This is a genomic window from Variovorax boronicumulans (genome assembly GCF_029892485.1).
GTDB classification, from domain to species: domain Bacteria; phylum Pseudomonadota; class Gammaproteobacteria; order Burkholderiales; family Burkholderiaceae_C; genus Variovorax; species Variovorax boronicumulans_B.
Genome location: NZ_JARXVG010000004.1, coordinates 333,792 through 446,148, shown reverse-complemented (window position 1 = coordinate 446,148; position 112,357 = coordinate 333,792). Strand labels below are relative to the sequence as shown.

Annotated in this window: 104 protein-coding genes and 1 pseudogene (1 of these 105 running past the window's edge); 53 read left to right on the top strand and 52 right to left on the bottom strand. The window is 67.5% G+C overall.

The features are described 5' to 3' along the window. Positions 1–87: 87 nt before the first annotated feature. Positions 88–2,043 carry an MFS transporter gene (locus M2282_RS12545; protein WP_280809110.1) on the bottom strand — a complete coding sequence of 652 codons (1,956 nt, stop codon included), beginning with the start codon at positions 2,041–2,043 and terminating at the stop codon, positions 88–90. Positions 2,044–2,057: 14 nt separating this feature from the next. Further along, positions 2,058–2,915: a hypothetical protein gene (locus M2282_RS12540; protein WP_280809109.1), complete on the bottom strand. Its 858-nt coding sequence runs from the start codon at positions 2,913–2,915 to the stop codon at positions 2,058–2,060. Between the two features lie 138 nt (positions 2,916–3,053). Between M2282_RS12540 and M2282_RS12535 the strand changes: the two genes are divergently transcribed. After that, entirely contained in the window at positions 3,054–3,788 is a 735-nt protein-coding gene (locus tag M2282_RS12535) for a helix-turn-helix domain-containing protein (RefSeq protein ID WP_280809108.1), read from the top strand. A 4-nt stretch (positions 3,789–3,792) separates the two neighbouring features. On the opposite strand, the gene pyrF is transcribed toward M2282_RS12535, so the two are convergent. The 5 genes from pyrF to M2282_RS12510 are packed head-to-tail and all read right to left on the bottom strand — an operon-like array spanning position 3,793 to position 7,524. Beyond that, positions 3,793–4,620, bottom strand: a complete 828-nt coding sequence (gene pyrF / locus M2282_RS12530; RefSeq protein ID WP_280809107.1) for an orotidine-5'-phosphate decarboxylase — start codon at positions 4,618–4,620, stop codon at positions 3,793–3,795. 33 nt (positions 4,621–4,653) lie between these two features. Beyond that, positions 4,654–5,439, bottom strand: coding sequence for a uracil-DNA glycosylase (locus M2282_RS12525; protein WP_280809106.1), 786 nt, complete (start codon positions 5,437–5,439; stop codon positions 4,654–4,656). Continuing rightward, complete coding sequence (gene rimI, locus M2282_RS12520) at positions 5,439–5,981, bottom strand: ribosomal protein S18-alanine N-acetyltransferase (protein WP_280809105.1); 543 nt, start codon at positions 5,979–5,981, stop codon at positions 5,439–5,441. Before rimI ends, M2282_RS12525 begins: the two co-directional genes overlap by 1 nt. Beyond that, positions 5,978–6,703: a tRNA (adenosine(37)-N6)-threonylcarbamoyltransferase complex dimerization subunit type 1 TsaB gene (gene tsaB, locus M2282_RS12515; RefSeq protein ID WP_280809104.1), complete on the bottom strand. Its 726-nt coding sequence runs from the start codon at positions 6,701–6,703 to the stop codon at positions 5,978–5,980. Before tsaB ends, rimI begins: the two co-directional genes overlap by 4 nt. Before the next feature lie 47 nt (positions 6,704–6,750). Then, entirely contained in the window at positions 6,751–7,524 is a 774-nt protein-coding gene (locus tag M2282_RS12510; RefSeq protein WP_280809103.1) for a DeoR/GlpR family DNA-binding transcription regulator, read from the bottom strand. An 86-nt stretch (positions 7,525–7,610) separates the two neighbouring features. Between M2282_RS12510 and M2282_RS12505 the strand changes: the two genes are divergently transcribed. The 3 genes from M2282_RS12505 to M2282_RS12495 all read left to right on the top strand — a co-directional run bounded on the left by M2282_RS12505 (position 7,611) and on the right by M2282_RS12495 (position 11,388). Beyond that, entirely contained in the window at positions 7,611–8,198 is a 588-nt protein-coding gene (locus M2282_RS12505; RefSeq protein ID WP_280809102.1) for a GDP-mannose pyrophosphatase, read from the top strand. A gap of 28 nt (positions 8,199–8,226) precedes the next feature. Next, entirely contained in the window at positions 8,227–9,651 is a 1,425-nt protein-coding gene (gene dacB / locus M2282_RS12500) for a D-alanyl-D-alanine carboxypeptidase/D-alanyl-D-alanine endopeptidase (RefSeq protein WP_280809101.1), read from the top strand. A 150-nt stretch (positions 9,652–9,801) separates the two neighbouring features. Further along, positions 9,802–11,388, top strand: a complete 1,587-nt coding sequence (locus M2282_RS12495) for an alpha/beta hydrolase family protein (RefSeq protein WP_280809100.1) — start codon at positions 9,802–9,804, stop codon at positions 11,386–11,388. Between the two features lie 104 nt (positions 11,389–11,492). Here M2282_RS12495 and M2282_RS12490 read toward each other — a convergent pair whose 3' ends face one another. Genes M2282_RS12490 through purE form a run of 3 tightly spaced genes read right to left on the bottom strand, consistent with a single transcriptional unit; the run spans position 11,493 to position 14,232 of the window. After that, positions 11,493–12,494, bottom strand: coding sequence for an L-threonylcarbamoyladenylate synthase (locus M2282_RS12490; RefSeq protein WP_280809099.1), 1,002 nt, complete (start codon positions 12,492–12,494; stop codon positions 11,493–11,495). Continuing rightward, positions 12,491–13,684, bottom strand: coding sequence for a 5-(carboxyamino)imidazole ribonucleotide synthase (locus tag M2282_RS12485; RefSeq protein ID WP_280809098.1), 1,194 nt, complete (start codon positions 13,682–13,684; stop codon positions 12,491–12,493). The genes M2282_RS12490 and M2282_RS12485 overlap by 4 nt, the downstream gene beginning before the upstream one ends. After that, positions 13,681–14,232 (bottom strand): 5-(carboxyamino)imidazole ribonucleotide mutase, encoded by a 552-nt coding sequence (gene purE / locus M2282_RS12480; protein ID WP_280809097.1) that lies wholly within the window; start codon positions 14,230–14,232, stop codon positions 13,681–13,683. The genes M2282_RS12485 and purE overlap by 4 nt, the downstream gene beginning before the upstream one ends. Positions 14,233–14,268: 36 nt before the next feature. Here purE and M2282_RS12475 point away from each other — a divergent pair, with 36 nt between their 5' ends. The 4 genes from M2282_RS12475 to M2282_RS12460 all read left to right on the top strand — a co-directional run bounded on the left by M2282_RS12475 (position 14,269) and on the right by M2282_RS12460 (position 17,459). Beyond that, positions 14,269–15,189 (top strand): tetratricopeptide repeat protein, encoded by a 921-nt coding sequence (locus M2282_RS12475; protein WP_280809096.1) that lies wholly within the window; start codon positions 14,269–14,271, stop codon positions 15,187–15,189. Positions 15,190–15,315: 126 nt separating this feature from the next. Next, the gene (locus tag M2282_RS12470; RefSeq protein WP_280809095.1) at positions 15,316–15,624 is read left to right on the top strand and encodes a helix-turn-helix domain-containing protein; all 309 of its coding nucleotides are present in this window, start codon (positions 15,316–15,318) and stop codon (positions 15,622–15,624) included. Positions 15,625–15,665: 41 nt separating this feature from the next. Next, positions 15,666–16,955: a type II toxin-antitoxin system HipA family toxin gene (locus M2282_RS12465; protein WP_280809188.1), complete on the top strand. Its 1,290-nt coding sequence runs from the start codon at positions 15,666–15,668 to the stop codon at positions 16,953–16,955. A gap of 63 nt (positions 16,956–17,018) precedes the next feature. Next, on the top strand, positions 17,019–17,459 hold the full coding sequence (locus M2282_RS12460; protein WP_280809094.1) for an META domain-containing protein: 441 nt from the start codon (positions 17,019–17,021) through the stop codon (positions 17,457–17,459). Positions 17,460–17,563: 104 nt separating this feature from the next. Here M2282_RS12460 and M2282_RS12455 read toward each other — a convergent pair whose 3' ends face one another. The 4 genes from M2282_RS12455 to M2282_RS12440 all read right to left on the bottom strand — a co-directional run bounded on the left by M2282_RS12455 (position 17,564) and on the right by M2282_RS12440 (position 21,149). After that, entirely contained in the window at positions 17,564–18,469 is a 906-nt protein-coding gene (locus M2282_RS12455) for a phosphoribosylaminoimidazolesuccinocarboxamide synthase (protein ID WP_280809093.1), read from the bottom strand. A 99-nt stretch (positions 18,470–18,568) separates the two neighbouring features. Then, on the bottom strand, positions 18,569–19,633 hold the full coding sequence (gene fba, locus M2282_RS12450; RefSeq protein WP_280809092.1) for a class II fructose-bisphosphate aldolase: 1,065 nt from the start codon (positions 19,631–19,633) through the stop codon (positions 18,569–18,571). A 65-nt stretch (positions 19,634–19,698) separates the two neighbouring features. Then, positions 19,699–20,628, bottom strand: coding sequence for an alpha/beta hydrolase (locus M2282_RS12445; RefSeq protein WP_280809091.1), 930 nt, complete (start codon positions 20,626–20,628; stop codon positions 19,699–19,701). A gap of 35 nt (positions 20,629–20,663) precedes the next feature. Next, positions 20,664–21,149 carry an Lrp/AsnC family transcriptional regulator gene (locus M2282_RS12440; RefSeq protein WP_280809090.1) on the bottom strand — a complete coding sequence of 162 codons (486 nt, stop codon included), beginning with the start codon at positions 21,147–21,149 and terminating at the stop codon, positions 20,664–20,666. 138 nt (positions 21,150–21,287) lie between these two features. Here M2282_RS12440 and M2282_RS12435 point away from each other — a divergent pair, with 138 nt between their 5' ends. Then, positions 21,288–22,304 (top strand): 1-aminocyclopropane-1-carboxylate deaminase, encoded by a 1,017-nt coding sequence (locus tag M2282_RS12435; RefSeq protein ID WP_280809089.1) that lies wholly within the window; start codon positions 21,288–21,290, stop codon positions 22,302–22,304. On the opposite strand, the gene pyk is transcribed toward M2282_RS12435, so the two are convergent. The 3 genes from pyk to M2282_RS12420 all read right to left on the bottom strand — a co-directional run bounded on the left by pyk (position 22,305) and on the right by M2282_RS12420 (position 26,033). After that, on the bottom strand, positions 22,305–23,753 hold the full coding sequence (gene pyk, locus M2282_RS12430) for a pyruvate kinase (RefSeq protein WP_280809088.1): 1,449 nt from the start codon (positions 23,751–23,753) through the stop codon (positions 22,305–22,307). It lies immediately after the preceding gene. 87 nt (positions 23,754–23,840) lie between these two features. Continuing rightward, positions 23,841–25,034: a phosphoglycerate kinase gene (locus M2282_RS12425; protein ID WP_280809087.1), complete on the bottom strand. Its 1,194-nt coding sequence runs from the start codon at positions 25,032–25,034 to the stop codon at positions 23,841–23,843. A gap of 93 nt (positions 25,035–25,127) precedes the next feature. Further along, positions 25,128–26,033, bottom strand: a complete 906-nt coding sequence (locus M2282_RS12420) for a LysR family transcriptional regulator (protein ID WP_280809086.1) — start codon at positions 26,031–26,033, stop codon at positions 25,128–25,130. 85 nt (positions 26,034–26,118) lie between these two features. Here M2282_RS12420 and M2282_RS12415 point away from each other — a divergent pair, with 85 nt between their 5' ends. The 6 genes and pseudogenes from M2282_RS12415 to M2282_RS12390 all read left to right on the top strand — a co-directional run bounded on the left by M2282_RS12415 (position 26,119) and on the right by M2282_RS12390 (position 31,643). Beyond that, entirely contained in the window at positions 26,119–26,661 is a 543-nt protein-coding gene (locus M2282_RS12415) for a VOC family protein (RefSeq protein WP_280809085.1), read from the top strand. Next, positions 26,654–27,775, top strand: coding sequence for an alpha/beta hydrolase family protein (locus M2282_RS12410; RefSeq protein WP_280809084.1), 1,122 nt, complete (start codon positions 26,654–26,656; stop codon positions 27,773–27,775). The genes M2282_RS12415 and M2282_RS12410 overlap by 8 nt, the downstream gene beginning before the upstream one ends. Before the next feature lie 10 nt (positions 27,776–27,785). Then, the gene (locus M2282_RS12405) at positions 27,786–29,435 is read left to right on the top strand and encodes an FAD-dependent monooxygenase (protein ID WP_280809083.1); all 1,650 of its coding nucleotides are present in this window, start codon (positions 27,786–27,788) and stop codon (positions 29,433–29,435) included. Continuing rightward, entirely contained in the window at positions 29,432–29,635 is a 204-nt protein-coding gene (locus M2282_RS12400) for a DUF2783 domain-containing protein (protein WP_280809082.1), read from the top strand. The genes M2282_RS12405 and M2282_RS12400 overlap by 4 nt, the downstream gene beginning before the upstream one ends. Continuing rightward, positions 29,632–30,609 carry an MBL fold metallo-hydrolase gene (locus tag M2282_RS12395; RefSeq protein ID WP_280809081.1) on the top strand — a complete coding sequence of 326 codons (978 nt, stop codon included), beginning with the start codon at positions 29,632–29,634 and terminating at the stop codon, positions 30,607–30,609. Before M2282_RS12400 ends, M2282_RS12395 begins: the two co-directional genes overlap by 4 nt. A 58-nt stretch (positions 30,610–30,667) precedes the next feature. Then, positions 30,668–31,643 (top strand): annotated as a pseudogene (locus M2282_RS12390) (Bug family tripartite tricarboxylate transporter substrate binding protein). 23 nt (positions 31,644–31,666) lie between these two features. Here M2282_RS12390 and M2282_RS12385 read toward each other — a convergent pair. The 5 genes from M2282_RS12385 to def are packed head-to-tail and all read right to left on the bottom strand — an operon-like array spanning position 31,667 to position 34,711. Beyond that, positions 31,667–32,002: an AzlD domain-containing protein gene (locus M2282_RS12385; protein WP_280809080.1), complete on the bottom strand. Its 336-nt coding sequence runs from the start codon at positions 32,000–32,002 to the stop codon at positions 31,667–31,669. Beyond that, a complete protein-coding gene (locus M2282_RS12380) occupies positions 31,999–32,739 on the bottom strand; it encodes an AzlC family ABC transporter permease (RefSeq protein ID WP_280809079.1) in 741 nt (246 codons plus the stop codon). The genes M2282_RS12385 and M2282_RS12380 overlap by 4 nt, the downstream gene beginning before the upstream one ends. Next, positions 32,739–33,692, bottom strand: coding sequence for a methionyl-tRNA formyltransferase (gene fmt, locus M2282_RS12375; RefSeq protein ID WP_280809078.1), 954 nt, complete (start codon positions 33,690–33,692; stop codon positions 32,739–32,741). The genes M2282_RS12380 and fmt overlap by 1 nt, the downstream gene beginning before the upstream one ends. Beyond that, positions 33,689–34,186 carry a hypothetical protein gene (locus M2282_RS12370; RefSeq protein WP_280809077.1) on the bottom strand — a complete coding sequence of 166 codons (498 nt, stop codon included), beginning with the start codon at positions 34,184–34,186 and terminating at the stop codon, positions 33,689–33,691. The genes fmt and M2282_RS12370 overlap by 4 nt, the downstream gene beginning before the upstream one ends. A gap of 6 nt (positions 34,187–34,192) precedes the next feature. After that, entirely contained in the window at positions 34,193–34,711 is a 519-nt protein-coding gene (gene def / locus M2282_RS12365) for a peptide deformylase (protein WP_280809076.1), read from the bottom strand. A 160-nt stretch (positions 34,712–34,871) separates the two neighbouring features. Between def and M2282_RS12360 the strand changes: the two genes are divergently transcribed. The 3 genes from M2282_RS12360 to M2282_RS12350 are packed head-to-tail and all read left to right on the top strand — an operon-like array spanning position 34,872 to position 37,824. Then, positions 34,872–36,089, top strand: a complete 1,218-nt coding sequence (locus M2282_RS12360; protein WP_280809075.1) for a LysM peptidoglycan-binding domain-containing protein — start codon at positions 34,872–34,874, stop codon at positions 36,087–36,089. 24 nt (positions 36,090–36,113) lie between these two features. Next, positions 36,114–37,271 carry a DNA-processing protein DprA gene (dprA, locus tag M2282_RS12355; RefSeq protein ID WP_280809074.1) on the top strand — a complete coding sequence of 386 codons (1,158 nt, stop codon included), beginning with the start codon at positions 36,114–36,116 and terminating at the stop codon, positions 37,269–37,271. Positions 37,272–37,305: 34 nt separating this feature from the next. Then, entirely contained in the window at positions 37,306–37,824 is a 519-nt protein-coding gene (locus M2282_RS12350) for a DUF494 family protein (RefSeq protein WP_280809073.1), read from the top strand. 18 nt (positions 37,825–37,842) lie between these two features. Here M2282_RS12350 and M2282_RS12345 read toward each other — a convergent pair whose 3' ends face one another. The 5 genes from M2282_RS12345 to M2282_RS12325 all read right to left on the bottom strand — a co-directional run bounded on the left by M2282_RS12345 (position 37,843) and on the right by M2282_RS12325 (position 47,585). Next, entirely contained in the window at positions 37,843–40,266 is a 2,424-nt protein-coding gene (locus M2282_RS12345) for a DUF1631 family protein (protein WP_280809072.1), read from the bottom strand. A gap of 154 nt (positions 40,267–40,420) precedes the next feature. Further along, a complete protein-coding gene (secF, locus tag M2282_RS12340; protein WP_280809071.1) occupies positions 40,421–41,374 on the bottom strand; it encodes a protein translocase subunit SecF in 954 nt (317 codons plus the stop codon). Between the two features lie 9 nt (positions 41,375–41,383). Continuing rightward, the gene (secD, locus tag M2282_RS12335; protein ID WP_280809070.1) at positions 41,384–43,276 is read right to left on the bottom strand and encodes a protein translocase subunit SecD; all 1,893 of its coding nucleotides are present in this window, start codon (positions 43,274–43,276) and stop codon (positions 41,384–41,386) included. 79 nt (positions 43,277–43,355) lie between these two features. Next, complete coding sequence (gene yajC / locus M2282_RS12330) at positions 43,356–43,688, bottom strand: preprotein translocase subunit YajC (protein WP_280809069.1); 333 nt, start codon at positions 43,686–43,688, stop codon at positions 43,356–43,358. 285 nt (positions 43,689–43,973) lie between these two features. After that, positions 43,974–47,585, bottom strand: a complete 3,612-nt coding sequence (locus tag M2282_RS12325; protein WP_280809068.1) for an indolepyruvate ferredoxin oxidoreductase family protein — start codon at positions 47,583–47,585, stop codon at positions 43,974–43,976. A 179-nt stretch (positions 47,586–47,764) separates the two neighbouring features. Here M2282_RS12325 and M2282_RS12320 point away from each other — a divergent pair, with 179 nt between their 5' ends. Both M2282_RS12320 and M2282_RS12315 read left to right on the top strand, forming a co-directional pair. After that, positions 47,765–48,241 (top strand): Lrp/AsnC family transcriptional regulator, encoded by a 477-nt coding sequence (locus tag M2282_RS12320; protein WP_280809067.1) that lies wholly within the window; start codon positions 47,765–47,767, stop codon positions 48,239–48,241. A 56-nt stretch (positions 48,242–48,297) separates the two neighbouring features. After that, complete coding sequence (locus M2282_RS12315) at positions 48,298–49,128, top strand: hypothetical protein (RefSeq protein ID WP_280809066.1); 831 nt, start codon at positions 48,298–48,300, stop codon at positions 49,126–49,128. A 17-nt stretch (positions 49,129–49,145) separates the two neighbouring features. Here the strand turns inward: M2282_RS12315 and M2282_RS12310 are convergent, their stop codons facing one another. Further along, positions 49,146–50,831: a M28 family metallopeptidase gene (locus tag M2282_RS12310; protein WP_280809065.1), complete on the bottom strand. Its 1,686-nt coding sequence runs from the start codon at positions 50,829–50,831 to the stop codon at positions 49,146–49,148. A gap of 193 nt (positions 50,832–51,024) precedes the next feature. On the opposite strand from M2282_RS12310, the gene M2282_RS12305 reads away from it, so the two are divergent. From M2282_RS12305 to M2282_RS12255, 11 genes are all read left to right on the top strand, one after another. After that, a complete protein-coding gene (locus M2282_RS12305; RefSeq protein WP_280809064.1) occupies positions 51,025–51,798 on the top strand; it encodes a basic amino acid ABC transporter substrate-binding protein in 774 nt (257 codons plus the stop codon). Positions 51,799–51,883: 85 nt separating this feature from the next. Continuing rightward, positions 51,884–52,654, top strand: coding sequence for an amino acid ABC transporter permease (locus tag M2282_RS12300; RefSeq protein ID WP_257863214.1), 771 nt, complete (start codon positions 51,884–51,886; stop codon positions 52,652–52,654). A 32-nt stretch (positions 52,655–52,686) separates the two neighbouring features. Beyond that, positions 52,687–54,312, top strand: a complete 1,626-nt coding sequence (locus M2282_RS12295; protein WP_280809063.1) for an MFS transporter — start codon at positions 52,687–52,689, stop codon at positions 54,310–54,312. Between the two features lie 146 nt (positions 54,313–54,458). Further along, positions 54,459–55,280, top strand: a complete 822-nt coding sequence (locus tag M2282_RS12290; RefSeq protein WP_280809062.1) for a creatininase family protein — start codon at positions 54,459–54,461, stop codon at positions 55,278–55,280. 14 nt (positions 55,281–55,294) lie between these two features. After that, positions 55,295–56,092, top strand: a complete 798-nt coding sequence (locus tag M2282_RS12285; protein ID WP_280809061.1) for an ABC transporter ATP-binding protein — start codon at positions 55,295–55,297, stop codon at positions 56,090–56,092. Continuing rightward, entirely contained in the window at positions 56,076–56,966 is an 891-nt protein-coding gene (locus M2282_RS12280; protein WP_280809060.1) for an ABC transporter permease, read from the top strand. Before M2282_RS12285 ends, M2282_RS12280 begins: the two co-directional genes overlap by 17 nt. Beyond that, positions 56,938–58,335 carry an FAD-binding oxidoreductase gene (locus tag M2282_RS12275; RefSeq protein ID WP_280809059.1) on the top strand — a complete coding sequence of 466 codons (1,398 nt, stop codon included), beginning with the start codon at positions 56,938–56,940 and terminating at the stop codon, positions 58,333–58,335. Before M2282_RS12280 ends, M2282_RS12275 begins: the two co-directional genes overlap by 29 nt. A 357-nt stretch (positions 58,336–58,692) precedes the next feature. Next, on the top strand, positions 58,693–59,721 hold the full coding sequence (locus M2282_RS12270) for an ABC transporter substrate-binding protein (protein ID WP_280809058.1): 1,029 nt from the start codon (positions 58,693–58,695) through the stop codon (positions 59,719–59,721). A 148-nt stretch (positions 59,722–59,869) separates the two neighbouring features. Next, the gene (locus M2282_RS12265) at positions 59,870–60,460 is read left to right on the top strand and encodes an NAD(P)H-dependent oxidoreductase (protein ID WP_280809057.1); all 591 of its coding nucleotides are present in this window, start codon (positions 59,870–59,872) and stop codon (positions 60,458–60,460) included. 20 nt (positions 60,461–60,480) lie between these two features. Further along, positions 60,481–61,446: a PDR/VanB family oxidoreductase gene (locus tag M2282_RS12260; RefSeq protein ID WP_280809056.1), complete on the top strand. Its 966-nt coding sequence runs from the start codon at positions 60,481–60,483 to the stop codon at positions 61,444–61,446. 2 nt (positions 61,447–61,448) lie between these two features. After that, the gene (locus tag M2282_RS12255; protein WP_280809055.1) at positions 61,449–62,105 is read left to right on the top strand and encodes a TetR family transcriptional regulator C-terminal domain-containing protein; all 657 of its coding nucleotides are present in this window, start codon (positions 61,449–61,451) and stop codon (positions 62,103–62,105) included. On the opposite strand, the gene M2282_RS12250 is transcribed toward M2282_RS12255, so the two are convergent. The 10 genes from M2282_RS12250 to mdeB all read right to left on the bottom strand — a co-directional run bounded on the left by M2282_RS12250 (position 62,098) and on the right by mdeB (position 73,457). Next, positions 62,098–62,565 (bottom strand): RidA family protein, encoded by a 468-nt coding sequence (locus M2282_RS12250; RefSeq protein ID WP_280809054.1) that lies wholly within the window; start codon positions 62,563–62,565, stop codon positions 62,098–62,100. The genes M2282_RS12255 and M2282_RS12250 overlap by 8 nt on opposite strands. Then, positions 62,562–63,758, bottom strand: coding sequence for an amidohydrolase family protein (locus M2282_RS12245; protein ID WP_280809053.1), 1,197 nt, complete (start codon positions 63,756–63,758; stop codon positions 62,562–62,564). The genes M2282_RS12250 and M2282_RS12245 overlap by 4 nt, the downstream gene beginning before the upstream one ends. Further along, complete coding sequence (otnI, locus tag M2282_RS12240; RefSeq protein WP_280809052.1) at positions 63,755–64,573, bottom strand: 2-oxo-tetronate isomerase; 819 nt, start codon at positions 64,571–64,573, stop codon at positions 63,755–63,757. The genes M2282_RS12245 and otnI overlap by 4 nt, the downstream gene beginning before the upstream one ends. A 10-nt stretch (positions 64,574–64,583) precedes the next feature. Continuing rightward, entirely contained in the window at positions 64,584–65,249 is a 666-nt protein-coding gene (locus M2282_RS12235) for an aldolase (RefSeq protein ID WP_280809051.1), read from the bottom strand. After that, positions 65,246–66,526, bottom strand: a complete 1,281-nt coding sequence (gene otnK, locus M2282_RS12230; RefSeq protein WP_280809050.1) for a 3-oxo-tetronate kinase — start codon at positions 66,524–66,526, stop codon at positions 65,246–65,248. The genes M2282_RS12235 and otnK overlap by 4 nt, the downstream gene beginning before the upstream one ends. Positions 66,527–66,529: 3 nt before the next feature. Continuing rightward, on the bottom strand, positions 66,530–67,549 hold the full coding sequence (denD, locus tag M2282_RS12225; RefSeq protein WP_280809049.1) for a D-erythronate dehydrogenase: 1,020 nt from the start codon (positions 67,547–67,549) through the stop codon (positions 66,530–66,532). Positions 67,550–67,567: 18 nt separating this feature from the next. Then, positions 67,568–68,494 carry an L-threonate dehydrogenase gene (gene ltnD, locus M2282_RS12220; RefSeq protein WP_280809048.1) on the bottom strand — a complete coding sequence of 309 codons (927 nt, stop codon included), beginning with the start codon at positions 68,492–68,494 and terminating at the stop codon, positions 67,568–67,570. Positions 68,495–68,510: 16 nt separating this feature from the next. Beyond that, on the bottom strand, positions 68,511–69,842 hold the full coding sequence (locus tag M2282_RS12215; protein WP_432422894.1) for an MFS transporter: 1,332 nt from the start codon (positions 69,840–69,842) through the stop codon (positions 68,511–68,513). Between the two features lie 152 nt (positions 69,843–69,994). After that, positions 69,995–70,771, bottom strand: a complete 777-nt coding sequence (locus tag M2282_RS12210) for a FadR/GntR family transcriptional regulator (RefSeq protein WP_280809047.1) — start codon at positions 70,769–70,771, stop codon at positions 69,995–69,997. Positions 70,772–70,805: 34 nt separating this feature from the next. Then, positions 70,806–73,457, bottom strand: coding sequence for an alpha-ketoglutarate dehydrogenase (mdeB, locus tag M2282_RS12205; RefSeq protein ID WP_280809046.1), 2,652 nt, complete (start codon positions 73,455–73,457; stop codon positions 70,806–70,808). A 105-nt stretch (positions 73,458–73,562) separates the two neighbouring features. Between mdeB and M2282_RS12200 the strand changes: the two genes are divergently transcribed. Further along, a complete protein-coding gene (locus M2282_RS12200) occupies positions 73,563–74,039 on the top strand; it encodes an Lrp/AsnC family transcriptional regulator (RefSeq protein WP_280809045.1) in 477 nt (158 codons plus the stop codon). Positions 74,040–74,074: 35 nt separating this feature from the next. On the opposite strand, the gene M2282_RS12195 is transcribed toward M2282_RS12200, so the two are convergent. Then, entirely contained in the window at positions 74,075–76,318 is a 2,244-nt protein-coding gene (locus M2282_RS12195; RefSeq protein WP_280809044.1) for a PhoX family protein, read from the bottom strand. A gap of 120 nt (positions 76,319–76,438) precedes the next feature. Beyond that, on the bottom strand, positions 76,439–77,587 hold the full coding sequence (gene mltA, locus M2282_RS12190) for a murein transglycosylase A (RefSeq protein WP_280809043.1): 1,149 nt from the start codon (positions 77,585–77,587) through the stop codon (positions 76,439–76,441). On the opposite strand from mltA, the gene M2282_RS12185 reads away from it, so the two are divergent. From M2282_RS12185 to M2282_RS12175, 3 genes are all read left to right on the top strand, one after another. After that, entirely contained in the window at positions 77,586–77,750 is a 165-nt protein-coding gene (locus tag M2282_RS12185) for a hypothetical protein (RefSeq protein WP_280809042.1), read from the top strand. The two genes, mltA and M2282_RS12185, sit on opposite strands and share 2 nt — an antisense overlap. A gap of 196 nt (positions 77,751–77,946) precedes the next feature. Beyond that, positions 77,947–78,606, top strand: a complete 660-nt coding sequence (locus tag M2282_RS12180; protein ID WP_042577385.1) for an OmpA family protein — start codon at positions 77,947–77,949, stop codon at positions 78,604–78,606. Positions 78,607–78,687: 81 nt separating this feature from the next. Next, positions 78,688–79,254, top strand: coding sequence for an OmpA family protein (locus M2282_RS12175; RefSeq protein WP_280809041.1), 567 nt, complete (start codon positions 78,688–78,690; stop codon positions 79,252–79,254). Between the two features lie 117 nt (positions 79,255–79,371). Here the strand turns inward: M2282_RS12175 and M2282_RS12170 are convergent, their stop codons facing one another. From M2282_RS12170 to M2282_RS12155, 4 genes are read right to left on the bottom strand one after another with little or no spacing between them, the layout of a single operon-like run. Continuing rightward, a complete protein-coding gene (locus M2282_RS12170) occupies positions 79,372–79,998 on the bottom strand; it encodes a response regulator transcription factor (RefSeq protein WP_280809040.1) in 627 nt (208 codons plus the stop codon). Between the two features lie 31 nt (positions 79,999–80,029). After that, entirely contained in the window at positions 80,030–82,072 is a 2,043-nt protein-coding gene (locus M2282_RS12165) for a two-component system sensor histidine kinase NtrB (RefSeq protein ID WP_280809039.1), read from the bottom strand. 2 nt (positions 82,073–82,074) lie between these two features. Further along, a complete protein-coding gene (locus tag M2282_RS12160; protein WP_280809038.1) occupies positions 82,075–82,890 on the bottom strand; it encodes a carbon-nitrogen hydrolase family protein in 816 nt (271 codons plus the stop codon). Beyond that, positions 82,887–87,065: a YhdP family protein gene (locus M2282_RS12155; protein WP_280809037.1), complete on the bottom strand. Its 4,179-nt coding sequence runs from the start codon at positions 87,063–87,065 to the stop codon at positions 82,887–82,889. The genes M2282_RS12160 and M2282_RS12155 overlap by 4 nt, the downstream gene beginning before the upstream one ends. A 25-nt stretch (positions 87,066–87,090) precedes the next feature. Between M2282_RS12155 and glnE the strand changes: the two genes are divergently transcribed. Both glnE and M2282_RS12145 read left to right on the top strand, forming a co-directional pair. Further along, entirely contained in the window at positions 87,091–89,895 is a 2,805-nt protein-coding gene (gene glnE, locus M2282_RS12150) for a bifunctional [glutamate--ammonia ligase]-adenylyl-L-tyrosine phosphorylase/[glutamate--ammonia-ligase] adenylyltransferase (protein ID WP_280809036.1), read from the top strand. Beyond that, positions 89,888–91,024 (top strand): septal ring lytic transglycosylase RlpA family protein, encoded by a 1,137-nt coding sequence (locus M2282_RS12145; RefSeq protein ID WP_280809035.1) that lies wholly within the window; start codon positions 89,888–89,890, stop codon positions 91,022–91,024. The genes glnE and M2282_RS12145 overlap by 8 nt, the downstream gene beginning before the upstream one ends. A 3-nt stretch (positions 91,025–91,027) precedes the next feature. Here the strand turns inward: M2282_RS12145 and M2282_RS12140 are convergent, their stop codons facing one another. The 3 genes from M2282_RS12140 to M2282_RS12130 form a co-directional block, all read right to left on the bottom strand. Further along, positions 91,028–91,489 carry a carboxymuconolactone decarboxylase family protein gene (locus tag M2282_RS12140; RefSeq protein ID WP_280809034.1) on the bottom strand — a complete coding sequence of 154 codons (462 nt, stop codon included), beginning with the start codon at positions 91,487–91,489 and terminating at the stop codon, positions 91,028–91,030. 89 nt (positions 91,490–91,578) lie between these two features. Next, positions 91,579–92,460 (bottom strand): RNA polymerase sigma-70 factor, encoded by an 882-nt coding sequence (locus M2282_RS12135; RefSeq protein WP_280809033.1) that lies wholly within the window; start codon positions 92,458–92,460, stop codon positions 91,579–91,581. 83 nt (positions 92,461–92,543) lie between these two features. Then, the gene (locus M2282_RS12130; protein ID WP_280809032.1) at positions 92,544–93,401 is read right to left on the bottom strand and encodes a ferritin-like domain-containing protein; all 858 of its coding nucleotides are present in this window, start codon (positions 93,399–93,401) and stop codon (positions 92,544–92,546) included. A 130-nt stretch (positions 93,402–93,531) separates the two neighbouring features. Here M2282_RS12130 and M2282_RS12125 point away from each other — a divergent pair, with 130 nt between their 5' ends. The 6 genes from M2282_RS12125 to M2282_RS12100 all read left to right on the top strand — a co-directional run bounded on the left by M2282_RS12125 (position 93,532) and on the right by M2282_RS12100 (position 99,928). Then, on the top strand, positions 93,532–94,146 hold the full coding sequence (locus tag M2282_RS12125) for a glutathione peroxidase (RefSeq protein ID WP_280809031.1): 615 nt from the start codon (positions 93,532–93,534) through the stop codon (positions 94,144–94,146). A gap of 293 nt (positions 94,147–94,439) precedes the next feature. Beyond that, positions 94,440–95,792, top strand: coding sequence for an NAD(P)/FAD-dependent oxidoreductase (locus M2282_RS12120; protein WP_280809030.1), 1,353 nt, complete (start codon positions 94,440–94,442; stop codon positions 95,790–95,792). A gap of 23 nt (positions 95,793–95,815) precedes the next feature. Beyond that, positions 95,816–96,592: a DUF1365 domain-containing protein gene (locus M2282_RS12115; RefSeq protein WP_280809186.1), complete on the top strand. Its 777-nt coding sequence runs from the start codon at positions 95,816–95,818 to the stop codon at positions 96,590–96,592. Next, the gene (locus tag M2282_RS12110) at positions 96,589–97,815 is read left to right on the top strand and encodes a cyclopropane-fatty-acyl-phospholipid synthase family protein (RefSeq protein WP_280809029.1); all 1,227 of its coding nucleotides are present in this window, start codon (positions 96,589–96,591) and stop codon (positions 97,813–97,815) included. The genes M2282_RS12115 and M2282_RS12110 overlap by 4 nt, the downstream gene beginning before the upstream one ends. Positions 97,816–97,832: 17 nt before the next feature. Next, entirely contained in the window at positions 97,833–99,137 is a 1,305-nt protein-coding gene (locus tag M2282_RS12105) for an MFS transporter (RefSeq protein ID WP_280809028.1), read from the top strand. Next, a complete protein-coding gene (locus tag M2282_RS12100) occupies positions 99,134–99,928 on the top strand; it encodes an SDR family NAD(P)-dependent oxidoreductase (protein WP_280809027.1) in 795 nt (264 codons plus the stop codon). The genes M2282_RS12105 and M2282_RS12100 overlap by 4 nt, the downstream gene beginning before the upstream one ends. Positions 99,929–99,975: 47 nt before the next feature. Here M2282_RS12100 and M2282_RS12095 read toward each other — a convergent pair whose 3' ends face one another. Further along, on the bottom strand, positions 99,976–100,587 hold the full coding sequence (locus tag M2282_RS12095) for a glutathione S-transferase N-terminal domain-containing protein (protein ID WP_280809026.1): 612 nt from the start codon (positions 100,585–100,587) through the stop codon (positions 99,976–99,978). A 135-nt stretch (positions 100,588–100,722) separates the two neighbouring features. Here M2282_RS12095 and purB point away from each other — a divergent pair, with 135 nt between their 5' ends. Beyond that, positions 100,723–102,102 carry an adenylosuccinate lyase gene (purB, locus tag M2282_RS12090; protein WP_280809025.1) on the top strand — a complete coding sequence of 460 codons (1,380 nt, stop codon included), beginning with the start codon at positions 100,723–100,725 and terminating at the stop codon, positions 102,100–102,102. Between the two features lie 346 nt (positions 102,103–102,448). Further along, positions 102,449–103,009, top strand: coding sequence for a YaeQ family protein (locus M2282_RS12085; RefSeq protein WP_013544235.1), 561 nt, complete (start codon positions 102,449–102,451; stop codon positions 103,007–103,009). A 7-nt stretch (positions 103,010–103,016) separates the two neighbouring features. On the opposite strand, the gene M2282_RS12080 is transcribed toward M2282_RS12085, so the two are convergent. Together M2282_RS12080 and M2282_RS12075 are read right to left on the bottom strand one after the other, a co-directional pair. Further along, a complete protein-coding gene (locus tag M2282_RS12080) occupies positions 103,017–103,322 on the bottom strand; it encodes a putative signal transducing protein (protein WP_280809024.1) in 306 nt (101 codons plus the stop codon). Positions 103,323–103,335: 13 nt separating this feature from the next. Further along, on the bottom strand, positions 103,336–103,800 hold the full coding sequence (locus M2282_RS12075; protein WP_280809023.1) for a DUF3717 domain-containing protein: 465 nt from the start codon (positions 103,798–103,800) through the stop codon (positions 103,336–103,338). 494 nt (positions 103,801–104,294) lie between these two features. Here M2282_RS12075 and M2282_RS12070 point away from each other — a divergent pair, with 494 nt between their 5' ends. The 3 genes from M2282_RS12070 (at position 104,295) to M2282_RS12060 (ending at position 106,041) form a co-directional block, all read left to right on the top strand. Then, positions 104,295–105,041, top strand: coding sequence for a TerC family protein (locus M2282_RS12070; RefSeq protein ID WP_280809022.1), 747 nt, complete (start codon positions 104,295–104,297; stop codon positions 105,039–105,041). A gap of 94 nt (positions 105,042–105,135) precedes the next feature. Next, positions 105,136–105,600 carry a hypothetical protein gene (locus M2282_RS12065; protein WP_280809021.1) on the top strand — a complete coding sequence of 155 codons (465 nt, stop codon included), beginning with the start codon at positions 105,136–105,138 and terminating at the stop codon, positions 105,598–105,600. 90 nt (positions 105,601–105,690) lie between these two features. Then, the gene (locus tag M2282_RS12060) at positions 105,691–106,041 is read left to right on the top strand and encodes a phage holin family protein (RefSeq protein WP_280809020.1); all 351 of its coding nucleotides are present in this window, start codon (positions 105,691–105,693) and stop codon (positions 106,039–106,041) included. 16 nt (positions 106,042–106,057) lie between these two features. Here the strand turns inward: M2282_RS12060 and M2282_RS12055 are convergent, their stop codons facing one another. Further along, complete coding sequence (locus tag M2282_RS12055) at positions 106,058–107,626, bottom strand: M48 family metalloprotease (protein WP_280809019.1); 1,569 nt, start codon at positions 107,624–107,626, stop codon at positions 106,058–106,060. Between the two features lie 109 nt (positions 107,627–107,735). On the opposite strand from M2282_RS12055, the gene moaC reads away from it, so the two are divergent. After that, on the top strand, positions 107,736–108,218 hold the full coding sequence (gene moaC, locus M2282_RS12050; protein ID WP_280809018.1) for a cyclic pyranopterin monophosphate synthase MoaC: 483 nt from the start codon (positions 107,736–107,738) through the stop codon (positions 108,216–108,218). Between the two features lie 24 nt (positions 108,219–108,242). Here the strand turns inward: moaC and M2282_RS12045 are convergent, their stop codons facing one another. Continuing rightward, entirely contained in the window at positions 108,243–109,616 is a 1,374-nt protein-coding gene (locus tag M2282_RS12045; RefSeq protein WP_280809017.1) for a PglL family O-oligosaccharyltransferase, read from the bottom strand. A 445-nt stretch (positions 109,617–110,061) separates the two neighbouring features. On the opposite strand from M2282_RS12045, the gene M2282_RS12040 reads away from it, so the two are divergent. The 4 genes in view from M2282_RS12040 to M2282_RS12025 are tightly spaced (at most 22 nt apart) and all read left to right on the top strand, a layout consistent with a single transcriptional unit that may run on beyond the window. Beyond that, a complete protein-coding gene (locus M2282_RS12040) occupies positions 110,062–110,679 on the top strand; it encodes a GspH/FimT family pseudopilin (protein WP_280809016.1) in 618 nt (205 codons plus the stop codon). A 22-nt stretch (positions 110,680–110,701) separates the two neighbouring features. After that, the gene (gene pilV / locus M2282_RS12035; RefSeq protein WP_280809015.1) at positions 110,702–111,268 is read left to right on the top strand and encodes a type IV pilus modification protein PilV; all 567 of its coding nucleotides are present in this window, start codon (positions 110,702–110,704) and stop codon (positions 111,266–111,268) included. A 19-nt stretch (positions 111,269–111,287) separates the two neighbouring features. Beyond that, on the top strand, positions 111,288–112,187 hold the full coding sequence (locus tag M2282_RS12030) for a PilW family protein (RefSeq protein WP_280809014.1): 900 nt from the start codon (positions 111,288–111,290) through the stop codon (positions 112,185–112,187). Continuing rightward, positions 112,184–112,357: the beginning of a pilus assembly PilX family protein gene (locus M2282_RS12025; protein WP_280809013.1), read on the top strand. The gene runs 396 nt beyond the window's last position; 174 of the gene's 570 nt are visible here — the first part of the coding sequence; its start codon is at positions 112,184–112,186; its stop codon lies beyond the right edge, outside the window. Before M2282_RS12030 ends, M2282_RS12025 begins: the two co-directional genes overlap by 4 nt.

The window sequence follows — 112,357 nt, the reverse complement described above, 5'->3', positions numbered from 1 at the left end:
AATGATGGTTCGCCACCGCACCGCGGGACTCGAATGCTTGGCCCAGTTGCGGTTTGGGCCGCTACTGGTATCTCGCAGGGATACTTTTCAGGCCACCAGCAGCCCGCTCACGCGCTGCTGCAGCGCCTCGGGCCGCACCTCCAGCGGCGGCACGGCCTGCCCGACGTTCAGGCCCACGCGGCTGTAGAAGCCGCGACGGAAAGGCTTGGCCATCGCGACCTGCTGGCCGCCGCGCAGCTCGATGCGGCTGAAGTACGAGCCCCAGAGGTTGGTCAGCGCCATCGGGATCACCGGCGGCTCGATGCCTTCGGCGCGCGCGCTCTCGACGATCTTCATCACGCCGCCCTTGAAGGGCTGCAGCGTGCCGTCGCGCGTGATCGCGCCCTCGGGGAAGATCGCGAGCAGGTCGCCTTCCCGCAGCACGGCCAGCGCCTTGGCAAAGGCCGCTTCGTAGGCCGCCGGGTCTTCCCTCTGCGGCGCGATCGGAATGGCCTTGGCCAGCTTGAACAGCCAGCCGAGCACCGGCACCTTGAAGATGCGGTGGTCCATGATGAAGCGGATGGGCCGCGGGCTCGCCGCCATCAGCAGCACCGCGTCGATGAAGCTCACGTGGTTGCACACCAGCACGGCGGCACCCTCGGTGGGAATGTGCTCGTCGCCCTTGATGTCGAAGCGGTAGACGAAGCGCGACAGCACCCAGGCCACGAAGCGCAGCAGGTACTCGGGCACCAGCATGAAGATGTAGAACGCCACCACCGCATTGGCGATGCCGGTGAACAGGAAGATCTGCGGAATCGTGAAGCCCGCGCCCAGCAGCGCGCCCGCGATGACCGAGCTGCCGATCATGAACAGCGCATTGAGGATGTTGTTCGCCGCGATGATCCGCGCCCGGTGCGTGGGCTGGCTGCGCAGCTGGATGAGCGCGTACATCGGCACGCTGTAGAGGCCCGCGAAGAGCGAGAGCAGCCCCAGGTCGGCCATCACGCGCCAGTGCGCGGGCTGGTGCACGAAGGTGCCAAGGCCCATTTCGCCCACCTTGGGCAGCGCGCGCGAGGCGAAGTACAGGTCGATCGCGAACACGCTCATGCCGATCGCGCCCAGCGGCACGAGGCCGATCTCCACCTGCCGGCGGCTCAGCGTCTCGCACAGCAGCGAGCCGACGCCGATGCCGATGGAGAACACCACCAGCAGCAGCGAGGCCACCTGCTCGTCGCCGTGCAGCACTTCCTTGGCGAAGCTCGGAAACTGGCTCAGGAACACCGCGCCGAAGAACCACATCCACGAAATGCCCAGCAGCGAGCGGAACACCACCACGTTGCCGTGCGCGAGCTTCAGGTTGCGCCAGGTTTCGCTGAAGGGATTCCAGTTGATGACCAGCCCCGGGTCGGTGGCCGGCGCCTGCGGAATGGCCTGCGCCACGCCCCGGCCGATCAGCGCGAGCAGCACGCAGGCCACGGCCACGCTCGTGTGGCCGATCTGCGGCACCGCCACCAGTAGGCCGCCCGCCACCTGGCCCAGCAGGATCGCGACGAAGGTGCCCATCTCGACCATGCCGTTGCCGCCGGTGAGCTCTCGCGAATCGAGCACCTGCGGCAGGTAGGCGAACTTGACCGGCCCGAACAGCGTGGAGTGCAGCCCCATGAGAAACACGCAGCCCAGCAGCACCACCGCATTGGCGGTGACGAAGCCCCAGGCCGCGATCAGCATGATCGCGATTTCCAGGTTCTTGACGAAGCGGATCATCTTCGTCTTGTCGAACTTGTCGGTGAGCTGGCCAGCCGTGGCCGAGAACAGCAAGAAGGGCAGGATGAACAGCGCCCCGATCGCCAGGCCCGCCATGGCCGGCGGCATCCAGCTCAACTGGAGCTGGTAGGTCACCATGACGGTGAAGGCGAACTTGAAGAGGTTGTCGTTCGCCGCGCCCGCGAACTGCGTCCAGAAGAAAGGCGCGAAGCGCCGCTGCTTGAGCAAGGCGAACTGGTTGGCGTGAGCGTTCGCTTCGTGAGGCGCCACGGGGGCGGCAGCAGCGGCGGGGGTTGTCATTCGAAGAATTCTCCTCAGGCCGTGATAGCGGCTGCGTCGGGATTGTGCCGCAGCAGCCGTGCTTCCCAGCCCTTCTCCAGCGTGCGCAGCGCCAGCAACACCGGCAGGCCCGCCAGCGCCGCCGTCAGGTGCTTGAGCGTGTGGCCCGAGACCAGGTGCTGCGTCGCCTCGTAGATCTGCCGGTCGCCCAGCTCGAAGGCCTTGGCCAGTGCGTAGAAAAAGATCACCCAGCCCAGCTTGAGCCCCACCGCGCCGCGCATCGGCGCGGCCAGCGCCAGGGTGAGCACCAGCGCCATGCCGCCGAACTGCACCAGCGCCCACGGCATGACGTTGCCGCTTTCCTGCGACACCTCGGCCGCCAGCAGGCCGGCCGTGAGGACGAACCACGCTGCCGGCCAGCCGGCGCGCTGGCTCACCCGTTCGCACACCGCGATGCCGATCAGCCCCGCGAAGGCCACCGCCATGCCGGCGCGGTCCGCCGCGAGCCGGGGGACGTCGGGCATCAGGTGATAGAAGGCCGAGCCGGCGGCAGTGGCGATCAGGCCGGCGAAGAAGAGCCAGGCGCAGTCCAGCGTGTTGTCCGGCGGATCGATGGCGGGCGGGGCAAGCGGGAACTCGGCCAGCGCCTCCTGGTGCGAACGGTCGATGCGATTGAGCCGGTACAGCCCGAGGACGCCGATCACCACGAACGGCAGGTTGCTCAGCACGTCCATCGCGTTCGGCAGGCCATGCCAGGCCCGGTCGTCGGCGAAGACCGAGGCGAACGCCACGTCGGCGGCCGGCAGTGCCGGGCCGAAGAAGGCGATCAGCGTGAGCAACGCGAAGGTGAAGAGCAATGCGCGTTCACGGCGGCTGAAAGTGGGCAGGAGCATGGCGGACCTCGGTGGGTGGGTAACGAGCCGCGGAATTTAGTTGCCAGTCGCTCTGCAGGCATCGAGAATCGATACGAGGCACTATTTCACACCCAACGGTATCTCTTTCTAATACCCATCCAGCGCCCAGCACCCTTCATGAGCACCACCGTCGACCTCGTACTCGCCCTCAAGAACGAACTCAAAAGCGCCCGCATGACCTACGCCGACCTGGCCCGGTCGCTCGACATGGCCGAATCCAGCGTCAAGCGGATGCTGGCCAAGAGCGACATGCCGCTGTCGCGCGTGGACGCCATCTGCCGGGCCCTGAAGATCGATTTCGCAGAACTCGCGCGCCGCGTGGCCGACGCCCAGCCGCTGCTCAAGGAGCTGACGCAGGAGCAGGAAAAGGCAGTGGTCAAGGACAAGAAGCTGCTGCTGGTGGCCATCAGCGTGCTGAGCCAGTGGACGTTGGAGCAGATCGTGACGGCCTACCGGATCAGCGAGGCCGAGTGCATCGGCTGCCTCGCGCAGCTGGACCGCATCGGCATCATCGAGCTGCGTCCGCTCAACCGGTATCGCCTGAAGCTCGCCAAGACCTTCCGCTGGCGGCCGCACGGCCCGGTGATGGAGTTCTTCCGCGAGAACGTGGTGCTGGACTACTACCGCGGCGGCTTCGACGGCCCGGCCGAGGGCCTGCTACTGGTGCACGGCTCGATCAGCCGTTCGCTGGCGCCGGCCTTCCTAGAGCGCCTGCAGCGCGTGGCGCAAGACTTCGCGCAGCAGCACCAGACCGACCAGAAGCTGTCGGCCAAGGACCGCGAGGGCTACACGCTGCTGCTGGGGATGCGCAACTGGGAGTTCGAGCTCTTCACCCGGCTCCGGAGAGCCTGACGGCTCAGGAGGCCTTCGCGGCTTCGAGCGTGTCGCGCATCGTGCGCGCGGCGTTCTTGGCCGCATCGGCGAAGTCTTCGCCCGACGAGGCGTAAATGATCGCCCGCGACGAGTTCACGACGATCGGCGCATCGGCACGCCAGCCGGCACGCACGGTGGCGACCGCATCGCCGCCCTGGGCGCCGACGCCCGGAATCAGCAGCGGCACCGTCGGCGCGAGTTCGCGCACCCGTTCGATTTCCGCCGGATAGGTCGCGCCCACCACCAGGCCGAGCTGGCCGTTCAGGTTCCACGGCCCCTGCGCCAGCTTGGCAACGTGCTCGTAGAGGAAGGGCTGGCCTTCGATGTCCGCCAGCCGCTGGCCCTGCAGGTCGGCACCGCCGGGGTTGCTGGTGCGGCACAGCAGGAAGGCTCCCTTGCCTTCGTGCTTGAGGTACGGCGCCACCGAGTCGAAGCCCATGAAAGGCGAGAGCGTCACCGCATCGGCGCCGTAGCGATCGAACGCCTCGATGGCGTACTGCTCGGCGGTCGAGCCGATGTCGCCGCGCTTGGCGTCCAGGATCACGGGCACATGGGGCGCGTTGCGGCGCATGTGCTCCATGAGCTTTTCGAGCTGGGCTTCGGCACGGTGCGCGGCGAAGTAGGCGATCTGCGGCTTGAAGGCGATGACCAGGTCGGCCGTCGCGTCGACGATGCGCGCGCAGAAGTCGTAGATGCTGGCGGCGTCGTCCTTGTATCCCCCGGGGAACCTGGCCGGCTCGGGATCGAGCCCCACGCAGAGCAACGAACCGTTTTTTTGCTGTGCGGCGGCCAGCTTGTCGAGAAAAGTCATGGGGGCTGATTTTAAGGACCCCATGTGGCTGCCCTAGTTCGAAGGCGCTTGCCGTTCCGCGGCGAGGCACAGGTCGGCCCAGGCGCGGGCCTTGTCGGCCGGATTCCGCAACAGGTACGCCGGGTGGTAGGTCGCCACCACCGGCACGCCATTGACCGATGCCAGCGGCACCGCGCGGCCGCGCAGCTTGCCGAGCGGGTCGCCGCTCTGCATCAGGCTTTGCGCGGCCAGCGGGCCCATCGCCAGCACGACGCTGGGTGCCAGCGCGGCGGCGTGTTCGTCGAAGGATTCCGCCATCGGGCGCGGGCTGCCGGGCTGGCCGGCGGCCACGCCACGGTGCGTGCGCATGAGGTGAACGGGCGTCTTGCCGTCGTGCAGCTTCAGGGCGCGCAGCATGTTGTCGAGCAGGCGGCCCGCGTCGCCCGAAAAAGGCTCGCCGTGGCGGCCGTCGGCCTCGGGAGGCATGTCGGCCACGACGAGCCAGCCGCCTTGGGCAGAGGCGGGGGCTTCGGCGGCATCCGCATAGAGGCGGCAGGGCGCTTCGACGAGTACCGCGGCACCCTGCGTTGCCGTCACGGCGGGGCGCGGAACGGGCGCGGGGGCCGCCACAGGCCTTGCGACGGGCGCAGGCGTCGGTGCGGCGACCGGCACTTCCGCCACGTACCGCTCGGCGACCGGTTCCGGCGCTGCTGCAACCGCCTCTTCGACAACGGGCGCAGCCTCGACCGCCTCGGGCATCGGCCACCAGACCTTGACCCCCATCTCGTCGAGCATCGCGCGCTGGCGCGCATCGAGCTTCAGTGTCTGCACGGCGGTCATTACTTCAGGGCTCCCCAGGCGGAGCCTGTTTCGTTCAATCGCAAACTCATGACCACCGCGTCTTCGCGCTTGCCTTCGAACGCCGGGTAGTAGCCCTTGCGCACGCCGACGCTGCGAAAACCCTGACGTGCATAGATCTCCAGCGCGCGCCGATTGCTCTCGCGAACTTCCAGCCAGAGCCACTGCGCGCCCTCGGCACGCGACCAGCCGGTGAGCGCCCCCAGCATCAGCGGCGCCCAGCCCTGGCGCTGGAAAGCCGGCGCCACGGTGATGTTGAGCAGGTGCACCTCGTCGACGCCCTTCATGGCGACGAAGTAGCCGATGAGCGTCTCGCCCAGGCTGGTGACCGGCGAGCTCACCCCCTGTGCCAGCCCGGGGGCCAGCAGGCACTGGCAGTGGTAGCCGACGGCCACAGAGTCAGTGAAGTTCGCCTGCGTCCACGGGTGGGTGTAGGCCGCCTGCTCGACCGCGCAGACGGCTTCGATCCGCTCGACGGTGAGCGGCTCGAGGCGGGCTTCGACGGGCTGGAGGACAGCGCTCATGCGGTGGTGGGTGGTGTAACCGCTGCGGCAGCGGCCGCCTTGATGGCGGCGCGCTCCTCGGTGGTTTGCGCCACTTTATCGCGAACATAGAGCGGCCAGGCCTGCGCCGCGGGAACGATTCGCCCGGCCGCGAGCAACGCGGGGGCCAGCCGCAGCATCGCGGTAGCGGTGGGCAGCACCTCGTGGCGGGCCGTGGCCGGCGCCAGGCGCGGGCCATAGGCGGTGAAGGCGTTGCCGGCGAGCGACCAGCCGGCGGGCACGGCTAGCGCCTCGGGCGACAGCAGCAGCGGCTCGTCGTCGCCGCCGAGCGGGCCAGCCGCGTCGAAGTCGTAGCTGGCGGCGTAGAGCTGGTCCATGCGCGCATCGAGCACGGCGACCACCTGCCGGGCGCCGAAGGCGTGGCGCGCTTCCTCGGCGACGGCCAGCAACGTATCGACCGGCAGCAGCGGCACGTTGGCGCCGAAGGCCAGGCCCTGCGCCACCGAGCAGGCCGTGCGCAACCCGGTGAAAGAACCCGGCCCGCGGCCGAAGACGATGGCGTCCAGATCGGCCAGCGCCAGGCCGGCGTCGGCCAGCAGTTGCTGGATCAGCGGCAGCAGCGTGGTGGACGCCTGCGCGCCGCCCGCGCCGCTGTGCGCGAGCAGCTGCTCGCCGTTTTGCACCGCGACCGACAGGTGTTCGGTGCTGGTGTCGAAGGCGAGGAGGCGGGGCGCGATGGGCATCCCCCGATTATCGAGGGCGCTCGGGCGCCTCGCCCGCCCGGGGCGAATCAGCCGGCGCCCGGGTCGTCGCTGCGCAGGATGGCGAGCCCGGCCTGGCGCAGCGGCGCCAGCGCCTTCGCGGGCGCATCGGGCGATACCAGCAGGCTCGTCGCCGCGCTGACGGGGTTGATCACCCAGGCTGACGCCACGCCGAGCTTCTCGGACGAAGCCAGCACCACCGTCTCGGCCGCGGCGGCCATCAGCGCGCGCTTGATCTCGGCCTCTTCGATGTCGCCGGTGGTGAGCCCCGCCTCGGCATGCACGCCCGCGACGCCCATGAAGTAGGTGTCGGCGTGAATGCGCGCGATGGCCCCCATGGCGGCGGCCCCCACCGCCACCAGCGAATGCTTGAAGAGGCGTCCGCCGATCAGCACCACCTCCAGCTGCGCGTGTGAAACCAGTTCGATCGCCACCGAGGGGCTGTGCGTCACCACCGTCGCCTGCAGGTTCTTCGCCAGGTGGCGCGCGAGTTGCACGGCGGTGGTGCCACCGTCGATGAACACCACCTGCCCGGGTTTCACCAGGCGCGCAGCGGCGCGGCCGATGGCCACCTTCTCGTCGGGCGCGAGCTGCTGGCGGCTGGCGAAATCGGTGTCGGCCGGGGCAATGGGCAATGCGCCACCGTGCACGCGCTGCAGGAGCCCTTCGGCCGCCAGCTCGCGCAAGTCGCGGCGGATGGTGTCTTCGGAGAGCGCGAGTTCTTCGCTGAGCGACTTGGCGACGACGTTGCCGTCGCGCTGCAGGACCGAGAGGATGTGTTGCTTGCGCTGGCGGGTGAGCATCGGCCGATGGTAGCGGGCCTGCACGCTTTCTGCACGAATTTTCTTGTTATTGCACGAATTTGCATTCGCGCCTATGCTCGCCGCCCATGACCCTCCAAGACCGCGTCCGGGTGCACGAAGTCACCCTCCTTTCCGACAACTGGTACACGCTCAAGACCACCCGCTTCGAGTGGCGCCGCAACGACGGCCAGTGGCAGCGCATGGACCGCGAGACCTACGACCGCGGCAACGGCGCGACGCTGCTGCCCTACAACCTCGCGCAGCGCACCGTGCTGCTGACGCGGCAGTTCCGCTATCCGGCCTTCGTCAACGGCCATGACGACCTGCTGATCGAGGTCGCGGCGGGCCTGCTCGACAACGCGGCGCCCGAGGAGCGCATCCGCGCCGAGGTCGAGGAAGAACTGGGCTACCGCCTCGGCACCGTGCAGAAGATCTTCGAGAGCTTCATGAGCCCCGGCTCGGTGACCGAGAAGCTGCACTTCTTCGTCGCGCCCTACGAGCCCGCGATGCGCATCGGCAGCGGCGGAGGTCTGGCCGAAGAGGGCGAGGACATCGAGGTGCTTGAACTCGGCATCGACGAGGCGCTGGCGATGGTGGCGGACGGCCGCATCGCCGATGCGAAGACGGTGATGCTGCTCTATCACGCGAAGCTGCACGTCTTCCCCGCGGTGTAGCTGCGAACGTGACCGGGATAATCGCCGGATGCCTTTCGCCACCCGCCTGATCCCGTCCCTTGCCGTCTCCCTTGCCACGCTGGCCTCGGCCAGCGCCCTCGCCCAGCAGGCCCTGCCCACCGAAGTCGAAACCGCCCTGGCACGCGCCAAGGTCTCGCGCGAGACGGTGACGATGCTGGTAATCGATGCCGACGGCACCCGCCCGCCGCGCCTGGCCTGGCGCTCGCAGGTCCCGGTGAACCCGGCGTCGATGATGAAGCTGGTCACCACCTACGCGGCGCTCGACCTGCTGGGCCCGGCCTACAGCTGGAACACGCCGGTGTACGTCGAGGGCACGGTGAACAACGGCGTGCTCAACGGCAACCTCTACATCAAGGGCCAGGGCGATCCGAAGCTGGTGCTCGAACGCGTGTGGCTGATGCTGCGCCACGTGCAGGGCCTGGGCATCACCACGGTGAGCGGCGACATCGTGATCGACCGCAGCGCCTTCGAGAACACGGTCGAGAACGACCCGAGCGCCTTCGACGGCGAGCCGCTGCGGCCGTACAACGCATCGCCCGATGCGCTCTTGATCAACTTCAAGTCGGTCAACATGACCTTCGCGCCCGACCGCGCCGGACAGATCGCGCGCGTGAGCTACGAGCCGCCGCTCGCGAGCGTGGCGATGCCGGCCACCGTGCCGCTCACCCCCGGCGAATGCGGCGACTGGCGCACGGCGCTCAAAACCGATTTCAGCGACGTCAACCGCATCCGCTTCAACGGCGGCTTCCCGGCCGCCTGCGGCGAGAAGAGCTGGGCCGTGGCATATGGCGATCCGCGCACCTACAGCCTGCGCGCGCTCGGCGGCATGTGGGCCGAAATGGGCGGGCGCGTGGGCGGCCAGATGCGCGAGGGCCGCGTGCCCGCGGGGCTCAAGCCGGCCTTCGAGTTCGGCTCGCCGCCGCTCGCGGAGGTGATCCGCGACATCAACAAGTACAGCAACAACGTGATGGCGCAGCAGGTGTTCCTCACCATCGGCCTCACGCAGAAGAACCGCGGCACCTTCGAGGCCTCGCGCAGCGCGCTGGGCCAGTGGTGGCGCGATCGCATCGGCACCGGCGAGGCGCAGCCGGTGTTCGAGAACGGCTCGGGCCTGTCGCGCGACGAGCGCATCAGCGCCGCGGCGCTGGGCAAGATGCTGCAGGTGGCGTGGCGCTCGCCGGTGATGCCGGAGCTGATGTCCTCGCTGCCCGCCTCGGGCGTCGATGGCACGCTGAAAAGGCGCGCCCTGCGCTCGGGCGGCGCCGCGCACCTGAAGACCGGCACGCTGCGCGATGCCTCGGGCGTGGCCGGCTATGTGCACGGCACGAGCGGCCGCCGCTATGTGCTGGTCGCCATCGCCAACGGCGAGAACGCGGGCGCCACGCGCGCCGCGTTCGATGCGCTGGTCGACTGGGCGGCGCAGGACAACTGAGCGGCCGCCCACGGTGCGGCCGAAGACACATCCGGGCCGCCGTGTACTGAAAACTTCTGTAGGTGTACACCGCTTGCGCGCGGGCATGGCGCTGCCCAGAATCGGACGCTCTTTCGATTCCAGGCACAACGACACCGCAGGAGACACGCCTTGAAAAAGCCGCAATCACGACCGATCAACTCGCTGCTCAAGGTAGCGGCACTCGCGGGCACCACGCTGCTGCTCGCAGCCTGCGGGGGCGGCGGAGGTGGAGGCGGCGGCATCGGCGTGGGCTTTCCGCCGCCGGCCACCGACACCGGGCGCGGCTCGGTCGTCACCAACCCGCCCGCGCAGATCACGCGGCTATCGGTCGACCAGTTCAAGACGCTGCTGGGGGCCGACGACAAGGGCCGCGCGCTGTTGCAGGTCGCGGGCACGCCCAAGTGCGGCATCGATACGCGCTACCTCGAATACCGCACCGTCGGCGGCAAGGGCGAAGCCACCACCGCGACCGCCGCGATCATGGTGCCCGCGGGCACCGACGTGGCCTGCAATGGACCGCGCCCGGTGGTGCTCTATGCGCACGGCACCAACACCGCGCGCGACTACAACCTCGCCAAGTGGACCGACATCAACCAGGCGGCGGCCGGCGAAGGCGTGGTGGTCGCGGCCATGCTCGCGGCGCAGGGTTTCATCGTGGTGGCGCCCAACTACGCGGGCTACGACAAGTCGACGCTGGCCTACCACCCGTACCTCAACGGCGACCAGCAGGGCAAGGACATGGTCGATGCGCTCACCGCGGCGCGCAAGACCTTCTCGGGCATCGACGCGAACGACGCGGGCTCGCTCTTCATCACCGGCTACTCGCAGGGCGGCTACGTGGCGATGGCCGCGCACCGCGAGATGCAGGCCACGGGCAAGACGGTGACGGCCTCCGCGCCGCTCTCGGCACCCTCGGCCATCAGCCTCCTGACCGACTACACCTTCCTCGGCTGGCCCGCGCTGGGCTCGACGGTCTTCGTGCCGCTGCTGTCGACCAGCTGGCAGCAGCAGTTCGGCAACGTCTACAACGCCACCAGCGACGTGTACGAGGCGCAGTACGCCACCGGCATCGACACCCTGCTGCCGAGCCTCACGCCCACCAGCACGCTCTTCGCGCAGGGCAGGCTGCCGCAGCTGGCGCTGTTCCCGGCCAATGCGACGCCGGGGCCGGTGAGCCCCGAACTCTCGATCTTCTACGGCGCCAACAACCTGATCCGCCAGAGCTACCTGACGCAGGCGGCCGGCGACATCCAGTCGAACGCATGCCCGGGCAATGCGCTGCCCGCGACGGCGGCATCCCTCGGTTCGACCTCGCCGCTCAACTGCAGCCCCTCGGTGGGCTTTCGCAAGGCGGCGCTCGCCAACGACCTGCGCAACTGGGTGCCGACCCGGCCGATGCTGATGTGCGGCGGCGCCAACGACCCGACGGTGAACTTCGTCAGCACCCGCGCCACGGCAGGTTATTTCCGCGCGAAGGGCATGCCGGCCTCGGCGCTGGCGGTGGTGGACCTGGAGGATTCGGGCGCGACCGACGCCTACTCGGCCGCCCGCGCCGGCTTCGCGCAGGCCAAGGGCACGCTGGCGCAGAACACGCAGGGCAGCGACGCCGACAAGGCACGCGCGGTCACCGCGGCGTACCACGGCACGCTGGCGCCGCCGTTCTGCCTGGCGGCAGCGCGCGGTTTCTTCCAGGGCGTGCTGGCGGCCGGGGGCTAAGGCTAGGCTCGCCCCCAGGCTGCGCGCACTTCGTGTCGCGCGCGCCTTCCCCCTACGGGGGCAACACCTGAGGCCGGGCAAAGCCGGTTCCTCGGTGTTCTGGGTCAGGCCGCTGCCGCCCGTTGGAGGCGGTCTCTGACACCCTCCCACTCGGGCGTGTCGGGCGGCGTCTCTACCCAGATCAGCTTGACGCCCTGCGCGTCGAATTCGCGCAGCACCGCGAACAGCTGGTGCGCGCTGGTGGCCGCGTCGTCGGGCATTCGCCGCTGCAGCACGCGCTGCGAGCGGCAACGCAGGCTGCTGCGCGACCAGATGGCGATGTGCGCGGCACTGGCGCCCAGCACGTCGAGGCCGGCCTGCAGCGCCTTGGCGTCCATCAGCCGCAGCTTGGCGTTCGGCGCGTAATGCGCTTCGAGCGTGCCCGAGGCGCGCGGGTCGGGGGTTTCGAGCACTTCGCGGTTGCTCAGCTTTTCGCCGCAGGCGGCTTCGATCTGCGCGCGCGTGATGAGGCCCGGGCGCAGCAGCACGGGCGCGCCGCGGCTGCAGTCGACGATGGTCGATTCGATGCCGACCTCGCAGGCGCCGCCGTCGATCACCGGCACGGCATCGCCGAACTCGTCGTACACATGCTGGGCGGTGGTCGGGCTCACGCGGCCGAAGCGGTTGGCGCTCGGCCCCGCGACGCCCGGCACGCCCTGCTCGGCGCAGGCTTCGAGCAGCGCTTGCGCCACAGGGTGCGAGGGGCAGCGCAGGCCGATGGTGTCCTGCCCGCCGGCGGCCGCGGCGCCCACGCCGGGCTGGCGCGTGACGATCAGCGTGAGCGGGCCAGGCCAGAAGGCCTGCACCAGCTTCTGCGCAAAGAGCGGCAGCGGCTGGGCGAAGCGCGAAAGCGCCTCGGTGCCCTTCATGCCGGCCGCGACGTGCACGATCAACGGGTGGTCGGAGGGCCGCCCCTTGGCCTTGAAGATCCCGGCCACGGCCATGTCGCTGCTCGCATCGGCGCCCAGGCCGTAGACGGTCTCGGTCGGAAAGGCGACCAGCCCGCCCGCGCGCAGCACGCGCACGGCCTCGGCAATGGCCTCGGGGGATTGGCCGTCGAGGATCATGCGAGGCCGGTCACTTCCACCGGCGGCAGTCCCAGCAGCAGCGCGGCCTGCGAGGCGTTGGCACGCACACTCTCGAGCGTGGCGCCGGTGAGGGTCAGGTGGCCCATCTTGCGGCCGGGCCGCGGCTCGATCTTTCCGTAGAGGTGCAGGTGCACGCCCGGCAGCGCGAGCACGTCGCTCCAGCGCGGCGAAACCGGCTTTTCCTCGCCGGAGGTGAACCACAGGTCGCCCAGCAGGTTCAGCATGATCGCGGGGCTGTGCTGGCGCGGCGGCGCGAGCGGCAGGCCGGCGAGGGTGCGCACCTGCAGCTCGAACTGCGACACGTCGCAGGCTTCCATCGTGTAGTGGCCGCTGTTGTGCGGGCGCGGGGCCATTTCATTGACCACCAGCGAGCCGTCGGCCAGCGCGAAGAACTCGACGCACAGCACGCCCACGTAGCCCAGGCCGTTGGCGATGCTTTTCGCGGAATTGACCGCGCCCTGCGCCACCGTCTTGGGCATGTTCAGCGCATGCACCTCGGTGACGGCCAGGATGCCGTCGCGGTGCAGGTTGCGCTGGGGCGGAAAGTGCACGATCTGCCCGTCGCGGCCGCGCGCGAGGATCACCGAGCATTCGAATTCGAGCGGCAGCAGCTTCTCGAGCACGCAGGGCACGCAGCCGCTGGCCTGCCAGGCCTCGACCAGTTCGGCGCGCGTCTTCACTCGCTGCTGGCCCTTGCCGTCGTAGCCCAGGCGCGCCGTCTTCAGGATGCCGGGCAGCAGGTGGTCTTCGACAGCGGCGAGCTGGGCCGCCGTCTCTATGGCCGCATAGGGCGCGCAGGGCACACCGCAGCGGGTGAAGTGGGTCTTTTCGGCGATGCGGTCCTGCGCGATGGCGATGGCCGAGGCGGCGGGCGCCACCGGGCGGGCGACCGCCAGGTGCTCCAGCGAGGGCGCGGGCACGTTCTCGAACTCGGTCGTCACCGCGTCGGCCAGGCCGGCCAGGCGGGCGAGGCCGTCGACATCGGCGTAGTCGCTATGGATGTGGTGATGGCTCACCCGGCCGGCGGGGCTGTCGGCATCGGGGTCGAGCACGGCCGTGAAGTAACCCATGCGCTGGGCTGCGTGCGCGAACATGCGGCCCAGTTGGCCGCCGCCTAGCACGCCGAGCGTGGCGCCCGGGAGGATGGGCAGATCGCCGTTCTTGGTCACAGGGCACCTCCGCCTTGCGGCGAGAAAGGAGAAACGGCGGGCGCTTCGCCGGCCGGCGCTGGCGGCAGCGTCATGGCTTCGGCAGCGGCGGTCTGGGCGGTGCGGAAGGCATCGAGCTTCGCGCGCAGCGCGGGGTTGTTCACCGCCAGCATCGCCACCGCGAACAGCGCGGCGTTGGCTGCGCCCGCGTTGCCGATGGCAAAGGTGGCGACCGGCACGCCCTTGGGCATCTGCACGATGCTGTAGAGGGAATCGACGCCCTGCAGGTGGCGGCTGGCCACCGGCACGCCCAGCACGGGCACCGTGGTTTTCGAGGCCAGCATGCCCGGCAGGTGGGCCGCGCCACCTGCGCCCGCGATGATCGCGGCGAGCCCCCGCCCGGCAGCGCTTTCGGCGTACGCGAACAGCGCATCGGGCATCCGGTGGGCCGAGACCACCTTTGCTTCATGCCCGATTCCGAATTGCTGGAGAATCTCGACCGCGTTGCGCATCGTCTCCCAATCGGAGCTCGAGCCCATCACTACACCGACCTGAATGGTTTCGTTCATGGTTTCAATTTTACGTTTCACCCCCAGTTGGTTCCGATGATCGACATCACTCTCGAAAATTTCCAGGCCGAACTGGTCGAAGGCTCCGTCGCCACGCCGGTGCTGCTGGACATCTGGGCCGAATGGTGCGGACCGTGCAAGCAGCTCGGGCCGGTGCTCGAAAAGCTCGAGGTCGAGTACGGCGGCCGCTTCACGCTGGCCAAGCTGGACGCCGACAAGGTGCCGCAGATTTCGTCGCAGCTCTCCGAAATGTTCGGCGTGCGCAGCATCCCCTTCTGCGTGATGTTCAAGGACGGCCATCCGGTGGACGGCTTCGTGGGTGCCATTCCGGCCGAGAAGATCCGCGAATTCCTCGACAAGCACCTGCCGGGCGCCGACGAGGCCGAGGCCGCTTCCGAAGAAGCCGCCGCGCAGGAGGCGCTGGCCGAGGGCGATACCCAGGGCGCGCTCGAAAAACTGCAGCACGCCGTGGCGACTGACCCGGCCAACGACGACGCCCGCTTCGACTACATCAAGCTCTTGCTGCAGGAAGGCCGTGTCGACGACGCCAAGGTCGCCTTTGCCCCCGTGATCGCCAAGACCGGGCTGGTGCGCCGCTTCGACTCGCTGCAGCGCTGGATGGACGCCATCGATTTCGCGGCGCCCGTCACTGGTGCCGCCCCCGCGATCGCCGAGTTCGACACGAAGATCGCCGCCAACAAGCGCGACTTCGACGCCCGCTTCGGTCGCGCCCGCCTGCTGATGGCCGAACAACGCTGGACCGACGCGATGGACGAACTGCTCGACATCCTGATGCGCGACAAGAGCTGGAACGAAGAGCTCGCCCGCAAGACCTACATCGCGATCCTCGATTTGATCGAGCCGCCGAAGGTGAAAGTGGCCGACGGGCAGATTCCGCCGGACGATCCGGTCGTGGCCACGTACCGCCGTCGGCTCAGCAGCGTGGTGCTGAGCTGAGGCTATAAAAATGCGCAGCTTGATGCGCATTGAATTGAAAAAGCGACTCAAGGGTCGCTTTTTTATTGCCTGTTCGTTTTTAGATAGATAGCATTGCTACTCAATCTGAAGAAAAAGCGTACGCCAATGCTCCAACTCACCGAAGAACTCGAAAAAGCTCGCAAGGCCGGCGGCCTGAGCCAGGAGGCGCTGGCCACCCAGGCCGGCCTTTCGCGCATGACGGTGCAGCGCATCGAAAGCGGCCAGATCGATCCGCGCCTGTCGACGCTGCTCGAAATGGCGCGCGTGCTGGGGCTCGAACTGATGCCCGTGCCCGCCGCACTGCGTCCGCAGCTCGAAGACTTCGTGCGCTCGGGCGGCCGCCTGCTCGGCCAGCCGGCGGGCGTGGGCGCACCGCCGTCCATCGCGCAGAGCCTGGCTGACGAAAGCCGGTGAGCACCCGCGCAGCCTTCACCACCAGCATCCGCTACCTGCGGATGCATCTGCATGCGCCCGGTGGCGGGCGGCGCGCCATCGGCTATCTCTCGCAGTACGGCGACATCCTGCGCGTGTCCTTCGACGAGGCGTACATCGCCGATCCGGGCCGGCCCACGCTCTCGCTCGCCTACCGTGGTGCGGACGAGGCTTCAACCCGCGCCATCCTGGCCTCGGCGCGCGATACCCGCGTTTCACGCAGCGACGGCCACTGGCCCAGCTACTTCCAGAACCTGCTGCCCGAAGGGCACAACCGCGAGCGCCTCGCACAGCAGCGCGGCTGCGCAGCCGACGACGAGTTCGAGTTGCTGGCAGCAGCCGGCCACGACCTGATGGGCGCGCTCGAGGTCGAGCCGGTGCCCACGGCCGAAGGCATCCCGGACACCGTGCGCCACTGGCACACCGCACTGGGGCTCGACGTGCTTGAGCCCGGCTTTGTCGAGATGCCTGTGGAAGACGCCGCCGCCATCCCGGGCGTGGTGACCAAGTTTTCAGCGGTGCAGGACGGCCGGCGTTACGTGGTGCGGCGCCATGGGGCTGCGGGCTCCTTCATCCTCAAGCTGCCGAGCACGCGGCATCCGGATCTGGTCGACAACGAATTCACCGGCTATCGCCTCTGCGGTGCGCTCGGCCTCGATTGCGCCGAAGCCAGCGTGATCGGCCGCGCCGACGCCGACCTGCCCGAGCAGGTGCGCTTCGAGCAGATCCTCGCGGTGCGCCGCTTCGACCGCACGCCCGAAGGCGGCCGCATCCACATGGAGGAGTTCGCGCAGGTGCTGCAGTACGAGCCCCGGCAGAAATACGGCCGGGGCCTGGCGGTCGACTGGCCCGCGATGCTGCGCGTGCTCGACCGCCTGTCGCCGAACCCGGTGGCTGACGTGCGCGAGTGCGTGCGCCGCATCGTCGCCTTCATCCTCTTGGGCAACAGCGACGCGCACCTGAAGAACTGGGCGCTGCGCTACCCCGACGGCGTGGCGCCGGTGCTGGCCCCGCTCTACGACCCGGTGTGCGTGGCCGCCTTCTTCGAGGACGTGCCGGCCAACGACTACGGCGTGAACCGTGCGATCGACGCGAAGCTGCGCGCCTTCGACTGGCCAGCGCTCGACGCCCTGCTGCGCTCGGCGGGCCTGCTGCGCCCGGCGCGGCTCATGGCGATTGCCCGGGACACGGTGCGCCAGGCGCAGGCCGAATGGCCCGCACTGCTCGCTCAGGACGGCACACCAGCCAGCGTGCGGCGCTGCGTGCAGGCCCGCCTTGCGGGCGGCGTGGCGCTGGCCTCATTGGCGAGCTAGGCGGTGTCGCATACGATGGCGCCCAATTTCATCTTGTTGCAGATTCAAAAGGAAAGACTGGCCATGCGTTCCTTCGCCCGCCACATTGCGCTCCCCGTTCTTGCAACGGCTGCGCTGCTGACCACCTTGACCGGCTGCGGGAGCAGCATCAGCCTCGATGAACCCATCGAAGGCCCGGTGTGGCGCCTCGCGCAGCTGGGCGACGAGCCCATCGCGCCGGGCGGCGAAGCGCAGATCCAGTTCGACCGCAGCAGCGGCCGCGTGAGCGGTTCGGGGGGATGCAACCGCGTGTCGGGCACATTCACCCGCAGCGGCATCTCATTGAAGATCGGGCAGCTGGCCGCCACGCGCATGGCGTGCGCCGACCCGGTGCGCGGCGCCAACGAGGCGCAGTTTCTCTCGGCCCTGCAGAGCACGACGAGCTACAGCCTTGCGCCGGGGCGCCTCGCATTGCTCGACGCCGGCGGGCGGACCGTGGCGACGCTGAGTTCAGGAAACCGCTGAAGGCGGCCGCCGCCGGGCCGCCCCAAGGCGAGCCGCGCCTCCCCCTCGGGGGGTGGCGAATTACACGCAGCGAAGCGAAGTGAAAAGCCGGGCGGCTCTATCGCTCAGCCCGTGAGGCGCTCCAGCGCCTCACGGTACTTGGCCGCAGTCTTCTCGATCACTTCGGCCGGCAGGCGCGGTGCCGGCGGCGTCTTGTCCCAGGGCTTGCCGTTGATCTTGGTGGCCTCGAGCCAGTCGCGCACGAACTGCTTGTCGTAGCTGGGCGGATTGGTGCCGGTGGCCAGCGCGGCTTCGTAGCCTTCGACGGGCCAGTAGCGCGAGCTGTCGGGCGTGAGCACTTCGTCCATCAGCACCAGCGTGCCCGCTTCATCGAGGCCAAACTCGAACTTGGTGTCGGCAATGATCATTCCCTTGGTCAGGGCGATCTGCGCAGCGGTTTCGTAGATCGCGATGCTGGTCTCGCGGATCTGCTGCGCCAGCTTGGGGCCGACGATCTCGACCACGCGGTCGTAGCTGATGTTCTCGTCGTGTTCGCCGGCCGCGGCCTTGGCGGCGGGCGTGAAGATCGGGCGCGGCAGCTTGCTCGCGTTGGTCAGGCCCTCGGGCAGCGGCACGCCGCAGACCGAACGGCTTTCCTGGTATTCCTTCCAGCCGCTGCCGGCGAGATAGCCGCGCACCACGGCCTCGACCGGGATCGGCTTCAGGCGCTTGACCAGCATCGAGCGCTGGGTGACCTGCGGCACCTCCTCGGCCGTGACCACGCTCTCGGGCGCATCGCCGGTCAGGTGGTTGGGGCAGAGCTGGCCGAGCCGCTCGAACCACCACAGCGCCATCTGCGTGAGGATCTCGCCCTTGCCCGGAATCGGCTCGCCCATGATCACGTCGAAGGCGCTGAGCCGGTCGCTCGCGACCATCAGGATGCGGTCCTCGCCGACGGCGTAGTTGTCGCGCACCTTGCCGCGCGCAAGCAAGGGCAGGCTCTGGATGGAGGAGGTGTGGACGGTGGTCATGGGAACAGATGCTGTGAGGGAAACGGGTGACGGGAAAGCGGATTGTGCGCGCAGAAAAAAGCCACCGCGAACGGTGGCCTTCGAATCGCGGGGAAGTTTTTAGACGACTTCCTGGGCCAGTTCGCCCTTGGCGTACTTGGCGGCGACCACCTGCAGCGTGTCGCCCTTGATCTTGGCGCCCTGGCCTTCGCAGCCGAACTCGATGTAGCGCTGCTTGCAGATCAGCCTGGCGGCTTCGCGCGCCGGCTTGAGCCATTCGCGGGCGTCGAACTTCTCGGGGTTCTCGGCCAGGAACTTGCGCACCGCGCCGGTCATGGCCAGGCGGATGTCGGTGTCGATGTTGATCTTGCGCACGCCGTGCTTGATGGCTCCCTGGATTTCCTTGACGGGCACGCCGTAGGTTTCCTTCATGTTGCCGCCGTACTGGCGAATGATCGCCAGCAGCTCCTGCGGCACGCTCGAGGAGCCGTGCATCACCAGGTGGGTGTTGGGAATGCGGCGGTGGATTTCCTTGATGCGGTCGATCGCCAGGATGTCGCCGGTGGGCTCGCGGGTGAACTTGTAGGCGCCGTGGCTGGTGCCGATGGCGATGGCCAGCGCGTCGATCTGGGTGCGCTTGACGAAGTCGGCGGCCTGCTCGGGGTCGGTGAGCAGCTGCTCGCGCGTCATGGTGTCGTCGGTGCCGTGACCGTCTTCCTTGTCGCCCTTCATGGTTTCGAGCGAACCAAGACAGCCAAGCTCGCCTTCGACAGTCACGCCCAGGCGGTGGGCCATGTCGGACACCTTCTTGGTGACGTCCACGTTGTAGTCGTAGCTGGCGATGGTCTTGCCGTCGGCCTCGAGCGAGCCGTCCATCATGACCGAGCTGAAGCCCAGGTCGATGGCGCCCTTGCAGACGTCGGGGTTCTGGCCGTGGTCCTGGTGCATCACCAGCGGGATGTTCGGGTACTGCTCGATGGCGGCCTGGATCAGGTGCTTGATGAAGGCTTCGCCGGCGTATTTGCGGGCCCCTGCACTGGCTTGCAGGATGACGGGAGCGCCGGTTTCCTTGGCGGCCTCCATCACGGCCTGGACCTGTTCGAGATTGTTGACGTTGAAGGCCGGAATGCCGTAGCCATTGGCTGCGGCGTGGTCCAGCAGTTCGCGCATCGAGACGAGTGCCATGGGGAAGTACCTCGCGGGAATTAGGGAAAAAAGAAGGCTGAAAGACGAGAAAAACTGCACTAATTCTACCGAGACCCCTTGTGGGACAGGACTGACGCCAACCCGAGGAAGTCCATGACCGGCGGCAGCACCGGACCGCCGAGCCACTGGATCGGCTTGCCGAACGCGCCGATCAGCGTGACGTGGCTGAGGTTGTCGAACAGCTGCACTTGCACCGGAACCCCGACCGCACGCAAGGCCGCGGCCATCTGGCCGGTGTTGCGGTCGGGGTAGACGAGGTTGTCTTTCGACGCCGCCATCAGCAGCGCGCGGGGCGACGCGGCGCTCGCATGCGCCAGCGGCTGCGAATCGCGCGGCGTGTTCGGCCAGTTGAAGGCGGCCTGCGCCTGCGGGTCGCCGATGGGCAGGAAGTCGTAGGGGCCGGCCAGGCCGATCCAGCCCGCGAGCTGCCGGGGGCTGGCGCCGAGTTCGCCGAGCCAGCGATCGTCCAGCGCCACCATCGCGGCGTTGTAGCCGCCCGAGCTGTGGCCCATCACGTAGACCTGCCGGGGATCGGCACCGAACTGCGCGGCGTTGTCGAGCGCCCATTTGACGGCCAGCGCGCTGTCGCGCACGAAGACCGGGTAGGTGAAGGCGGGTGAGAGGCCGTAGTCGGGAATCACCACCACCGCGCCCCTGGCGGCCAGCGCCTCGCCGACGAACTTGTAGCTGGCGCGGTCGCCGCTGGTCCAGGTGCCGCCGAAGAAGAACACCACGAGCGGCCGGGCGCCACGGGCCGGCGGGGTGGCGGGCAGCGGCTGGTAGACGTCGAGCTGCTGCCGCGGCGCGGCGCCGTAGGCGATGCCGCCCTGGAACTGGTAGGTGTCTTCAGGCACCAGCCCGTTGAGCACCTTGATCGGCGAGCAGGCCGACAACACCGCGGCTGCGGTGACGGTGAAGGCGGTGGTGATGGCGCTGCGGCGCTGGCGGAGTGACGCGAAGGTGGGAAAGCTCATCGCACCAGTACGCACCCGGGCGGGCCCCGGTTTCGTCAGATCGGAAGCTGCGTGGTCGACAGCACCTGCTTCAGGACCATGAAGGTCCGGATCTGCCGCACGCCGGGCAGGTACAGCAGCTGCTCTGCGTGCAGGCGGTTGAAGCTGTCGTTGTCGCGGGTGCGCACGAGCATGAAATAGTCGAATTCGCCCGAGACCACATGGCATTCGAGGCAGCCCGAGACCTTCTGCGCGGCCTTCTCGAAGTCGGAGAACGAATCGGGCGTGGAGCGGTCGAGCACCACGCCGATCATCACCAGCATGCCGACCTCCAGCGCCTCCGGATCGAGCAGGGCGACGATGCCCTTGATGAAACCCGCCTCCTTCAGGCGTTCGACGCGGCGCAGGCAGGCCGGCGCGCTGAGGCTCACCTTGGCGGCCAGCGCGACGTTCGACACGGAGGCGTCGCGCTGCAATGCGCGCAGGATGGCGCGGTCGGTGCGATCCAGCTCCATCGGGGAACGCAACTTTGTTGTGCTCATTGGAATTTCCTTGAACTGAAAACTAGCTTTCTTCGAATATTGCCTTCTTTTTTCCAAAAATTAGCCTGAACTTCACAAGCACGTTGCGCGCCCTTCTTTCTACGATTGACAGCTTCAACCCACCTCGGAGCCGCGTCGATGAACCTGAAGAAATTTCCCCGCCACGCCTTGACCTTCGGCCCCACGCCGATCCATCCGCTCAAGCGCCTGAGCGCGCACCTGGGCGGCAAGGTCGAGCTCTATGCCAAGCGCGAGGACTGCAACAGCGGCCTGGCCTTCGGCGGCAACAAGACCCGCAAGCTCGAATACCTGATCCCCGAGGCGCTCGAAGGCGGCTACGACACGCTGGTGTCCATCGGCGGCATCCAGTCAAACCAGACGCGCCAGGTCGCCGCCGTGGCCGCGCACCTGGGTCTCAAGTGCGTGCTGGTGCAGGAGAACTGGGTCAACTACTCCGACGCGGTGTACGACCGGGTCGGCAACATCGAGATGTCGCGCATCATGGGCGCCGACGTTCGGCTCGACGCCGCGGGCTTCGACATCGGCATCCGGAAAAGCTGGGAAGACGCGATGGAAAGCGTGCGCCAGGCTGGCGGCAAGCCTTTTCCGATTCCGGCGGGTTGCTCCGAGCATCCGAGGGGCGGCCTGGGCTTCGTGGCCTTCGCCGAAGAAGTGCGCCAGCAGGAAGCCGAGCTCGGCTTCAGGTTCGACTACATCGTGGTCTGCGCCGTGACCGGCAGCACGCAGGCCGGCATGGTGGTGGGCTTTGCGGCCGACGGTCGCGCCGACCGCGTGATCGGCATCGACGCCTCGGCCAAGCCGCAGCAGACCTTCGATCAGATCCTGCGCATCGCGAAGAACACGGCCGAGCTGGTCGAGTTGGGCCGCGACATCACAGAGAAGGATGTGGTGCTCGACCGCCGCTTCGGCGGGCCGGAATACGGGCTGCCGAACGAAGGCACGCTGGAGGCGATTCGCCTCTGTGCGCGCTTCGAAGGCATGCTGACCGACCCTGTGTACGAGGGCAAGTCGATGCACGGGATGATCGAGAAAGTGCGGCTCGGCGAGTTTCCGGCCGGCTCGAAGGTGCTGTATGCGCATCTGGGCGGTGTGCCCGCCCTCAACGCCTACAGCTTCCTGTTCAGGAACGGCTGATCAGCTCGCGCGGCAGATCTTGAGCATGTTGGTGCCGCCCGGGGCACCCATCGGCTCGCCGCAGGTGATGGCGTAGACGTCGCCGCTCTGCACGATGCCGCGCTTCTTCAGGTGGTTCTCGGCCTGCTGCAGCGCGGTGTCGCGGTCGCTTTCCGAATCCATCAGCAGCGGGCGCACATTGCGGTACAGCGCGAGCTTGCGCTGCGTGGCCAGGCGCGAGGTCAAGGCGTACATCGGGATGTGCGCGCGGTGGCGGCTCATCCAGAGCATCGTGGAGCCCGATTCGGTCAGCGCCACGATGGCCTTGGCGCCCAGGTGGTGCGCGGTGAAGAGCGCGCCCATGGCGATCGACTGGTCGATGCGGCTGTAGGTCTTGCCGCTGAAGTCGGCGTCGAGCATCTTGTCTTCCGCGGCTTCGGCAGCTTCGCAGATGCGGCTCATCTCCTGCACGGTTTCGAGCGGATAGCGGCCCGACGCGGTTTCGGCCGAGAGCATCACGGCATCGGTGCCGTCGAGCACGGCATTGGCCACGTCGCTCACTTCGGCGCGGGTGGGCACGGGGTTGGTGATCATCGACTCCATCATCTGGGTCGCGGTGATCACCACCTTGTCCATGTCGCGCGCCATGCGGATCATCTTTTTCTGCAGCGCGGGCACGGCGGCATTGCCGACTTCAACGGCCAGGTCGCCGCGGGCGACCATGATGCCGTCGCTGGCGCGCAAGATCTCTTCGAGCTTGGGAATGGCTTCGGCACGCTCGATCTTGGCGATCATGCCGGGCTTGTGGCCGTATTCGGCGGCCGCCACGTTGCACAGCTGGCGGGCCATTTCCATGTCGGTGGCGTTCTTGGGAAAGCTCACGGCCACGTAGTCGGCCTGGAAGCTCATCGCGGTCTTGATGTCTTCCATGTCCTTGGCGGTCAACGCGGGGGCGGTGAGACCGCCGCCCTGCTTGTTGATGCCCTTGTTGTTCGAGAGCTCGCCGCCCAGCTTGACGGTGGTGTGGACCGCTTCGCCCTTGACGCCGTCGACCGTGAGCACGATCAGGCCGTCATTCAGCAGCAGCTTGTCGCCGGGCTTCACGTCGCGCGGCAGGTCCTTGTAGTCCAGGCCCACGGCATCGATGTCGCCGAGTTCGGTGCGCGAGGCGTCGAGCACGAACTTCGCGCCCGCCTCGAGCAGGATCTTGCCCTGCGCGAAGCGGCCGACGCGGATCTTCGGGCCCTGCAGGTCGGCCATGATGGCCACTTCGCGGCCCGCCTTGCGGGCGGCTTCGCGCACCATGGTGGCGCGGTCGATGTGGTCTTGCGCCGTGCCGTGGCTGAAGTTGAGCCGCACCACGCTGACCTTGGCCTGGATCATCTTTTCCAGCAGTTCGGGGGTGCTGGACGCCGGGCCGAGCGTGGCAACGATCTTGGTGGCGTGGCGGGGGATGCGATCCGTGCTCATGAAATTGGTCTCCGTTTTGTATTCGCTACTGTATACACTTTGTGTGTCTGACGGAAGTCACCCTCACGAGATTCCCCGCCGCCGAGGTCAGCCCGCCGCGCGCTTGCCGAGGATTTCGAAGGCCGGCAGGGTCTTGCCCTCCAGCACTTCGAGGAAGGCGCCGCCGCCGGTCGAGATGTAGCCGACCTGCTTTTCGATGCCGTACTTGGCAATGGCCGCGAGCGTGTCGCCGCCGCCGGCGATCGAGAACGCGCTGCTCTCGGCAATGGCTTGTGCAATGGCCTTGGTGCCGCCTGCGAACGCGTCGAACTCGAACACGCCCACCGGGCCGTTCCAGACGATGGTGCCGGCTTCGCGCAGTTGCGCCGAAAGGATCGCGGCGGTCTTCGGGCCGATGTCGAGGATCAGGTCGTCGTCGGCCACGTCGTTCGCGTCCTTGACGGTGGCGGGCGCATCGGCCGCGAAGGTCTTGGCCGTGACCACGTCCACGGGGATCGGCACATCGGCGCCGCGCGCGCGCATGGCTTCGATCACTGCCTTGGCCTGGTCGACCAGGTCGGCCTCGGCCAGCGACTTGCCGATCGAAAGGCCCGCGGCCAGCATGAAGGTGTTGGCGATGCCGCCGCCCACGATCAGCTGGTCCACATTGGCCGACAGGCTCTTGAGGATGGTGAGCTTGGTGCTGACCTTGGAACCCGCCACGATGGCCACCAGCGGCCGCTTGGGCTGGGCCAGCGCCTTGGTGATGGCGTCCATCTCGGCCGCCAGCAGCGGGCCGGCGGCCGCGATCTTGGCGAACTGCGCGATGCCATAGGTGGTGGCTTCGGCGCGGTGGGCGGTGCCGAAGGCGTCGTTCACGTAGATGTCGGTGAGCGCGGCAAGCTTGCGGGCCAGCGCCTCGTCGTTCTTCTTCTCGCCCTTGTTGACGCGGCAGTTCTCGAGCAGCACGACCTGGCCGGGCTTCACATCGACGCCGTCGACCCAGTTGGCCACCAGCGGCACATCGCGGCCGAGCAGTTCGCCCAGGCGCTTGGCCACGGGGGCAAGCGAGTCTTCGGGCTTGAACTCGCCTTCGGTGGGGCGGCCCAGGTGCGAGGTCACCATCACGGCCGCGCCGGCGTCGAGCGCCAGCTGGATGCAGGGCACCGAGGCGCGGATGCGCGTGTCTTCGGTGATGTTGCCCTGGTCGTCCTGCGGCACGTTGAGATCGGCACGGATGAAGACGCGCTGGCCGGCGGCCTTGCCCTGCGCGCAGAGGTCGGTGAATCGAATGACGTTCATGGGTCTCTGGAGATAGTGGAAAACAGGTCGTCTTGCATTGTAGGTATCGCCCCGTGGCCGCTCTATGCGCCTCTTGCAGCGTTCCGATGCTTTTCAACCCTTCGGCTGCGACTTCGCGAAGCGCTCCAGGATCTCGACGAAGCTCGCCGCAGCCGGCGAAAGCGCGCGCCGCGCCGCGCTGTAGACGCACACCTCACGGTGGAAGTCGGGCGACTCCAGCCGCACCATCTGCAGCCCGTGGGCGCGCACCAGCGGCGCCGAATAGGTCGGGCACACGGTGAGCCCGAGCCCCGAGGCCACCATGCCGAGCGCAGTGGTCATGTACGACACCTCCTGGGTGCCGGGGCGCAGCATGAGCTCGCGGTCCGCCGGGGCCAGCTCGGGCAACACGCGCTGGCGGAAATCACGGGTAGGCGCGATGAAGGTGTACGGGCCGAGTTCGTGCCAGCGCACCTTGCGGCGCCTGGCGAACGCGTGGTCGGGCGGGCAGATCAGCCAATGGCGATCGCGCAGCAGCGTGCGGCGGTCGATGGTGGCGTCGACCGCCACGTCCTGCCCCACGGCGAGTTCGACGTCGCCGGCCGCGACCCCCGCCAGCAGGTGCTCGGGCAGCGTGTCGGCCAAGCGCACATCGACGTCGGGGTACGCCTCGCGATAGAGGGCGATCACGCGCGGCATCAGCGTGCAGGCCATGAGTTGTGGCGCCGCAAGACGCAACACCCCTTTCTTCTTGTCACGCAGATCGGTCACGCCGGCCACCGCGCTCGTGAGGTCGCCGAGCAGGCGGTGCACCGAGGGCAGGAACTCGCGCCCCGCCTCCGACAGTTGCACGCGCCGTGTATGGCGGTCGAGCAATTGCACGCCCATCTCGCGTTCGAGTTCGCGCACCAGCACGCTGAGCGCCGACTGCGTGAGGTGCAGCTGCTGCGCCGCCGCGGTGAAGCTGCCGGCTTCGGCGACGGCGGCGAAGGCGCGCAGCTGGCGCAAGGTGAGATTCATATGCTTATTTCATCAATCGATGAATTAATTTCGATTGCATCATAAGACGCGGCATCGCCCAATCACGGCTCACAGGAAACAAGCCATGCCGACGACGACTGCCCCACCCATCCGCGGACTGCACCACTTCGCCTGGCGCTGCCGCGACAGCGAAAAAACCCGCCACTTCTACGAAGACCTGCTGGGCCTGCCGCTCGCGCACATCATCCAGAGCGACCATGTGCCGAGCACCGGCGAGTACTGCCCCTACGTGCACATCTTTTTCCAGATGCGCGACGGCTCGTACATCGCCTTCTTCGACCTGGGCGACGACACCGCCGCGCTGCCCTCGCCCAACACGCCCGCGTGGGTGAACCACATCGCGCTGCGCGTCGATTCGGTGGACGACCTGCTCGCCGCCAAGGCGCGGCTCGAAGGCGCGGGCGTCGAGGTGCTGGGCGTGACCGACCACCACATCATCGAATCGATCTACTTCTTCGACCCGAACGGCATTCGCCTGGAACTGACGACGCCGACGGTGCCGCAGGCCGAGATGGATGCGCACGCACTGCGCGCCCGCTCGGAGCTCGACGCATGGACCGCGCGCAAGGCAAGACTGCGCGCAGCGAAGGGTGCGCCGAATGTCTGATCTGCAACTCGCCGTCATCGACGTGAAGCCCGGGGCGGCGATGGAAAGCCAGTCGGGCCTGCAGCTGCTGCGCCCGCGCATCTACGGCGCCTTTCGCGCGCCCACGGGTCCGAAGAAAGTCGCGGCCATCGTGATGCATCCGACCAGCAACTTCATGGGCCACTACCTCATCGACCCGCTGGCCGAACGCGGCATCTGCTGCATGGGGCTGAACTCGCGCTTCGCGGGCAACGACACGGTGCTGCTGATGGAGCGCGCCATTCAGGACCTGGGCGCCGGCGTGCAGCATCTGCGCGCGGCCGGCTACGAGAAGGTGTTCCTCGTCGGCAACTCCGGTGGCGCAGCGCTCGCGGCCTTCTACCAGGCGCAGGCCGAGAAGCTCACGGCCACGCACCTGCCCGACGGCGACCCGACGCACCTGCACCCGAGCGACCTGCCGCCGGTGGATGGCATCGCGCTGTGCGCCGCGCACCTGGGCCGCACGCGGTTGATGCGCGACTGGATCGACCCCTCGGTCACCGACGAGCACGACCCGCTCTCGGTGAACTCCGACCTCGACATGTACGACCCGCGTCATCGCGTGCCTTACGACACCGAATTCCTCGCCCGCTTCAGCGCAGCGCAGAAGGCGCGGCTGGACCGCATCGAGCAATGGTGCGTCGATCGCCTTGCGCTGCTGCGCAACACGCCCGGCGCACCGCGCGACCAGACCTTCATCGTCTACCGCACGCACGCCGATCCGCGCTGCGTCGATCTATCGCTCGATGCGAACGACCGCCTCCCCGGCAGCGTGTGGGGCGACGCGCGTCAGGTGAACTATTCGGCCAATGCGATGGGCCGCACGACATCGCTCACCGCGTTCCTCTCGCAATGGTCGTCGCGCTCGCAGGCGGATGGTCCAGCCAACCTCGCGCGCACCACGGTTCCCAAGCTGCTGCTGACCTACACGGGCGATCAATCGACTTTCCCGAGCACGCGCGGTGCGTGGATGGCCGCGGGTGGGGCGCGCATCCGCAACGTCGACATCGTGGGCGGCAACCACTATCTGGCGGGGCAACCCGGGCTGATCCCACAGGCGGCCGACGCCATCGCCGAGTTCGCCCACGCGCTATAGCAGCAAGACCATGGAAACCTACGCATTTGCGCCGGCCTACGAGCTGCCGGCCTGGCCCTTCACGCCACCGCCCGAGATGGGCAGCGGGAAGATCGTTCGCCATCCGATCGTGATCGTCGGCGCCGGTCCCTCGGGCCTCACGCTGGCCTGCGACCTGGCGCAGCGCGGCGTGCCTGCCGTGCTGCTCGACGAAGACGACACCGTCGGGGTGCGCGGCGCTTCGTCGCGCGGCATCTGCTATGCGCAGAAGAGCCTGGAGATCTTCGACCGCCTGGGCATCTGCGAGCGCATCGCGGCCAAGGGCATCACCTGGTCGTTCGGGCGCACCTTCTCGGGGGAGCAGGAGGTCTACAACTTCAACCTGCAGAGGAACAGCGTCTCCAGGCAGCCGCCGTTCATCAACCTGCAGCAGTTCTACATCGAGTGGTTCCTGGTCGAGCGCATCCTCGAGCTGGGGCTGACCGACGTGCGCTGGAAGAGCCGCGTGACGCGCGTGGAGCAACTGAACGACGGCGTGCGCCTGGAGGTAGAGACACCGGCCGGCAGCTACACCATCGAGGCTGACCGCCTGATCGACGCCACCGGCGCCAACAGCCCGATCCGCACGCAACTGGGCATCGACGCGCATGCCTCGCGCAGCACCGATCGCTGGTGCATCAGCGACGTGCGCTTCAAGAAGCCACTGCCGACCGAGCGCTGGACCTGGGTCGACGCGCCCTTCAACGAAGGCCGCGGCGTCTGGCAGCACCTGATGGCCGACGGCGTGTGGCGCATCGACTACCAGATGCCCGAGGATTGCGACACGGCCCACATCAGCCAGCCCGAAGTGGCAGGCGCGCGGCTGCGCGAGCAGCTCGGGCCTGGCGTGGAGTTCGAGTTCGTCTGGATCGGCCCGTACGGCTACCGCGATCACCTGCTCGACAGCTTCAGGCACGGCCGCGTGTTCTTCATCGGCGATGCCGCGCATGTGGTGAGCCCCTTCGGCGCGCGCGGCGGCAACAGCGGCATCCAGGACGCAGCCAACCTCGGCTGGAAGCTGGCGCTGGTGGCGCAAGGCCGGGCCGGCGATGCGCTGCTCGACAGCTACGACGCGGAGCGGCAGCCCGCCGCAAAACAAAATCTCGAGGTGACGAGCCGCTCGGCCCGCTTTCTCGCGCCGCGCTCGCCGGCCGAGCACACGCTGCGCCGTGCGGTGGTGGCGCTGGCGGCGCGGTATGCGTTCGCGCGGGCGCTGGTGAACACCGGGCGCATGTCGGTTGCCAACGACTACCCGCCGGCGCCGCAATTGCCCGAGGGCGGGCGCACGGTGCAGAACCTGCCGCTGCGCTGGACCGATGGCCGCGAGACGACGCTGATGCAGCTGCTGGCCGATGGCACGCAATGCATCGGCCTGTGGCTCGCGCCTGCACGCGCCGAAGCCGCGGCGGCAATGGATGCGACCGGATCGCTGCCCTTGCGCCTGATCGCCATCGGCGGCGACAGCGGCCTCTCGACACTGCAGCCCGACGAAAAACTCGCGAACCACCTGGGCATCGGCGAAGCCGGCAGCTTCGTGCTCGTGCGCCCCGACGCCTACCGCGCCGCGGTGCTCGCGCACGCCACGCCCGAGCGCATCGCCGCCGCGCTGCGCACCGCTCTCGCCCTTGAAGACGCCCCATGAACACAGAGCCCCGCATCCCCGACCCCGACGGCTTCTACGCCGCCCTGCTCGCCGCGCACGAGGGCCTCGACGAAGCGCGCAGCGCCGATCTCAACGCCCGCCTCGTGCTGCTGCTTGCCAACCAGTGCGGCGACCAGGCCGCGCTGCTCGCCTGCATCGATGCCGCTTCCGAAGACCTCAGGACAAGCCCCACACCATGACCGACACCGTCTCGTTTGCCTCCGCCTCCGACACCCGGGAACAGAAGCCGCAGCTGCGCGAGCTCGCGCCCGACGTGTACGGCTACATCAGCGACTTCGACCCCAACTGCGGCTTTGTCGTCGGCGATCGCCATGTGGTGCTGATCGACACGCGCCCCACGCCGCGCATGGCGCGCGACTTTCTCGCGGCCATTCGCACGGTGACCGACAAGCCCATCAAGACCATCGTGCTCACGCACTACCACGCGGTGCGCGTGATGGGCGCCAGTGCCTTCGACGAGGTCGAGGCCATCATCGCGAGCAACGGCACGCTCGACTGGATCCGCACGCGCGGGCAGGCCGACTTCGATTCGGAGGTGGGCCGCTTTCCGCGCCTGTTCGCCGGCGTGGAAGAGATCCCCGGCCTCACGTATCCGACCCAGAGCTTCCAGGGCGAAATGAGCCTCTGGCTCGGCCCGCGCCCCGGACTGGGCCGCGAGTTGCGCCTGATGGCCTTGGGCCGCGGCCATTCGAGCGGCGACACGGTCGCATGGCTGCCCGACTGCGGCGTGCTGTTCTCGGGCGACGTGGTGGAAAACCATTGCGGCGTGTACGCGGGCGATGCCTACATCGCCGACTGGGCCGGCACGCTCGATGCGGTGCGGGCCTTGAAGCCGCGCGTGCTGGTGCCGGGCCGCGGCGCGGTGCTGCCGAACGAGGCGGCCTGCGCCGAAGCCATCGGCCTCACCAAGGAATTTCTCTCGACGCTTCTGGACAGCGTGCGCGCCGGCATCGCCGCCAACGAAGGCCTGCGCGGCTGCTTTGCGCGCGCCGAAGCGGCGATGGCGCCGCGCTTCGGCAGCTGGCCCGTGTTCCAGCATGTGCTGCCTTTCGATGTGTCGCGCGCCTACGACGAGCTGCGCGGCATCGAGCACCCGGTGGTGTGGACCGCCGAGCGCGACCAGGCGCTCTGGCAGACGCTGCGCGGCGAATAGCGCACCGGCACGCCACCGATTTCGACGATTTCAAAACAAGCAACGGAGACACAAGACGATGAAGCGATTCCTTCCCCTGCTGGCCGCGGCCCTCGCACTCGCCGCCGCACCGTTCGCGTCGGCACAGCCGGCCGCGTATCCGAGCCAGCCCGTCAAATGGATCGTGCCGTACGTGGCCGGCGGCGGCACCGACAACCTCGCACGCTCGCTGGCCGAGGCCATGCAGCCGTCGCTCGGGCAGCCGCTGATCATCGACAACCGCCCCGGTGCATCGACCAACATCGGCGTCTCGGTGCTGATGCAGGCCAAGCCCGACGGCTACACGATCATGCAGGCCGAGAACGCGGCGCTGCTCTTCAACGAGCACATGTTCGCCAAGCTGCCCTACAAGCCCGCCACCGACTTCACCTACATCGGCACCATCGGCCGCTTTCCGGTGGCGCTCGTCGTGCATCCGGACTTTCCCGCGAGGAACGTGGCCGAGTTCGTGCGCTACGTGAAGGCCAATCCGGAAAAGGTGAGCTATGCCTCGCCCCGGCAACGGCTCGCCGCACCACATGGCGATGGAGCTCTTCAAGCAGAAGGCGGGCCTCACGATCACGCACGTGCCCTACAAGGGCGCCGCGCCCGCCATGACGGACGTGATGGGCGGCCAGGTGCCCACGATGATGCTCGACCTGGCGTCGGGCCTGCCGATCATCAAGGCGGGCAAGGTGCGGGTGCTGGCGATTGCATTGCCGCAACGGGCCGGCGCGCTGCCCGAGGTGCCGACCTTCGTCGAGGCCGGCTTCAGCGACGTCAACGCCTATGCCTTCCACGGCCTGATCGGCCCGGCCGGCATGCCGCCGGAAGCGGTCGCGCGCATCAACAGCGAGTTGCACAAGGCGATGCAGGCGCCCAAGGTGGTCAAGCTGTTCTCGGAGTTCGGCTTCGAGGCGCTGCCGGGGACGCCGCAGGAGTTCTACAAGCTCTCGCGGGCGGAGAGCGACCGCTGGGGCAAGATCATCCAGGCAGCGGGCGTGAAGCTCGACTAGAAGGAAAAGGAAAAGCCGCCCGCCTACCAGCCCAGGCCCAGGTGCAGCGGCAAATACACCGCCATGCCCGCGAGCATGGTGCCGAGCACGCCGCGGCGCCAGAAGTAGTAGGCGCCACCGACGACGGCCGCGTACAGGCGTGCGTCGTGCAGCGTGGTGATCAGGTGACCCTGGGTCATCACGATCTCGGGGGCGATCACGCCGGCCAGCGCCGCCGCCGGCGCGTAGTGCAGCGCACGGTGCGCCCAGTCCGGCAGGCCCCACGGCCGGTCGAGGATGAAGAAGAAGCAGCGCGTGAGCACCGTGACGAGGGCCAGTCCGGCGATCACGCCCAGCGTCCAGAGATCGGTGTCCCTCACTTGTCGTCCTCCGCGTCGGGGTCGAGCCCGAACTGCTTCTCCAGCCAGAAGCACAGCAGCACCGCGGCGCCGATGGCCACCACGATGTTGAGCTTGAGCGGCAGCGCATAGGCCGCGACCGCGGTGGCGCCGGCGATCAGCGCGGCCAGGATGCGCAGCGGCGTCGTCGCCATCGAGCAGACGATGGCCACCAGGCTCAGCACACCCGCGAAACCCAGGCCCCAGTTCTGCGGAATGAGGTTGGCCAGCGCAATGCCCAGGAGGCTCATGCCCATCCACGAGCACCAGGTCACGAAGTAGTTGCCGGTGAGGTAGGCCTCCTGCGACTGCTGCTCGGCAACGGTCGCCGGCGGCGCCGGGTACTGCCGGGTGAAGAGCGCGTAGCTCAGGTCCGCCGTCAGGTAGCCGTGCGTCATGCGGCGCCAGCGCGGCATGTGCATGAGGTAGGGCCGCAAATGCAGGCTGAAGACCACGAAGCGCAGGTTGACGCAGAAGCCGGTCGCCAGGATCACCCAGGCCGGCGCGCCCGCGAACAGCAACGGAATGGCCGCGAGCTGGGAGCTGCCCGCGTACACGAACAGCGTCATGACCACCGCCTCGACCACACTCATGTTCGACTTGACCATCGCCACGCCGGTCATCAGCCCCCAGGCGCCGATGCCCAGTGCGGCCGATGACATGTCGCGGATGCCCTTGCGGAACTCGGGGCGCCGGCGGATGGCTTGCGAAAGAAACATCAGCCGAATACCTGCCCGGCCTTCAGGTCGAAGCCGCGCAGGAAATCGGCCACGGGCAGGCGCTTGCCGCCCGGACGCTGGAGCTCGGTGAGCATCACGCCGGCATCGCCAGCGGCCACTGCGACGCCGGTGTCGGCAACGGACAGGATCGTGCCGGGCGCGGCCGGCGCTGCGGCGGGCACCGCGTGCGCGGTCCAGAGCTTGATGGTTTCGCCGTCGAGCGGGCTGTTGGCGCCGGGGAACGGATCGAAGGCCCGGATGCGCCGGACGATGGCGTCGGCGGGCTGGGTCCAGTCGATCTGTGCCTCGTGCTTTTCGACCTTGTTGGCGTAGGTGACGCCTTCGGCGGGCTGCGGCGTGCGCACGAGGCTGCCGAGATTCGCCAGGGCCCGGACGATCATCCGGCCGCCCAGTTCGGCCAGGCGGTCGTGCAGGCGGGCTGTGTTGTCGGCACCGACGTCCACGGCTTCGCGCAGCAGCATGTCGCCGGTGTCCAGGCCCGCATCCATCTGCATGATGGTGATGCCGGTCTCTGCATCGCCGGCCTCGATGGCGCGGTGGATCGGCGCGGCGCCTCGCCAGCGCGGCAGGAGGCTCGCGTGGATGTTCAGGCAGCCGTGCTTCGGCAGGTCGAGCACCCATTGCGGCAGGATGAGCCCGTAGGCGGCGACCACCATCACATCGGGCCGGGCCCGTTCGAGGGCATCGCGGCCGATGGCGGCCTCGTCGGGGTACTTGCCGTCCAGCCGCAGGCTCCGCGGCTGGGCCACCGGCCAGCCGTTGGCGACCGCGCACTGCTTGACGGGGGAAGCCTGCAGTTTCATGCCGCGGCCCGCGGGCCGGTCGGGCTGGCTCAGGACCAGCACAACCTCATGGCCGGCGGCGGCGATGGCCTCCAGCGCGACGCGCGCAAACTCGGGCGTGCCCGCAAAAGCGATCTTGAGCCGGCTCAATCCCGGATCCGTTCGAATTCGAGGTCATCCCCCGTGTGATAGCGACGGACCACGCCGGTCGGGTCTATATAGATATAGAGCATGCGGCGCTCGTTCACTGCCTTGTAGCGCCAGGTCCAGACGACGCCGTCGAAGGAGCTGACGCGGTCGGTCTGGTACGGCCGGCCGTAAAACGCCATCACATCGTTCTGGCGCCACTGGTTGACCTTGATGTCGTAGCCGAAGCGCGCCTCGTTGAGCACCTGCGTCACCGAGACAACCTTGCCCGAGGCGTCCACGTCGATGTCGGTGACCTCGAAGCCAGCGGGCATGCGCGAATACTGCAGGCGCTCGCCGCCGCCGGTCAGCGGGTAGCGGCCGGTGGGCGTGCCCAGGCGCTGCAGGGTTTCGGCGGCGGTGGTGCCGGGCTTGATGCGGGTGGGCTCGCTGGCGCAGCCGGCGATCGCTACGAGAACCGCCAATGCCGCGAGGGAGCCGAAGCTGCGCAAGGTCATGGGGGTTCAGGCCCGCTCGCGCATTTCTTCGCGTTGCTGCTTGAGCAGCTTGCTCTTGATGCGGTTGCGCTTCAGCGGAGAGAGGTATTCGACGAACACCTTGCCCAGCAGGTGGTCGAGTTCGTGCTGGATGCACACGGCCAAGAGGCCTTCGGCCTCGATGGTGCGCATTTCACCGTTCTCGTCGAGCGCCTGGACCTTCACCGAAGTGGAGCGCATCACGCCGTCGTAGATGCCCGGCACCGAGAGGCAGCCCTCTTCATTGAGCACCTTTTCGTCGCTGGCCCAGGTGATTTCGGGGTTGATCAGCACGATCGGTTTGTTGCGCTCCTCGGACACATCGATGACGACGAGCCGCTCGTGCACGTCGACCTGGGTCGCTGCCAGGCCGATGCCTTCGGCGTCGTACATGGTCTCCAGCATGTCCGCAACCAGGGCCTTGATGCGCGCATCGACGCCCTGCACCGGCTTGGCCACCGTGTGCAGGCGCTTGTCCGGGTAACTCAGAATGATTCGTTTGGCCATGAAATCGGGGGGAAGTTGTGGCTATTTTCGCCAATTCCGCGACGCGAAGCGCCCTGCGGGCCTGAAAACGTTGCCCTCCCAAGGGCTTCAGGCGCAGAATTCGTAGCAAATTGTGAGATTCGTATGCATCACGATACGTCGTGCGCTCACCCATCCAGACATGAAAAAGCTCAGATCCACCGAACGCCAGCGCTCCCATCTCTTCGCCACGCTGACCGCCCTGGCGGTCATCGGCAGTTGCGGCGCCACCACGGCCTGGGCTCAGAACTACCCCGTCACGCAGCAGCAGCGCGCCACGGCCCAGCAGACCGCCCAGGCGGGCGTTCCGCTGAGCGAGTTGTCGCCCAGGGCGCCCGACGAGTACACGGTCAAGCCCGGCGACACGCTCTGGGCCATCTCCCGCCTCTACCTGCTGCGCCCCTGGCGCTGGCCGGAACTGTGGGGCATGAACATCAATGAAATCGCCAACCCCCACCGCATCTACCCCGGCCAGGTCCTCTACCTGGACAAGAGCGGCGGCCGGGCGCGCCTGACCACCCGCCGCGGCGGTGTGAGCGGCGACGGCGGCACCATCAAGCTGTCACCGCGCACCCGTTTCGATTCGCTGGCCGGCATGGCCCTGCCCACGCTCAATCCGAGCCTGATCGAGCCGTTCCTCAGCGAGCCGATCGTGGTGGACGCCAACACGCTCGAAAGCGCGCCGCGCATCGTTGCCGGCAATGACAGCCGCGTGCTGCTGTCGCGCGGCGACCGCGCCTACGCCCGCGGCAATCCCGAGTCGCCGCTGGTCGAAGTGCCGGGCCCAGTGCAAAACTACCGCATCTTCCGCAACGCCACGCCGCTCAAGGACCCGGGCACGGGCGAAATCCTCGGCTACGAGGCCCAGTACCTGGGCAAGGCGCAGCTGCAGCGCGGCGAATCGACCACCATCGAGACGGTCGACGACAAGGACATCATCACGGTCGTCCCCGCCAGCATCGACATCGTGGCGTCGCGCGAGGAAATGCGCGCCGGCGACCGCCTGCTGCCCGAACCGCCGCGCCAGCTGCTGAGCTACGCGCCGCGCGCGCCCTCGACGCAGGTCGACGGCCGGATCATCTCGGTCTACGGCAACGCGGTGCAGTTCGCGGCGCAGAACCAGGTGGTGGCCATCAACAAGGGCACGCGCGACGGCATCGACAGCGGCCACGTGCTGGCCATCCTGAAGAACGGCGAAACCATCGTCGACCGCACCGGCGCGCGCAAGGAAACCATCAAGCTGCCGAACGAACGCATCGGCCTGCTGATGGTGTTCCGCACCTTCGAGAAGGTGTCCTACGCCCTGGTGCTCGAGATCAACGACACTCCGAAGGCAGGCGACTTCCTCGTCAATCCCTGATCCGCTTTCTGGCCCCGTATTCGTTTGGAACGTGCAGAACTCGCAGGCTGGCTGCGACTTTCACTGACGCCGGGCATCGGCGACGGCACCGCGCGCAAGCTGCTTGCAGCCTTCGGCCTGCCTGAAGGGGTTTTCGCACAGAGCGATGCCGCGCTGCGGCAGGTCGTCAGCGCGGCGCAGGCGCAGGCGCTTCAACAGGCGCCCCATGCCCTCCAGGCGTCGATCGACCAGACCTGGCAGTGGTTGCAGACAACCGAGGACAACGGCGTCACCCGCCGCCTCGTGACGCTCGGCGATGCCGGCTACCCGAATTCGCTGCTCGAAATGACCGACCCGCCGCTGATGCTCTACATGCTCGGCGCCTCGGACTTCGATCTCACCCAATTGCAGAACAGCATCGCGGTCGTCGGCAGCCGCAATCCGACGCCGCAAGGCGCCACCAACGCGCGCAGCTTTGCGCGGGCGCTGGGCGATGCGGGGATGCCGGTGGTGTCGGGACTGGCGCTCGGCGTCGACGGCGCCGCGCACCAGGGTGCGCTCGATGCAGCCGGCGATGCGCCACGGCTCGCCACGGTGGCCGTGGTCGGCACGGGCCTCGACCGCGTGTACCCGGCGCGGCACCGCGACCTTGCGCACCGCATCACCTTGCAGGGCCTGATCGTGAGCGAGCTGCCGCTCGGCACGCCGCCCCTGACGCAGAATTTCCCGAAGCGCAACCGGCTCATCGCCGGACTCGCGCGCGGCACGCTGGTGGTCGAGGCGGCGCTGGCGTCGGGCTCGCTCATCACCGCGCGGCTCACCTCAGAACAGGGCAAGGAAGTGTTCGCGATCCCGGGTTCGATCCATTCACCGCAGTCGCGCGGCTGCCACGCGCTGATCCGCCAGGGTGCGAAGCTGGTCGAGTCGGTGGCCGACATCCTGGAGGAGTTGCCGCCCCTGCGCACGAACGGTGCCGCAAGCGCGGCGCACTCGAACGGACATGCCGGCAGCGACGCATCCGCTGCGGCGCATGAAGACCCGCTCCTCGACGCGCTCGGCTTCGAGCCCGTGAGCCTGGACGCGCTCAGTGCACGCACCGGCTGGAGCGCAGCGGCGCTGCAGGCCAGGATGCTCGAACTCGAACTGGACGGGCACATTTCACGCCTGCCCGGCGGGCTGTTCCAACGAATGGCATCCACTTAGCCTGTCCTGCACGTTCGTGGGCTATATTGGGCTCATGTTCGAAGTGCTTGTTTTTGTCTATGAAAACTATTGGCGCGGCGATGCCTGCCCCGAACCCGAACAACTGGGCCGCAAGCTCAGCGCGCACGGCTTCGAGGCAGAAGAGATTCGCGATGCCCTGCACTGGCTCGACGGCCTGAGCCTCGCAACGCAGGGCATGCAGCTGGAACTCGATGCCGACGACGATGCCACCGCCACGGTCACCTTCCGCGGCGCGACCGAAGCCTCCCTGCCCCAGTCGGACGACGCCATGCGCGTCTACTCCCAGTCCGAGCAGGAACACCTGGGCGCCGAATGCCTCGGCTTCATCCGCTTTCTCGAATCGTCGAATGTGCTGTCCTGCGGATTGCGCGAGATCGTGATCGAACGCGCGATGGCGGCGCCCGGGGACCCGGTGGCACTCGACGAACTCAAGATCATCGTGCTGATGGTCCACTGGAGCACCGGCATCGAGCCCGATGCATTGGTGCTCGACGAGCTCTGCGAAAGCCGCGAAGGCCGCATCGCGCACTGAGCCCGCCGCGTCGGCTGGCTAATTCAGCAACCGCTCCGGATTCGCATCGAGCTTCGCCAGCGCCTCGCGCGTGGCGCGCACCGTGAGCGTTTCTTCCTCGGCCGGCACCAAGAGGCCCGCCTGCAGATACGTTGCCAGCCGACCCGCCTGGATCAGGAAGCTGCGGCCGTCCGCCGTGGCGAACAGGTGCAGTTGCTTGCGATCGCTGCGCCAGACGAACTGGACCTGGCTCACGCGATCATTGTGGTCCAGCATGAACCAGTTGCCCACTTGCAGTTCGTGCGCCCAGGCCAGCATGTCCTCGGGCACCTGCACGCCGGCGAGATCCGGCACCACCTCGATCGAGGCCGCGTCCACGCCCAGCAGCAGTTCGATGCTGTGGGCGTCGAGCGGCAGGTCGGCGGTGCCGCCGATGTCGCTCACGAAATCTTCCAGGTGCGCGAGGCGCTCGGCCATGGCCTCGATCTTGGCCTGCGGGATCGCCTCGGTCTTCGAGAGGAACGCGTCGGATAGCGTGGCGCCGATGGTCTTGATGTGCGCTTCCTGCGGCTCGTCGACGATGCCCAGCAGCGCCATGCCCTGGCGCAGGCGCTGCAGCAGCTGCGGCAGGTCCTGAATGACGCGTGCGCGGTCGGTGCGGTTGGGCTTGGCGCTCGCGGCCCAGACCAGCTCGGAGGCCACGCGCTTGAGCATGACCGTCTGCTCGCCCTGCGCGCCGTAGCGCAGCGCGGCAATCGCCAGCACCTCCGCCCAGACCTTGAACAGGAACTCGCGGATCTCGTCGCGCACCGGCATGTCGTTGAGCATCTTGCGCAACTCGATGGTGTACTGGATCGCCATCGTTTCCTTCTGCTCGACCTGCTGCGCGACGCTCATCACGCGCTGCGTGCTGTCGCTCTGCGTCAGGTAGCGGCTGAGGAACGCCACGAACTCGTCGAACACCAGCTTGAACACGCGCTGGCCCGTCTCGGGATACTGCTCGATCACCTGCACCACGCGGCGGATCTCGCCTTCGAGCGCGCTGCCGGTGATGGCCGCGGCGTCGAAGCCCATCACGCAGGAGCCCATGCGGTCGATCAGCATGCGCGCGGGATGCTGCAGCGTGCCGAAGAACTCGGGCTCCGCGATGGCCACGCGCAGCACCGGCATCTGCAGCCGCGCGAACCACACCCGCGCCGAGAACGGAATCCGCTCCTCGGCCAGGATCGCCTGGAACATGAGCGCGACGATTTCCACGGTGGCCTTGTCGGCGGTGGTGGGCGCGCGCTTCTTGAGTTCGGTGCTGCGCCGGCGCAGGTCGACCGCCGTCTGCTGGATGACCGTGTCCTGCTCGCCCGCTCCATCCATGAACTGCGTGGCGGCCATGCGGTAGGCCGCCTCGGCATCGGCGATGGCGCCGGCAAAGGTTCGGGAGAATGCACGCGGGGCCGTGATGCCGCCCCCGCCCGCGGGGCCGCTGCCGGGGCTGGTTGCGCGGCCTGCCGGTGCGGAGGCTGCGATCGAATTCGGGGCGGCGGCGGGGGTGGTGGTATCGCCACCGATGCGCGCCGAGACGAAGCGCTTGAGGTTCAGCAGCGCCGTCTGCGCGCGCTGCCGCGCGATCGTCAGCGGCGAGCCGCCGATCGTCGACGAAGGAACCGTCATCGGAACGGAAGCCGGCTGCTGCGCCTGGGCGCCGAAGCCGGTGCGATGCTGGCCGCCGGTGGCCGCCATCGGGCCAGTCGCCGAAGCGGCTTCGCCCGAGAGCGAGGTATTGAAGCCACCGTTGTTGCCGCCGCCGCCGGCATTGCCGGTGCGCCGCACGAAGCTCTTGAGGTCGATCTCCTGCATCACGCCGTTGGCGATCAGGAAGGCATTGGCGCTCTCGTAGGCCTTGACGATCACCTCGAGCAACTGGTGCTGAACCGTGTCCTGCACCCGGCCCCAGAGTTCGCGGCTCAGGCCGGCCGCCAGCCACTGCTCCACCAGCAGCCTGGCCAGCGTCTCGGGCTTGAGCACGTCCTTCGCATCGAGCTCGCTCGTGCCTTCCAGGTGCTGGATGCGCAGGCGCAGGTCGCTGAGTTCGAAGCTCGCCTTGTCGTGGATCACCTGCGCGAGGCGCGAGGCGAGGATGTTGGATTCGACCACCTCGTCGCCGATCAGCTCGAGCCGCAGCGCCGTGGGAAAGGCCGTCAATCCGCCGGTTGGCGCAGAGGCGCTCAGCGCCTTGCGCCAGCTGGCCTGGGAGAGCGTGACCCATTGCGTGGCCTGGCCCTGGAACGCCACGAAATCGTCGCGGTGCTCCTGCATGGCGCGGGCATTGCCCACCTCGGAAGCCAGTTGCGTCAGCCGGTCGCGGATGGCGTGGGCCAGCGGGATGATGGCCCCCTCGGTGGCCAATACGAAACGCTCACGCGTCTCGCGTGCGAGCTGCTGGGAAGAGGCGGACCGCGCAGTGCTCATTGAAGGATCGGGAAGGCCAGTGGGAACTGTTCGTCGGCAACAACCGCGAGCTTGCATCGGGAATCGCCACCGCACAAGTGTGGACAGTGCCCGGCGTTGCCTGCGAACAGCGGTGCGGCCTTGCCGCCCGCTTTGTCGAACCCCGAAGTATCCGTCAGACCACGGCGCCGGCGTTGGGGTCGTCTTCGGACTCGCCGTCGCGCTTGGTCGGGCCGCCCTTGATCAGGTCTTCGCGCTTCACGCCCAGCCACATCGCGATGGCAGCGGCCACGAAGCACGAGGAATAGATGCCGAAGCAGATGCCGATGGTCAGCGCCAGGGCGAAGTAATGCAGCGTCGGGCCGCCGAAGAAGAACATCGACAGCACCACCAGCTGCGTGGAGCCGTGCGTGATGATCGTGCGGCTGATGGTCGAGGTGATCGCGCTGTCGATGACTTCGGCCGTCGTCAGCTTCCGGTAGCGGCGGAAGTTCTCGCGCACCCGGTCGAAGATCACGACCGACTCGTTCACCGAGTAGCCCAGCACCGCCAGCACCGCCGCCAGCACCGCCAGCGAGAACTCCCACTGGAAGAAGGCGAAGAAACCCAGGATGATCACCACGTCGTGCAGGTTGGCCAGCACGGTAGCCAGCGCAAACTTCCATTCGAAGCGGAACGCCAGGTAGATCATGATGCCGATGACCACCATGGCGAGCGCCTTCAGGCCGTTGCTGGTGAGCTCGTCGCCCACCTGCGGACCGACGAACTCGTTGCTGCGCAGCTCCACCGTCGGCTCGACCGCCTTCAGGGCGCCGATCACCTGGTCGCTCTGCTGGGTCGAGGTCATGCCCTTGGCCACCGGCAGGCGGATCTGCACCGAGGTGCCGAAGCTCTGCACCTGCACCTCCTGGTAGCCCAGCTTGGCGACGACCTCGCGCACCTTGCCGACGTCGGCCGACTGCTTGTAGGCCACTTCCATCACCGTGCCGCCGGTGAACTCCACCGACAGGTGCAGCCCGCGATGGAACAGGAAGAACACGGCCAGCGCAAAGGTGACGAAGGAAACGATGTTCAGCACCAGCGCGTGGCGCATGAACGGGATGGTCTTGTGGATCCGAAAGAATTCCATGGCGGTCTCTTATTTGGTTTCGGCCACGACCATGGCATCGGTGCCATCGGTCTTTGGACGCCAGACCGTGCCGATCGACACGCTCTTGAGCTTCTTCTTCTGGCCGTACCAGAAATTCACCAGGCCCCGCGAGAAGAACACGGCCGAGAACATCGAGGTGACGATGCCGATGCAGTGCACCACTGCAAAGCCGCGCACCGGGCCCGAGCCGAAGGCCAGCAGCGCGATGCCCGCGATCAGCGTGGTCACGTTGGAATCGAGAATGGTGCCCCATGCGCGCTCGTAGCCCGCATGGATCGCCGCCTGCGGCGACGCCCCGTTGCGCAACTCTTCCCGCACGCGCTCGTTGATCAGCACGTTCGAGTCGATGGCCACGCCGATGGCCAGCGCCATGGCCGCAATGCCGGGCAGTGTGAGCGTGGCCTGCAGGATCGAGAGGATCGCCACCAGCAGCATCAGGTTGACCGCCAGCGCGATCGACGAGAACACGCCGAACAGCGCGTAGTAGAGGCACATGAACACCATGATCGCGGCGAAGCCGTACATCACGCTGTCGAAGCCCTTCTTGATGTTCTCCGCGCCCTGCGTCGGGCCGATGGTGCGTTCCTGGATGATTTCCATCGGCGCGGCCAGCGAGCCGGCGCGCAGCAGCAGCGCGAGGTCGTTGGCCTCGCTCACGGTCATCGCGCCGGAGACCTGGAAGCGGTTGCCGAGCTCGCCGTTGATCGAGGGAGCGGTGAGCACTTCGCCCTTGCCCTTCTCGAAGATCAGCATGGCCATGCGCTTCTTGTAGTTCTCGATGCTGACCTGCTTCATGATGTTGCCGCCCTTCGAGTCCATGGTCAGGTCGACCTTGGGCTGGTTGGTCTGCTGCTCGAAGCCGGGTTGCGCATCGGTGAGGTTCTCACCGGTGACCAGCACCTGCTTCTTCACGATCACGGCGCGGCCCGAGCGGTCGAGGAATTTCTCGGAGCCGAATGGCACCGGCCCCGTGCCTTGCTCGGCCGCGCGGCCTTCGGCGCTTTCGTCCACCAGGCGCATCTCGAGCGTGGCGGTGCGTCCGATGATCGTCTTGGCCTGGGCCGGGTCCTGCATGCCGGGCAGCTGCACGACGATGCGGTCGATGCCCTGCTGCTGGATCACCGGCTCGGCCACGCCGAGTTCGTTGATCCGGTTGTGCAGCGTGGTCACGTTCTGCTTGAGCGCCGCGTCCTGGAAGCGGCGCGCCGCTTCGGGCTTGATGCTGGCCACGATGCGCGACTCGGTGCCCTGCTGGCTCTCGACGGTGCTCAGGTCGGGCATCTGGTCCTGCAGGAGGCGCCGGGCGATCTCGAGGCTGGCGGCGTCGCGCAGCGTGATCTCGACGGTCTGCCCGTTGCGGTTCACCGCGCTGCCGCGCACCTTCTTGTCGCGCAGGGCCGCGCGGATGTCGCCGGCGAAGGACTCGGCCTTCTTGTCCAGCACGCCGCGCATGTCGACCTGCAGCAGGAAATCGACCCCGCCGCGCAGGTCCAGGCCCAGGTACATCGGGAAGGCATGCAGCGCAGTCAGCCAATGGGGCGAGCGCGACACGAGATTCAGCGCCACCACATAGGAGGCCTCGTCCGCGTTCGGCACCAGCGCCTGCTGCAGTGCATCGCGCGCCTTGATCTGGTCGTCGGTGGTGACGAAGCGCGCCCGCACGGCGGTCGGCTCGAGCGTCAGCAGGTCGGGCGCGAGGCCCGCCGCCTTGAGCACGCCCTCGACCCGGGCCTGCGTCGACGCATCGATCTTGATGGTGGACTTGGCCGCCGACACCTGCACCGCAGGCGACTCGCCGAAGAAATTGGGCAGGGCGTAGATGAGCCCCACGAGCAGCACGATCACGATGATCGAGTACTTCCAGACCGGGTAACGGTTCATGTGAAAAGCGCTTTTCAGAAACGGAACACGGCGTGAATTGGGGCCCTGCGCCGCAAAGCGCAAGGATCAGCTCACGCTTTTATTTGACGGCGCTCTTGGGCAGGACCTGCACCACAGCGCTGCGCTGGATCTTGATCTCGATGCCGTTGGCGATCTCGAGGCCGAGGTACTGGTCGCCGATCGAGGTGATCTTGCCGAGCACGCCGCCGGCCGTTGCGACTTCGTCACCCTTGGCCAGGGCTTCGATCATGGCGCGGGCTTCCTTCTGGCGCTTCATTTGCGGGCGGATCATGACGAAATACAGCACCACGAACATCAGCACCAGGGGCAGCATGCTGCCGAGCGAGGACAACATGTCGCCGCCGCCGGCGGCTGCGGGCGCGGTCTGGGCGAAAGCAGAGGAAATGAACAAGAGAGTCTCCAGCAGAGGGAAGAGAAGAAAGCGAGGGGAATGCGGGCCGGGCCTGCCATTCCATCTCTGGACGGCCACGCGAAAACGGGCCGCAAGTCAAAAGCTCGGCGGGGCTTGGCCGCGCACAGCACCGGGCATTGTATTCGGGGCGAAGCGGCCTTTTACCGGCTTATCCGGCGCGGCGGGGAGGGCTTTCCGGGTATCCGGCGCGGCCGTTCTTTGCTACGTTTTGAATAGCAAAGAGCGCCCATAGGGCGCTCTTCGAAGGCTGAAACCGCTGAAGAATCAGGCCGCCGCGCGCTGCCCCTGCGGGTTGCGCCACCTGGCCATCAGCTCGCTCCAGCGCGTACGCGCCGCCACCAGGTTGCGCTCCTTCACATGCCCGTAGCCGCGGATCTGCTCGGGCAGGCTCGCGATCTCCAGAGCCAGCGCGTGGTTGTCGGCGCGCAGCGCGCCGATCACCTCGTCGATGCTCGCGCGGTACTCGGTGATCAGCGCGCGCTCGGTCTTGCGCTCTTCGGTGCGGCCGAAGATGTCGAGCGCCGTGCCGCGCAGGCCCTTGAGCTTCGCGAGGAAGCGGAAGCCCGTGAGCATCCAGGGGCCGAACTTCTGCTTCTGCAACTGGCCCTTGGCGTTCTTCTTCGCAATGATGGGCGGCGCAAGGTGGTAGTTCAGCTTGTAGTCGCCTTCGAACATGCCTTCGACACGGTCGAGGAACGAACGGTCGGTGTGCAGGCGCGCGACTTCGTATTCGTCCTTGTACGCCATCAGCTTGAACAGGTAGCGCGCCACCGTTTCGGTGAGCGCCGTCTTGCCGGCCAGCGACGATTCCGCCTGCTGCACCTTGGCGACGAACTGCCTGTATTCCTCGGCGTAGGCGGCGTTCTGGTAGCCGGTCAGGAACTCGGCGCGGCGTGCCACCAGGATCTCGACGGTCTCGCGCTTCTTGAACTCGATGACCTGGCCCGGGCGCACGCGCTTTTGCAGTTCCTCGGGGCGAACGGCCGCCTGGCGGCCCCATTCGAAGGCGGTCTTGTTGTTCTCGATGGCCACGGCGTTGAGCTCGATGGCGCGCATCAGCGACTCGTGCGCCAGCGGGAGCCAGCCCTTTTGCCAGGCGTAGCCCAGGATCACCGGGTTGACGTAGATGCTGTCGCCCATCAGCGTGGTGGCGGCCGCATCGGCGTCGAAGGTGCCGATGCCGTCGATGCCCACGGCACGCGCGATCTCGGCGGCGCAGGCGTCTTCGGGGTTCTGCCAGTTGGCGTTGCGCACGAAGGCGGCCGTCGGCGAGCTGTGGCTGTTGAGCGCCACGTGCGTGCGCCCTTCGCGCATGCGCGCCATGGTTTCGCCGTTGACCGTGACCAGCGGATCGCAGGCCAGGATCAGGTCGGCCGCCGCGGTGCCGACGCGCGTGGTGCGGATGTCGTCCTGCGTGTCGCCGATGAGCACGTGGCTCCAGGTGGCGCCGCCCTTTTGCGCGAGGCCGGCCGCGTCCTGCGTGACGATGCCCTTGGCCTCGATGTGCGCGGCCATGCCGAGCAGCTGGCCGATGGTGATGACGCCGGTGCCGCCGACGCCCGCCACCACCACGCCCCAGACCTTGCCGCCGTCCAGCGACGGAATCACCGGCTCGGGCATCAGGCCGAACTCGGCGGGCGTGGCGCCCTTGCTCTTGCTCTTCTTCTTGAGCTGGCCGCCTTCGACGGTCACGAAGCTCGGGCAGAAGCCCTTCAGGCAACTCATGTCCTTGTTGCAGCTGCTCTGGTTGATGGTGCGCTTGCGGCCGAATTCGGTTTCCAGCGGCTCCACCGAGAGGCAGTTGCTCTGCACGCTGCAGTCGCCGCAGCCTTCGCACACCAGCTCGTTGATGACCACGCGCTTGGCCGGATCGACGGCCGTGCCCCGCTTGCGGCGGCGGCGCTTCTCGGTGGCGCAGGTCTGGTCGTAGATGATGGCCGTGGTGCCGGCCATGGCGCGGAACTCGCGCTGGATCTCGTCCAGCAGGTCGCGGTGCTTCACCTGCACGTGGTCGCCCGGAATCGAGACGCCCTCGTACTTCTCGGGCTCGTCGGTGACGATCACGACCTTCTTCGCGCCCTCGGCATGCAGGCTCTCCGCGATCTGCAGCACCGAGTGGCCTTCGGGGCGCTCGCCGACCTGCTGGCCGCCGGTCATCGCGACCGCGTCGTTGTAGAGGATCTTGTAGGTGATGTTCACGCCCGCCGCGATGCTCTGGCGAATGGCGAGCAGGCCGCTGTGGAAGTACGTGCCGTCGCCCAGGTTCGCAAAGATGTGCTGGTCGGTCGTGAAGGGCTGCTGGCCCACCCATGGCACGCCCTCGCCGCCCATCTGCGTGAAGCCGATGGTGGAGCGGTCCATCCAGGTCGCCATGAAGTGGCAGCCGATGCCGCCCATCGCGCGCGAACCTTCGGGCACCACGGTGCTGGTGTTGTGCGGGCAGCCCGAGCAGAACCACGGCTGGCGCGTGGCGTCGGCCACGCTGGTGGAGGCCTGCTGCACCACCATCGAGCGCTCCTTGGCTTCGAGGATGGCGAGTTGCGCGTCGATGCGCGCCGTCATGTCGGCGCCGGCCGCGGCCAGGAGGCCGGTCTTCTTGAGGCGCAGCGCGATCGCCTTGGCGATGAGCGCGGGGTTCAGGTCGGCGTTGGCGCGCAGCAGCGTGTGCGCGGTTGGGTTGGGCATCGACCATTCGCCGCCGGAGTAACCCTCGGCCGCGTGCACTTCGCCTTCGTCGAACTTGCCGACCACGTTGGGGCGCACGTCGGGGCGCCAGTTGTAGAGCTCTTCCTTGAGCTGGTATTCGATGACCTGGCGCTTCTCTTCGACCACCAGGATTTCCTGCAGGCCGGTGGCGAATTCGCGCGTGAGCTGCGCTTCCAGCGGCCACACCACGCCCACCTTGTGCAGGCGGATGCCCAGCTGGCGGCAGGCCGCGTCGTCGAGCCCCAGGTCCAGCAGCGCCTGGCGCGTGTCGTTGAAGGCCTTGCCGCTGGCCATGATGCCGAAGCGGTCGTTCGGACCTTGAATCACGTTGTGGTTCAGCCGGTTGGCGCGGATGTAGGCGAGCGCGGCGTACCACTTGTAGTGCATGAGCCGGGCTTCCTGCTCCAGCGCATGGTCGGGCCAGCGGATGTGCAGGCCGCCGGGCGGCATTTCGAAGTCGGTGGGAATGACGATCTCGACGCGCTCGGGGTCGATCATCGCCGTGGCGCTCGACTCCACGATTTCCTGGATCGTCTTCATGCCCGACCACACGCCCGAGAAGCGGCTCAGCGCAAAGGCGTGAATGCCCAGGTCCAGGATTTCCTGCACGCTGGTCGGAAAGAACACCGGTGTGCCGCAGGCCTTGAAGATGTGATCGCTCTGGTGCGCGGCCGTGCTGCTCTTGGAGATGTGGTCGTCGCCGGCGACCGCGATCACGCCGCCGAATTCGGTGGTGCCCGCCATGTTGGCGTGCTTGAAGACATCGGAGCAGCGGTCCACGCCCGGGCCCTTGCCGTACCAGATGCCGAAGACGCCGTCGAACTTGTTGGTGCCGGCGGGCGAAAAGCCGAGTTGCTGGGTGCCCCAGAGCGCAGTGGCTGCCAGCTCTTCGTTCACGCCCGGCTGGAAGACGATGTTCTGTTCCTTGAGGAACTTGCTGGCTTTCCACAGCGCCTGGTCGTAGCCGCCGAGCGGGGAGCCGCGGTAGCCACTGATGAAGCCGGCGGTGTTCTTGCCGGCCTGCTTGTCGCGCAGCTGCTGCAGCATCGGCAGCTTCACGAGGGCTTGCACGCCGCTCATGAAGGCGCGGCCGTAGTCCAGGGAATACTTGTCGTCGAGCGTGACGGTCTCTAGCGCGCGGCGAATGTGCTCGGGCAGCGGGGCGTTCATGTTGTCTGTCTCCGTATTGGCAGGGCCTTGTGGGCCTGGCTGATTGGCTGTGGGTCTGTGCCCGGTAGGGCGCGAGCCCATGATCACGCAAAGTGTATGCCGGGGTCCGCGACAGGTGTTTGCGTTCTTTGCCCCGAAAAACCCGCTTCCAGAAAGAATCTTGCTTAATATCGGCCCTCATGGAAAGCATTGACAAGTTCGACCTCGCAATCCTGCAAGAACTGCAGGCCGACGGACGCCTCACGAATGCCGAGCTTGCGCAGCGCGTGGGGCTCTCGGCCGCGCCCTGCTGGCGCCGGGTGCGCGCGCTGGAGGAGTCCGGCTTCATCAAGGGCTACCGCGCCGAGATCGACCGCCACAAGATCGGGCTGGGCGTGCTCGCTTTCGTGCGCGTGGACACCGAGCGCGTCACCAACGAGGCCACGCGCAAGCTCGAAGACGCGATCCGCAAGATGCCCGAAGTGGTGGCCTGCCACTACATCAGCGGCACCGGCACCTTCGAGCTGCAGGTGGTGGCGCAGGACCTGAACGGTTTTTCGGCCTTCGCGCGGCAGCACCTGATGAACCTGCCGAATGTGAAGGACCTTCATACGAGCTTTTCGCTGGGGGAGGTGAAGGCGAGCAGTGCGTTGCCGCTGGGGCACCTGGCGAAGTAGCGGCGCGGCCAGTGTGCGAGCATCCGGCCATCACCGAGACAAGAAGAGGGAGCCGCATGAATCTCGACCCCAGCCGCCGGGCACTGGACCATCTGCAGCAAATCTGCCTGCTCACCGACGCCGAACACGCGGCCGCCACCAACGATCCGGAGCTACCCAACGCCCTGTTCCGCACCCCGGCCGAAGCGCTGGCCTGGGTCGTCGCCCGCGAGTTCGTTCCGCAAGCGCAACTCGCCGACCTCCCCGCCCGCGCCGCGCCAGGCCAGGAGAATGAAGCCCAGGCCATCGTCTCCGAAGCCACCGACCTCATCAGCGGCGAATTCCCCCTGCCGCCCTGGGCGCAACTGCACATCCGCCTGCTCGACCGCCGCGTGCACGACGGCGTCAGCGCCAACGCGCTCGATCAGTTGCTGAACCTGCAGTTGATCGACGCAGCGCAGCACGCCCACAGCCTCTCGATGCTGCCCACCCACCAGGAGGGCTGGGCCGCGCCCGACTCGCTGCCCGCCACGCTCGCCTGGACGGTGCTCCGGTCGGGCGCGCTGAGCGAGGACGAATTGAAGGCGCTGGCCGGCCGCACGTCGCACACCGACATCGTCGCGGACGCCATCGCCCGCATCGACGGCGCGAAGACCACGACGCGCGTGACGTCGACCTCGACGACGTTCTCGCTCGATTCGATGGACTTCAGCACCACGTCGTCTTCGTCGACGACTGCCTTGCCGTCCATGCCGTTCGCGGTGCCGCCGTCTTCCGCCTCGCAGACGCGAACGTTCACCTGGACGTCGTCCTCCACTTCAGGGCCTGCCCCGAGCCGCTGGAAGAACAAGTTGATCGGCGCCGTCGTGGTCGCGCTGATCGCGCTCTACCTCCTCTTCGGTCGCTGAAGCAGAAAGAAGCCAGATCAGCGCCGCTCGCCGCGGCTCGCCTCGCGCGTCGCGCGGAACTCCGACCCTTGTCCCCACTCGGGCCAGCGCTTGCTGTTCGCCAGCGTCTCGCCCACGCGATAAAGCAGCGGCAAGTCGTGCGCCATGCCGGTGAAGGACCAGTCGGCACGCCATTCGTCGGCCGGCTGGTGGTAGCGCTCGGCGGTGTAGGCCTTGGCGGACGCTTCGCCGGCGGCGAGGCCGCCCTCCACCCAATCGTTGCCTGAAGCGAACGACAGCGCCGGCACGCCGCGCTTGGCGAACGAGAAATGGTCGGAGCGGAAGAAGTAGCCGGCCTCAGGGTGCGGGTCCGGCGCGTAGGCGAGGCCAAAGCCCTTGGCCTGTTCGACCAGCAGATCCTGCAGCTGCGAGACGGCACTGCCCGAGGTGCTGAAGTTGCGTGCCGGGCCTTCGGGACTCAAGGCGTCCATGTTGATCACGGCCACGGTCTTCGCCAGCGGATACAGCGGCTTGGCGCCGTAGAACTCGGAGCCCAGCAGGCCGCGCTCCTCGGCGGTCACAGCAAGGAAGACGACGGAGCGCTCGGGCTTCTTCGGCGCGCTTGCGAAGGCCCGGCCCATCTCGATGAGCGCGGCGAGGCCGGTGCCGTTGTCGACCGCGCCGTTGTAGATCCTGTCGCCCTTGGCATCGGGCGCGCCCACGCCCAGGTGGTCCCAGTGGGCGCTGTAGATCACCGTTTCGCCGGGGCGCTTGCTGCCTTCGACGCGGCCGACCACGTTCTTCGAGACGATCACCTCGCGCGCTATCGCGTACTCGGCCGAGAAGCTCGCGTCCTTGAGCACTTGCGGCTGGAACTCGCGCGTCTGCGCGAGTTTCTTCTGCGCCTCGAAATCCAGGCCCGCGCGGCGCAGCAGCTCGACCGCCACGTCGCGCTGGATCCAGGCCTCCAGCTTCGGATGCACCGCGGCGGGCTGATCGCGCTCGATGTCGAGCATGGTCGCGGTGTTGGAGTTCTTGACCGTGGCCCAGCCATAGGCGGCGGGCGCGGTCTCGTGCACGATCAGCACGCCCAGTGCGCCGCGACGCGCGGCCTCCTCGAACTTGTAGGTCCAGCGGCCGTAGTAGGTCATCGCCTTGCCGCCGAAGTCGCCACTGACGCCATCACCAGCTTCGAAGTCGGGGTCGTTCACCAGGACCACGGCGATCTTGCCCTTGAGGTCGACGCCCTTGTAGTCGTCCCAGCGCCGTTCAGGCGCGCTCACGCCATAGCCCACGAAGACCAGCGGCGCCTGCTGGATCGAGACGGACGTCGAGCCGTCGAGCGCGGCGCGCACCGCGATCTGCTCGCCCTGCACCAGCGCATCGCGCTGCGTGCCGACCTGCAGCGTGAGTTGCGGCGTGCCGCGGAACTCGGTCTTCACCAGCGGCACCGACTGCGTCCAGCCGCGCTTGCCGCCTTCGAGGTCTCCGCCGGGCACGAGGCCTGCGGCCTTGAACTGGGCGACGAGATAGTCGACCGTCCTGGCCTCCGCCGCCGTGGCCGGCGCGCGGCCCTCGAAGTCGTCGCCCGAGATGGTCTTCACGATCTGCGACAGGCGCTGCGGATCAAAGCGCGGCGCCGGGTCGGCCGCCAGCGCGCCCGCGGTGCCGCATGCGAGGCCGATGCCGAAAAGAAGTGAAGAAAGGGCGAACCGCTGGGTCATGCGAGGCTCCTGGATGGGGATGCCCCGGATGCTAGTCAGCAAGCCACGGTCGCCGCGCTATGCCCACGCGCTCTCCCGGAGAACCTTAGTTAGCGCGCGCCTGGCACGCTCCGTGCGGGTGGTGCGATAGCGCAAGCCTAAAATCCCCGCCCACCACATGCATCCCGCCACCGCGGACAAAGAGGACCCTCGAATGAACCCCATCCGCCGCGCCCTGGCTTCCGGCCTTGTTGGCCTTGCAGCCGCCACGCTCGCCTTCGGCGCCCAGGCCCAGACACCGAACCGCGAACTCGTCGTGGCCTCCAGCGCCACCTACGCGCCCTTCGCCTTCGAGAACAAGGACAAGCAGATCGTCGGCTTCGACATCGACATCATCAACGCCATCGCCAGGCAGCAGGGCCTGAAGATCAAGATCGTCAACACGCCCTTCACCGGCATCTTCGGCGCGCTGAACAACGGCGACGTCGACCTCGTGATCTCGGGCGTGACCATCAACGAGAAGCGAAAGCAGAGCTACGACTTCACGCCGCCGTACTTCGCGGCCCGCCAGCTGATCGCGCTGCCGAAGAACAGCAAGGTCACTTCGCTGAAGGACCTGGCCGGCAAGAAGATCGCGGTGGTGAGCGCTTCCACCGCCGACGACATCGCCTCGCGCGAGTTCGGCAAGACCAGCCCCGACATCCGCCGCTTCGAGAGCACGCCGCTCATCATTTCGGAGCTGGCCGGCGGCGGCGTGGATGCGGCCATGGGCGACAACGGCGTCATTGCCTATCGCGTGGCGCAGAACCCCGACCTGAAGACCGTCGACGACAAGTCCTTCCCCGAAGAAGGCTTCGGCATCGTCGTGAAGAAGGGCGACAAGGCGCTGCTCGACAAGCTCACCGCCGGCCTGGCCGCAGTGCGTGCCGACGGCAGCTACGTCACGATCTACAAGAAGTGGTTCAACAAGGACCCGAACGTGCGCTGAGCCGCACGGCACCTGTGACCCGATCACGGCCGCCCTCGAAGCGGCCGTTTGTTTTTTCGAGAGTGATGACGCGAAGGCGATGAATATGGAGCAACCGATCCTTCTCTTTGGATGGTTCCGCTGGGACATCCTGGTCGAATACAAGGACCTGTTCTGGCAAGGCGCCTGGATGACGCTGCGCATGACGGTGGTGTGCGTGCTGCTGGGTTCGAGCTGGGGCCTGTGCCTGGCGCTCGCGCGCCTGGCGCAGCCGCGCCATGCGCCATGGACCTGGGTCGCGCGCTTCTTCCTGCGTTGGCCGGCCACGGTGTACGTGAGCTTCTTCCGGGGCACGCCGCTGTTCGTGCAGATCCTGCTCATCCACTTCGCGGTGATGCCGGTGTTCATCCATCCGACCAGCGGCATCCTCATCGACGGTGAGCTCGCGCGCACCTTGAAGCAGGAGCACGGCGCGCTCATCTCGGGCGTGGTGGCGCTCACGCTCAACTCGGCGGCATACATCTCGGAGGTGTTCCGCGCGGGCATCCAGTCGATCTCTCGCGGGCAGTTCGATGCGGGCCGCTCGATCGGTTTCTCGCCCGCGCAGGTGATGCGCTACGTGGTGCTGCCGCAGGCCTTTCGGCGCATGCTGCCGCCGCTGGGCAACAACGCGATCGCGCTGCTGAAAGACACCTCGCTGGTCTCCGCCATCGGCCTGGCCGAGCTGGCCTACGCGGCACGCACCGTGGCCGGTGCGTATGCGCGCTACTGGGAGCCGTACCTGGCGATCTCGGTCGTCTACTGGGTCATGACGCTGGTGCTGACGACGATGCTGCGACGACTCGAACACCGCCTCGCCCGCAGCGACCGCGGTTGAAGCAAAAAAACCGCGCGCCACAATAGCGCCACATGCCACCCATAACGACCGAAGAGACACCCCTTCCGCCCACGCGGCCGCAACCCTCGAAGTTCGCGGCGCTCGAGCCCCTGAAGCTCCCCGTGTTCCGCATGCTGTGGAGCACCTGGCTCATCGCCAACATCTGCATGTGGATGAACGATGTGGCCGCGGCGTGGATGATGACCTCGCTGACCACCTCGCCGATCTGGGTCGCGCTGGTGCAGTCGGCTTCCACGCTGCCCGTCTTCCTGCTGGGCCTTCCGAGCGGTGCGCTCGCCGACATCCTCGACCGCCGGCGCTGGCTGGTGGCCACGCAGTTCTGGCTGGCCGGCACGGCCATCGTGCTGTGCGCGGCGCTGGCGCTCGACCTGATGACCGCGCCGCTGCTGCTCGCGCTCACCTTCGCCAACGGCATTGGCCTCGCGCTGCGCTGGCCGGTGTTCTCGGCCATCGTGCCCGAGCTGGTGCCGCGCCCGCAGCTGCCGGCGGCGCTGGGGCTGAACGGCATCGCGATGAACGCCTCGCGCATCATCGGCCCGCTCACGGCCGGCATGCTGATCGCGAGCGCGGGAACCATCTGGGTGTTCGCGCTCAATGCGGTGCTGTCGGTGGCTTCGGGCTTCGTGGTGCTGCGCTGGCGGCGCGAGCACACGCCCAATCCGCTGGGGCGCGAAAAGCTCATCAGCGCGATGCGCGTAGGCGTGCAGTTCGTGCGGCAGTCGCAGCGCATGCGGGCGGTGCTCACGCGCATTTCGATCTTCTTCTTCCACTCGACGGCGCTGCTCGCATTGCTGCCGCTGCTGGCGCGCAACTTGAAGGGCGGCGATGCGGGTACCTTCACGCTGCTGCTGGCCGCGATGGGCTCGGGCGCGATCGTCGCGGTGCTGTTCTTGCCGCGGCTGCGCCAGGCACTGGGGCGCGACCAGCTGGTGCTGCGCGGCACGCTGCTGCAGTCGGGCGCCACGGCCGTGATGGCCTTTGCGCCCAATGCCTGGGTCGCGGTGCCGGCGATGTTCTTCGGCGGCATGGCGTGGATCACGGTGGCCAATTCGCTCTCGGTGTCGGCGCAGCTCGCATTGCCCGACTGGGTGCGGGCGCGCGGCATGTCGATGTACCAGATGGCCATCATGGGCGCGAGCGCGATTGGCGCGGCGATCTGGGGCCAGGTGGCGACCGTCACGGCGCTGAACCTGAGCCTCGCGGTGGCCGCCGTGAGCGGCACGCTGTTGATGCTCCTGGCCCTGCGCTTCGTGACCGACGTGACCGGCGAGGACGACACCAGCCCCGCCGAAGCCGGCTGGGCCGCCGGCCCACCGGCCGAGGCGCCGCAGGAAGAAGGCCGCGTGGTGATCACGGTCGAATACCTGATCGAGCCGGCGCGCGCCGCGGCCTTCCACATCGTCATGCAGCAGACGCGCCGCGCGCGCCTGAGCCAGGGCGCCATCGGCTGGGAGCTGCTGCACGACATCGCGCAGCCCAGCCGCTACGTGGAGCAGATCGTGGACGAGACGTGGACCGACCACCTGCGCCGCTTCAATCGCGCGACGGCCAGCGACATGGCGCTGCGGGAGCGGCGGCTGGCGTTCCACATCGGCGAGACGCAGCCGGTGGTCACGCGGTACATCGTGCGGCGCTGAGGGCGCCTGGATTCATCCAGCTCGTCTGATTTGCCGCACGGGCAAACCGATTGCCTCAGGCGTACGGGTAAGTGCCGAGCCACTTTTTTTGACCGATCGGATAATTTAGGCCATCATCGCGCCGTCTCGTCACGAGGTATGCCCCGATGAATCCGCCCACACTGCGCAGCCGCTTCTGGTCCGACCTGACCAGCGAAGAGTTCTCCCGCCTGGACCGCGAACGGCTCATCGCCGTGCTGCCGGTGGGCGCCACCGAGCAGCACGGGCCGCACCTGCCGATGTCGACCGACACCGCCACCATCGACGGCATGGTGCGCGCCACGCTTCCGCACATTCCCGACGACCTGCCCGTGCTGTTTCTGCCCACCGTGCCCTACGGCAAGAGCAACGAGCACTCGCGCTACCCGGGCACGCTCACGGTGTCGGCGAACACGCTGATCTCGCTGTGGAAGGACATCGGTGCCTGCGTCGCCAAGGCCGGCGTGCGCAAGCTCGTGCTCTACAACAGCCATGGCGGCCAGATGAGCGTGATGGACATCGTGGCACGCGACCTGCGCGAGGAGCACGACATGATGGTCGTCGCCGCCAACTGGTACACGCTGGGCCTGCCCGAGGGCCTGTTCACCGCGCACGAGGGCAAGCACGGCATTCACGCGGGCGACCTCGAAAGCTCGGTGATGCTGCACCTCACGCCCGACTACGTGCGGCGCGACCAGTTCCAGAACTTCAGCTCCATGACCGAGCAGTTGGCCGAAGAAAACAAATTCCTCTCGATCACCCCCAGCGGCAAGCTCGGCTGGCAGATGCACGACATCAACCCCTCGGGCGCGGCCGGCGATGCCACGCGCGCCACCGCCGAGAAGGGCGCGGCGGTGCTCGACCACGTGGGCCGGCGCTTCGTCGAGCTGCTGCACGAGGTGGACCGCTTCCCGCTGTCGCGCCTCGCCAACGAACCCGCCTGGCGCTAGGCTCGCGCACCACCATGGAAAGCACCACGCCATCCATTACCCCGCCGCTGGTCAGCCTGCGCCACGTCAGCAAGCGTTTCGCCAACGGCACGCTCGCGCTGCAAGGCATGACGCTGGACATCGGCGAGCACGACTTCATCAGCTTCCTCGGCCCCTCGGGCTGCGGCAAGAGCACGGCGCTGCGGCTCATCGCGGGCCTCACCCGGCTCAGCTCGGGCGACATGCACTGGTCCGGCGCCAACACCGGCAAGACACAGAGCGACCGCGACCTGGGCTTCGTGTTCCAGGAGCCCACGCTCATGCCCTGGGCCAAGGTGTTCGACAACGTGTGGCTGCCGCTCAAGCTGGCCGGCCAGAGCCGCGATGCGGCGGCGCCCGTGGTGCAGCAGGTGCTGGAGATGGTCGGCCTCTCGCGCTTTGCCGATGTGTACCCGCGCGAGCTCTCGGGCGGCATGAAGATGCGCGTGTCGATCGCACGCGCGCTGGTCACGCACCCGCGCCTGCTGCTGATGGACGAGCCCTTCGCTGCGCTCGATGAAATGACGCGCATCAAGCTCAACAACGACCTGCTCGCCATCTGGCGCGAGCACCGCTTCTCGGTGGTGTTCGTCACGCACAGCGTGTACGAATCGGTGTATCTGTCGAACCGCATCGTGGTGATGGCCGCGCGCCCGGGCCGCGTGATCGACGAGATCCGCATCGACGAGCCCTATCCGCGCGGCGAGGAATTCCGCACCTCGAGCCGCTACAACGCGCACTGCACGGCGGTGTCGCAATCCCTGCACGGAGCGCTGCATGACATCGATCACTGAGTCCGCCGCTGCCGCCGTGCCACCGCTGGACGCGGCCGACGTCGCGCCCTCCGAAGCCTCGCTGCGCGCGCACGAAGACCGGCTGCGCCGTCGCGAATCGCTGCTGCGCATCGTCGTGCCCGCGGCCATCGTCGCGCTGCTGCTGCTCGTGTGGGAATGGACGGTGCGCGCCAACAACATCCCGCACTACATCCTGCCCGCGCCCTCGCTCATCCTGAAGACGCTGTTCGACAACTGGGACACGCTCTCCAGCGCGCTCTGGTTCACGGTGAAGCTCACGCTGCTCGCACTGCTGGCGGCCATCGTGGGCGGCGTGCTGCTGGCCATTGCCTTCGCGCTCTTCAAGTGGGTGGAGATCGGCCTCTTCCCGATCGCGGTGATCCTGCAGGTGACGCCGATCATCGCGATCGCGCCGCTGATCCTGATCTACGTGTCGAGCACCACCGCGGCGCTCTTGCTGTGCGCGTGGATCGTGGCGTTCTTTCCGATCCTCTCGAACACCGTCATCGGCCTGAAGAGCGCGGACAGCAACCTGCGCGACCTGTTCCAGCTCTACAAGGCCTCTCCTTGGCAGACCTTCCGCTATTTGCTCGCGCCGAGCGCGCTGCCGTACTTCATGGCGGGCCTGAAGATCGCGGGCGGCCTGAGCCTGATCGGCGCGGTGGTGGCGGAGTTCACTGCGGGCACGGCGGGCAAGGAAACCGGGCTGGCCTCGCGCATCCTCGAATCGAGCTTCCGCACCGAGATTCCGATGATGTTCGCGGCGCTGCTGCTGGTGTCGTTGCTCGGCATCGTGATCTTCATCGTGTTCGCTGCGTTGTCGCGCATGGTGCTCGGCCACTGGCATGAGAGCGAGATGCGCCGTGAACGCTAGGACGCCCGTGCCTGTCGTCGACTGGGACGCCGTGCGCGAAGACTTGCGCGGCCTCAACCTTGTCACCTCGCCGAGCCAGCGGAAGCAACTGTCCAAAGACTTCTATTGGTACAGCCCCATCCTCACCGCGCAACTCGCGGGTTGCGTGGCCGACCTCGTCGTCAAGGTCAGCACCGAGGGCGATGTGCGGCAAGCCGCGGCCGTGGCCGCGAAGTGGAAGCTGCCCCTCACCGTTCGCGCGGGCGGCACCGGCAACTACGGCCAGTGCGTGCCGCTCGAGGGCGGCATCGTGCTCGACGTGACGCAGATGTGCCGCGTGCTCGACATTCAAAACGGCCGCATGCGCGTGGAAGCCGGTGCACGCATGCACGACATCGACCTCGCCGCGCGCGAGACCGGGCAGGCGCTGCGCATGTGGCCTTCGACCTGGCATGTGGCCAGCATCGGCGGCTTCATTGCGGGCGGCTTCGGCGGCATCGGGTCGTTTCGGCACGGCATCCTGCGCGACCCGGGCAACCTGCTGCGCGCGCGGGTGATGACGGTGGAACGCGAGCCGCGCGTCATCGAACTCGTGGGCGACGAGATCCAGCAGGTGCATCACGCTTACGGCACCAACGGCGTGATCCTCGACGTCGAAGTAGCCCTGAGCCCGGCCGTCGAGTGGGTGCACTGCACGGTGCTGTTCGAGACGTACCGCGGTGCGCTCGACTTCGGCATTGCGGCGCAGGCGCCGACGCTCGACATCTTTCTGCTCTCGACGGTCGAAGCGCGCTTCTCGCCCTACTACACGGCGATGCGCGATCGCTTTCCGATCGACCGGCATGCGGTGTTCACCATGGTCTCGCCCGAATCGATGGCCGCGTTCCGCGCGTTGGCCAACGCTCACGGCGGCACGATCTCCGTCGCAGGCACCGAGGCCGAGCTGCTCGCCGACGGCCTGCCGCCCGCCTACGAGTGCGCCTTCAACCACACGACGCTGCAGGCGCTGAAGGCCGACCGCGGTTGGACCTATCTGCAGGTCGCCTACGCGCAACCCTTCGATCCTTCGGTGGTCGAGCGTCACCTGAAGATCTTCGGCGACGACGTGCTGCAGCACCAGGACTTCGCACGCGCCAACGGCGAGTGCGGCACCTTCGGCATCCTGCTCGTGCGCTGGAAGGGCGAAGCCCATCAGTACGAGGTGATCCGCGAGATCGAGTCGCAGGGCGGCTGCCAGATCTTCAACCCGCATGTCTTCACCATCGAGGACGGCGGCATGAAGACCATCGACACGCAGCAGATCGAGTTCAAGAAGCGCAGCGATCCGATGGGGTTGATGAACCCCGGCAAGACGCGTGGCTGGACCTCGGACATGGCTGTCGAGCGTTGAAATGAACGGCTGCTCTTCGATTCGTCGCTGCGGGGGTCATTCGTGGCGCACTCACGCCGACGGGGTACCTTGCTCCGCGAATGTCCTCCGGCCTTCGGCCTCCCCCTTGATTTCGCTGCGCAAGGCACCCCATCGGCGTGAGCGTCGTGAGCCGCGCTGGTTGGTCGCACGATTACCGGCAACGTGCCCTCGTGCGAAGAGCACCGGGTGCTCCCCGCAGCGAAATCAAGGAGGAGGGCGAAGCCCGGGGGACATTCGCGGAGGGGAGCACCCGGTGCTCTTCGCACGCGCCCCGAACGGCAGAATCCCACCCGCATCCATCTCGATCATTCAGGTTCAACCCAGGAGTCCACTGCCATGCGCATCCCCGCTCTGACAATCCGCCCGCTCGCCCTCGGCCTGGCCCTCGCGGCCGCCGCCTTCGCCGTGCAGGCGCAGGAAAAAGTGGTGTTCGCCACCAACTGGAAAGCGCAGGCCGGCCACGGCGGCTTCTACCAGGCGCTGGTGGACGGCACCTACAAGAAGTACGGCCTCGATGTGGACATCCAGCAGGGCGGCCCGATGGTCAACAACCGGCCGATGCTGCCGGCGGGCAAGGTCGACTTCCTCATGACCGGCAACCTGCTGCAATCGTTCGACAACGTGAAGAACGGCGTGCCCACCGTGGTGGTCGCGGCTTTCTTCCAGAAGGACCCGCAGGCCATGTTCGCGCACCCGGGCCAGGGCCTCGACACCTTCAAGGACATGACCAAGGCCCCCGTCGCCTTCATCGGCAAGGACGGCCAGTTCAGCTTCTGGCAGTGGATGAAATCGGAGCACGGCTTCAAGGATTCGCAGCTCAAGCCCTACACCTTCAACGTCGGCCCGTTCCTCGCGGACAAGAAGTCGATCCAGCAGGGCTATGCGATCTCGGAGCCGCTGTCGATCAAGGCGCAGGCCGGTTTCGACCCCGTGGTGCAGCTCCTGGCGGACAACGGCTTCTCGACCTACTCGACCACCATCGAGACGCGCGCGGACCTCATCAAGACAAAGCCCGAGACGGTGCGCAAGTTCGTCGAGGCCTCGATCATCGGCTGGAACAACTACCTCTACGGCGACAACAAGGCCGCCAACGAGATGATCGCCAAGATCAACCCAGACTCGCCCGTGGCCGCATCGCAGGGCTCCATCGACCTGATGAAGAAGATGGGCATCGTCGACAGCGGCGAATCGCTCACCAAGGGCATCGGCGCGATGGACGAAGCCCGCGTGAAGGACTTCTACGACAAGATGGTCAAGGCCGGTCTCTACAAGGCGGGCGAAGTCGATCTGTCGAAGGTCGTGACCACGCAATTCGTGAACAAGGGCGTCGGTGTCGACGTTCGCAAGAAGCTCACCGGCAAGTAATTCGTTTCATCGAGAGTTTTTTCCGTGGGTCGCGCGGGGCTTGCGCCGGGGTCAGATGCCGGCGCCTGGGTTGCCATAAGGCACCGCGCGGCCTTTTGTTTCCTGGGCTCTGACCCTGTCTCGCCGATAGGCGATGCGGCCCTTTTTCATGAAAACGTTAGTCGTCCACTGCCATCCGAACCCCGACAGCTTCAATCACGCGCTCTACCGCACGGCGCTGGCGGCCCTCGAACCCCGGCATGCCGTGCGGACCATCGACCTGTACGCCGAAGGCTTCGACCCCACGCTGACCCGCGAAGAGCGCATGGCCTACCTGGACAACCCCGACCTCATCCGCGAACGCGTGAAACCGCATGTCGACGCATTGCTGTGGGCCGAGCACCTCGTGTTCGTCTACCCCACCTGGTTCCACGGCCCGCCGTCGATGCTCAAGGGCTGGCTGGAGCGGGTCTGGCTGCCGGGCGTGGCCTTCCTGCCGGCCGAGCGCAAGGGGCAGCTCGCGAAATCGGGCCTGCGGCACATCCGGCGGCTGACGGTGGTGACCACGGGCGGATCGCCGCGCTGGTTCGTGCTGGCCATCGGCGACCCCGGGCGGCGGCTCTTCACGCGCGCGCTGCGGGCGCTGTTCGCCTTGCGCTGCAAGGTCACCTGGCTGCAGCTGCACGACATGAACGCCGTCACCGCGAGCGACCGCACGCATTTCATCGAGCGCGTTTCGCGCAAGCTGCAGAACATCTAGACGCAGGGAGAACCCAGACCATGAGCCTCGAACGCACGCTGACCGTCCGCGTCAAACGCATCTCGCGCGAGACGCCGGAGATCCTGGCCTTCGAGCTCGCGCATCCGTGGGGGCGTGCGCTGCCGGGCTACGAGGCCGGCGCGCACATCGATGTGCACATGCCGGGTGGGTTCTCTCGCCAGTACTCGCTGGCGCGGGCGCCGTCGAATGCGCCGTCCTATGTGATCGGCGTGAAGCGCGAGCTTGCGAGCCGTGGCGGATCGGCCTCGATGCACGAGCGCGTGCGCGAGGGCGACCTGATCGCGATCAGTACGCCGCGCAATACCTTTCCGCTGCGCGCAGAAGCCGCGCACCATCTGCTGATGGCAGGTGGCATCGGCATGACACCGCTGCTCGCGATGGCGCAGGCACTCGCGGCGCGCGGCGCGTCGTTCACGCTGTGCGTGTTCGCGCGCGGCGAAGAGCACCTGGCGTTTTCCAATGCACTGCGCGACCCCGCACTCGCGCCGCACCTGCGCCTTCATCTGGACCAGGGCGATGCATCGCAACGCATCGACCTGCAGGCGCTTCTGGCCGATCGCGCACCGGACACGCACCTCTACGTCTGCGGCCCCGGCGGCTTCATGAAGGCAGTACGCGACGCGGCCGCAAAGACCGATTGGCCCGACGACGCGCTGCACACCGAGTACTTCGCTGCGCCGACCGATGCCAACACGAGCACCGGCCTACCCTTCACGCTCAGGCTCGCGCAGCGCGGCATCACGGTGCCGGTCGCGGCCGACCAGACGGCCGTCGATGCGCTGCACGAAGTGGGCATCGACATTCCCGTGTCGTGCCAGCAGGGCCTGTGCGGCACCTGCGTGGTCGAGGGCGATGGCGAGGGCGCGGAGCACCGCGACTTCTGCCTCACCGGCACCGAGCGGCGCAGCAAGGTGGCGCTGTGCTGCTCGCGCGCCAAAGGCCTCGAACTGGTGCTGCAGCTGTGAACATGGAAGAGAAGGAAATCGAGAGCGAGAGCGAAGCACCGGCCACGCGCGGCCGGTCGCGCAAATACACGCAGGTGCTGGGCGTCATCTACCAGGCCGCGATCGAGGTGTTCGCGAGCGAGGGCCTGGCCGGCGCATCGACGCAGGCCATCGCCGACAAGGCCGGGCTCTCGAAGGCGCAGCTGCACTACTACATCGACAGCAAGGAGGCGCTCTACCGCCAGGTGCTGCAGGACATCCTGAACGACTGGATCGTGGTGTTCGGCTTCAGCGACGAGGCCTTCGGCCCGCGCAAGGTGCTGGGCGACCTGATCCATCGCAAGATGATGTTCTCGTTCCAGCACCCGCTGCGCTCGCGCATCTTCACCGCCGAGATGATGCGCGGCGCGCCGGTGCTCAACACCATGATGGACACGAGCAAGGCGCGCACCGACCAGGCGGCCGCCGTGATCCAGAACTGGATGAACCAGGGCCTGATGGACAAGGCCGACCCGATGCTGGTGCTGTTCCACATCTGGGCGGTGACGCAGTTCTATGCGGACCATGCGACACAGGCCGCGTACTTCCGCAACGTCGCGCAGGACGGCGACGACAAGGACCGGCGCTACCTGATCGAGCAGGTGACGGATTTCCTGCTGAAAGGTGCAGGGGTCAAGTAGCCGCGCGTTGAGGAAGGTACATGGTGGCTTCGACCTCGACCAGCACCTCGTCCCCCGGCAGGAAGCGCGACACCTCGACCACCGTGCTCACCGGCGGCTCGCCCGGATAGAAGAGGCCGCGCACGCGGTTGTAGAACGCGTAGTGCGGCAGGTGGCGGAAGTACTGCACCAGCTTGACCACATCGTCCATCGTGCCGCCGTGCTCGGCCGCGATCTGGCGGATGCGCTCCAGCACGAACCAGCTCTGCGCGACGATGGCGGCTTCGAAAACATCGACCGACATCTGCCCGGTGGCGTAGCCCACGCCCTGCAATGCGGTGCGGGCTTCTTCGGGAATATCGTCGTAGCCCGCGACCGCGCGGCGCTTGGCCGGATCGACCGCGACCACGCCGCTCATGAAGACGAAATCGCCGACGCGTTTGGCGGCGGCGTAGTTGGCCATTGGCTTGCCCATGCTCATAGTGATTTCTCCAGAATTCGACCGGCACGGATCACAGTGCGTTCGCGTCCGCGCGGCCCGATGAGCTCATGCTCGTCGGTCGCCGCAAGCAGCACCAGGTCCGCAGGGCAGCCCGGCGCGATGCGGCCGTCCCACGCGAGGCCGAGCGCCTTCGCGGGGCTGACGGTGATCGCATCGAGCCAGTCGCTTGCGGGCGCGAGGTGCGCCATCTGCACGCCGAGGCCGAAGGTCTCTACGAGGTCGTAGCTGCCGTAGGGATAGAAGGCGTCCTGCACGTTGTCCGTGGCCAGGCTCGCACGCAAGCCCCGTGCCGCCGCTTCGTGGATGCGCGTGATGCCGCGCGGCACGGGCGTGCGGTCCCAGGCGCCCTGCAGATAGAGATTCGTGGTGGGCAGCGCGACGATGTGCAGGCCCGCGCCGGCGCAGAGCGCGAGCGTTTCATTGGCGACCGCGTCGTCTTGCATCGAAAGCGAGCAGCAGTGGCCGCAGACGACGTTGTGCTTGAAGTCGCGTGCGCGCACGAGCTGGGCAATGCTGCGAAGGCCGGTGGCTTCGGCGTCGAGCCCTTCGTCGACATGGAAGTCGAGACTCAGGCCGTGCTGCTGTGCCAGATCGAACACGCGGCCCAGCTTGTGCACGATGCCTTCGTTGCGGTAGACGAACGCGCCGAGCACGCCGCCCGCACGCTTCACTTCTTTGGCGATGCGCTCGCCGGCCGCGAGATCCGCGAACACGTCGAGCGGCGTGAGCGAAACGAACTGCAGCTCGAGGCGGCCACGCCATTCTTCGCGCAGCGTTTCGAACACCGCCAGTGCGATCGGTGCTTCGGGCTGCACCCAGTCGATGTGCGTGCGCAGCGCGCGCGTGCCCGATTGCCATGCGTCTTGCAGCGCGCGCTCCATGCGCAGGCGCAGCGTCTCGCCGCTCCAGCCGGCGCGGTGCTTCTCCATGCGCTCGATGGCTGCGAACAGGTTGCCCTGCGCCGCGCCCACTTCCTGCACCGTGTAGTTCTTGTCGATGTGCGCATGCGCCTCGACCAGCGCGCTCAGCAGCGTGCCGCGCGCCTGCGCCTGCGAGGCGCTGGGCACGATGGCCGCGACCTTGTCGCCATCGAGCGTGACATCGAAGACCTGCGCGTCGCCCGCCGCGAAGCCACGCAGCGGTGCAGGAATGCGCAGCGCCTCGAGCTTCATGCGCGCTGCTGCAATGCGCGCAGCCAGCCCAGGCCCGCGGAAGTGCCGCCAGGCTCCGTGCCGCGCTTCGGTCGGTACTCGCAGCCGACCCAGCCCTGCCAGCCGCTCTGCTTCGAGACCTCGTCGATCACGTCGAAGAGGTAGCTGTAGTTCTGCTCGCCGATGTCGGGCTCGTGGCGCTCGGGCACGCCGGCGATCTGCAGATGACCGACGCGGCCGGTGGGCAGGTACTTGCGAATCTTCATCGCCACGTCGCCTTCGACGATCTGGCAGTGGTACAGGTCCATCTGCACCTTGAGGTTCGGCGCGCCGACGGTCTCGACGATCTCGTGTGCGTCGTCCTGCCGGTTGAGGAAGAAGCCCGGGATGTCGCGCGTGTTGATCGGCTCGATCAGCACGTCACGGCCGGCCTTGGCGGCCTCTTCCGCGGCAAAGCGCAGGTTGTCGAGGTATACGGGCCGCACGGCATCACGCTGGAGGTCTTGCGGCACGAGGCCGGCCATGACGTGGATGCGCGGGCAGTCGAGCGCGACGGCGTAGTCGATGGCTTTCGCGATGCCATCGCGGAACTCGGCATCGCGGCCGGGCAGGCACGCGAGGCCGCGCTCGCCGCTGTCCCAGTCGCCGGGCGGGCCGTTGAAGAGCACCTGCTGCAGGCCGTTGTGCTTCAGGCGCGCGATGATGTCTTCTTTCGCGAAGGCGTAGGGGAAGAGGTATTCGACCGCCTTGAAGCCGTCCTTGGCGGCGGCGTCGAAGCGGTCGAGGAAGTCGAGCTCGGGATAGAGCATCGAGAGGTTGGCTGCGAATTGGGGCATGGTGTTTCTTCTACCAGCGCGCACCGAAGGTGGTGCGCAGTTCATCGATCTGTGAGGCATTCAGCGGCGCCGGCCTTGCGGCGCCCATAAGCATCTGAAGCCGCGCTGTTTCTTCGAGTTCCTCGAGCACGGCCATGGCGGCGGCCGGCGTTTCGTGCCACACGTTCGGGCCGAGGCGTTCGAGCATCACGGCGCGAAGGGGCGTGCCTGCGGCGCCAAAACGTTCGATGGCTTGCGCCACCTTTTCTGCCGCCTCGGGTGCGCCGGGACGGTGATACGGAATGAGCGGCACATGGCCGACCTTCATCACGAAGTAGGGCGTGAGCGCGGGCAGCAGTTCGTGGCCCGCTGCGTTGAGCGTGAGCGCGACGCAATGCGTGCTGTGCGTGTGGATCACGCAGGCCGTGTCTGCATCGAAGCGGCACGCGGCCGCGTAGATGCGCCTGTGCAACGCGATGGTCTTGCTGGCACGGTCGCCACCGACTTGCTTGCCTTCCGCATCGAGCCGCGCGAGCCGCGCCGGATCGAGAAAGCCGAGGCACGCATCGGTCGGCGTGATGAGGAAGCCATCGTCCAGCCGCACGCTGATGTTGCCGGCCGTGGCATGCACGTAACCGCGCTCGAACAGGCTGCGGCCGACGCGGCAGATTTCTTCGCGTGCTTGGTTCTCGGTCATGCCAGCACTGTAAAGGCCTTGGTGAAGAAATCGTCGCCACCGAAGTTGCCGGACTTGAGCGCGATGTGCACGCCCGCGCCATCGACGGGTCCGGCGGCCTCGGCGCGCGCGTGGCACCACGGCACGCCGGGGTCGATCTGCGGGCCGATCTGCATCTGCGCGATGCCCAGTGCCTGCACGCAGGCGCCCGAGGTTTCGCCACCCGCTACCACCAACTGGCGCACGCCCTTGTCGACCAGGCCGCGTGCGATGGCGGCGATGGTGCGTTCGACCATCGCGCCGGCTTCTTCGACACCGAGCTTGCCCTGCACCGATTTCACGGCGCCGGCCTCGGCGGTGGAATAGACCAGCACCGGTTGCTTGCCGACCAGCGGTGCGGCCCATGCCAACGCTTCGGCCGCGACATCGACGCCCGCCGCGATGCGCAGCGGATCGACCGCCAATGCCGCACCGCCGCGCTGGATGAAGTCGAGCACCTGGCGGTTGGTCGCCAGCGAGCAGCTGCCCGACACCACGGCGCGCAGACCGCCCGCTGCCGGCAACGCGCTGGCTTGCGACGAAGGGGCAAGGCCGAAGTTCGCAGGCAACCCGATGGCCACGCCCGAACCCGCCGTGACCAGCGGCATCTTCGCAAGCGCCGGCCCGAGACGCAGCAGGTCGTCGTTCGACACCGCATCGACGATGGCGATCGAGATGCCCTCGCTCCTCAACTGCGCGATGCGCTCGGTGATGGCCGCATCGCCGCGCGCCACCACCGCGTGATCGATCAGCCCCACCTTGCGCGTGCACTGCGCCTGCAGCACGCGCACGAGGTTCGCATCGGTCATCGGCGTGAGCGGATGGTTCTGCATGCCGCTCTCGTTGAGCAGCACATCGCCCGCGAAAAGGTAGCCCTTGAACACGGTGCGCTTGTTGTCGGGGAAGGCGGGCGTGGCGATGGTGAAGTCGCACTGGAGCGCCTCCATCAGCGCCTCGGTGACGGGGCCGATGTTGCCCTGCGCCGTGCTGTCGAACGTGGAGCAGTACTTGAAATAGATCTGCTGTGCACCCTGCGCCTGCAGCCAGCGCAGCGCGTCCAGCGATTGCGCAATGGCCTCGGCCGGTGCGATGGTGCGCGACTTGAGCGCGACCACGACGGCATCGACATCCGCATCGAGCGGCGTGGCCGGCACGCCGATGGCCTGCACCACGCGCATGCCGGCGCGCACCAGGTTGTTGGCGAGATCGGTCGCGCCGGTGAAATCGTCGGCGATGCAGCCGAGCACTAGTTTGCCCATGGATCAGTCCTTGGTAACGACAGGCAGCTTCACCGCCTGCGGGTTCTCGCGCACGTAGTCGCGCAGGATGGTGTCGAAGCTCGCGTCGGCCTTGAGGCCCAGCGCTTCTGCGCGCGCAGCGTGGATGCGGCTCGGCCAGCTGGTGACGATCCTGGCGACCTGTGCGTCGGGCGTCCAGTCGATCAAACCCGTGGCGTCCTTGCCCGCGATGCGTTCGAGCGCATCGGCCATCTCGCGCACGGTGGTGCTCAGCGCGGGCAGGTTGATGGCGGTGCGAGCGCCCCATTCGGCAGCGCTCGCGGTGGCTGCGCGCACGATGCCCGCGACCGTGTTGCCGGGCGATGCCAATGCGACAGGCGTTTCCGGCGCGACGGGGCAGCGCGCGCGCTCGCCGGCCAGCGGCTCGCGCAGCATGCTGCTCAGGAAGCTGGAGGCCGCGCCGTTGGGCCGGCCCGGACGCACCGAGACGGTCATGAGCCGCACGTTGCGCCCCTGCACGAAGCCCTTGCGCGTGAAGTCGGCCACGAGTTGCTCGCCGATGAACTTCTGGATGCCGTAGCTGTTCTGCGGCGTCGGCAGCGACGTGTCTTCGATCACCGCGGGCAGGCGCTGCTCGGGCGAATCGCCGAACACCGCGACCGAGCTGGAGAACACGAACACCGGCGCGTGGCCCGCACGGCGGCAGGCGTCGAGCAGGGCGCGGGTGGTGTCGAGGTTGCTGCGCATGCCGAGGTCGAAGTCGGCTTCGCATTCGCCGCTCACTGCGGCGGCGAGGTGGAAGACGGCATCGGAGTCGGCCAGCGGCAATGCGCCGTTGCCGGCCTGCTCGTACAGGTCGCCCTGCACGAACTGGATGCGCGCGTCGGCGGCGAGGTCGGCAGGCGGCGGCACGCGGTCGGCCAGCGTGATGCGCGAGATCTCCCTGGCTGCGCCGCCGGCCAGTGCGAGCGGGCCGCCCGCGAGCAGCGTGCGCGCGAGCCGTGCGCCGAGAAAGCCGCAGCCGCCGGTGATGAGGATGTTCATGGTGTCGTGATTCCTTCTTCAGGCTTTCTTGTTCGAGGCAGGCAGTTCGATGCCCGGAAAGATCTTGATGACCGCACTGTCGTCCTCGCGCGCGAAGCCCGCGGTCGATGCCTGCATGAACATCTGGTGCGCGGTGGACGACAGCGGCAGCGGAAACTTGCTCGCGCGCGCCACGTCGAGCACGAGGCCCAGGTCCTTCACGAAGATGTCCACGGCCGACAGCGGCGTGTAGTCGCCCGCGAGCACGTGCGCCATGCGGTTCTCGAACATCCAGCTGTTGCCCGCGCTGTGCGTGATGACTTCGTAGAGCGCGTCCGGGTCCACGCCTTCGCGCAGGCCCAGCGCCATCGCCTCGGCGGCTGCGGCGATGTGCACGCCGGCCAGCAGCTGGTTGATGACCTTCACCTTGCTGCCCGCGCCGGCCGAGTCGCCCAGGCGGTAGACCTTGGCCGCCATCGCGTCGAGCAGGACGCCGGCCTTGGCGTAGGCGGCGGGCGTGCCCGCGGTCATCATCGTCATCTGGCCGCTCGCGGCCTTGGCCGCGCCGCCGGAGATGGGCGCATCGAGGTACAGGATGCCCTGCGCCGCGAGGCGCGCTTCGAGCGCGACGGACCAGTTCGGGTCGACGGTCGAACACATCACGAAGAGGCTGCCCGGCTTCATCGACGCCGCGCAGCCGGGCGTGGTGCCGTCGCCGAACAGCACCGATTCGGTCTGCGCCGCATTGACGACCACGCTGACCACGATGTCGCACTGCGCGCCGAGCGCGGCCAGCGTGTCGCAGGCCGTGCCACCATCGCGCGCGAAGGCTTCGGCCACGCCGGGGCGCACGTCGAACACATGCGGCGCATGGCCCGCGCGGCGCAGCGATTGCGCCATGCCGCTGCCCATGGCGCCGAGGCCCACGAGGCCGACGACGGGGGTGTTGTTGGAGGTGTCTGTCATGGTGCGGGTTCTCCGTTCAGCGATTGACGAGTTGCTTGGGCGTGAGCCACACGCCGATGGCTCCGAGCACCAGCGCAGCGGCCAGCACGTACATGCCGATCTGCGTGCTGCCCGTGAGGTCCTTGAGGTAGCCGATGAGGTAGGGGCTCACGAAGCCCGCGAGGTTCCCCACCGAATTGATGGCCGCGATGCCGGCCGCTGCGGCCGTGCCCGAGAGGAAGGCCGTGGGCAGCGACCAGAAGAGCGGCGCGCAGGTCAGCACACCGGCCGCGGCAAGCGACAGGAATGCGAGCGACACGGCCGTGTTCTGCGTGTACGAGGCGGCCACGGTGAAGCCCACCGCGCCCATCATCGCGGGCACGATCAGATGCCAGCGGCGCTCCTGCCGGCGGTCGGCGCTGCGGCCGAAGAGGTTCATCGCGACGATCGCGCAGACGAACGGAATCGCGCTCAGCAAGCCGATGTTGAAGTTGCCTTGCACGCCCGTGGCCTTCACCAGCGTGGGCAGCCAGAAGGTCAACGCGTACTGGCCCATGACGAAGGCGAAGTAGATCAGCGCCATCCACCACACGCGCGCATCGCGGAACACCGCGGCCACCGAGTGCGGGCCCTTGGCGCCGTGCGCCTGGTCGCGCTCGACCTCGCGCTGGAGCAAGGCCTTTTCCTCGGGCGAGAGCCAGCGCGCCTGCTGGATGCCGTTGTCCAGGTAGAAGAGAACCATCACGCCCACGAGCACCGCGGGAACGGCTTCGATGATGAACATCCACTGCCAGCCGTGCATCGACGAGACACCATGGAAGGCGTCCATGATCCAGCCCGACAGCGGATTGCCGAAGATGCCCGCCACCGGAATCGCCGACATGAAGACCGCGATGATCCGCGCGCGCCGGTGCGAGGGGTACCACTGGGTGAGGTAGAGGATCACGCCGGGATAGAAGCCCGCCTCGGCCACGCCGAGCAGGAACCGCAGGATGTAGAAGCTGGTGGGTGTTTCGACGAACACGAAGCAGGCGGAGAGGATGCCCCAGGTGATCATGATCCGCGCGATCCACATGCGGGCGCCCACGCGGTTCAGAAGCAGGTTGCTCGGCACCTCGAAGAGGAAGTAGCCGAGGAAGAAGATGCCCGCGCCCAGGCCGAACACCGTTTCGCTGAAGCCCAGGTCCTGCCCCATCTGCAGCTTGGCGAAGCCGACGTTCACCCGGTCGAGGTAAGCGACCACGTAGCAGAGCATCAGGAAGGGAACGAGGCGCCAGAAGACCTTGGAATAGGTGCGCTTCTCAAGTGCGGTGTCGGCGGGGAGGCCGGCCATGGCCGAGGGCGCGCCGGCCTGGAGGGTTGGAGTCATGACAGGGAGGTCCGCTTGCAGCTTTGGATGAGGAAGAAGCGAGGTCGTCCCGTCGCCATGAAAGCGCGGCCGCCTCTAGATTTGTCAGGTCATCATACAAATCTGAACCAACTTCCCCGAACCGGGTAAACCCTCGAATCACACCTCGTTTCCTATTGGCCCGCGGGCCAGCCTTCGACCAGCGGCCGCGCGAGTTGCGCGCCTTCCTGCTGCCAGAAGGCCGGATCGGCCTGCTCGATGCGGCGGATCGCGTTGTCCATGTGGGACTTGGCGGCCTCGCGGGCGCGGAGCGCATTGCCGGCCTCGATGGCTTCGACGATCTGTGCGTGCTCCTGTGCGACCTCGCGCGCGAAGTCCGCGCGGCGCGCCTCGTTGGCGCGGGTGACGCGCGTGGCGCCGTGCAGGAACTGCCGCAGGTATTGCAGCGTGCCGATCAGGAAGGGGTTGCGCGCGGCCTCGGCGATGGCGCGGTGAAAGCGCACGTCTTCGTCGGCCCCATTGCCGCCGGCTGCCACCGCGGCATGCAGCGCGTCGATGGCGTCGCGGATGCATTGCACGTCTTCAGGGGTGCGGCGTTCGGCGGCGAGCGCGGCGACCTCGGCTTCGAGCGCACGGCGCAGCTCGACCATCTGGATCACCGCTTCGCGCGATGCGACGTGCGGCATCTCGAAGCGCAGCGGCTCGACGCCCGCGGCACGCACGTACACGCCGCTGCCCTGGCGCGAATCCACGAGCCCCAGAGACTTGAGCCGCGAGACCGCCTCGCGCACCACGGTGCGGCTCACGCCGAACTGCTCGGCGAGCACCGCCTCGGTCGGCAACCGGTCGCCTTCGGACAGCCGCCCGCTGCGCACCTCGGCCGCAAGCGCATCGGCCACCTGGTCGGCCAGGCGGACGGTGGGGGTGAGGGATTGGAAGCGGGCGGTCATGAACCGCGCGACTCTAACGCAGGCCTGCCCGGGCTCAGCCCAGCGCGTACCGCGCAGCCCGCGCGATGCTCACCGCGTCCACGCCGAAGAACGAACGCAATGCCGCACGCGTGTCGCTGCGGCCGAAGCCGTCGGTGCCGAGCGTGAGGTAGCGGCGGCTTTCGGGGAGGAAGGCGCGCACGCTCTCGGGCACGGCGCGCACATAGTCGGTGGCCGCGACGATCGGGCCCTTGCCGGCGCCGAGCTGCTGCGCGATGAACGGCACGCCGGCTTCTTCGCCGGCGATGGCCCGCTGCTCGCACGCCAGGCCATCACGCGCGAGCTCGCTCCAGCTCGTGACGCTGAACACCTCGGCCTCGATGCCCTCTTCGGCCAGCAGTTGGGCGGCCTTCACGACCTCAGTGAGGATCGCGCCCGAGCCCATCAGCGTGACCTTCTTCTTCGCCTTGCCCGAAGTGGGCGGGTAGACGCCGAAGCGATAGCACCCGCGCAGGATGTCGCCTTCCGCACCCTGCGGCACATCAGGCTGCGCGTAGTTCTCGTTCATGAGCGTGACGTAATAGAAAACGTCCTTCTGCTCGACCATCATTTCGCGGATGCCGGCATCGACGATCACCGCCATCTCGCCCGCATAAGCCGGGTCGTAGGCCTTGCAGTTCGGGATGGTCGCGGCCACGAGGTGGCTGCTGCCGTCCTGGTGCTGCAGGCCCTCGCCGCCGAGCGTGGTGCGGCCCGAGGTGGCGCCGAGCAGGAAGCCGCGCGCACGCTGGTCGGCTGCGGCCCAAATGGCATCGCCCACGCGCTGGAAGCCGAACATCGAGTAGTAGATGTAGAACGGCAGCATCGCCAGGCCATGCACGCTGTAGCTGGTGGCCGCGGCCGTCCAGCTCGCGATGGCGCCGGCTTCGCTGATGCCCTCTTCGAGAATCTGCCCGTCGGTGGCTTCTCGGTAGCTGAGCACCGAGCCGATGTCTTCGGGTGCATAGCGCTGGCCCACGCTCGAATAGATGCCCACCTGCTTGAACAGGTTGGCCATGCCAAAGGTGCGCGCCTCGTCGGCCACGATGGGCACGATGCGCGGGCCGAGCGCCTTGTCCTTCATGAGGTTGCCCAGCATGCGGACGAACGCCATGGTGGTGCTCATCTCCTTGCCGGCCGCGGCGGTGGCGAACTGCGCGTAGCTCGCGATGTCGGGCTTGGGCACCACCTCGCACGCGGTCTCGCGGCGCGGCATGGCGCCGCCGAGCGCTTCGCGGTGCTGGCGCAGATAGCGCATCTCGGCGCTGTCTTCGGCGGGGCGGTAGAAGTCCATCGCGGTGGCTTGCGCATCGGTGAGCGGCAGGTTGAAGCGGTCGCGGAATTCGATGAGGTCCACGTCGCCCATCTTCTTGTGCGAGTGCGTGGTCATCTTGCCCTGCGCGGCGCTGCCCATGCCGTAGCCCTTCTTGGTGTGGGCGAGGATCACGGTGGGCTGGCCCTTGTGCTTGGCCGCCGCGGCGTAGGCGGTATGGATCTTCACCAAGTCGTGGCCGCCGCGCTTCAGGCGGTCGATCTGCTCGTCGGTCATGCCTTCGGCCAGGCGCGCGAGTTCGGGGTTCTGGCCGAAGAAGTTGTCGCGGTTGAAGCGGCCGTCCTTCGCGGCGAAGGTCTGCATCTGGCCGTCGACGGTGTTGGCGAACACACGGGCCAGGGCGCCGCTCACATCCTGCGCGAAGAGGCCGTCCCAGTCGCTGCCCCACACGAGCTTGACGACGTTCCATCCTGCCCCGGCGAAGAGCTTCTCGAGCTCGTCGATGATGCGGCCGTTGCCGCGCACCGGGCCGTCCAGGCGCTGCAGGTTGCAGTTGACGACCCACACGAGGTTGTCGAGCTTCTCGCGCGCAGCGAGCGTCAAGGCGCTCATCGATTCGGGCTCGTCCATCTCGCCGTCGCCGAACACGCCCCAGACCTTGCGCCCCTCGCAGTTCAGGAGGTTGCGGTGCGTGAGATAGCGCATGAAGCGCGCGTGATAGATCGAGCTGATCGGGCCGATGCCCATCGAGCCGGTGGGGAACTGCCAGAAGTCCGGCATCAGGTACGGATGCGGATAGCTGCTGAGGCCCCGCGCGCCGCTACCTTCCGTGAAGGCCGGCGCGGTGAGTTCCTGGCGGTAGTGCTTCAGGTCTTCTTCGCTCAAGCGGCCTTCGAGGAACGCACGCGCATAGACGCCGGGCGCGCTGTGCGGCTGGAAGAACACGAGGTCGCCACGATGCTGCTCGCTGCGCGCATGGAAGAAGTGGTTGAAGCCCGTCTCGAACAGGTCGGCCGCGCTCGCATAACTCGCGATGTGCCCGCCGAGCTCGCCATACGCCTGATTGGCCTTGGCCACCATCGCGAGCGCATTCCAGCGCATCAGCGAAGCCAGGCGCTCTTCCACCGCGAGGTCGCCCGGGAACGGCGGCTGGTCTTCGGCGGCGATGGTGTTGACGTAAGGCGTTGCCAGCTCGGGCTGCCAGCCGATGCGTTGCTGCCGCGCGAGGCGGGCCAGTTCGACCAGCATCTGGCGCGCGCGCTGCGGGCCGTGCGTTTGCGCCAGCGCCAGGAAGGCGTCGCGCCATTCGGCGGTCTCTGCGGGATCGGGGTCATGCGACATCGGGCTGTCGAGCAGCAGCGCGCGCATCTGGTCGGCGGAAATCGGGGCGTTCATGACGGCACTTTAAGCCGGCATGCGGAAAATTAGCTACTGGCACCGGCAAGCCCACGCCGGTGTCGCGGCATAAAATTCCGCCATCTCTTGATTCCGAAGCATTTCATGCAACTCGATGCCATCGACCTGCGCATTCTCGACGAGCTGCAACGCGACGGCGCGCTGTCGAATGTGGAACTGGCGCGCCGCGTGCACCTGTCGCCCTCGCCGTGCCTGGCGCGCGTGAAGGTGCTCGAAGCGAACGGCGTGATCGACCGCTACGTGGCGCTCGCGAGTGCGAAGGCGCTGGGCCTCGGACTCAACGTGTTCATCTCGATCAGCCTCACCACGCAGAGCAAGCAGTCGCTCGCCGATTTCGAGCAACGCATCGCCGAGCACGACGAGGTGATGGAGTGCTATCTGATGACCGGCGACAGCGACTACCTGATCCGCATCGCCGTGGCCGACATGGCGGCGCTGGAGCGGTTCATCATGGAACAGCTCACGCCGATTCCGGGGATCGAGAAGATCCGCTCGAGCTTTGCGCTCAAGCAGGTGCGATACAAGACGGCGCTGCCGTTGCCGGCAGCGCCTTTGAACTAGGCACGCCCCCAGGCTTGGCCCGGGGGCCGAGGAACTCAGAGGCCGATCAGGCCGCCGTCGTTCTTCGTGATGACCACCGTGGCCGAGCGCGGGCGCGCCGTGCCGCCTTCGGGCCAGTGGCTGCCGAACTTCGACGGGTCGCCGATGTTGGCGGCCGGGGTCGTCTCGCCCGGGTGCTGGATGTTCACGAACAGCGCGCGGCCGTCGCCCGACTCGGCAATGCCGGTGATCTCGCAGTCTTTCGGACCGACCAGGAAGCGGCGCAGGCCGTCGGTGCCGGGTGCCTTGCCGACAAAGGTTGCCTGTGTCGCGGTGGTGGGGCCATCGACGTTGGTGATGGTCTTGGCCGCGCCGTCGCCGACCTTGCCCGGCAGTGCCGCCAGCAGCATGCAGTTGGTCACGTCGGTGTACTTGCCGTCGTCGGTTTCCAGCCACAGCAGGCCGGGCGCGGCATGGCTGAACCACATGCCGTCGGGGCTGGAGAAATCGTTGTCGGCAGCCAGGGCCGAGAGGTTCACGTCGGCCGATGCGGTGGAGCGTGCACCGAACAGGTAGACGTCCCACTTGAAGGTCACGGCAGCCGGGTCGCCGGCGGTGTCGGCGAAGCGGACGATGTGGCCGTTCGGGTTGCCCTTCTGCGCGGTCTGCGCCGGGCCCTTCGGGTCGTTGTAGAAGCGCGGGTTGGCGGCGTCGGTGCCATTGATCGTGCGTGCCGCGTTGTTCGTCAGCGTGAGGTACACCTCGCCGTTCTTCGGATTCACGGCCGTCCATTCGGGCCGGTCCATCTTGGTGGCGCCGGCCGCATCGGCGGCGTGGCGTGCGTTGATCACGACGTCGGCCGCGTCGGCGAACGCGTAGCCGGCGTAACCCGCGGTGATGTTGTTCACGCCCAGCTTCAGTTCGAGCCAATTGCCCGTGCCGTCGGCGTTGAAGCGGGCGACGTAGAGCTTGCCGTCGTCCATGTACTTGTCGCCGGCCGCGATGCCGCCGCCGATGTCGGCCGCGTCCCAGGCCTTCGTCGAGACGAACTTGTAGAGGTACTCGTTCTGCGAATCGTCGCCCATGTACCAGACCAGCGGCTTGCCGACCGCGACCGGGCCGAGGCAGGCGCCCTCATGGCCGAAGCGGCCGAGCGCGGTGCGCTTCCTGGGCGTGCTGGCGGGGGTGAAGGGATCGATCTCGACCACCCAGCCGTAGGTGTTGGCGCCGTTGCGGAAGTCGTCGGTCGCGGTGGCGCCGATGACCTCGGTGTTCCAGCGGCCGTAGAGGTTGTCGGCGGTGTCGGGCGTGACGGTGGCCCAGAGTTCGCGGCCGGTGCTGGCGACGCCGTAGCGGTTGAAGCTGGCGATTTCCTTGGCGCTGCGCTTGGGATCGTCGTTCGCCTTGATGCGGCGGAAGTACCCGGCCCAGTTCTCTTCGCAGGTCAGGTACGTGCCCCAGGGCGTGGTGCCGTTGGCGCAGTTGTTGAGCGTGCCGCGGGTCTTGCTGCCGTCGGTGGAGTACCTGGTCTTCAGGTAGTCGGTCTTGGCGGCCGGGCCCGAGAAGGCCATCTCGGTCAGCGTGTGGACGCGGCGGTTGAAGCTCGAATCCTGCTTGTAGCTCCAGGCGTTGCCGCTCTTGTTGACCTCGATCACGCTCACGCCGTGCAGGTAGAACTCGCGCAGCACTTCGTCGGCCACGGTGCGAACGCCGCCCACCACCGTCTGGCCGGTGGGGTGCAGGAACAGCGGCGTGATGGCTTCGTGGTTCATCACGAGCAGGCCGCGCGATGCGTTGGCCGGGTCCCACTTGTTCGATGCGTTGGCGCCGAAGAAGGTCATGCCGTCGTGATGGTCGCCGGCGCGGCGGTCATAGGTGGTGGCGTCGTCGGTGCCGTCGTTCTTGTACGCGGCCACGCCCGAGGCGATGGGATCGCCCAGTCGGTACAGCACGCTGGCGGTGTAGCCGGCGGGCACGCTCACCACGTCGTCCAGGCTCTTGGCCACGGCATTGAAGTCGAGCTTGAGCGGGGCTGTCCCGGGAGCAGGTGCGGGCGCAGGCGCAGGCGCCGGTGCTGGCGCGGGTGCGGGCGGCAGGATGGGAAAGCTGGTGCCCCCGCCGCCACCGCCGCCGCAGGCCTGCAGCAGCGCCGTGCCGGCGGTACCCACGCCCAGGCCGAACAGGCTGCGGCGGCTCAGGCGCGAGGCGATCAGGTCGGAGAACGAAGGGTTGGCGGTGGGGTTGGTGCCGATATCGTCGAGATCGATTCCGGATTCGTCGGAACGGGTGTCTGCGGTCATGCGCAATTTCTTTCGTGGGTTGAAAAGGAAATCAACCCGCGAAGTTAGGCACTTCGCATGACACCTCCGTGAAATGCTCAGCCTCTGGTCAGGTGCATTTGTTCCAGCGCGACGCTTCCTTCAAGGCGCGGACAGCTGCCTCGGCCACAGCGCCCACAGGCGCAACGGCTGGTTCACGCTCGCAGCCAGCCGCCCCGCTTCGGGACCGGTGCCTGCGAAGTAGTCCGCACGCACCGCGCCGAGGATCGCGCTGCCGGTGTCCTGCGCCACCACCAGCTTCTGCAGCTGCGCCGCCGGCCCGCTCGATGCGAGCCACACCGGCGTGCCGTACGGAATGCTCTCGCGGTCGACGGCGATCGAGCGCCCCGCCGTGAGCGGCACGCCCTGCGCGCCGCGCGGACCGAAGGCGGCATCGACCTCGCTCATCGTTTCCTCGCGGAAGAACACGTAGCGCGGATTGCTCCAGAGAAGCTGCGGCACGCGCTGCGGGTTCTGCATGGCCCAGGCCTTGGTGTCGTCGGGCCACTTGCCGACCTTGCTCACGCCCTGGCTCATGAGCCACTGCTGCACGCTGCGGTAAGGCTGTTCGTTGGTGGCCGAGAAGGCCACACGCACGGTGTGCTGGTAGCCGTTGGCCTCGGTGATGCGCAGGCGACCCGAGCCCTGGATGTGCAGCATCAGCGCATCGATGGGGTCGGCCATCCACGCGATCTCGCGGCCGCGCAGCGCGGCCTGCGCTTCGGGCAGGGTTTCGATTTCCTGGCGTGTGTACCAGGGGCGCTTGGGCACCAGGCCCTCGGGCGCCTGATAGATCGGCACGCTGAAGGTGGCGCTGGGGACGCGGGAGGCTTCGTACACCGGCTCGTAGTAGCTGGTGAGCTTGCCTTCGCTCTGGCCCGCGAGCGATTCGACGCGGTAGGGCTGCAGCCGGTCGGTCATCCACTGGCGCTGCTCTTCGGGAGTGGCGATGGCCAGCTGGCGCACATCGCGGCACAGCGGCGCGAAGGCGGCGTTGGGGCGCGAGCAGTTGGCCAGCAGCGCGATCCAGGCTTCGTGCAACGGGTCTTCGCCGAAGCCCGGAAGCTCCGCCCAGCCGACGGGCACCCAGCGGCTCTTGGGGTGCGCGAGCGAGCCGGTCAGCGGTCCGAGGTCGCGCGGCGGGGTGGCGGAAGGCCGGGTGGGTGCGTCGGGCACGCGGGGGCCGACGGAACAGCCGGCGAGCGTTGCTACGATCGCAAGCCCGACCAGCCACTGGAGTCCATTTCTCATGGGTTTGATTCTGCTTGAAGCCCTCGCTGCGGGACTCGTGTTCATCTTGATCATCTGGTGGACCATGTTTTCCGGTCGCGACAAAGGCGAATTGCACAGCAACGATGCCGAGCCCGAAGCCGATCGCACGTCCGATGATCGGCGCCCGCCGCCGAAATCGTGAATTGCTTGTGTAGCCCGCTGCCGCACACCGGTGTCGGAGAAGCGCCTCGTAGCTATTACTTTAGTAGCAATCATCGCAGCATCCACGGGGAACGGCGAAGGTTTTCTTATTTTCCATAGGGCCTTGAACTCGTACCATCGCGTACGCTCCCGGGGCTAAGCTCGGCCCGCTTGATCAACATCGAAAGGGATTCGCCATGAAAAAATTCGTACTCGCCACCTGCGCCACCGCCATCGTCCTGTCCGGCTGCGCCGGCGGCATGACAGACACCCAGCGCAACACCGGCATCGGTGCCGGCATCGGCGCACTGGGCGGCGCCGCCATCGGCTCGGCCACCGGCGGCAACCGCGGTGCCATCGGCACGGGCGCGGTGGTCGGCGCGGCAGCCGGCGCGCTCGGCGGCTACCTGTGGTCGCAGCGCATGGAAAACCAGAAGCGCCAGATGGAAGCCGCCACGCAGGGCACCGGCGTCGCCGTGACCCAGACCCAGAACAACGAGCTGAAGCTCGCCATTCCGAGCGACGTGTCGTTCGACGTGGGCCGCGCCAACATCAAGCCGAACTTCGCACCGGTGCTCGACCAGTTCGCCAGCGGCCTGCGCAACAACCCGAACGCCGAGGTGCGCATCATCGGCCACACCGACAGCACCGGTTCGGACGCCATCAACAACCCGCTGTCGGTCGACCGTGCCACCAGCACGCGCGACTACCTGGTGGCACGCGGCGTGAACGCGGCGGCCTTCCGCATCGAAGGCCGCGGCTCGCACGAGCCGGTCGCCGACAACAACTCCGACGCCGGCCGTGCGCAGAACCGCCGCGTCGAAATCTACGTGGGTGAGCGCGGCCCGCGCGGCTAAGCCACGCCCAGCGGGAAAACCGGCCGCATCGAACGGCCGGTTCCCGTCATCTTTTCAATGGTTCATACAGAGGGAAAACTCATGAGGAAGCTTCTTGTCTCGGGTGCAGCAGCAGCGGCTGCGTTGATGTTCATTGCAGGTTGCGCTTCGCAGTCCGCACCGCCGCCGGCACCCGCAGCGGCCGCTCAGCCGGCAGCGCCCGCCAACAGCTGGACAGCGCGCCTGGCCGCACTGAAGACCGACCTGGAAGCATCGACCAAGGGCACGGGCGTGGTGATCGAGCAGACCGCCGACAACCAGCTGCACCTGGTCATTCCGAATGAGTTGTCGTTCGACACGGGCCGCGCCAACGTCAAGCGCAACCTCGCGCAGGTGCTCGACAAGGTCGCCGAAGGCCTGAAGACCGCCACCGCCGCCAGCGTGCGCGTGGTCGGGCACACCGACGCCACGGGCAGCGAGGAAGGCAACGAGCGCCTCTCGGTGAGCCGTGCCGACAGCGTGCGCAACCACCTGGTGGGCCGCGGCGTGTCGACCACCGCGATCACGACCGACGGCCGTGGCTCGCGCGAACCGCTGGCCGACAACGGCACCGCAGCCGGCCGCGCACAAAACCGCCGCGTCGAAATCTACGTGGCAGAGAAAGCCTGACCCCCAGTCTTCGCGCACTTCGTGTCGCTTCGCCAACCCCCTTCCAGGGGGCAACACCTGCGGCCCGGCAAAGCCGGTTCCGCGGTGTTTCCCTGAAAGGCGGGAGCCGCCCGTGCGCTAAAGGTCTCTCAGGCGGTTGGCAAGCTCGACCGCCGACTTCACTTCCATCTTCTCGAACACACGCGCCCGGTGGACTTCCACCGTGCGCACGCTTATCGCCAACTGGTCGGCGATCAGCTTGTTCGGCAGTCCCTCGACCACGAGCCGCATCACGTCGCGCTCGCGGTCCGTGAGTTCGGCGATGCGCCCGGCGAGGCTGCGGCGCACGCTCTGCACCTCGAGCGCCCGCAGCGATGCACCGAGCGCCTGCTCGATGCGGTCGACCAGCGCGTTGTCCGAGAACGGCTTCTCGCAGAAATCGAAGGCACCGCGCTTGACGGCATCGACCGCCGTCGGCACGTCCGCATGGCCGGTGAGAAAGATCACCGGCATCGCATCCAGCAGGCCACGCTCGGCCAGCCGGTCGAACAGCACGAGCCCGCTGGTGCCGGGCATGCGCACATCGAGCAGCAGGCAGCGCGGCTGATCCGGCAGCGGGCCTTGCGCAAGCAATTGCTCGAAGGCCTCGGCGCTGCCGAAATGCTCGCTGGCCAGCCGGCGCGAGCGCAGCAGCCAGGCCAGCGCCTCGCGCACGCTGGCGTCGTCGTCGACGATATAGATGAGTCCATCGATCAGCGGTTGCATATCAATTCCAGAAGCAAGAATCGGGTGCGAGTCAGGTGCTCGGCAAGGTGAAGCGAAACACGGTGCCGCGCGGCCGGTTGGCCTCGAACATCAAGGCGCCGCCGTGCTGTTCCACCACCGTGCGGCAGAGGCTCAGGCCCAGCCCCATGCCGTCGGCGCGCGTGGTGAAGAAGGGCGTGAAGAGCCGTTCGGCAACCTCTTCGCTGATGCCGCAGCCCAGATCGGCCACCGAGAACTCGAGCCAGCGGCGCGCGTCATCGGCACCGGTGCCGCCCACCGCCACGGCGCGCGCCACGCGCAGCCGCAGCACGCGGCTGCCGATGTTGTCGGGGCTGTCCATCGCCTGCATCGCATTGCGCGCCAGGTTGAGCAGCACCTGCTCGACCAGCGTGCGGTCGCACATGGCCGCGGGCAGCCGGTCTTCGAGCACCACTTCGATGATCACGCCGAGCTTGCGCGCCTGAAGCCGCACCAGCGGCAGCACCGCATCGATCAGCGCCTGCGGCGCGACGGCCTCGCGCGTGCGGTCGCGCCGGCGCACGAAGTCGTGCACGCTGCGGATCACCTGGCCCGCGCGGTCGGCCTGCTCGGCAATCCGCCGCACGGCCATCGCGACCTCGCCCTGGTCGCCTTTCGCATTCGGACCGAGCAGGTTGAGCGAGCCGCTTGCGTAGCTGGCAATCGCGGCCAGCGGCTGCGTGAGTTCGTGGCTCAGCAGCGATGCCATCTCGCCGACCGTCGCGAGCCGCGCGCTGGCCTGCAGGCGCTCCTGGCTCGCGCGCGAAAGCTCTTCGATGCGGCGCTGCTCGCTCACATCGATGAACGCGCTCATCCAGCCGGTCTGCACGCGGTGCGCGTTGATGAGCGGCGCCTCGAAGATCAGCACCGGAAAGCGCGTGCCGTCCTTGCGCATGAAGACCGATTCGAAGCCTTCGCGCGGCGGCATGCCGCCGGCCAGGCGCCGCGCCTGGCGCTGCTGGTACTCATGTGCGAGCTCGGTGGGCCAGTAAGGCGCGTCGGCGTTGTCGGCCATGAGCTCTTCGGGGCTGAAGCCCACCATCTCGCAGAAGGCGGGGTTCACGTAGGTGATGCGCCCCTGCAGGTCGCGTGCGCGCAGGCCGGTGATGACCGAGTCTTCCATCGCCTTGCGGAAGGCGAGCGCATCGGCCAGGTCGCGCTCGGCGCGCAGCCGCCGCCGCGTGTCGCGCGCGAGCAGCACCAGCACCGACACCAGCGCGATGGAGATTGCGGTGACCAGCGCGGTGAGCATGTTCGGGAACAGGTCGGGGGCGGCGCGCCAGCCGTCCACGCGCAGCATCAGTGCGGCGCCCGGCAGGTCGATCAGCTGCTGCGAGGTGAACACGCGCGTGCCGACGCGGCGCGAGCTGCCGAGCGCCACCAGCCGCGTGCCGTCGGCCTCGGTGAACGCCACCTCCTGCCCGCGCGTGAGCGTGGGGCCGATCAGCTCGATGAGCGCATCGCGCAGCGAATAGCTCGCCACGAGGAAGCCGCCGCCGTCGATCGGCACGCAGAACTCCATCACCTCGATACCGCCGCCGCCCGCGATCGGCACGTAGTGGCTCGGCGAATACGCGCCCGCACCGAGCTTGCGCGCGGCCGCGCAGGCCAGCGTCACGTCGGACTGCTCGGGGCCGCGGCTGGCCTCCTCGAGGAGGCGCATGCGGTAGGGCGTGTTGACCGCTTCGAGCGGCCGCAGGCCGGCGTCGCGCCATTCGAGCCGCAGCCACTCGCGGTGTTCGCGCAGCAGGGCGGCGGCCGCTTCGTTCCATTGCGCGGGCCCGGTGCCCGGCGCATGCGTGGCGCGCAGGCTCTGCGCATTGCGCTGGAAGCCGCTGCGCAGGTCGGAGACGGCATCGGCGGTGTCACGGTCGAGCTGGGCCTGCACCTGCTCGACCTCGTGCCGCCCCGCGAGCCACACCACCGTGACCAGGAGCACCGACACCAGCACGGCCATCAGCAGCCACAGGAACCAGCGCTGCCACAGCGAGCGCAGGCGCCCGTACGCGGAACGCGCCCACCGCTGCGGGGCGACGGTCAGCAGCGCATCGGACATTGCTAGAGAACGCAGTGCGACAGCACGGGCAGCTGCGCGCGCGTGCGCTCGATCTGCCTGGCGTCGATGTCGAACAGCACCACGCCCTCGTCGCTGGCCTGCTGCGCCACCACCGTGCCCCAAGGGTCGATGACGAGCGACTGGCCCCAGGTCTGGCGGCCGTTTTCATGCGTGCCGCCCTGCGCGGGCGCCACCACCCAGGCGAGGTTCTCGATGGCGCGGGCGCGCAGCAGCACCTCCCAGTGGGCGGCGCCTGTGGTGCGGGTGAAGGCGCTGGGCACCAGCAGCAGGTCGGCACCCTGTTTGGCGAGCGCGCGGTACAGCTCGGGAAAGCGAAGGTCATAGCAGACGCTCATGCCGATGCGCCAGTTGTGGCCGTCGCGCGAGGGCAGGTCGAACACGACCGGCGTGGCGCCCGGCGCGATGACGCGGCGCTCGTCGTAGCGCTCGGTGCCGTTGTCGAAGAAGAACAGGTGGATCTTGTCGTAGCGCGCCACGCACTTTCCTTCGGGCGAGAAGGCCAGCGAGCTGTTGAAGACGTGCCCGGCATCGGCGCTCTCGATGGGCAGCGTGCCGCCCACGATCCACAGGCCGAACTCGCGCGCCGCATCGGCGAGGAATCCCTGCACCGTGCCCGCGCCGGCCGTCTCGCGCAGGCCCAGCTTGTCGGTGTCGCGCGCGCCCATCATGCAGAAATACTCGGGCAGCACCGCGAGCTCGGCGCCCGCCGCGGCGGCCTGTGCGAGCAGATCGTGGGCGCGCGCGAGGTTGGCTTCGCGGGCGATGGCCGACACCATCTGGATGGCTGCGACTTTCATTGCGTGGTCTCCGTTTTCCTGCCTTCTTCGGCGGCCGATGAACCGCCCTGGCCCGGCAGGGTGGGCTGCAGCTGCAGTGTGCGCGGCACCTTGGCGATCTTGGGGTCGGCCCAGGTGCCCTCGATGTGGAACTCCTGTGTGGCGGCAGCGGAGAGCGGCTTGCTCAGCACCCATTGGGCAAGGAAGGTGCCCAGGCCAATGGCCGGGTTGATGGCGGTGGCCACCAGCGCGGCAGTGCCGGCGTTGATCTCGGGCACCACCACCACGCGCAGGTTCTGCGTCTCGCGCACGATGTCGGCCGAGCCGTCCATCAGCGCCGCGGCATTGACGCCCTTCATCTGCAGGTTGTTGGTGCTCGCGATGCCCTTGTTGATCTTCGCGTCGCCGCGGATGAAGTCGAAGGCGAAGCCCTGGCTGAACAGGTCGCGGAAATCGAGCGTGAGCCGGCGCGGCAGCGCCTGCAGGTTCAGCACGCCGAGCAGCTTGGCCAGCCCCGGGTCGGCCTTGAGGAACTGGCCCGATTCCACATCGACCTGCAGCTGTCCGCCCAGGCTCGGATAGTCGAGCGAGAACGGCGAGCCGCGCCAGTTGACGTCGCCCTCGAGCCGCCCCTTGCCGCGCCGCAGCACGCCGGGCATGCCGAAGCGCGCGAGCAGGTCGCCGGCATCGGCGATGTCCAGCTTGAAGGTCATGGCCGTGCGGCGCTGGCCGGCACCGGCGCCGGGGATCGCGGCCCAGGTGCCCTTGGCCGCGAAGCTGGCCTCGGGCATGGTGAAGGCCAGCTTGTTGAGCAGCCACTCGCGGCCCGCGCCGCCGCGGTTGACCGCATCGATCTCGGCGCGGCCCAGGCGCTTGCCGAGCAACTCGAAATCGTCGATCACGATGTCCAGGGCGGGCAGCGTGCCGGGTTGCTCGTCGAGCATGGCCTCGACCTGGGTGGCCTCGGACGGCGCGATCTTCAGCCGCGCGAGCCGCGCATAGAGCCGGCCGGCCTGCGTGTGGCGGTATTCGGCATAGCCGCTGAGTTCGGTGGCGTCGATGTTGGCGCGCCACAGCGCGCCCTCGCGCGTGCCGCCCAGCACCACGTTGTGCAGGGTGCGGCCGGCAATGCCCAGCTCCTGCGCACGCACCGCGACGCGCGAGGGCAGGTAGGCCTGCGCGGGGTCTTCGGCACCCGTCCCGCCCCCCGTGCCCGCGGCTTCGGGCGCGGGGCTGCTGCTCGCAGCGGAGCCCAGGAGGGCGTCCCAGGCGGCGATGTCGAGCTTGGCCACGTTGACGTTCGCCGAGACGCCCTTGTCGGGCAGACCCGCGGTCTCGCCCCCCGCAAGGCCGACGCCGATGCTGCCGCGCAGCACGCGCGCCTCGGCGCCCGAGATGTCGCGCACGAACTGCGCCGCGCCGATGCGCCCCAGCTCCAGCGAGAGCTGGTCCTGCGTGGCGACGGTGGCGCCCTGCCGCGTTTCGCGCGCGAGCACCTTCTTCTCGATGCGCAGCGGCATCTGCTCCTCGGCGGTCTTCACGAGCGGTGTGGGGAGTTGCAGGGCCATGCCTTGCAGGTTGCTCGTCAGCAGGAGTTCGGAGGCGCCGTCGCGCACCGAGAACGCGGCCGCGTACGGCGTGCTGCCGGTGGCCTTGCCGGCAATGCGCGCCAGCCACTCGGCCTCGCGCGCACCGCGCAGGCCCTCGGCGGTGGCCGTGCCCTGCGCCTTCAGCGCGACTTCGCGGTTGGGGCCGGTGAAGCGGCCCTTGCCTTCGATGCGGATGTCGCCACCGAGCAGCCTGGCCTGCACGCCGGACAGTGCAAAGCCGGTTTCGGTGAAGTTCAGCGTGCCCTTGGCGTGGGTGAGCGACGGCGCCTCGGGCACGAACTGCAGTTCGTTGTCGGCCAGCGCGACGCTGGCCTGCACCTTGGCGTTGTCCATGGCCGCGAGCGGCAGCTCCAGATGCAGCTTGTAGTCGGCCGAGCCGGTGGCGCGCGCGGTGCGCATGATCTCGCCCGTCTCGCCGGCCAGCGGCGCGCCCACGCGCAACACCTCGCCGAGCGGGCCCTTGGCCTGCACATCGACGCGCAGCACCTGCGCGTGGTGCGACAGCTCGGGAATCTGCGCCTCGCCCTTGGTCACCTCGACACCGGTGGCGCCGACCAGGCGGCCGCGCGCGTTGCGAACCAGCATGCTGTCGCGCTCGAACACCAGTTCGCCCGAAAGGCCGGTGAGTGCCGGCCACACCAGGGCGGGCGCTGCGCTGCGCGACGACGTGGCTGCGAGCGAAGGCGGCACATAGGCGTAGTTGACATCCGCCACCTTGGCCGCAATGCGGAAGTCACCCAGCTTCGGGTCCTTGAACGGCATGTCGTGCAGGTCGCCGCGCACGCGGAAATCGACGATGCTGGCGGTGCCCTTGGTGACGGCATCGCGCACGTAGTCGCGCGTGTGCTGGGGAATGTCGAGCGGCAGGTAGCGAAACACGCGCGTGCCATCGGCGCGGGTGAGCTTGCCCTGCAGGTCGAGCACGCCGGGGAAGCGGCCCTTGCCGCTGGAGACGGCCGGGTCGCTGGTGCGCCATGTGGCCTCGGCATCGCCCTCGGCGTCGGTGTTGGCGAAGCGCAGCTTGGCGACCTGTACCTGTGCGTTGCCGTTGTCGAGCTTCCACTGGAGCTGGGTCGCGAGCCGGTCGATGGGGATGACGGGCTCCTCGAACACGCCGGGGAATTCGAGCGTGCCCTGCGCAATGGCCAGCGCGGCCGTGCCACCGGTCTGGGTCGCGTCGAAGTCGACGGTGGCACCGCTCAGGCCGGGGGTGCCGGGGTGGGCGCGAGGGGGTGTTGCGGCGGATGCCGTAGTGGAGGGCGGGTTGGCGGGCGTCGGCGTCGGTGCTGGCGCCTCTGCCGGCTGCGAGGCGACGCGCAGGCCGCTCACGCGGCCGCGCGCCTTGTACGTGTCGGGCGCGCCCAGCGAGCCCTGCCAGCTCAGGTCGATGTGCTCGACCAGCCCGCGCGGTGCGTAGCTGTCGAGCACGCGGTGCGTGGCTTCACCCAGCGGCAGCCGGTCGGCGATGAGCGCCAGCGCGGCCAGGTCGAGCCGGTCGGCGCGCAAGGCGCCCTTCTCCGGCGTGCGGCCCTTGGCTGGCGTGTGCTGCATCCAGAGGTTGCCGCCGGGCCAGCGCATGCCGTCGGAGGTGTCGAACTGCAGCGCGGTGGTCGAAAACTCGAGGGTGTCCTTGTTCAGCTGGCCTGCCAGGCGCCCGGTGACCGAGCGCAGAACCAGCGGCTGCAGCCCCTTGCCGAGCGAGGCATCGACGCGATTGAGCCCCAGGTCGGCTGCGCCGCCCACGAGCTGGCCGTCTTCCACATCGGCCCAGAGGCGCACCGCGCCGTTGCCTTCGCGGATGCGCGCGTCGAGCGAGACGTAGCGCCCCAGGCGGGTGACGTCGATGTAGGGCAGGTCGGCGTAGATCTGGCCGTCCCAGGTCTGCCAGCGGCCGGTGCGCACCGACAGCAGCGGCTGGCGGAACTGCCCGCGCAGCGTGAAGCGCTGGCCCCAGCCCTCAGGCGGCGTGGCATCCAGGCGCATGCCGTGGCGGCGGCCGCCGTTGCGTGCGACGAAGCGCACATCGGTCAGAAGGAGCGGCTCGGCCTGGCGCTGCTCGTCGGTCCAGCGCACGGTGCCGCCTTCGATGACCAGCTCGCGCTGCGCAAAAAACCAGTCGGCGGCGCGGGTCTCTCCGGTGGTATCGGTGTCCATGTGCAATCCAGCCACATGGAGTTTTCCCTGAGCATCGCGGCGCACGTCCAGCTGCGGACCCTCGACGTAGAGCTGCTCGAAATTGAGTCGCCAGAGCGAGCGCGGCGACACGCTGGCCACCACGCGCACGAGGCGAAGGGCCTCGCGCTTGTCTGCGTCCTGCAGCACCACGTCGCGCAGTTCGAAGGCGGGGAAAAGCCCCTCGGGGCGGGCGGTGATAGAGCCGATGCGCACCGGCACGCCGATGGCCTTGCTAGCCTGTGCTTCCAGAGCGCCGCGAAAATCGCCGATTCGCGGCACAATCCACGCGTGTAGGACAACGACTGACAGCGCCAGCAGAAGCCATGCGGCGATCAGCAAACCCAACAGCCAACGCGCCGTCACAGCGGTGATTTTGAGCAGACGTGAAGGGGTAGACGCCGTGTCGTTCATTGAGGATCGCGCTGTGTCGGGAATTATGACCGCCAGCATTCAGAGGGGTTCCACGGAAACCGATAGCAGTGTGAACCAGTTGCCAGCCACTTCGACACCGGACGCGCAGATCGCGTTCTCTTCCTACTCCCGTTTCGTCCAGCGCCTGCGACGCAGGTATGCGGCCGAGCTTGCATTGCTTCCCCCGGGCGAGCCGCGGCGCGACTCGATGGCCGTGGCCTTCGAGGCATTGCGCCAGCGCGGTGACGCGGTGGGCGATGCCTTGCGCATTGTCAGGCAGCTGGTGATGGAGCGGCTGGTCACGCTCGATTGCGACCAGCAGGCCCCCCTCGCCGTGGTGACCACCGCGGTCACCGAGCTGGCCGAATTCGCACTGGACATCGCCTGTGCCGATGCCTGCCACGAGCTCGATGCGGTGCATGGCGCGCCGCTCGGCCCCGACGGCCAGCGCGCGCAGCTCTGGATCATCGGCATGGGCAAGCTCGGTGCGCGCGAGCTCAATGTGTCGAGCGACATCGACCTCATCTACCTGTACGACCTCGACGGCGAAACCCAAGGCGATGCCGATGGCCGCGGCCGTCTCGCGAACCAGGAGTACTTCTCTCGCGCGGTGAAGCGCATCTATGCACTGGTGGGCGACACCACTGAGCACGGCTTCGTGTTCCGCGTCGACCTGGCCCTGCGGCCCAACGGCAACTCGGGGCCGAGCGTGGTCTCGCTCGATGCGCTCGAAGAGTATTTCCAGGTGCAGGGCCGCGAGTGGGAGCGCTTCGCGTGGATGAAGAGCCGCGTGGTGGCGCCGCGCGACATCGTGCTCGGCGGCCACGCGCAGGGCCTGCGCGGTGCGGTGCTGCCCTTCGTGTTCCGCCGCTACCTGGACTACAGCGTGTTCGATTCGCTGCGCACGCTGCACCGGCAGATTCGCGAGCAGTCGGCGCGCCGCAGCGCCGGCCGGCCCGAGCGCGCGAACGACGTGAAGCTCTCGCGCGGCGGCATCCGCGAGATCGAATTCACCGTGCAGCTCCTGCAGGTGGTGCGGGGCGGCCAGTTCCCCGAGCTGCGCACGCGGCCCACGCTCGATGCGCTGCAGCGCCTGGCACGCGCCAACCTGATGCCGCAGGAAACCGCCGATGCGCTGGCGCTGGCCTACGAGTTCCTGCGCCGCGTCGAGCACCGCATCCAGTACCTGGACGACCAGCAGACCCACGTGCTGCCGGTGGCCGACGACGACCTGCGCTGGATCGCGCAGTCGATGGGTTACGCCGACTGCTGCCCCTTCCTCGCGCAGCTGGACACCCACCGGGAATTCGTCGCGCAGGAATTCGACAAGCTGCTCGGCGGCGAGAAGCCCTGCAACGGCAAATGCAGCGGCAAGAAAGCCGCAACGCCCGCCGATCTGGCCGACCTGCTCGACGACCTGCCGCCCGTTTTTGCCGAGCGCATCCGCGACTGGTGCGAAACGCCGCGCGTGCTTGCGCTGCGCGAAGAAACGCGCGGACGGCTGCGCCAGCTGGTGCAGCGCACCGGCCAGTGGCTGAAGGAGCCCGATGGCGATGGCCCGGGGCAGACGCCGCGCCATGTGGATGCCGCCATGCGCTGGGCCGACTGGATCGAGCCGCTGATGCGCCGCGAGAGCTATCTCGCGTTGCTGGTCGAGCGGCCTGCCGTGCAGGAGCGCCTGCTGCGCCTCCTGGGCGCCGCGAAGTGGCCCGCGCGCTACCTGATGCAGCACCCCGGCGTGATCGACGAGCTGGCGAGCGACGAGATGCTGTCCGGCCGCTTCGTGGCCGACGAATTCGAGCGCGAGCTGGAGGCACGCCACGCCTCGCTCACCCGCACCGGCGAAGCCGACGAAGAGCGCCTGTTGAACCTGCTGCGCCATGCCCACCATGCCGAGGTGTTCCGCACCCTGGCGCGCGACGTGGATGGCCGCATCACCGTCGAGCAGGTGGCCGACGACCTGAGCGCGCTGGCCGACACCACGCTGCGCGTGACCGCCCGCTGGTGCTGGCCGCATGTGCGCAACCCCCATCGCGAGGTGCCGCAGTTCGCGATCATCGGCTACGGCAAGCTGGGCGGCAAAGAGCTGGGCTATGGCAGCGACCTGGACATCGTGTTCGTCTACGACGATGACGACGAGCGCGCCGGCGAGGTCTATGCGGCCTATGTGCGCAAGCTGATCAACTGGCTCACGGTGAAGACGCGCGAAGGCGACCTCTTCGAGATCGACACGGCGCTCCGGCCCAACGGCAACTCGGGCCTGCTCACCACCAGCTTCGAGGCCTACGAGAAGTACCAGCTCCGGCGCGGCAGCAACACCGCATGGACCTGGGAGCATCAGGCCATGACGCGCGCGCGCTTCGTGCTCGGCAGCGCAGACCACGGCGCCGAGCTGGGCGCGCGCTTCGACCAGGTGCGCGAGGCCGTGCTGGTGTCGCCGCGCGACCGCGAGGCGCTCAAGGCCGAGATCATCGCGATGCGCGACAAGCTGCGCGGCGCACGGCCGGTGAAGGCCGACCGCTTCGACGTGAAGCACAGCCCCGGCGGCATGGTCGATGCCGAGTTCGCGGTGCAGTTCCTGGTGCTGTCGTCGTCGGCCGAGCATCCCGAGCTGATTCCCAACGTCGGCAACATCGCGCTGCTGCTGCGCGCCGAACTGGCGGGGCTGCTGCCCGAAGGCGTCGGCCGCAGCGCGGCACGGGCCTATCGCGAGCTGCGCCGCGTGCAGCATCGCGCCCGCCTGAACGAAGAGCCGACGCAGGTCACGCCCCCCGCACTGGCCGCGGAACGCGAAGCCATGCTGGCGCTGTGGAAGGCCGTATTTGGCTGACGAAGCCCGCGCCCACGCCACCACCGCGCTGGCTGCCTGCGCGGTCGCCGTCGCCGTCCTCCTGGCCGGCTGCGCGAGCAGCACACGCAGCGGCGGCGGTGTTGCCAGCGGCCGCGACGGCCCCGGCACGAACATCCCCGCGGACCTGGACCGTGTGCCCGACGCCGAGCCTCGCATCGAGCCGATCCGTGGCAGCGGCGGCACCAGCAAGCCTTACACGGTGCTGGGCCGGGGCTACCAGCCGATCACCGACGACCGGCCGTTCCAGGAGTCGGGACTGGCCTCGTGGTACGGCCGCAAATTCCACGCCGCATCGACCTCCAGCGGTGAGCCCTACGACATGTACGCAATGACGGCTGCGCACAAGACGTTGCCGCTGCCGAGCTACGTGCGGGTGCGCAATCCGGCCAACGGCCGCGAAGTGATCGTGCGGGTGAACGATCGCGGGCCCTTCGTCGACGGCCGCATCATCGACCTGAGCTACACGGCCGCGCTCAAGCTGGACCTGCTGCGTGGCGTGGCGCCGGTGGAGATCGAGCGGATCACCAACGAGGACATCCGCACGGGCGCGTGGCGACGCGATTCGGGGACCGCGTATGCGGCAGCCTCACCTGCACCGCGCGCAGCGGCTGCCTCGGTACCGGTGCCTTCGGCCTGGGTGGCGCCCGTGGCGATGAATGCGCCGGAGGCTTCGGCCATGCCCGTCGCACCGCAAACACAGGTTATGGCGCCCGCGGAGCAACAACCGCCCGTTGCGCAGACCGTCGAAGCGGACATCCCACCGCCGCCGCGTCAGCCGATCGTGGTCACCGACCTGGCGCCGATGGCACCGATCGCCGCGCCGGCACGTACGCCGGTAACACCGTCAACTGCCGCGCCGTCTTCCGCCGCGGTGGCTGGTTTCTGGGTGCAACTGGGCGCCTTTCGCGAACGCGACGGTGCGCAGAGCCTGCTGAGCCAAGCCGCGCGCGGCCTGCCTTCGCTGGCGCCGCAGCTGCGCGTGTTCAGCGAGGCCGGCACGCACCGCCTGCAGGCCGGGCCGTTCGCTTCGCGCAGCGAGGCCGGCGAGGCCGTCACGCAGCTGCGCGAGGGCCTGCGCATCTCGCCGATGGTGGTCGAGCGCCGCTGAAATTCAATCCAGCGGCTTGGCGACGACCGGCATGCGCATGCCGACGTTGATGCGATTCCAGGTGTTGATCTGCGCGACCGCCACGGTGAGTTCGGCGATCTCGACGTCGCTGAACTGGGCTTTCAGGGCCGCGAACTCGGCATCGCGCTCCTCATGGCTGTCGGCCAGCCGCGTGAGCGATTCGGCCCAAGCCAGCGCCGCGCGTTCGCGCTCGTTGAAGAAGCTCACTTCGCGCCAGGTGGCCAGGCTGTTGATGCGCTGCCATCCTTCGCCTTGCTTGCGCAGGTCGCGCACATGCATGTCGAGGCAGTAGGCGCAGCCGTTGATCTGCGAGACGCGCGCGAAGACGAAGTCGAGCGTCGTCTTGCCGACGGTGCTCGCGTCGATGCTGGCGCTGACGGCCAGGATGGCTTCGAAGGTCTTGGGGATGGTCTTGAACCAGTTCAGGCGAGGGGTCGTGTTCATGAGAAGGCTCCAGTGGATGGGTTGAAAAAAATCTGCTTCCTACCCACTGAAGACGGGCCAGCCATCGGCCCTGTGACATGCCGCGCGAACTATTTCAAAGCAAAGCGCTGCGCAATACGGGCGAGCTTGTCGGGATTGCGCTGCACGCGGATGCGCGCGATGCGCTCCTCCTCGATCTCGAAGGTCTGCGCCGATTCGAGTTCGCCATCGATGAAGCGCAGGAGGCCGGGCTCGCCGTTGATGTCCACCAGCTCCATGCGCACCACCGGGCCCATGCGGCGCCAGAGCGAGTAGTAGAGCTGCGCAAGGCGCTGGTTGCCGGTCAAAACCTTGCTGAAGGATTGCACCTTGCCGCCGCCGTCGCCGATGAGCTCGACCTCTTCGGTCATCAGCGCCTTCAGGTCCTGCATGCTGCCGCGCGCGGCGGCGTCGGCGAAGGCGCGCAGCAGGCGCTGGTGGGTTTCGCGCGAGACCTGGTAGCGCGGGCGGGCGTCCTGCACCTGAGCCTTGGCGCGGTGCACCAGCTGGCGGCAGGCGGCTTCGCTCTTGCCGAGGGTGCGGGCCACTTCGTCGTAGTCGGCGTCGAACACCTCGCGCATCAGGAAGGCGGCGCGGGCCTCGGGGGCCAGGCGTTCGAGCACGGCGAGGAAGGCGACGGAGATGTTGTCGGCGCGCTCGAGCGACTCCTCCGGCGTGTCGGGCGACTCGGTCAGCGTGGGCTCGGGCATCCAGGCGCCGATGTAGTGTTCGCGCTGGACCTTGGCGGTGCGCAGCCGGTCGATCGACAGCCGCGTGACGACGGTCACGAGCCAGGCTTCGGCGCTGTCGAAACCGGCCTTGTCGGCCTCATGCCAGCGCAGCCAGGCGTCTTGAACCACCTCTTCGGCCTCGGCAACGGAACCGAGCATGCGGTAGGCGATGCCCTGCAGGCGGCGACGGTGGCTGTCGAAGGTGCGGGTCGGGTCGTCCATGCCCGATTAGACGTCTGGCGCCGAAGGGTTGTGACACCGCACCGCCAAAAAAATCGCCCCGGGGTGCGGGGCGAAGTTTCTGGTTATGCGCCTTGGTACTCGGGCTTGGGGCCGAGCGTGGCGGCGATTTCCTTGCGGTACCGGTTCAGCTCCTGCACGGTCTTGAAGCTGCGGTTCATCAGGAGGCTCAGGTTGTGCAGGATGCGCTCGCCGACCTTGGTTTCCCAGACGGCGTCGAACTTGATCTGCTTGTCGAGCCAGTGCTCGAGCCAGTCGGGGTCGGGCATGCGGCTCTGGATGGTGTCGTTCGGGAAAAGCGCCTTGTTGACGTGCAGGTTGGTCGGGTGAAGGGCCTGGGCGGTGCGGCGCGCGCTGGCCATCAGGACGCCGACCTTGGTGAACGCGCCACGGGCCTCGTCGCCGAACTTCTCGAGCGCACGCTTCATGTAGCGCAGGTACGCGCCGCCGTGGCGGGCCTCGTCCTGGCTCAGCGTGGTGTAGATGTGCTTGATGACCGGCTCGGTGTGCCACTGGGCGGCGCGGCGGTACCAGTGGTTCAGGCGGATCTCGCCGCAGAAATGCAGCATGAGGGTCTCAAGCGGGGGGGCCGGGTCGAAATCGAAGCGCACTTCATGCAGTTCGGCTTCGGTGGGCGCGTGCTTGGGGCTGAAGCGCTTGAGGTACTCCATCAGCACCAGGGAGTGCTTCTGCTCCTCGAAGAACCAGATCGACATGAAGGCGGAAAAATCGCTATCGTGGCGGTTGTCGCGCAGGAACATCTCGGTGGCCGGCAGCGCCGCCCACTCGGTGATGGCGTTCATCTTGATGGTCTGGGCCTGCTCTTCCGTCAGCAAGGAGGCGTCGAAAGACTGCCAGGGAATGTCCTTGTCCATGTCCCAGCGGACGGATTCGAGTTGTCTGAAGAGTTCCGGATAGAGCATCAAAGTCTTTCTATGGCCACCGATTTTAGTCGGCCCGTTTGGCGCGCCCATGACAGACGCGCGATGATGCGAATACGTGCGCCGTTGCGGCACGGATGCACACCCCCCATTTTTGAACCAGGAGCCCGCGATGCGAACCCTTTTCTTATTGTCGACGCTCTGGCGCTGTGCCCCCGCTTTTTCCCTCGTGGCGGGGCTGTCAGCGACGCTCCCGGCGAGCGCCCAGACACCGGCTGCCGCGCCCGCTCCGGCAGAGGCTGCGGGGTGCCCGGCGATCCTTCAACACACCTTCCCGCGGCTGCAGGATGAAAAGCCCCAGACTTTGTGCCAGTACTCGGGCAAGGTGGTCCTGGTGGTCAATACGGCGAGCTTTTGCGGCTTCACCCCGCAGTACAAGGGACTCGAGGCATTGGACCTGAAATACCGCGCCCGCGGGCTGGTGGTGCTGGGCTTCCCGTCGAACGATTTCTCCCAGGAATCGGGCTCCAACAAGGAAATCGCCGACTTCTGCGAAAGCACTTTCGGCGTGAAATTCCCGATGTTCGCCAAGTCGTCGGTGCGCGGGACGGACGCCAATCCGCTGTTCAAGCAACTCGCCCAGGCCTCCGGCACCACGCCGAAATGGAATTTCTACAAGTACCTGATCGGGCGCGACGGCAAGGTCGTGCAGGCTTGGTCGAGCATGACGGCGCCGGACGAAAACGGTTTCGTGAACGTCATCGAGAAGCAGCTCGGGACAAATTAATACTGACCAGTTCACAAAAATACGAATCGGTAATATTATTTACCGATGCGTCCACTCAATCGTGAACTGAACGTCACAAACGTTTACCACTGCACCGGGAACCGTGCCGCCGGGGGCGTGCTCATAATTTGCGTGGGTGGCAAAAGCCCACCGGTTTTCATGTTGCGAGGTCTTCCGGGCGCTTGCCGTCTGGTCGAAATCCCGAGGCGATTCTTCTCCTCCTCCCTCCCTCCCTCCTTCGCGTCGGGGCGCCTCGCAGCATTTTTATATTCCCGCCGGAACCGGGGCCCGCGATGACGCAGCCCCTTCGAGTCGCCATCATCGGCGCCGGCATCTCGGGACTGGCCGCAGCGCATTCGCTGCGCGACGCGGCCCGCATCACCCTCTTCGAAGCCAGTGACTACTTCGGTGGCCACGCGCACACAGCCACGATCGAACTGCCGCGATCGGCCAGCGATGCCACCCCGGTCGCCCACGGCGTCGACACCGGCTTCCTGGTCTACAACGACCGCACCTATCCGAACCTGATCCGTCTGTTCGCCGAACTTGGCGTCGAGACGGCGTTGTCAGAAATGTCGTTCTCGGTCCAGGCCACCCGCGACAACGGCGGCCCGCTGGAATGGAGCGGCAACAGCCTCGCCACCGTGTTCGCCCAGCGGCGCAATCTCGCCGATCCGCGCTTCCTCGGCATGCTGGCCGACCTCTTGCGATTCAACCGCCTGACCACGCGCATCGCCCAAGCCGGCACGGAGGGCGAACTGGCCCAGCCGCTCGGCCAGTTCCTGGACGCCCACCGCTTCGGCACGGCCTTCCGCGACTGGTATTTCCTGCCGATGATGGGCTGCATCTGGAGCTGCTCGACCGCGCAGATGCTGGCGTTCCCGGTCGCGACCATGATCCGCTTCTGCCACAACCACGGGCTGATCCAGATCGCCAACAGGCCCCAGTGGCGCACGGTGCGCGGCGGCTCCCGCCGCTATGTCGAGAAGATCGTCGCGGGCCTGGAGGACAAGCGCCTGCGCACCCCTGTGCGCCGCATCACCCGCACGGGCGACGGCGTGCTGGTCGCCACCGACGCCGGCACCGAGCGCTTCGACCACGCGATCCTGGCCACCCACTCCGACCAGTCGCTCGCCATGCTAGGCGATGCGAGCCCCGCCGAAGCCGCGGTGCTCGGCGCGATCCGCTACCAGCCGAACCACGCCGTGCTCCACACCGACGCCTCGGTGCTGCCGCAGCGCCGATCGGCCTGGGCTGCCTGGAACTACGAGCGCGCGGCGGCCAGCGAGCGCGAATCGGGCCGGGTCTGCCTGCATTACCTGCTGAACAAGCTGCAGCCGTTGCCTTGGGAACAGCCGGTGATCGTTTCGTTGAATCCGGTGCGCGAGATCGAGCGTAGTCAGGTCATGGCCGAATACGACTACGACCACCCGGTGCTCGACCTTGCCGCGATCCGCGCGCAGGCGGCGGTGCCCACCTTGCAGGGCCAGCGAAACACCTGGTTCGCTGGCGCTTGGATGGGCTATGGCTTCCACGAAGACGGCCTCAAGGCAGGCATCGTGGCGGCCGAAGGCCTGCGGGCCCAGGTGTCGGCGTCCGGCGCACCGTTCGACGCCTTAACGACGGCCACGAGGGCGCCGGCGTGAACCAGGCCCTGCCGCTCCCGCTGATGGGCTTCGGCGAGGTGCGCCATGCGCGCCTGCGCCCGGCGCGCAACGCCTTCGTCTACCCGACCTATTTCCTGATGCTGCCGATGCGCACCCTGCGCACGAACGGCAGCGACACGCTCGCGCTCAATCGCCGGGCGGCCCTCTCCTTCCACGACGTCGACCACGGCGACGGCCGCACGCCCGCGCAAGGCGGCGCCCTGGCCTGGCTCGACGACCTGCTGGCCGCCCACCAGATCCACGACGCGACCGGCGAAGCCTGGCTGCACTGCTATCCGCGCGTGTTCGGCTACACCTTCAAGCCGGTGAGCTTCTGGTACTGCCACACGGCCGAAGGCGCGCTGCGCGCCATCGTGGTTGAGGTCAATAACACCTTCGGCGAGCGCCACTGCTACCTGCTGGACCGCCCGGTCTACGGCATGGAGCTGAAGGCCACCAAGGCCTTTCACGTCTCGCCGTTCTGCCAGGTCAGCGGCGACTACCGCTTCCGCTTCTTCGTCGATGCCGAATTCGCCCACACCGTGGTACGCATCGACCACGACGACGCCGACGGCCCGCTGCTGCAGACCAGCGTGAGCGGCGAACTCGGTCCGCTCACGGCGGCCAGCGTACGGCGTGCGCTCTGGCGCTATCCCGCGATGACCTTCGGGCTCATCGCACGCATCCACTGGCAGGCCGCGAAGCTCTGGCTCAAGCGCGTGCCCTTCGTCGCGAAGCCCGCACCGCCCCTTCATTTCGTGTCCAGCGACCATCCGCAACAGCAGCAGGCGAACCCATGACCCCGACCACCACCGCCCCCCACGTTTCGCGCTTTTCGCTGCCGCAGGACGCCCCCGGCGCCGCGCGCACCGTGCTCGGCCTGTTGCAGCGCCTTGCCCACGGTTCGCTCACGGTGCGCCTGCCCGACGATTCGGTACGCCACTTCGGCGCCGCGCCCGGCAGCAGCCACCTCACCGCCTCGCTCACGCTGCGCAACTGGGAGGTCTGCAAGGCTGCGCTCAAGTCGGGCGACATCGGTTTTGCCGAGAGCTATATCGCGGGCGACTGGACCACGCCGAACCTGGTCGAACTCATCAAGGTCTTCATTGCCAACCGCCGCGCCATCGAAGACGTGGTCTACGGCAGCTGGTTCGGCCGCCTCGTGTACCGCGTGCGGCACCTGATGCACCGCAACAGCAAGGCCGGGAGTTCCCGCAACATCCACGCGCACTACGACCTGGGCAATGCCTTCTACAAGCTCTGGCTCGACGAGACGATGAACTACTCGTCGGCCTGGTTCGAGGGCAACTTCGACAAGCCGATGCCCGACGCCCAGCGCGCCAAGGTGCGCCGCGCGCTCGAGCTGGCCGGCGTGAAAGCCGGCGACCGGGTGCTCGAGATCGGCTGCGGCTGGGGCGCGCTGGCCGAGATGGCAGCCTTCGATTTCGGCGCTTCGGTCACGGGCGTGACGCTCTCCACCGAGCAGCTCGCCTTTGCCCGGCAGCGCACCGCGGGCCTGTCCGCCGACCTGCGCCTGCAGGACTACCGCGACATCGACGACGCGCCCTTCGATGCCATCTGCTCCATCGAGATGGTCGAAGCCGTGGGCCGCGAATACTGGCCGACGTATTTCCAGAGCGTGAGCCGTCTGCTCAAGCCCGGGGGCCGCGCCTGCGTGCAGAGCATCGTGATCGACGACCAGCTCTTCGACCGCTACATCGACTCGACCGACTTCATCCAGCAGTACATCTTCCCCGGCGGCTGCCTGCCCTGCCCGCGCGAGTTCCGGCGCGAGGCCGAGGCGGCCGGGCTCACGGTGGTGGATGAATTCGCCTTCGGTGCCGACTACGCCGAGACGCTGCGCCGCTGGCGCGAGCGCTTCCTGGCGCAGCGCGGCCAGATCCTGCAGTTGGGTTTCGACGAGCGCTTCATGCGCATCTGGGAGTTCTACCTCGCCTACTGCGAGGCGGCGTTCTCGCAGGCCAACATCGACGTGGTGCAGTACACGCTGCAAAAGCGCTAGAGACGGCGCGGCCCTTCGTGTTATCTTTCGGACCTCTGGCTGGCGTGCGCTACGGGCTGCTCGGCCTGCCGCTCGCCTTTGTCGCGCTGCCGCTCTATGTGCTGCTGCCGAACCACTACGCACGCGCCTTCGGCGTGCCGCTCGCGACGCTGGGCGCCGTGCTGCTCGGTGCGCGGCTGCTCGATGCGTTGATCGACCCGCTGCTCGGGCGGCTCAGCGACCGGCTGCATGCACGCTCGGCACAGGCGGTGCTGGGGTTCGGTGCCGTCGCCGCGGGTGTCCTGCTGCTGGGCTTCGGGCTGCTCTTCTTTCCGCAATTGCTGATCGACCCGGCGCGGCACGGCGCACTGCTCGTGGCCGCGGCCGTGCTGCTCGCACTCACCTACGCGGGCTACAGCATGCTGAGCATTGCGCACCAGTCGTGGGGCGCGATGCTGGGCGGCGACGCGCTGCAGCGCGGCCGCATCGTCGGCTGGCGCGAAGGCATGGGGCTGGCCGGCGTGGTGCTGGCATCGGTCGTGCCGACGCTGGCGGGGCTGCCTGCAACGGTCGCGCTGTTCGGCGTGCTGCTGGTGGCGGGATGGGTCTTCTGGACGCAGGCACCGCGGCCCGCGCGCAGCGCCACGCCGCATTCATCGATCGACCTGCGGCTGCCGCTGCGCCGCGCGGCGTTCCGGCGCCTGCTCGCGGTGTTCGTGCTCAACGGCATCGCGAGCGCGGTGCCGGCCACGCTGGTGCTGTTCTTCGTGCAGGACCGGCTGCGCGCGCCGGCCGCGATGGAGCCGGCGTTCCTGGGCCTCTACTTCGTGGTGGCTGCCGCATCGATCCCGGCGTGGCTGCGCATCGTGCGCCGGTGGGGCCTGGCGCGCAGCTGGCTCGGCGGCATGTGCATGTCGGTGGCGGTGTTCGCCTGGGCCGGCGCGATGGGCGCGGGCGATGCGGTGCCTTTTCTCGTCATCTGCGCGCTGTCGGGTTTCGCAATCGGCGCGGACCTCGTGCTGCCGAGCGCGTTGCTGGCCGGGATCATTGCCGAGGCCGGCGACCAGCCGCATGCCGGCGCCTACTTCGGCTGGTGGAATTTCGCGACCAAGCTCAACCTCGCGCTCGCCGCCGGCCTGGCCTTGCCGCTGCTCGGCCTGGCCGGCTACATGCCCGGCGCGCGCGATCCGTCGGCGCTGCAGGCGCTGTCGCTCGCCTACTGCCTGCTGCCCTGCGTGCTAAAGGTGATTGCGGGTGCCGCGCTGTGGGCGCTGGTGATCCGGCCGGCCGCGTCCCCATCGCCCACAGCGCCCTTGCCGCTTTCGACGAAGGCTTCGCCGTGAAGCCATTCAATCCGCCGCTCGGCGACTGGCACGGCAAGACCGCGTGGATCGTCGGCGCCTCCTCGGGCATCGGCCGCGCGACGGTGCTGGCGCTGCTCGAAAGCGGCGCGCGGGTCGCGGTGTCGGCCCGCAATGTCGAAGCGCTCGAGGAGCTCGCAGCGCTGCACAACGATGCCGCGCTGCCGCCGCGCGTGATCGTGCTGCCGCTCGACGTGCGCGATGCCGCCGAGGTGGCGGCTGCCCACGCGCAGTTGCAGCAGATGGCCGGCACCGTCGACCTCGTGCTCTTCAATGCAGCCACCTACGGCGTGCTGCGCGCCGACGCCTTCGCGCTCGACGAGATGCTGGCGCACCAGCAGGTCAACTACGTCGGCGCATTGAACGTGCTGGCCGCCGTGCTGCCCGGCTTCGTGGCGCGTGGGGCCGGCCATGTCTCGCTCACGGCGAGCGTTGCCGGTTTTCGCGGGCTGCCCAAGAGCCTGGCCTACGGCCCGACCAAGGCCGCGCTGACCAACCTGGCCGAGGTGCTCTACATCGACCTGCACGCGCGCGGCATCGGCGTGAGCGTGATCCAGCCGGGTTTCGTGGCGACGGCGCTCACCGCGAAGAACGACTTCGCGATGCCCGCGCTGATCACGCCTGCCCAGGCTGCCGAGGCCATGCTCGAAGGCTGGCGCCGCGGCGCGTTCGAGATCCACTTTCCGCGCCGCTTCACGTTCTGGATGAAGCTGATGCGGCTGCTGCCGTACCGGCTCTACTTTCCGGCCGTTGCCAGGTTCACCGGGCTCTGAAAAAGAAAAAGGCGCCGCGTGGCGCCTTGGTCGTGGGTCGTGCCGAGTCAGGGCTTCGTGTCGATGAAGCTGGGGCGAAGCATGAGCTTGTCGTACAGCTTCGCAAGATTGGCGTGGTCACCGCGCCAGTCGATATCGGGAAAGCGCAGGTTCAGCCAGCCCAGCGTGCAGCCCACCGCGATGTCCGACAGGCTCAGGTGGATGCCGCTGCAGAAGGGCTTGTCGCCCAGGCCCTTGGACATGGCGGCCACGCCGTCGATGACCTTCGTGCGCTGGCGCTCGATCCAGCTGCTGCTGCGCTCGTGGTCGTTGCGGCCGGACCAGGTGGCTTCCAGGCGCCAGAGCACGCCGGCATCCATGACGCCATCGGCCAGCGCTTCCCAGGTCTTGACCTCGGCGCGCTCGCGGCCCTGCTGCGGAATGAGCTTGCCTACCGGAGACAGCGTGTCCAGGTATTCCACGATCACGCGCGAATCGAACATCGCATCCCCGCCTTCCATGATCAGGCAGGGCACCTTGCCCAGCGGATTGGAGTTGGAGATGGTGGTGTCGGCGGACCAGACGTCCTCGATCACGAACTGGTAGTCGAGCCGCTTTTCGGCCAGCACCACGCGCACCTTGCGCACATAGGGGCTGGCGGCGGATCCGATCAGTTTCATGAAGGCTCTCTCCCTTTGCGCTTGGCTGACGACACTGTTGCCGATCATTTTAGGTGAACGGAAAAACCGGGGGCCCGGAACCACCCCAATGTGTAGGTACGACCCCACGGATCGCCGGCCGCCTAAAATTCGGGCATGAGCTTTTCCACCGTCTCCGCCCTTTCCCCCCTTGACGGCCGCTATGCGGCCAAACTCGCGGCGCTGCGTCCGCTGATGAGCGAACAGGGCTACATGCACCGGCGGGTGCAGGTCGAAGTGGCGTGGTTCATCGCGCTGTCCGACTGCGGCTTCGCCGAATTCAAGCCCCTCACCGGCGGCGCCCGCAAGTACCTGCTGGGCCTGGTGTCGCACTTCTCCGAGGCCGATGCGCTGGCCATCAAGGAGATCGAAAAAACCACCAACCACGACGTGAAGGCCGTCGAGTACTGGATCAAATCGAAGTTCGAAGCCCGGCCCGAGCTGCTCGCCGCCGCCGAGTTCGTGCACTTCGCCTGCACCAGCGAAGACATCAACAACACCAGCCACGCCCTGCAGATCCAGGCCGCGCGCGAGAAGGTGGTGCTCCCGGCCATCGACGGCCTGATCGCCAAGCTGCGCGAAATGGCGCACCAGTTCGCCGGCGTCTCGATGCTCTCGCGCACCCACGGCCAGACCGCCAGCCCCACGACAGTCGGCAAGGAAATCGCCAACGTGGCGGTGCGCCTGTCGAAGGCCCGCGCGCAGATCGCCTCGGTGCAACTTCTGGGCAAGATGAACGGTGCCGTCGGCAACTACAACGCCCACCTGGCCGCCTGGCCCGACTTCGACTGGGAAGCCTTCAGCCGCAAGGTCATCGAGACGCCTGCGCCGCTAGGCCTGGGCCTGAGCTTCCAGCCGTACAGCATCCAGATCGAGCCCCACGACTACATGGCGGAGCTCTTCGACGCGGTGGCGCGCACCAACACCATCCTCATCGACTTCTCGCGCGACGTCTGGGGCTATGTGAGCCTGGGCTACTTCAAGCAGCGCCTGAAGAAGGGCGAGATCGGTTCTTCGACGATGCCGCACAAGGTCAACCCGATCGACTTCGAGAACGCCGAAGGCAACCTGGGCCTGGCCAACGCGGTGCTGCGCCACCTGAGCGAGAAGCTGCCCATCAGCCGCTGGCAGCGCGACCTGACCGACAGCACGGTGCTGCGCAACATCGGCGTGGCCTTCGGCTATGCCACGCTGGCCTACGCGAGCCTGGCCACGGGCCTGGGCAAGCTCGAACTCAACGAAGAAGCGCTGGCCGAAGACCTCGACGCTTCGTGGGAAGTGCTGGCCGAGCCGATCCAGACCGTGATGCGCCGCTACGGCGTGCAGGGCGCCTACGAGCAGCTGAAGGAAGTGACGCGCGGCAAGACCGTCACGGCCGAGGCGCTGCACGGGCTGATCCGCTCACTGGCCATTCCGGAGGAGGAAAAAGCCCGCCTTCTGGCCATGACGCCTGCCAGCTACGTCGGCAAGGCCGCAGAGCTCGCCACTCGAATCTGAGGCTCTCCTGCAGCGATCCACCAACCGCCGGCGAGCGGTTGGCCGGACCCGCACACAAACCCGAAACCCCGAACTCCCAGCCAACGCGTCCTTTCACGGGCGTGCCAGCCGATAACCATGGCGGGACGCTCCGAAGTCCCCGTGATTCATGCAGCGCGCTCCGCTGCGACGTCTCTGGCTGAAGATCCATCGCTGGATCGGTCTCACCCTCGGGCCGGTCATCCCGGGCTACGCCACGCGAATAGACAACAACGGCGGCAAGTACGTGGGCCAGCCGCGCACGGTCTGCCTGCAGGCGTCGGCGGCGTCTGAGGCCCATGGAGCGCGGGCATACACTCGCGCACCCATGGCCCTCAAATCCACCATCTTCAAGGCCACCCTCGCGGTGGCCGACATCGACCACGGCTACTACGCCGACCATGCGCTGACTCTGGCGCGCCACCCGAGCGAAACCGACGAGCGGATGATGATCCGCCTCGTCGCGCTCGCGCTCAATGCGCACCAGCTGCAGGACATCTGCCAGGGCGACGGCACGCTGGCCTTTGGCGCGGGCCTGTCGAACGTCGAAGAGCCCGACGTGTGGCTGCGCGACTTCACGGGCGAGGTCAAGATCTGGGTCGAGGTCGGCCAGCCCGAGGACAAGCCCATCATCAAGGCCTGCGGCAAGGCGGACGAGGTGATCGTCTACTGCTTCAACCATGCGGCCGAGATCTGGTGGCGGGGCATCGAGAACAAGCTCACGCGGCCGCAGAACCTGAAGGTCTACCGCGTGCCGACCGAGGCCTCGCAGGCGCTGGCCGCACTCGCGCAGCGCAGCATGCAGCTGCAGGCGACGATCCAGGAGAACACTTTGACGCTGGGAGACGGCACGAACAGCATCGACGTCGAACTGCTGCGTTGGAAATGAGCGGCGCCTAGGCCGCCGGCATCATCTCGCCGCAGTGCCAGCACTGCTCGAAGCCGCCCTCGATCCGCTCGCCGCAGACGCATTGCCAGTTGCGCTGCGGCCGGTGCTGCACCGCGTGCAGCAATTCCTTCGCGCGCTCGAACTGGCTCTCGTCGTCGATCCAGATCTCGGGCAGGCACTGGTCCGGCGGCAGCTGGCCCATGACGGCGCCCAGGAACTCGCGCTGCACCGTGGCTTCGACACCGTCCTCGCGCAAGGCGTGCACCCACAGCGTCGCGATCGCAAGATTGGGCGCTTGGGCGAGGCGACGCATGCGGGGCCCCTTTTCAGGGTGTGTCGTCGGGGCCGAGCGGTTCGGCCGGATCGTCGGGCCATTGCGGCGGTTCCGCTTCGCGCGCCCGCTCGGCGTACCTGTTGAAGCGCCAAGCCGAGTCTTCCATGGTGATGCGGCGCCAGGTCACGCGCTTCTCGACCGGCGACATCGCGGGCCAGTGCTGCACCTCGTCGAAGCTGCGTCCGCAGCCCTTGCATTCGTCGTCGCCCTGGCTGGTGGAGCAGATCGCGATGCAGGGCGTGTCGGGGGTGCTGTGGTACCAGTCGAGCCACGCGGCCCAGGCCTTGGGCGGAAAGCCGACCTCGTCGACCTCGTCTTCGTGGTGGAACACCATGAGCGCGTAGACCTCGGCCAGCGCGCGCAATTCGGGCGCCAGCGTGATGCCGTCGGGCGAGGGACTTTTCGTGCGCCAGTGGTTGATGGCGGCCTCGATGTCGGTGATGTGAATGGCGGCCATGGACAGTGAAAAAACAGCGAGCGGCGATCATAGTCCGCCAATGTCCCGCAGCCTCGAAGGGACATGAACGCTATAGATCAGATAGCACGGCGGCCCCTGTTCATGCGCGCTGCCGGGCGGTTCTCTTTGAATGCCTGAAAACTTTCGATTGCCACGCCGCGACCTTAAATGCTTTAATCCCGCCCACGAAGGGGAGTAGCTCCCGACCGCCGTCCACAACGGCGGAAATCGACAGGTCGTCAATACGAAGCACAACACTTCCGGCCTTTCGGACAACGCATGCGCACTGGCGCAGACGCTGTTGAGCAAGACCTTCGATTTGAACCTGCGCAGGTTTGGTCGAAGCGTTCGCGAGTCCCCGGTGTCACCTGGCGTCTCCATGTCCTCGCTTTCGATCCACCCCGCACAGGATGAATCGAAACGCATCGGTATGCGCCTGCCCGTCGGGATCCAACAAGGAACGGCAGGAACGGCGCGAAGACAAAGAGGAATCTATGGAACTGTTCATGACCCCGGAGTTCTGGGTCGCTGTCGGTCAGATCATCATGATCGACATCCTGCTCGGTGGCGACAACGCCGTCGTCATCGCGCTGGCATGCCGCAAGCTGCCGCCGGCCCAACGCACCAAAGGCATCCTGTGGGGTACCGCGGGCGCCATCATCCTGCGCGTGATCCTGATCTTCTTCGCGCTCACGCTGCTGGCCATTCCGTTCCTGAAGCTGGTGGGAGCCATCCTGCTGGTGTGGATCGGCATCAAGCTGCTGGCGCCGGAGCATGACGACGCGCACGGCAACATCACCGGCAGCGACAAGCTGTGGGGCGCCGTCAAGACCGTGATCGTGGCCGACCTGGTGATGAGCGTGGACAACGTGATCGCCATCGCCGGCGCTGCGCAAGGCGCAGGCGAAGGCCACCAGATGCCGCTCGTGATCTTCGGCCTGCTGGTGAGCATTCCGATAATCGTCTGGGGCAGCCAGTTGGTCATCAAGCTGATGGACCGCTTCCCGCTGATCATCACGCTGGGCGGCATGCTGCTGGGCTGGATCGCCGGCACGATGGCCGTCTCGGACCCGGCCCTGGCGAATCCCGCCAACTGGACCTGGGTGCCGAAGGTGCCGCAGACCGACACGATCAAGTACGCAGCCGGCATCGGCGGTGCACTGCTGGTGCTCGCGGTCGGCAAGTGGGTGGCCATGCGCCAGGCACGCAACAAGCCGGCAACGGCTGTGACGACCGGCTGAGCGCTGGCATACCCCATTGAACGCCAGAAGCTTCGCTGAGAAACTTTCCTGTCCGAACCAGTCTCTGCCACTCTAACTATCCGAAGGAGCACTCGTGGAAAAGATCATTCTTTATGTCGACGACGCCGTGTATGCCAGCGAGCAGTTCGCCGAACTCGCACCGGACGCGAACAGCGTCGTGGCGCGCCATTGGGTGCTCGTGGCCTGCGCGCCGCGCATGACGCATCGCATCAGCAAGTGGGTGAGCCACAGCGCACGCGAGAACTGGCGCGCCAAATGGTTCAGCAAGGTGCAGGCGCAGATGCTGCCCCTGCTCGAGCGCAATGGCGGACAGGTGACGCCGGTGCTGGCCAAGGGCCCGCTCGCCGAGCTGACGCAGCAACTCAAGCGCGAGCACGGCGCCAGCCACGTGGTCGATGCACGCCGCCCGAAGATCGGCGTGGACCTGGAACCGGTCACCCCCGACCAGACCCCCGCCCACCAATCGGGCTGGGCTTTTCCCGGCGCGGTGATGGGCATGGGCGCTTTGCTGGTGCTGGCGAACGAACTCGCCGAGTAAGCAAGGCAAGGCGGACACTCCCCGACGAGCCCCGGCGCGGCAACGCTCCGGGGCTCGTCGTTTTTTGGGCTCTGGGGTATCCTGCGCCGCATGCGCATCATCAAATGGCTGCTCAGCGCTGTCGCGCTGCTGGCGGTGGCTTATCTCTACCCGGGGGTCCAGGTCGCGAGCTTCGGCTCCGCACTCATCGCGGCCGCGGTCATCGGCCTCCTCAACATGATCGTGCGGCCGGTGCTGGTGGTGCTGACGCTGCCGGTCACCATCGTCACCCTGGGGCTCTTCCTGTTCGTGATCAACGCGCTGCTGTTCTGGGCGGCTTCGGGGCTGCTCGGCGGCTTTCACGTCAACGGCTTCGTGGCCGCACTGATCGGCTCGCTGATCTACTCGCTGCTGGGCCTCGTCATCGAAGCCGCGCTGGGCGGGCTGCTCTCCAAGCGCTGAGCACGACAGCGCACGGTTACTTCAGCGGCGGCTCCTCGGCCTGCTGCTTCACCAGCACGTCGACCGCGCGTGCGCGGGTATCGATGATCGACGCCTCGTAGTGGTCGATCGACGCGCCCGACTTGCGCACCAGTTCCTGCGCCGCCCTGAAGCGATCGCGCGCGGCCGGGTAGTCGAGGATCGCCACGTTGGCTTCGGCATCGGCGCGCACCGCGCGCAGCGTGTCGTTCTGCGCGCCGTAGAGGTTGCCCAGCGTGCGCCACGCCGTGGCATCGCGTGGATTGGCCGCCACCCAGTCGCGCAGCACGGGAATCATGGGCGCGGGCTGGCGTGTTGCGGCCGCGGCTTCCGCGGCCAGGATCATCTCGGGACGCTCCTTCGACCTGGCATCGAGCAAAGCGGCCGCTTTTGCCGGGGCTCCTGCGGCCAGTTCGATCTCTGCGTCGAGCCAACGCGCCTGCTTCGCCGCGGCAGGGTCCTCTGCTGTGCGCGCGACGAGCCGCTCGGACAGCGCGCGGGCGGCCTTGTAGTCGCGCAGTTCCTTGGCCGCGAGCGCCGCCGCGTAGAGCGTGCCGGCCTGCTGGGCCGCTGAGCTTTTCGCGAACTCTCCGCTGCCGGCCGCCTGGATCCACAGCCGCAGCACATCGACGCCCGGCCGCGTCAGCACGCGGGCGCGCGAAGCGATCATCGCGTGGTCCATGGCGAGCGGCAGCGCGGGGGCGGTGTCCATGCGGAACTGGAAGCGCCCCTGCATGTCGGAGATGCGCTCGGTCGTGAGTGGATGGCTGCGCAGGTACGGATAAGAGCCGTTGTCGTTCAGGCGCGAGGCGTACTGCAGCTTCTCGAACATGGCGGCAGCGCCCTGCGGCGCAAAGCCCGCCTGCGTCATCACGCCGAAGCCGATGCGGTCGGCCTCGCGCTCCATGTCGCGCGAGAAGCTCAGCTGGTTCTGCATGAAGAGCGCCTGGCTGCCCATGATCACCGCCTGGCCGGCGTCGCCGTTGCGGCTCTTGCTGGCGGCAATCATCCCGAGGATGAGGCCCGCGATCATCAGCGGCATCTGCTTGCCCTGCTTGCTCATCATCCGCGAGATGTGGCGCTGCGTGACGTGCGAGAGCTCGTGCCCGAGCACCGTCGCCAGCTCGTCGCGGCTGCCGACTGCGGCCACCAACCCGAGGTTCAGGCCCAGATAACCGCCCGGCAGCGCGAAGGCATTGATGTTGCGGTCGCGGCCCAGGAGGATCGTCCAGGCGAAGCGCTCGTCGAGTTCGGGCGTGAGCTCGCCGCGCGCGCGGGCGGCAGCGAGCAGGCGCTGCCAGATCTCCTGGACGTAGGCGGCGATCACCGGATCGTCGATGTAATCGGTGTCGCGGTACAGCTCGCGGGCGATCTGGTCGCCGAGCGTGCGCTCGGCGCTGGCGGTCATTTCACCGCCGTCGCCCAGGCCGGGCAGGATCGACTGCATCTGCGCGCTGGCGGGTATCGGCAGCAGGGCCTGGGCCGCTATCAAAACAGAAGCGCAAAGTGCGCGCAGGGCGGGCGTTGCAGTGGTCTTTGGCTTAGCGAAGGGAGTCAAGCGCGGCATTCCTCGTCCATGGCTCGGGCTCGTATGATGCACCCTCGAAACGAACGTTCACTCATGCGCGCCGCCCCGGGCAAGCGCGCACCGCAGTGCGAAGCACGAAGGTATCCCCATGACCACACTCACCCATTTCGACGCCCAGGGCCAGGCCCACATGGTCGACGTGGCCGCCAAGGCGGCGACCCACCGCGTGGCGGTCGCCACCGGACGCATCGAGATGCAGGCGGCAACGCTGGCGTTGATCGAATCCGGAACGGCGAAGAAGGGCGACGTGCTGGGGGTCGCGCGGATCGCGGGGATCCAGGCGGCCAAGAAGACGAGCGACCTGATTCCGCTGTGCCATCCGCTCGCGCTGACGCGGGTGGCGATCGGGTTTGCGCTGGCGGAAGGTGGGAGCGCGCCGCAGGTGGCTTGCACGGCGACCGTCGAGACCGTCGGGCCGACCGGGGTGGAGATGGAGGCGCTGACGGCCGTTCAGGTGGCGCTACTCACGATCTACGACATGTGCAAGGCGGTGGACCGGGGGATGCGGATCACGGATGTGCATGTGTTGGAGAAGCATGGGGGGAAGTCGGGGAGTTGGGTGGCGGAGTGATCAGGCTCGCGCGCCGACAGCTGACTACGGTGCGGATGCATCGCCCTGCTTGTTGTCCAGCCATTGGGCGAACTCGGCCGGAAAAGCGATTCTGAAACGCTCGGCCTGGACACGGGCCTCGTCGTCGCGCCCCAGCAGTTCGGCGCTTTCGATCAACTTGATGACGACGCGTGGTTCAGGTGAGAAATGCAGCGTGCGCTCGGCAAGCTCGTGCATCCTGGCTGCATTCGCTGGCGTCACGGTCGTGAGCGTGAGCTCGGCGAAATCCACCTGGCGCGAGAAAAGCCATGAACCCTTGAGCTTTGCGAGCGTGTCGTCCTCATACGCCGCCAGACGCTGGTCGCGCGGCAGATAGATTTGGCTGATACGGATGTAGTCCCAGCTGACGTAGCCCAAACCAACCAGTAGGGCCACGGCCGCCAATGAAGGCGACACATGGACCCCGAGCCACCCGTGCCTCGCACCCTGAGGCAATGGGCGGTCGGCCACAGCGGCCGGCCACAGAATCCCGAGACACAGCCCGAAGACCAACTGGAACGGCCCGTACCAGAGCGGATATTCGAGCAGGCTGTGCAGTACGATCGCGCCCAACATGCCCCACGCCATCAGGCGGGTGGGATCGCGTTCACGCCAAGGCCGGGCGGCCATCACCATCCAGATGAAACCGCCACAGATCAGCACCGCCGCGGGAATGCCCAGTTCGACGGCCAGATGCAGGGGCAGGTTGTGGGCGTTGTCGAGAATCTCGGTAAACCGCGCGCCCTCATACGCCGTGGTGAAGTGCGCAAAGCTCAGTTCGCCCCAACCCCATCCCGCCCAGGGATGCTGGGCGATCAGGGTGAGCACGTTGTGCCAGAGGACGAGTCGGCTGTGGTCGTCGGGGGCGCCAGTTTGCAGACGCTCCAACATCCCTTCAACATGCGCGCCACCGACGAATTCAGGCAATGCCCACGCTGCGACGAAGTAGAGCGGGATCATGAGCAACAGGACGACGGGGGATGGCAGCCTGAAATGACAATCGGCAGCCCCGAAATCGGTTTTCCGGCGTTCCCGTCGGGCAATCAAGCTCGCCACGCCGACGATCGATAGCAATTGCAACAAACCCGTGCGCGAAGTCGACGCTGCGGCTCCGATTAGCAAACCCAGCGCCGCCGCGATCAAAGCGCGGCGAGTGCGCACCGAGGTCTGATTGGCATACAGCCACAGCGCAGCAACAAAAGCCATGCTGATCAGTGTCGCGAACTGGTTACGCTGACGCAGGTTGCCGTAGGCTTGGCCCAGCCCAGGTGAGGTGGTCCAAGGAACAAGGGAAGCGGTAAGGCCGTAGTACTGAAGCACTCCAAGAATGGCATTCACCAAACCTCCAGCCAAGAGCCCCCCCGCGAGCGCGGCCGGCATGAGTGAACTCCCTCGAACCATTCCCGTGCCGACGCATGCGGCCGCAGCTATGCCCGCCAAGACGGCATAGACAGCTATCCAGGACGAGCTTCCGCCGGAATTGAACAACGGCGGGCCTGCCAATACCGCCACCAGGGCAAGGCAGATCCAACGACGTGGACTTCCCATTGGACCAGCGACAAGCAAAGCCGACAAGCACGCCCACGTCGTGAGCAACTGCCAAACAGTGACGGATGGGCCACCTACCAAAGGGCAGAGAAACGGAAAGGCAATCAGAGCGACACGCCAAAAAGTGATCGCCTGGGCTGATGCAGAACTCAATGCCATCCCGCGGATTGTGCCGACCGGTCAAGCCGACGAATGGTCCTTGGCGACAGATGAGTGGTTTTGCACAAAAATACAATTAGAGACATTCTTCAACAACTGTTTCTGAATTGTTTTACCCATGTCGGCTGTCGCCGGAAAGGTTTTTTTGATCATGCGGCAAATAGCCTGGCGACGGGCCGCTAGTGGACGCTACGGCTCTGCCGGCTTCACACTTATCGAGCTGCTAGTCACCATCGCCGTGTTGGCCGTGCTGGTGGCCGTGGCACTACCGAACATGCGCGATTTCGTGGTGAGCAACCGACTCTCTTCGAACGTCAATGGTTTCGTAGGACTGGTCAATCTCGCTCGAAGCGAAGCCATCGTTCGAAATCAGGACGTGATCATCTGTCCAAAGCGAGCGGGCGCTATCGGCTGCCAGTCAGGCAGCGATTGGCAGACGTTCGAGTTGCAGGCTTTTGTGGACGTCAACGGAGATGGTGATCGCGACGCAGCCGACGTACCTTTGAAGATTCTTGCGGCCGTCGATTCGGGCACGGGCCAAGCCGCATTCGAATCTTCTGGCGGCAGCGTCATATTCGGTAGCGCGGGCTTCGCGCGCACCGCTCGCTCTTTCAAGATATACGCCCCGTCGACGGATGCCAATTACAAGGCCCGCTTCGGACGCACTGTGTGCATCAGCAAGGCTGGCCGTGTGCGCGTCACCGCCTATACGGCGACCAGTTGCCCCGACTTCTAGCAACGCATCAACCACGATGACCATGAGTACTCCAAACGGCTCTCGCTCTCAGGCGGGGGCGACCTTGATCGAGGCGCTTGTTTCCATTGTGATCATGTCGTTCGGCCTGATCGGCGTCGCTGGACTGCAACTCGCTTCCCTGACTTTTCAGAAATCCGCTTGGTCCACGCATCGCGTGGCCGAACTGACCGGAAACTTTGCCGAACGGGTTCGGGCCAACCCCAAGGCCGGAGAGACTGATTACCAGTACACATCCGCCTACGCCACGGGAAAAGCGGCAACGCTCCCCACGTTGGGTTGCCGCACTTCCGGAACATGTACGCCTGCACAAATTGCGGCCGACGACATTGCGGGGCTTCTTCAAAAAGCGCAGACCTCCCTACCCCAGGGATCGATGCAGGTCACCGGCACGAAATCAGGCGGCTTTGTCATCAACGTGATGTACTTCGACAAGGACTTCGTGCAATCGAACGGGGCGCCTGGCAGGTCTCAGGTCTGCAGCGCCAGCCTGACAGGTATGGATTGGCGCAACTGCTGCCCTACCGCCGAAGACGGCGTGCGCTGCCGTCGTTTCTCGATCACCCCTTGATCAGCGATTTGTTGACTCTATGAACACTCGACACCCACCGCGCGGCAAACGCCAAAACAGAGGCGTCACGCTGATCGAGCTGATGGTCGGTATTGCAATCGGCCTGATCGTCGTCGCGGCCGCCTCGGCCATCCATCTCTATTCGAAGCGGTCGTACAGTGCCGTGTCCGAGAACTCGCAGATGGAAGAGAACGGCCGCTTCGCTCTCGATCTCATCACCAAGTACATCCAGAGCGCCGGCTTCGTGATGATCGACCCTACTGCACCTGATGCCCAGATGCCGCTGGCAGACAAACTGGACGGATGCGCCTTCGGCTTCGTCAACGCCGCCGCCGCGACCTCGCTTGCAGACCTGGCTTGCCGGACAGCCGCACCTGCCGGCGTAATGCCATCAGCTTCGATCGTTACGCGCTACGAGACGGATGCATTCGCTTCCAGTGCAGGCAAACAGCAAGGATTCGGCTGCACCAATGAAGCTGCCGCAAGCAAGCAGAAATTCGGTGTTCAGAGCTACGAGGCTCGCGCCTATGTCTTCATTTCGACGATCAGCGTGCAGACGCCTGGCGGAACGAAATCGATGGGGCAACTGAGCTGCGTTTCCGACAGCACGCCCGTCGTGGATGGTGTGCGCGGCACGGCGTCCTTCCAGGTACAGCCCCTCGTACCCGGGATCGAACAATTGTCCGTCGGCTATGTGTCCTCGAAAGGCGCTCTGGTCGCCAAGCCGACGACAACCGCTGCATGGCAAGACATTGCCGCAATCGAACTGTGTGTTCTTGCCAGAACAATACAGACCGCTGGCAATGACTCGGGCACCCAGTACACAGACTGCTACGGCAACTCAATTTCATCGGCTCCTTCGGAGAGCTATCGAACGCTGCGCACGACGGTTGCGCTGAGAAATACCGCCTCGCTATGAACATGTCGCACAGCGCCCGCCGCTTTTCTGTCGCCTCGTTGCGTCGCCAGCGAGGGTTATCGCTTTTCATGGTGATGATCTTCCTTGTCATCCTCAGCATCCTTGGCGTCACAGCGATTCAGAGCTCGACGTTCTCGGCACTCATCGCCGGTAACGAGGCCGATCGCACC

Bases quoted from the DNA above. Each gene is read 5' to 3' on its own strand.
- M2282_RS12200 (WP_280809045.1), top strand. From the start codon at position 73,563: ATGCAACTCGATGCCATCGACCTGCGCATTCTCGACGAGCTGCAACGC.
- secF (WP_280809071.1), bottom strand. From the start codon at position 41,374: ATGGAATTCTTTCGGATCCACAAGACCATCCCGTTCATGCGCCACGCG.
- M2282_RS12030 (WP_280809014.1), top strand. From the start codon at position 111,288: ATGAACACTCGACACCCACCGCGCGGCAAACGCCAAAACAGAGGCGTC.
- M2282_RS12255 (WP_280809055.1), top strand. From the start codon at position 61,449: ATGGAAGAGAAGGAAATCGAGAGCGAGAGCGAAGCACCGGCCACGCGC.
- fba (WP_280809092.1), bottom strand. From the start codon at position 19,633: ATGGCACTCGTCTCGATGCGCGAACTGCTGGACCACGCCGCAGCCAAT.
- tsaB (WP_280809104.1), bottom strand. From the start codon at position 6,703: ATGCCCATCGCGCCCCGCCTCCTCGCCTTCGACACCAGCACCGAACAC.
- dacB (WP_280809101.1), top strand. From the start codon at position 8,227: ATGCCTTTCGCCACCCGCCTGATCCCGTCCCTTGCCGTCTCCCTTGCC.
- M2282_RS12075 (WP_280809023.1), bottom strand. From the start codon at position 103,800: ATGGCCGCCATTCACATCACCGACATCGAGGCCGCCATCAACCACTGG.
- M2282_RS12060 (WP_280809020.1), top strand. From the start codon at position 105,691: ATGCGCATCATCAAATGGCTGCTCAGCGCTGTCGCGCTGCTGGCGGTG.
- M2282_RS12310 (WP_280809065.1), bottom strand. From the start codon at position 50,831: ATGACCCAGCGGTTCGCCCTTTCTTCACTTCTTTTCGGCATCGGCCTC.
- M2282_RS12525 (WP_280809106.1), bottom strand. From the start codon at position 5,439: ATGACCGCCGTGCAGACACTGAAGCTCGATGCGCGCCAGCGCGCGATG.
- M2282_RS12315 (WP_280809066.1), top strand. From the start codon at position 48,298: ATGAATCTCGACCCCAGCCGCCGGGCACTGGACCATCTGCAGCAAATC.
- M2282_RS12435 (WP_280809089.1), top strand. From the start codon at position 21,288: ATGAACCTGAAGAAATTTCCCCGCCACGCCTTGACCTTCGGCCCCACG.
- M2282_RS12305 (WP_280809064.1), top strand. From the start codon at position 51,025: ATGAACCCCATCCGCCGCGCCCTGGCTTCCGGCCTTGTTGGCCTTGCA.
- M2282_RS12300 (WP_257863214.1), top strand. From the start codon at position 51,884: ATGGAGCAACCGATCCTTCTCTTTGGATGGTTCCGCTGGGACATCCTG.
- M2282_RS12135 (WP_280809033.1), bottom strand. From the start codon at position 92,460: ATGGACGACCCGACCCGCACCTTCGACAGCCACCGTCGCCGCCTGCAG.
- M2282_RS12510 (WP_280809103.1), bottom strand. From the start codon at position 7,524: ATGCTCACCCGCCAGCGCAAGCAACACATCCTCTCGGTCCTGCAGCGC.
- mdeB (WP_280809046.1), bottom strand. From the start codon at position 73,457: ATGAACGCCCCGATTTCCGCCGACCAGATGCGCGCGCTGCTGCTCGAC.
- M2282_RS12235 (WP_280809051.1), bottom strand. From the start codon at position 65,249: ATGACCGAGAACCAAGCACGCGAAGAAATCTGCCGCGTCGGCCGCAGC.
- ltnD (WP_280809048.1), bottom strand. From the start codon at position 68,494: ATGACAGACACCTCCAACAACACCCCCGTCGTCGGCCTCGTGGGCCTC.
- pilV (WP_280809015.1), top strand. From the start codon at position 110,702: ATGAGTACTCCAAACGGCTCTCGCTCTCAGGCGGGGGCGACCTTGATC.
- M2282_RS12405 (WP_280809083.1), top strand. From the start codon at position 27,786: ATGGAAACCTACGCATTTGCGCCGGCCTACGAGCTGCCGGCCTGGCCC.
- M2282_RS12325 (WP_280809068.1), bottom strand. From the start codon at position 47,585: ATGAACGCCCCGCTGCCCGAGCACATTCGCCGCGCGCTAGAGACCGTC.
- M2282_RS12210 (WP_280809047.1), bottom strand. From the start codon at position 70,771: ATGACCGCCCGCTTCCAATCCCTCACCCCCACCGTCCGCCTGGCCGAC.
- def (WP_280809076.1), bottom strand. From the start codon at position 34,711: ATGGCCAAACGAATCATTCTGAGTTACCCGGACAAGCGCCTGCACACG.
- M2282_RS12045 (WP_280809017.1), bottom strand. From the start codon at position 109,616: ATGCCGGCCGCGCTCGCGGGGGGGCTCTTGGCTGGAGGTTTGGTGAAT.
- M2282_RS12280 (WP_280809060.1), top strand. From the start codon at position 56,076: ATGACATCGATCACTGAGTCCGCCGCTGCCGCCGTGCCACCGCTGGAC.
- M2282_RS12380 (WP_280809079.1), bottom strand. From the start codon at position 32,739: ATGTTTCTTTCGCAAGCCATCCGCCGGCGCCCCGAGTTCCGCAAGGGC.
- otnK (WP_280809050.1), bottom strand. From the start codon at position 66,526: ATGGGCAAACTAGTGCTCGGCTGCATCGCCGACGATTTCACCGGCGCG.
- M2282_RS12290 (WP_280809062.1), top strand. From the start codon at position 54,459: ATGAATCCGCCCACACTGCGCAGCCGCTTCTGGTCCGACCTGACCAGC.
- purE (WP_280809097.1), bottom strand. From the start codon at position 14,232: ATGAACGAAACCATTCAGGTCGGTGTAGTGATGGGCTCGAGCTCCGAT.
- pyrF (WP_280809107.1), bottom strand. From the start codon at position 4,620: ATGACTTTTCTCGACAAGCTGGCCGCCGCACAGCAAAAAAACGGTTCG.
- secD (WP_280809070.1), bottom strand. From the start codon at position 43,276: ATGAACCGTTACCCGGTCTGGAAGTACTCGATCATCGTGATCGTGCTG.
- M2282_RS12055 (WP_280809019.1), bottom strand. From the start codon at position 107,626: ATGCCGCGCTTGACTCCCTTCGCTAAGCCAAAGACCACTGCAACGCCC.
- purB (WP_280809025.1), top strand. From the start codon at position 100,723: ATGAGCTTTTCCACCGTCTCCGCCCTTTCCCCCCTTGACGGCCGCTAT.
- M2282_RS12455 (WP_280809093.1), bottom strand. From the start codon at position 18,469: ATGACCACCGTCCACACCTCCTCCATCCAGAGCCTGCCCTTGCTTGCG.
- M2282_RS12400 (WP_280809082.1), top strand. From the start codon at position 29,432: ATGAACACAGAGCCCCGCATCCCCGACCCCGACGGCTTCTACGCCGCC.
- M2282_RS12415 (WP_280809085.1), top strand. From the start codon at position 26,119: ATGCCGACGACGACTGCCCCACCCATCCGCGGACTGCACCACTTCGCC.
- M2282_RS12295 (WP_280809063.1), top strand. From the start codon at position 52,687: ATGCCACCCATAACGACCGAAGAGACACCCCTTCCGCCCACGCGGCCG.
- M2282_RS12350 (WP_280809073.1), top strand. From the start codon at position 37,306: ATGTTCGAAGTGCTTGTTTTTGTCTATGAAAACTATTGGCGCGGCGAT.
- pyk (WP_280809088.1), bottom strand. From the start codon at position 23,753: ATGAGCACGGATCGCATCCCCCGCCACGCCACCAAGATCGTTGCCACG.
- M2282_RS12420 (WP_280809086.1), bottom strand. From the start codon at position 26,033: ATGAATCTCACCTTGCGCCAGCTGCGCGCCTTCGCCGCCGTCGCCGAA.
- moaC (WP_280809018.1), top strand. From the start codon at position 107,736: ATGACCACACTCACCCATTTCGACGCCCAGGGCCAGGCCCACATGGTC.
- M2282_RS12270 (WP_280809058.1), top strand. From the start codon at position 58,693: ATGCGCATCCCCGCTCTGACAATCCGCCCGCTCGCCCTCGGCCTGGCC.
- M2282_RS12345 (WP_280809072.1), bottom strand. From the start codon at position 40,266: ATGAGCACTGCGCGGTCCGCCTCTTCCCAGCAGCTCGCACGCGAGACG.
- M2282_RS12370 (WP_280809077.1), bottom strand. From the start codon at position 34,186: ATGACCTTGCGCAGCTTCGGCTCCCTCGCGGCATTGGCGGTTCTCGTA.
- M2282_RS12445 (WP_280809091.1), bottom strand. From the start codon at position 20,628: ATGAGCTTTCCCACCTTCGCGTCACTCCGCCAGCGCCGCAGCGCCATC.
- M2282_RS12165 (WP_280809039.1), bottom strand. From the start codon at position 82,072: ATGTCCGATGCGCTGCTGACCGTCGCCCCGCAGCGGTGGGCGCGTTCC.
- M2282_RS12410 (WP_280809084.1), top strand. From the start codon at position 26,654: ATGTCTGATCTGCAACTCGCCGTCATCGACGTGAAGCCCGGGGCGGCG.
- M2282_RS12170 (WP_280809040.1), bottom strand. From the start codon at position 79,998: ATGCAACCGCTGATCGATGGACTCATCTATATCGTCGACGACGACGCC.
- M2282_RS12215 (WP_432422894.1), bottom strand. From the start codon at position 69,842: ATGACTCCAACCCTCCAGGCCGGCGCGCCCTCGGCCATGGCCGGCCTC.
- M2282_RS12140 (WP_280809034.1), bottom strand. From the start codon at position 91,489: ATGAACACGACCCCTCGCCTGAACTGGTTCAAGACCATCCCCAAGACC.
- M2282_RS12110 (WP_280809029.1), top strand. From the start codon at position 96,589: ATGACCCCGACCACCACCGCCCCCCACGTTTCGCGCTTTTCGCTGCCG.
- M2282_RS12475 (WP_280809096.1), top strand. From the start codon at position 14,269: ATGATCGACATCACTCTCGAAAATTTCCAGGCCGAACTGGTCGAAGGC.
- M2282_RS12155 (WP_280809037.1), bottom strand. From the start codon at position 87,065: ATGAACGACACGGCGTCTACCCCTTCACGTCTGCTCAAAATCACCGCT.
- M2282_RS12245 (WP_280809053.1), bottom strand. From the start codon at position 63,758: ATGAAGCTCGAGGCGCTGCGCATTCCTGCACCGCTGCGTGGCTTCGCG.
- M2282_RS12460 (WP_280809094.1), top strand. From the start codon at position 17,019: ATGCGTTCCTTCGCCCGCCACATTGCGCTCCCCGTTCTTGCAACGGCT.
- M2282_RS12465 (WP_280809188.1), top strand. From the start codon at position 15,666: ATGCATCTGCATGCGCCCGGTGGCGGGCGGCGCGCCATCGGCTATCTC.
- otnI (WP_280809052.1), bottom strand. From the start codon at position 64,573: ATGCCCCAATTCGCAGCCAACCTCTCGATGCTCTATCCCGAGCTCGAC.
- M2282_RS12040 (WP_280809016.1), top strand. From the start codon at position 110,062: ATGTCGGCTGTCGCCGGAAAGGTTTTTTTGATCATGCGGCAAATAGCC.
- M2282_RS12130 (WP_280809032.1), bottom strand. From the start codon at position 93,401: ATGCTCTATCCGGAACTCTTCAGACAACTCGAATCCGTCCGCTGGGAC.
- M2282_RS12470 (WP_280809095.1), top strand. From the start codon at position 15,316: ATGCTCCAACTCACCGAAGAACTCGAAAAAGCTCGCAAGGCCGGCGGC.
- M2282_RS12275 (WP_280809059.1), top strand. From the start codon at position 56,938: ATGAGAGCGAGATGCGCCGTGAACGCTAGGACGCCCGTGCCTGTCGTC.
- M2282_RS12265 (WP_280809057.1), top strand. From the start codon at position 59,870: ATGAAAACGTTAGTCGTCCACTGCCATCCGAACCCCGACAGCTTCAAT.
- M2282_RS12085 (WP_013544235.1), top strand. From the start codon at position 102,449: ATGGCCCTCAAATCCACCATCTTCAAGGCCACCCTCGCGGTGGCCGAC.
- M2282_RS12395 (WP_280809081.1), top strand. From the start codon at position 29,632: ATGACCGACACCGTCTCGTTTGCCTCCGCCTCCGACACCCGGGAACAG.
- M2282_RS12490 (WP_280809099.1), bottom strand. From the start codon at position 12,494: ATGATCCTCGACGGCCAATCCCCCGAGGCCATTGCCGAGGCCGTGCGC.
- M2282_RS12095 (WP_280809026.1), bottom strand. From the start codon at position 100,587: ATGAAACTGATCGGATCCGCCGCCAGCCCCTATGTGCGCAAGGTGCGC.
- M2282_RS12160 (WP_280809038.1), bottom strand. From the start codon at position 82,890: ATGAAAGTCGCAGCCATCCAGATGGTGTCGGCCATCGCCCGCGAAGCC.
- M2282_RS12540 (WP_280809109.1), bottom strand. From the start codon at position 2,915: ATGCTCCTGCCCACTTTCAGCCGCCGTGAACGCGCATTGCTCTTCACC.
- M2282_RS12125 (WP_280809031.1), top strand. From the start codon at position 93,532: ATGCGAACCCTTTTCTTATTGTCGACGCTCTGGCGCTGTGCCCCCGCT.
- glnE (WP_280809036.1), top strand. From the start codon at position 87,091: ATGACCGCCAGCATTCAGAGGGGTTCCACGGAAACCGATAGCAGTGTG.
- M2282_RS12180 (WP_042577385.1), top strand. From the start codon at position 77,947: ATGAAAAAATTCGTACTCGCCACCTGCGCCACCGCCATCGTCCTGTCC.
- M2282_RS12120 (WP_280809030.1), top strand. From the start codon at position 94,440: ATGACGCAGCCCCTTCGAGTCGCCATCATCGGCGCCGGCATCTCGGGA.
- M2282_RS12070 (WP_280809022.1), top strand. From the start codon at position 104,295: ATGGAACTGTTCATGACCCCGGAGTTCTGGGTCGCTGTCGGTCAGATC.
- M2282_RS12535 (WP_280809108.1), top strand. From the start codon at position 3,054: ATGAGCACCACCGTCGACCTCGTACTCGCCCTCAAGAACGAACTCAAA.
- M2282_RS12360 (WP_280809075.1), top strand. From the start codon at position 34,872: ATGAAAAAGCTCAGATCCACCGAACGCCAGCGCTCCCATCTCTTCGCC.
- M2282_RS12260 (WP_280809056.1), top strand. From the start codon at position 60,481: ATGAGCCTCGAACGCACGCTGACCGTCCGCGTCAAACGCATCTCGCGC.
- M2282_RS12320 (WP_280809067.1), top strand. From the start codon at position 47,765: ATGGAAAGCATTGACAAGTTCGACCTCGCAATCCTGCAAGAACTGCAG.
- mltA (WP_280809043.1), bottom strand. From the start codon at position 77,587: ATGAGAAATGGACTCCAGTGGCTGGTCGGGCTTGCGATCGTAGCAACG.
- M2282_RS12115 (WP_280809186.1), top strand. From the start codon at position 95,816: ATGGGCTTCGGCGAGGTGCGCCATGCGCGCCTGCGCCCGGCGCGCAAC.
- M2282_RS12250 (WP_280809054.1), bottom strand. From the start codon at position 62,565: ATGAGCATGGGCAAGCCAATGGCCAACTACGCCGCCGCCAAACGCGTC.
- M2282_RS12285 (WP_280809061.1), top strand. From the start codon at position 55,295: ATGGAAAGCACCACGCCATCCATTACCCCGCCGCTGGTCAGCCTGCGC.
- M2282_RS12080 (WP_280809024.1), bottom strand. From the start codon at position 103,322: ATGCGTCGCCTCGCCCAAGCGCCCAATCTTGCGATCGCGACGCTGTGG.
- denD (WP_280809049.1), bottom strand. From the start codon at position 67,549: ATGAACATCCTCATCACCGGCGGCTGCGGCTTTCTCGGCGCACGGCTC.
- M2282_RS12175 (WP_280809041.1), top strand. From the start codon at position 78,688: ATGAGGAAGCTTCTTGTCTCGGGTGCAGCAGCAGCGGCTGCGTTGATG.
- M2282_RS12545 (WP_280809110.1), bottom strand. From the start codon at position 2,043: ATGACAACCCCCGCCGCTGCTGCCGCCCCCGTGGCGCCTCACGAAGCG.
- M2282_RS12505 (WP_280809102.1), top strand. From the start codon at position 7,611: ATGACCCTCCAAGACCGCGTCCGGGTGCACGAAGTCACCCTCCTTTCC.
- M2282_RS12425 (WP_280809087.1), bottom strand. From the start codon at position 25,034: ATGAACGTCATTCGATTCACCGACCTCTGCGCGCAGGGCAAGGCCGCC.
- M2282_RS12195 (WP_280809044.1), bottom strand. From the start codon at position 76,318: ATGACCGCAGACACCCGTTCCGACGAATCCGGAATCGATCTCGACGAT.
- M2282_RS12440 (WP_280809090.1), bottom strand. From the start codon at position 21,149: ATGAGCACAACAAAGTTGCGTTCCCCGATGGAGCTGGATCGCACCGAC.
- rimI (WP_280809105.1), bottom strand. From the start codon at position 5,981: ATGAGCGCTGTCCTCCAGCCCGTCGAAGCCCGCCTCGAGCCGCTCACC.
- M2282_RS12185 (WP_280809042.1), top strand. From the start codon at position 77,586: ATGGGTTTGATTCTGCTTGAAGCCCTCGCTGCGGGACTCGTGTTCATC.